This is a genomic window from Microbacterium marmarense (genome assembly GCF_037204165.1).
Taxonomy (GTDB): domain Bacteria; phylum Actinomycetota; class Actinomycetes; order Actinomycetales; family Microbacteriaceae; genus Microbacterium; species Microbacterium marmarense.
Genome location: NZ_JBBDGL010000001.1, coordinates 170,975 through 285,045, shown reverse-complemented (window position 1 = coordinate 285,045; position 114,071 = coordinate 170,975). Strand labels below are relative to the sequence as shown.

109 protein-coding genes, 1 tRNA gene and 2 pseudogenes (2 of these 112 running past the window's edge) are annotated in these 114,071 nt (G+C 63.3%); 72 read left to right on the top strand and 40 right to left on the bottom strand.

The features are described from left to right. A protein-coding gene (locus tag WDU96_RS01295; RefSeq protein WP_337336676.1) for a DUF6049 family protein crosses the window boundary here: on the bottom strand, positions 1-557 show its start. 1,690 nt of this gene lie to the left of the window's left edge; the window shows 557 of its 2,247 coding nt (coding positions 1-557); the start codon lies at positions 555-557; the stop codon falls past the left edge of the window. 111 nt (positions 558-668) lie between these two features. Between WDU96_RS01295 and WDU96_RS01290 the strand changes: the two genes are divergently transcribed. The 8 genes from WDU96_RS01290 to WDU96_RS01255 all read left to right on the top strand — a co-directional run bounded on the left by WDU96_RS01290 (position 669) and on the right by WDU96_RS01255 (position 12,355). Beyond that, positions 669-2,195 (top strand): DUF7059 domain-containing protein, encoded by a 1,527-nt coding sequence (locus WDU96_RS01290; protein ID WP_337336675.1) that lies wholly within the window; start codon positions 669-671, stop codon positions 2,193-2,195. A 20-nt stretch (positions 2,196-2,215) separates the two neighbouring features. Continuing rightward, positions 2,216-3,643 (top strand): CCA tRNA nucleotidyltransferase, encoded by a 1,428-nt coding sequence (locus WDU96_RS01285; RefSeq protein WP_337336674.1) that lies wholly within the window; start codon positions 2,216-2,218, stop codon positions 3,641-3,643. A gap of 136 nt (positions 3,644-3,779) precedes the next feature. Further along, on the top strand, positions 3,780-6,878 hold the full coding sequence (locus tag WDU96_RS01280; RefSeq protein WP_337336673.1) for a M14 family zinc carboxypeptidase: 3,099 nt from the start codon (positions 3,780-3,782) through the stop codon (positions 6,876-6,878). A 90-nt stretch (positions 6,879-6,968) separates the two neighbouring features. Then, positions 6,969-7,607 carry a hypothetical protein gene (locus WDU96_RS01275; protein ID WP_337336672.1) on the top strand — a complete coding sequence of 213 codons (639 nt, stop codon included), beginning with the start codon at positions 6,969-6,971 and terminating at the stop codon, positions 7,605-7,607. Positions 7,608-7,685: 78 nt separating this feature from the next. Then, a complete protein-coding gene (locus WDU96_RS01270; RefSeq protein WP_337336671.1) occupies positions 7,686-9,038 on the top strand; it encodes a transcriptional regulator in 1,353 nt (450 codons plus the stop codon). Between the two features lie 102 nt (positions 9,039-9,140). After that, on the top strand, positions 9,141-10,691 hold the full coding sequence (gene exaC / locus WDU96_RS01265) for an acetaldehyde dehydrogenase ExaC (RefSeq protein ID WP_337336670.1): 1,551 nt from the start codon (positions 9,141-9,143) through the stop codon (positions 10,689-10,691). A 90-nt stretch (positions 10,692-10,781) separates the two neighbouring features. After that, positions 10,782-11,168, top strand: a complete 387-nt coding sequence (locus WDU96_RS01260) for a DUF779 domain-containing protein (protein ID WP_337336669.1) — start codon at positions 10,782-10,784, stop codon at positions 11,166-11,168. Positions 11,169-11,275: 107 nt separating this feature from the next. Further along, positions 11,276-12,355 carry a mechanosensitive ion channel family protein gene (locus WDU96_RS01255; protein ID WP_337336668.1) on the top strand — a complete coding sequence of 360 codons (1,080 nt, stop codon included), beginning with the start codon at positions 11,276-11,278 and terminating at the stop codon, positions 12,353-12,355. Between the two features lie 16 nt (positions 12,356-12,371). Here WDU96_RS01255 and WDU96_RS01250 read toward each other — a convergent pair whose 3' ends face one another. Beyond that, entirely contained in the window at positions 12,372-13,565 is a 1,194-nt protein-coding gene (locus WDU96_RS01250) for a hypothetical protein (RefSeq protein WP_337336667.1), read from the bottom strand. Further along, positions 13,562-14,551 (bottom strand): hypothetical protein, encoded by a 990-nt coding sequence (locus WDU96_RS01245; RefSeq protein WP_337336666.1) that lies wholly within the window; start codon positions 14,549-14,551, stop codon positions 13,562-13,564. Before WDU96_RS01245 ends, WDU96_RS01250 begins: the two co-directional genes overlap by 4 nt. Before the next feature lie 220 nt (positions 14,552-14,771). Here WDU96_RS01245 and WDU96_RS01240 point away from each other — a divergent pair, with 220 nt between their 5' ends. From WDU96_RS01240 to rplI, 5 genes are all read left to right on the top strand, one after another. Continuing rightward, complete coding sequence (locus tag WDU96_RS01240; protein WP_337336665.1) at positions 14,772-15,974, top strand: acyl-CoA dehydrogenase family protein; 1,203 nt, start codon at positions 14,772-14,774, stop codon at positions 15,972-15,974. 145 nt (positions 15,975-16,119) lie between these two features. Continuing rightward, positions 16,120-16,503, top strand: a complete 384-nt coding sequence (gene rpsF, locus WDU96_RS01235) for a 30S ribosomal protein S6 (RefSeq protein WP_337336664.1) — start codon at positions 16,120-16,122, stop codon at positions 16,501-16,503. A 5-nt stretch (positions 16,504-16,508) separates the two neighbouring features. Further along, on the top strand, positions 16,509-17,027 hold the full coding sequence (locus WDU96_RS01230) for a single-stranded DNA-binding protein (protein WP_337336663.1): 519 nt from the start codon (positions 16,509-16,511) through the stop codon (positions 17,025-17,027). 32 nt (positions 17,028-17,059) lie between these two features. Next, the gene (gene rpsR / locus WDU96_RS01225) at positions 17,060-17,314 is read left to right on the top strand and encodes a 30S ribosomal protein S18 (protein ID WP_337336662.1); all 255 of its coding nucleotides are present in this window, start codon (positions 17,060-17,062) and stop codon (positions 17,312-17,314) included. Between the two features lie 10 nt (positions 17,315-17,324). Next, positions 17,325-17,777, top strand: coding sequence for a 50S ribosomal protein L9 (gene rplI, locus WDU96_RS01220; protein ID WP_337336661.1), 453 nt, complete (start codon positions 17,325-17,327; stop codon positions 17,775-17,777). A gap of 232 nt (positions 17,778-18,009) precedes the next feature. On the opposite strand, the gene WDU96_RS01215 is transcribed toward rplI, so the two are convergent. Next, positions 18,010-19,881: a chaplin family protein gene (locus WDU96_RS01215; RefSeq protein WP_337336660.1), complete on the bottom strand. Its 1,872-nt coding sequence runs from the start codon at positions 19,879-19,881 to the stop codon at positions 18,010-18,012. A 98-nt stretch (positions 19,882-19,979) separates the two neighbouring features. Next, positions 19,980-21,119: a hypothetical protein gene (locus tag WDU96_RS01210; RefSeq protein WP_337336659.1), complete on the bottom strand. Its 1,140-nt coding sequence runs from the start codon at positions 21,117-21,119 to the stop codon at positions 19,980-19,982. A 477-nt stretch (positions 21,120-21,596) separates the two neighbouring features. Between WDU96_RS01210 and dnaB the strand changes: the two genes are divergently transcribed. From dnaB to WDU96_RS01190, 4 genes are all read left to right on the top strand, one after another. Further along, positions 21,597-22,970: a replicative DNA helicase gene (gene dnaB, locus WDU96_RS01205; protein WP_337336658.1), complete on the top strand. Its 1,374-nt coding sequence runs from the start codon at positions 21,597-21,599 to the stop codon at positions 22,968-22,970. Between the two features lie 96 nt (positions 22,971-23,066). Continuing rightward, positions 23,067-23,405, top strand: coding sequence for a TraR/DksA family transcriptional regulator (locus tag WDU96_RS01200; protein ID WP_337336657.1), 339 nt, complete (start codon positions 23,067-23,069; stop codon positions 23,403-23,405). A gap of 143 nt (positions 23,406-23,548) precedes the next feature. Next, on the top strand, positions 23,549-25,489 hold the full coding sequence (locus WDU96_RS01195; protein WP_337336656.1) for a clostripain-related cysteine peptidase: 1,941 nt from the start codon (positions 23,549-23,551) through the stop codon (positions 25,487-25,489). A gap of 78 nt (positions 25,490-25,567) precedes the next feature. Next, positions 25,568-26,257, top strand: a complete 690-nt coding sequence (locus tag WDU96_RS01190; protein WP_337336655.1) for a FadR/GntR family transcriptional regulator — start codon at positions 25,568-25,570, stop codon at positions 26,255-26,257. Positions 26,258-26,329: 72 nt separating this feature from the next. Here the strand turns inward: WDU96_RS01190 and WDU96_RS01185 are convergent, their stop codons facing one another. Continuing rightward, positions 26,330-27,625: an L-fuconate dehydratase gene (locus WDU96_RS01185; protein WP_337336654.1), complete on the bottom strand. Its 1,296-nt coding sequence runs from the start codon at positions 27,623-27,625 to the stop codon at positions 26,330-26,332. Positions 27,626-27,835: 210 nt separating this feature from the next. Here WDU96_RS01185 and WDU96_RS01180 point away from each other — a divergent pair, with 210 nt between their 5' ends. From WDU96_RS01180 to WDU96_RS01160, 5 genes and pseudogenes are all read left to right on the top strand, one after another. Next, entirely contained in the window at positions 27,836-28,123 is a 288-nt protein-coding gene (locus WDU96_RS01180) for a metal-sensitive transcriptional regulator (RefSeq protein WP_337337632.1), read from the top strand. Between the two features lie 78 nt (positions 28,124-28,201). Next, positions 28,202-28,558, top strand: a pseudogene (locus WDU96_RS01175) (pyridoxamine 5'-phosphate oxidase family protein); the annotation flags it as partial. A 177-nt stretch (positions 28,559-28,735) separates the two neighbouring features. Continuing rightward, on the top strand, positions 28,736-29,479 hold the full coding sequence (locus tag WDU96_RS01170; RefSeq protein ID WP_337337631.1) for an alpha/beta fold hydrolase: 744 nt from the start codon (positions 28,736-28,738) through the stop codon (positions 29,477-29,479). Between the two features lie 91 nt (positions 29,480-29,570). After that, the gene (locus WDU96_RS01165) at positions 29,571-30,308 is read left to right on the top strand and encodes an acyl-CoA synthetase (protein WP_337336653.1); all 738 of its coding nucleotides are present in this window, start codon (positions 29,571-29,573) and stop codon (positions 30,306-30,308) included. After that, entirely contained in the window at positions 30,305-30,634 is a 330-nt protein-coding gene (locus WDU96_RS01160; protein WP_337336652.1) for an amino acid transporter, read from the top strand. Before WDU96_RS01165 ends, WDU96_RS01160 begins: the two co-directional genes overlap by 4 nt. 10 nt (positions 30,635-30,644) lie before the next feature. On the opposite strand, the gene purB is transcribed toward WDU96_RS01160, so the two are convergent. Then, the gene (gene purB / locus WDU96_RS01155) at positions 30,645-32,027 is read right to left on the bottom strand and encodes an adenylosuccinate lyase (protein ID WP_337336651.1); all 1,383 of its coding nucleotides are present in this window, start codon (positions 32,025-32,027) and stop codon (positions 30,645-30,647) included. Positions 32,028-32,065: 38 nt separating this feature from the next. Continuing rightward, on the bottom strand, positions 32,066-32,572 hold the full coding sequence (locus WDU96_RS01150) for a low molecular weight protein-tyrosine-phosphatase (protein WP_337336650.1): 507 nt from the start codon (positions 32,570-32,572) through the stop codon (positions 32,066-32,068). Positions 32,573-32,744: 172 nt separating this feature from the next. Here WDU96_RS01150 and WDU96_RS01145 point away from each other — a divergent pair, with 172 nt between their 5' ends. After that, the gene (locus tag WDU96_RS01145; RefSeq protein WP_337336649.1) at positions 32,745-33,032 is read left to right on the top strand and encodes a hypothetical protein; all 288 of its coding nucleotides are present in this window, start codon (positions 32,745-32,747) and stop codon (positions 33,030-33,032) included. Beyond that, positions 33,029-34,411, top strand: a complete 1,383-nt coding sequence (locus WDU96_RS01140; RefSeq protein ID WP_337336648.1) for a hypothetical protein — start codon at positions 33,029-33,031, stop codon at positions 34,409-34,411. Before WDU96_RS01145 ends, WDU96_RS01140 begins: the two co-directional genes overlap by 4 nt. Here the strand turns inward: WDU96_RS01140 and WDU96_RS01135 are convergent. Next, the gene (locus tag WDU96_RS01135) at positions 34,383-34,775 is read right to left on the bottom strand and encodes a phage holin family protein (protein WP_337336647.1); all 393 of its coding nucleotides are present in this window, start codon (positions 34,773-34,775) and stop codon (positions 34,383-34,385) included. The genes WDU96_RS01140 and WDU96_RS01135 overlap by 29 nt on opposite strands. A gap of 44 nt (positions 34,776-34,819) precedes the next feature. Between WDU96_RS01135 and WDU96_RS01130 the strand changes: the two genes are divergently transcribed. The 11 genes from WDU96_RS01130 (at position 34,820) to WDU96_RS01080 (ending at position 45,944) form a co-directional block, all read left to right on the top strand. Next, positions 34,820-35,926 (top strand): histidinol-phosphate transaminase, encoded by a 1,107-nt coding sequence (locus tag WDU96_RS01130; RefSeq protein ID WP_337336646.1) that lies wholly within the window; start codon positions 34,820-34,822, stop codon positions 35,924-35,926. A gap of 10 nt (positions 35,927-35,936) precedes the next feature. Next, positions 35,937-37,100: a thiamine pyrophosphate-dependent enzyme gene (locus tag WDU96_RS01125; protein WP_337336645.1), complete on the top strand. Its 1,164-nt coding sequence runs from the start codon at positions 35,937-35,939 to the stop codon at positions 37,098-37,100. Positions 37,101-37,105: 5 nt separating this feature from the next. Beyond that, positions 37,106-38,080, top strand: coding sequence for an alpha-ketoacid dehydrogenase subunit beta (locus tag WDU96_RS01120; protein ID WP_420063934.1), 975 nt, complete (start codon positions 37,106-37,108; stop codon positions 38,078-38,080). A gap of 20 nt (positions 38,081-38,100) precedes the next feature. Next, positions 38,101-39,483 (top strand): dihydrolipoamide acetyltransferase family protein, encoded by a 1,383-nt coding sequence (locus WDU96_RS01115; protein ID WP_337336643.1) that lies wholly within the window; start codon positions 38,101-38,103, stop codon positions 39,481-39,483. A gap of 68 nt (positions 39,484-39,551) precedes the next feature. Further along, positions 39,552-40,562 carry a metal ABC transporter solute-binding protein, Zn/Mn family gene (locus tag WDU96_RS01110; protein ID WP_337336642.1) on the top strand — a complete coding sequence of 337 codons (1,011 nt, stop codon included), beginning with the start codon at positions 39,552-39,554 and terminating at the stop codon, positions 40,560-40,562. Continuing rightward, positions 40,559-41,380: a metal ABC transporter ATP-binding protein gene (locus tag WDU96_RS01105; RefSeq protein WP_337336641.1), complete on the top strand. Its 822-nt coding sequence runs from the start codon at positions 40,559-40,561 to the stop codon at positions 41,378-41,380. The genes WDU96_RS01110 and WDU96_RS01105 overlap by 4 nt, the downstream gene beginning before the upstream one ends. Next, on the top strand, positions 41,377-42,246 hold the full coding sequence (locus WDU96_RS01100) for a metal ABC transporter permease (protein WP_337336640.1): 870 nt from the start codon (positions 41,377-41,379) through the stop codon (positions 42,244-42,246). Before WDU96_RS01105 ends, WDU96_RS01100 begins: the two co-directional genes overlap by 4 nt. Positions 42,247-42,296: 50 nt before the next feature. Next, positions 42,297-42,707 (top strand): Fur family transcriptional regulator, encoded by a 411-nt coding sequence (locus WDU96_RS01095; protein WP_337336639.1) that lies wholly within the window; start codon positions 42,297-42,299, stop codon positions 42,705-42,707. 28 nt (positions 42,708-42,735) lie between these two features. Beyond that, a complete protein-coding gene (locus tag WDU96_RS01090) occupies positions 42,736-43,716 on the top strand; it encodes a permease (protein ID WP_396668899.1) in 981 nt (326 codons plus the stop codon). Further along, a complete protein-coding gene (locus WDU96_RS01085) occupies positions 43,709-44,473 on the top strand; it encodes a TIGR03943 family putative permease subunit (protein WP_337336638.1) in 765 nt (254 codons plus the stop codon). The genes WDU96_RS01090 and WDU96_RS01085 overlap by 8 nt, the downstream gene beginning before the upstream one ends. A 115-nt stretch (positions 44,474-44,588) precedes the next feature. Then, entirely contained in the window at positions 44,589-45,944 is a 1,356-nt protein-coding gene (locus WDU96_RS01080; protein ID WP_337336637.1) for a hypothetical protein, read from the top strand. Here WDU96_RS01080 and WDU96_RS01075 read toward each other — a convergent pair. Continuing rightward, positions 45,941-47,560: an MFS transporter gene (locus WDU96_RS01075; protein WP_337336636.1), complete on the bottom strand. Its 1,620-nt coding sequence runs from the start codon at positions 47,558-47,560 to the stop codon at positions 45,941-45,943. The genes WDU96_RS01080 and WDU96_RS01075 overlap by 4 nt on opposite strands. A 60-nt stretch (positions 47,561-47,620) precedes the next feature. On the opposite strand from WDU96_RS01075, the gene WDU96_RS01070 reads away from it, so the two are divergent. From WDU96_RS01070 to WDU96_RS01045, 6 genes are all read left to right on the top strand, one after another. Further along, positions 47,621-48,301, top strand: a complete 681-nt coding sequence (locus WDU96_RS01070; RefSeq protein WP_337336635.1) for a DNA-3-methyladenine glycosylase — start codon at positions 47,621-47,623, stop codon at positions 48,299-48,301. 170 nt (positions 48,302-48,471) lie between these two features. Then, the gene (gene rpmB, locus WDU96_RS01065; protein ID WP_337336634.1) at positions 48,472-48,708 is read left to right on the top strand and encodes a 50S ribosomal protein L28; all 237 of its coding nucleotides are present in this window, start codon (positions 48,472-48,474) and stop codon (positions 48,706-48,708) included. After that, the gene (gene rpmG / locus WDU96_RS01060) at positions 48,708-48,878 is read left to right on the top strand and encodes a 50S ribosomal protein L33 (protein WP_337336633.1); all 171 of its coding nucleotides are present in this window, start codon (positions 48,708-48,710) and stop codon (positions 48,876-48,878) included. Before rpmB ends, rpmG begins: the two co-directional genes overlap by 1 nt. A 3-nt stretch (positions 48,879-48,881) precedes the next feature. Then, positions 48,882-49,187: a 30S ribosomal protein S14 gene (rpsN, locus tag WDU96_RS01055; RefSeq protein WP_337336632.1), complete on the top strand. Its 306-nt coding sequence runs from the start codon at positions 48,882-48,884 to the stop codon at positions 49,185-49,187. Between the two features lie 263 nt (positions 49,188-49,450). Continuing rightward, positions 49,451-49,738, top strand: a complete 288-nt coding sequence (locus WDU96_RS01050) for an HU family DNA-binding protein (protein WP_056223309.1) — start codon at positions 49,451-49,453, stop codon at positions 49,736-49,738. Positions 49,739-49,807: 69 nt separating this feature from the next. Then, on the top strand, positions 49,808-51,793 hold the full coding sequence (locus WDU96_RS01045; protein ID WP_337336631.1) for a bifunctional copper resistance protein CopD/cytochrome c oxidase assembly protein: 1,986 nt from the start codon (positions 49,808-49,810) through the stop codon (positions 51,791-51,793). A 7-nt stretch (positions 51,794-51,800) separates the two neighbouring features. On the opposite strand, the gene WDU96_RS01040 is transcribed toward WDU96_RS01045, so the two are convergent. Next, positions 51,801-52,925: a hypothetical protein gene (locus tag WDU96_RS01040; RefSeq protein WP_337336630.1), complete on the bottom strand. Its 1,125-nt coding sequence runs from the start codon at positions 52,923-52,925 to the stop codon at positions 51,801-51,803. An 88-nt stretch (positions 52,926-53,013) separates the two neighbouring features. Between WDU96_RS01040 and WDU96_RS01035 the strand changes: the two genes are divergently transcribed. Continuing rightward, on the top strand, positions 53,014-54,369 hold the full coding sequence (locus WDU96_RS01035) for an ATP-dependent DNA helicase (protein ID WP_337336629.1): 1,356 nt from the start codon (positions 53,014-53,016) through the stop codon (positions 54,367-54,369). Here WDU96_RS01035 and WDU96_RS01030 read toward each other — a convergent pair whose 3' ends face one another. Beyond that, positions 54,370-55,023 (bottom strand): biliverdin-producing heme oxygenase, encoded by a 654-nt coding sequence (locus tag WDU96_RS01030; protein WP_337336628.1) that lies wholly within the window; start codon positions 55,021-55,023, stop codon positions 54,370-54,372. It lies immediately after the preceding gene. A 44-nt stretch (positions 55,024-55,067) separates the two neighbouring features. After that, positions 55,068-55,379, bottom strand: a complete 312-nt coding sequence (locus WDU96_RS01025; protein ID WP_337336627.1) for a DUF2470 domain-containing protein — start codon at positions 55,377-55,379, stop codon at positions 55,068-55,070. Between the two features lie 79 nt (positions 55,380-55,458). Between WDU96_RS01025 and WDU96_RS01020 the strand changes: the two genes are divergently transcribed. Together WDU96_RS01020 and WDU96_RS01015 are read left to right on the top strand one after the other, a co-directional pair. Further along, positions 55,459-56,721 (top strand): serine hydrolase domain-containing protein, encoded by a 1,263-nt coding sequence (locus WDU96_RS01020; protein ID WP_337336626.1) that lies wholly within the window; start codon positions 55,459-55,461, stop codon positions 56,719-56,721. Between the two features lie 38 nt (positions 56,722-56,759). Next, a complete protein-coding gene (locus WDU96_RS01015; protein ID WP_337336625.1) occupies positions 56,760-57,632 on the top strand; it encodes an EamA family transporter in 873 nt (290 codons plus the stop codon). A 9-nt stretch (positions 57,633-57,641) separates the two neighbouring features. On the opposite strand, the gene WDU96_RS01010 is transcribed toward WDU96_RS01015, so the two are convergent. Genes WDU96_RS01010 through WDU96_RS01000 form a run of 3 tightly spaced genes read right to left on the bottom strand, consistent with a single transcriptional unit; the run spans position 57,642 to position 61,764 of the window. Next, complete coding sequence (locus WDU96_RS01010; RefSeq protein WP_337336624.1) at positions 57,642-59,009, bottom strand: pyridoxal phosphate-dependent decarboxylase family protein; 1,368 nt, start codon at positions 59,007-59,009, stop codon at positions 57,642-57,644. Then, complete coding sequence (locus WDU96_RS01005) at positions 59,006-60,724, bottom strand: amidase (protein ID WP_337336623.1); 1,719 nt, start codon at positions 60,722-60,724, stop codon at positions 59,006-59,008. Before WDU96_RS01005 ends, WDU96_RS01010 begins: the two co-directional genes overlap by 4 nt. Beyond that, entirely contained in the window at positions 60,721-61,764 is a 1,044-nt protein-coding gene (locus tag WDU96_RS01000; protein WP_337336622.1) for an agmatine deiminase family protein, read from the bottom strand. Before WDU96_RS01000 ends, WDU96_RS01005 begins: the two co-directional genes overlap by 4 nt. A gap of 146 nt (positions 61,765-61,910) precedes the next feature. Here WDU96_RS01000 and WDU96_RS00995 point away from each other — a divergent pair, with 146 nt between their 5' ends. Both WDU96_RS00995 and WDU96_RS00990 read left to right on the top strand, forming a co-directional pair. Beyond that, entirely contained in the window at positions 61,911-62,582 is a 672-nt protein-coding gene (locus WDU96_RS00995; RefSeq protein ID WP_337336621.1) for a GAP family protein, read from the top strand. A gap of 58 nt (positions 62,583-62,640) precedes the next feature. Next, entirely contained in the window at positions 62,641-63,255 is a 615-nt protein-coding gene (locus WDU96_RS00990; protein WP_337336620.1) for a TetR/AcrR family transcriptional regulator, read from the top strand. Here the strand turns inward: WDU96_RS00990 and WDU96_RS00985 are convergent, their stop codons facing one another. Continuing rightward, complete coding sequence (locus WDU96_RS00985) at positions 63,256-63,693, bottom strand: MarR family winged helix-turn-helix transcriptional regulator (RefSeq protein WP_337336619.1); 438 nt, start codon at positions 63,691-63,693, stop codon at positions 63,256-63,258. 53 nt (positions 63,694-63,746) lie between these two features. Here WDU96_RS00985 and WDU96_RS00980 point away from each other — a divergent pair, with 53 nt between their 5' ends. From WDU96_RS00980 to add, 3 genes are all read left to right on the top strand, one after another. After that, the gene (locus WDU96_RS00980) at positions 63,747-64,967 is read left to right on the top strand and encodes a multidrug effflux MFS transporter (protein ID WP_337336618.1); all 1,221 of its coding nucleotides are present in this window, start codon (positions 63,747-63,749) and stop codon (positions 64,965-64,967) included. A 99-nt stretch (positions 64,968-65,066) separates the two neighbouring features. Then, positions 65,067-66,254, top strand: coding sequence for a serine hydrolase domain-containing protein (locus tag WDU96_RS00975; protein ID WP_337336617.1), 1,188 nt, complete (start codon positions 65,067-65,069; stop codon positions 66,252-66,254). Positions 66,255-66,351: 97 nt separating this feature from the next. Continuing rightward, entirely contained in the window at positions 66,352-67,404 is a 1,053-nt protein-coding gene (add, locus tag WDU96_RS00970; RefSeq protein WP_337336616.1) for an adenosine deaminase, read from the top strand. Positions 67,405-67,513: 109 nt separating this feature from the next. Here add and WDU96_RS00965 read toward each other — a convergent pair whose 3' ends face one another. Then, positions 67,514-68,032, bottom strand: coding sequence for a DUF1269 domain-containing protein (locus WDU96_RS00965; protein ID WP_337336615.1), 519 nt, complete (start codon positions 68,030-68,032; stop codon positions 67,514-67,516). Positions 68,033-68,559: 527 nt separating this feature from the next. After that, positions 68,560-68,841: pseudogene (locus tag WDU96_RS00960) on the bottom strand (recombinase family protein); the annotation flags it as partial. An 87-nt stretch (positions 68,842-68,928) separates the two neighbouring features. Here WDU96_RS00960 and WDU96_RS00955 point away from each other — a divergent pair. Then, the gene (locus tag WDU96_RS00955; protein ID WP_337336614.1) at positions 68,929-69,147 is read left to right on the top strand and encodes a hypothetical protein; all 219 of its coding nucleotides are present in this window, start codon (positions 68,929-68,931) and stop codon (positions 69,145-69,147) included. A gap of 150 nt (positions 69,148-69,297) precedes the next feature. On the opposite strand, the gene WDU96_RS00950 is transcribed toward WDU96_RS00955, so the two are convergent. Then, on the bottom strand, positions 69,298-70,272 hold the full coding sequence (locus tag WDU96_RS00950) for a helix-turn-helix transcriptional regulator (RefSeq protein WP_337336613.1): 975 nt from the start codon (positions 70,270-70,272) through the stop codon (positions 69,298-69,300). Between the two features lie 106 nt (positions 70,273-70,378). Here WDU96_RS00950 and WDU96_RS00945 point away from each other — a divergent pair, with 106 nt between their 5' ends. Further along, positions 70,379-71,329, top strand: coding sequence for an alpha/beta fold hydrolase (locus WDU96_RS00945; protein ID WP_337336612.1), 951 nt, complete (start codon positions 70,379-70,381; stop codon positions 71,327-71,329). A gap of 223 nt (positions 71,330-71,552) precedes the next feature. Further along, a complete protein-coding gene (locus WDU96_RS00940; RefSeq protein ID WP_337336611.1) occupies positions 71,553-71,783 on the top strand; it encodes a hypothetical protein in 231 nt (76 codons plus the stop codon). Between the two features lie 219 nt (positions 71,784-72,002). Here WDU96_RS00940 and WDU96_RS00935 read toward each other — a convergent pair whose 3' ends face one another. Further along, positions 72,003-72,302: a hypothetical protein gene (locus WDU96_RS00935; RefSeq protein ID WP_337336610.1), complete on the bottom strand. Its 300-nt coding sequence runs from the start codon at positions 72,300-72,302 to the stop codon at positions 72,003-72,005. A gap of 109 nt (positions 72,303-72,411) precedes the next feature. Next, a tRNA-Gly gene (locus WDU96_RS00930) sits at positions 72,412-72,485 on the bottom strand. 67 nt (positions 72,486-72,552) lie between these two features. Between WDU96_RS00930 and dcd the strand changes: the two genes are divergently transcribed. Then, complete coding sequence (gene dcd / locus WDU96_RS00925) at positions 72,553-73,158, top strand: dCTP deaminase (RefSeq protein ID WP_337336609.1); 606 nt, start codon at positions 72,553-72,555, stop codon at positions 73,156-73,158. 105 nt (positions 73,159-73,263) lie between these two features. Here the strand turns inward: dcd and WDU96_RS00920 are convergent, their stop codons facing one another. Together WDU96_RS00920 and WDU96_RS00915 are read right to left on the bottom strand one after the other, a co-directional pair. After that, positions 73,264-74,022, bottom strand: coding sequence for an SDR family NAD(P)-dependent oxidoreductase (locus WDU96_RS00920; RefSeq protein ID WP_337336608.1), 759 nt, complete (start codon positions 74,020-74,022; stop codon positions 73,264-73,266). Next, positions 74,019-74,870: a fumarylacetoacetate hydrolase family protein gene (locus WDU96_RS00915; protein ID WP_337336607.1), complete on the bottom strand. Its 852-nt coding sequence runs from the start codon at positions 74,868-74,870 to the stop codon at positions 74,019-74,021. The genes WDU96_RS00920 and WDU96_RS00915 overlap by 4 nt, the downstream gene beginning before the upstream one ends. A gap of 198 nt (positions 74,871-75,068) precedes the next feature. Here WDU96_RS00915 and WDU96_RS00910 point away from each other — a divergent pair, with 198 nt between their 5' ends. Next, positions 75,069-76,046, top strand: coding sequence for an aldo/keto reductase (locus WDU96_RS00910; RefSeq protein WP_337336606.1), 978 nt, complete (start codon positions 75,069-75,071; stop codon positions 76,044-76,046). Between the two features lie 19 nt (positions 76,047-76,065). On the opposite strand, the gene WDU96_RS00905 is transcribed toward WDU96_RS00910, so the two are convergent. Beyond that, a complete protein-coding gene (locus WDU96_RS00905) occupies positions 76,066-76,806 on the bottom strand; it encodes a FadR/GntR family transcriptional regulator (RefSeq protein ID WP_337336605.1) in 741 nt (246 codons plus the stop codon). A gap of 91 nt (positions 76,807-76,897) precedes the next feature. On the opposite strand from WDU96_RS00905, the gene WDU96_RS00900 reads away from it, so the two are divergent. Together WDU96_RS00900 and WDU96_RS00895 are read left to right on the top strand one after the other, a co-directional pair. Next, positions 76,898-77,791, top strand: a complete 894-nt coding sequence (locus WDU96_RS00900) for an amidohydrolase family protein (protein ID WP_337336604.1) — start codon at positions 76,898-76,900, stop codon at positions 77,789-77,791. After that, the gene (locus WDU96_RS00895; RefSeq protein WP_337336603.1) at positions 77,788-78,111 is read left to right on the top strand and encodes an L-rhamnose mutarotase; all 324 of its coding nucleotides are present in this window, start codon (positions 77,788-77,790) and stop codon (positions 78,109-78,111) included. The genes WDU96_RS00900 and WDU96_RS00895 overlap by 4 nt, the downstream gene beginning before the upstream one ends. A 2-nt stretch (positions 78,112-78,113) precedes the next feature. On the opposite strand, the gene WDU96_RS00890 is transcribed toward WDU96_RS00895, so the two are convergent. The 8 genes from WDU96_RS00890 to WDU96_RS00855 form a co-directional block, all read right to left on the bottom strand. Next, entirely contained in the window at positions 78,114-79,532 is a 1,419-nt protein-coding gene (locus WDU96_RS00890; RefSeq protein ID WP_337336602.1) for an FAD-dependent oxidoreductase, read from the bottom strand. Beyond that, on the bottom strand, positions 79,529-80,344 hold the full coding sequence (gene cobA, locus WDU96_RS00885) for a uroporphyrinogen-III C-methyltransferase (RefSeq protein WP_337336601.1): 816 nt from the start codon (positions 80,342-80,344) through the stop codon (positions 79,529-79,531). The genes WDU96_RS00890 and cobA overlap by 4 nt, the downstream gene beginning before the upstream one ends. Positions 80,345-80,374: 30 nt before the next feature. Continuing rightward, the gene (locus tag WDU96_RS00880) at positions 80,375-81,688 is read right to left on the bottom strand and encodes a sulfate adenylyltransferase subunit 1 (RefSeq protein ID WP_337336600.1); all 1,314 of its coding nucleotides are present in this window, start codon (positions 81,686-81,688) and stop codon (positions 80,375-80,377) included. After that, positions 81,688-82,611: a sulfate adenylyltransferase subunit CysD gene (cysD, locus tag WDU96_RS00875; RefSeq protein ID WP_337336599.1), complete on the bottom strand. Its 924-nt coding sequence runs from the start codon at positions 82,609-82,611 to the stop codon at positions 81,688-81,690. Before cysD ends, WDU96_RS00880 begins: the two co-directional genes overlap by 1 nt. Then, positions 82,608-83,351, bottom strand: coding sequence for a phosphoadenylyl-sulfate reductase (locus WDU96_RS00870; protein WP_337336598.1), 744 nt, complete (start codon positions 83,349-83,351; stop codon positions 82,608-82,610). The genes cysD and WDU96_RS00870 overlap by 4 nt, the downstream gene beginning before the upstream one ends. Then, entirely contained in the window at positions 83,348-85,051 is a 1,704-nt protein-coding gene (locus WDU96_RS00865; RefSeq protein ID WP_337336597.1) for a nitrite/sulfite reductase, read from the bottom strand. The genes WDU96_RS00870 and WDU96_RS00865 overlap by 4 nt, the downstream gene beginning before the upstream one ends. Before the next feature lie 135 nt (positions 85,052-85,186). Beyond that, the gene (locus tag WDU96_RS00860) at positions 85,187-85,888 is read right to left on the bottom strand and encodes a sirohydrochlorin chelatase (RefSeq protein ID WP_337336596.1); all 702 of its coding nucleotides are present in this window, start codon (positions 85,886-85,888) and stop codon (positions 85,187-85,189) included. Between the two features lie 635 nt (positions 85,889-86,523). After that, positions 86,524-87,258: a MarR family winged helix-turn-helix transcriptional regulator gene (locus WDU96_RS00855; RefSeq protein WP_337336595.1), complete on the bottom strand. Its 735-nt coding sequence runs from the start codon at positions 87,256-87,258 to the stop codon at positions 86,524-86,526. 113 nt (positions 87,259-87,371) lie between these two features. On the opposite strand from WDU96_RS00855, the gene WDU96_RS00850 reads away from it, so the two are divergent. Further along, positions 87,372-87,920 carry a MarR family winged helix-turn-helix transcriptional regulator gene (locus WDU96_RS00850; RefSeq protein ID WP_337336594.1) on the top strand — a complete coding sequence of 183 codons (549 nt, stop codon included), beginning with the start codon at positions 87,372-87,374 and terminating at the stop codon, positions 87,918-87,920. Positions 87,921-88,053: 133 nt separating this feature from the next. Then, entirely contained in the window at positions 88,054-89,844 is a 1,791-nt protein-coding gene (locus WDU96_RS00845; RefSeq protein ID WP_337336593.1) for a BCCT family transporter, read from the top strand. Between the two features lie 5 nt (positions 89,845-89,849). Here the strand turns inward: WDU96_RS00845 and WDU96_RS00840 are convergent, their stop codons facing one another. After that, positions 89,850-91,226 carry an MFS transporter gene (locus WDU96_RS00840; protein ID WP_337336592.1) on the bottom strand — a complete coding sequence of 459 codons (1,377 nt, stop codon included), beginning with the start codon at positions 91,224-91,226 and terminating at the stop codon, positions 89,850-89,852. A 222-nt stretch (positions 91,227-91,448) separates the two neighbouring features. Between WDU96_RS00840 and dnaK the strand changes: the two genes are divergently transcribed. From dnaK to cls, 8 genes are all read left to right on the top strand, one after another. Next, a complete protein-coding gene (dnaK, locus tag WDU96_RS00835; protein WP_337336591.1) occupies positions 91,449-93,320 on the top strand; it encodes a molecular chaperone DnaK in 1,872 nt (623 codons plus the stop codon). A 2-nt stretch (positions 93,321-93,322) separates the two neighbouring features. Beyond that, the gene (locus tag WDU96_RS00830) at positions 93,323-93,922 is read left to right on the top strand and encodes a nucleotide exchange factor GrpE (protein ID WP_337336590.1); all 600 of its coding nucleotides are present in this window, start codon (positions 93,323-93,325) and stop codon (positions 93,920-93,922) included. A gap of 18 nt (positions 93,923-93,940) precedes the next feature. Further along, positions 93,941-94,936: a DnaJ C-terminal domain-containing protein gene (locus tag WDU96_RS00825; protein ID WP_337336589.1), complete on the top strand. Its 996-nt coding sequence runs from the start codon at positions 93,941-93,943 to the stop codon at positions 94,934-94,936. A gap of 37 nt (positions 94,937-94,973) precedes the next feature. Continuing rightward, positions 94,974-95,420, top strand: a complete 447-nt coding sequence (locus WDU96_RS00820) for a heat shock protein transcriptional repressor HspR (protein ID WP_337336588.1) — start codon at positions 94,974-94,976, stop codon at positions 95,418-95,420. An 84-nt stretch (positions 95,421-95,504) separates the two neighbouring features. Then, positions 95,505-96,572 (top strand): hypothetical protein, encoded by a 1,068-nt coding sequence (locus tag WDU96_RS00815; RefSeq protein WP_337336587.1) that lies wholly within the window; start codon positions 95,505-95,507, stop codon positions 96,570-96,572. A 3-nt stretch (positions 96,573-96,575) separates the two neighbouring features. Continuing rightward, positions 96,576-97,367, top strand: a complete 792-nt coding sequence (locus WDU96_RS00810; protein WP_337336586.1) for a potassium channel family protein — start codon at positions 96,576-96,578, stop codon at positions 97,365-97,367. A gap of 84 nt (positions 97,368-97,451) precedes the next feature. Next, on the top strand, positions 97,452-98,537 hold the full coding sequence (locus tag WDU96_RS00805) for an AI-2E family transporter (protein ID WP_337336585.1): 1,086 nt from the start codon (positions 97,452-97,454) through the stop codon (positions 98,535-98,537). Positions 98,538-98,623: 86 nt separating this feature from the next. Then, complete coding sequence (gene cls, locus WDU96_RS00800) at positions 98,624-100,093, top strand: cardiolipin synthase (protein ID WP_337336584.1); 1,470 nt, start codon at positions 98,624-98,626, stop codon at positions 100,091-100,093. A 120-nt stretch (positions 100,094-100,213) separates the two neighbouring features. On the opposite strand, the gene WDU96_RS00795 is transcribed toward cls, so the two are convergent. The 3 genes from WDU96_RS00795 to WDU96_RS00785 form a co-directional block, all read right to left on the bottom strand. Then, positions 100,214-100,573: an SHOCT domain-containing protein gene (locus WDU96_RS00795; RefSeq protein WP_337336583.1), complete on the bottom strand. Its 360-nt coding sequence runs from the start codon at positions 100,571-100,573 to the stop codon at positions 100,214-100,216. A gap of 2 nt (positions 100,574-100,575) precedes the next feature. Next, the gene (locus WDU96_RS00790) at positions 100,576-101,007 is read right to left on the bottom strand and encodes a DUF6325 family protein (RefSeq protein WP_337336582.1); all 432 of its coding nucleotides are present in this window, start codon (positions 101,005-101,007) and stop codon (positions 100,576-100,578) included. A 105-nt stretch (positions 101,008-101,112) separates the two neighbouring features. Further along, positions 101,113-101,706 carry a hypothetical protein gene (locus WDU96_RS00785; protein ID WP_337336581.1) on the bottom strand — a complete coding sequence of 198 codons (594 nt, stop codon included), beginning with the start codon at positions 101,704-101,706 and terminating at the stop codon, positions 101,113-101,115. A 118-nt stretch (positions 101,707-101,824) separates the two neighbouring features. Between WDU96_RS00785 and WDU96_RS00780 the strand changes: the two genes are divergently transcribed. From WDU96_RS00780 to WDU96_RS00765, 4 genes are all read left to right on the top strand, one after another. Next, a complete protein-coding gene (locus WDU96_RS00780) occupies positions 101,825-103,042 on the top strand; it encodes a glycosyltransferase (RefSeq protein ID WP_337336580.1) in 1,218 nt (405 codons plus the stop codon). A 3-nt stretch (positions 103,043-103,045) separates the two neighbouring features. Further along, positions 103,046-104,299, top strand: coding sequence for a glycosyltransferase (locus WDU96_RS00775; protein WP_337336579.1), 1,254 nt, complete (start codon positions 103,046-103,048; stop codon positions 104,297-104,299). A 634-nt stretch (positions 104,300-104,933) separates the two neighbouring features. After that, complete coding sequence (locus tag WDU96_RS00770; protein WP_337336578.1) at positions 104,934-105,908, top strand: GlxA family transcriptional regulator; 975 nt, start codon at positions 104,934-104,936, stop codon at positions 105,906-105,908. A 291-nt stretch (positions 105,909-106,199) separates the two neighbouring features. Then, positions 106,200-107,864, top strand: a complete 1,665-nt coding sequence (locus WDU96_RS00765; RefSeq protein ID WP_337336577.1) for a SulP family inorganic anion transporter — start codon at positions 106,200-106,202, stop codon at positions 107,862-107,864. 11 nt (positions 107,865-107,875) lie between these two features. Here the strand turns inward: WDU96_RS00765 and WDU96_RS00760 are convergent, their stop codons facing one another. After that, positions 107,876-109,108 (bottom strand): DUF2254 domain-containing protein, encoded by a 1,233-nt coding sequence (locus WDU96_RS00760; protein WP_337337629.1) that lies wholly within the window; start codon positions 109,106-109,108, stop codon positions 107,876-107,878. A gap of 131 nt (positions 109,109-109,239) precedes the next feature. On the opposite strand from WDU96_RS00760, the gene WDU96_RS00755 reads away from it, so the two are divergent. Both WDU96_RS00755 and WDU96_RS00750 read left to right on the top strand, forming a co-directional pair. Continuing rightward, positions 109,240-111,387 carry an ATP-dependent Clp protease ATP-binding subunit gene (locus WDU96_RS00755; protein WP_337336576.1) on the top strand — a complete coding sequence of 716 codons (2,148 nt, stop codon included), beginning with the start codon at positions 109,240-109,242 and terminating at the stop codon, positions 111,385-111,387. A 260-nt stretch (positions 111,388-111,647) separates the two neighbouring features. Next, positions 111,648-112,493 (top strand): UbiA family prenyltransferase, encoded by an 846-nt coding sequence (locus WDU96_RS00750; RefSeq protein ID WP_337336575.1) that lies wholly within the window; start codon positions 111,648-111,650, stop codon positions 112,491-112,493. Positions 112,494-112,636: 143 nt separating this feature from the next. Here WDU96_RS00750 and WDU96_RS00745 read toward each other — a convergent pair whose 3' ends face one another. Both WDU96_RS00745 and WDU96_RS00740 read right to left on the bottom strand, forming a co-directional pair. Next, complete coding sequence (locus tag WDU96_RS00745; RefSeq protein ID WP_337336574.1) at positions 112,637-113,773, bottom strand: FAD-dependent oxidoreductase; 1,137 nt, start codon at positions 113,771-113,773, stop codon at positions 112,637-112,639. Further along, on the bottom strand, positions 113,766-114,071 hold the 3' portion of the coding sequence (locus WDU96_RS00740; protein ID WP_337336573.1) for a methyltransferase domain-containing protein. It continues 408 nt past the right edge of the window; only the last 306 of its 714 coding nucleotides appear in the window; its start codon lies beyond the right edge, outside the window; its stop codon occupies positions 113,766-113,768. Before WDU96_RS00740 ends, WDU96_RS00745 begins: the two co-directional genes overlap by 8 nt.

The following is a 114,071-nucleotide window of genomic DNA, read 5'->3' as shown; positions in this document are numbered from 1 at the left end:
TCGTTCGGGATGATCATCACGCTGGTGGAGCGGACTTCTTCGTCGTCTTCGTATGTCGCCACCAGTGGATAGATGCCACTCGCGAGATCGAGCATCGAGGAATCGTCGGCGTCGACGAGCATTCCCTGCGAGTACTCGCTTTGCGCCTGCACGCTTTCTAGCGTCGTGGTGGCTACGGGCGATGTCTCGAGGTTGGTGCTAGATCCATCGAGCCATGACGTGAGAGAGCGCCGGTCGGTGATCGGCTGGTCGCCGAGCTCAAGGGTCACCTCGACCGGGTCGGTCGGGAGACTGGTCGCATTCTGGAGCGTTACTGAAACGGTGAGGCTGTCGCCCGGGTAGACGATTCCCGAAGCCACTGGCGACAGCGTGAATGCTGTCGTGCCTGGTGGAATCTCGGGAGTGGGCATAGGCGTTGGAGTTGGCTCTGGCGTTGCTGCGACGGCAGGGGCGGCTATCGCGACCGACCCACCCAGAAGCATCGCTACGAACCCCGCGGCGAAGCGTGCACTGAGTGCGCCGCGACGCGCGGGCTTTCCAGATGTGGTGACAGTCATGCTGTGAGGTGTGCTCCTGTGCGATATCCGAACCGCACGATCGACTGCGATTCTACGGTGATGAAGCTTTGAGGCTCCCCAGCCTCACCGGGAGCGCGGTTGAATAGACGGATGCTTCACGAACCCGACCCACTGCTCTGCGAGACCTTCGCGGCCGATCTGAGCGCCGCAGGTTTCACGGCCTCGGCGTTGAAAGACGCCTGGGGAGCCCCCGCCGACGACGCGATTGCTCGCGGGCTGCGTGGTCCCGCCGCTCGTGCGCTCGGCGACCGCGACGATGCCCTCGCTGTGCTAGCCCGGCTGCTTGTGCTGGGCCTTGCGCAACCCGCAGCATCCGTCTCGAAGGCCCTTCCGGGCGTCGGGACTGAGGGACTGGTGCAGCTACGAATCGCAACCCAGCACGCCGCGGTCGTCACACCGGCTGCGGTTGTGCGTCCGCACTCCTACGCCGACGCGATGGGCGCGGGCGAATGGTGGATTGCGAGCGACCTCAACGAGGCCGCCTTGGGTGGCCCGCTACCCGAACAGCACGTGCTGGGTGTCGGCCGAGCATCGCTGACTCTTGCCGCGTTGCAGTTGCCGACGCCGGCGGCGCGAGGGCTCGACATTGGCGCAGGGTGCGGAATCCAAGCGCTTCGCGCACGACGCAACGTGGCCCACACCATTGCCACCGATGTCTCTGACAGAGCGCTGTGGTTCACGCGCCTCAATGCCCTCATCAACGGTGTCGATGCGATCGAAACCCGGTCGGGGAGTCTTTTCGATCCGGTGGCCGGCGAGGCTTTCGACCGGATCGTGTCGAACCCGCCGTTCGTCATCACACCACGCTCGGCTGAGGTGCCTGCCTATGAGTATCGTGACGGCGGGATGGTCGGCGATGATCTCGTGTCAGCCTTCGTCACCGGAGTTGGCGAGCATCTGGTGCCGGGCGGAGTTGCCCAGCTTCTGGGCAACTGGGAGTCCCGAGATGGCGTTGACGGTCTTGATCGAGTTCGCGAGTGGGTGCAATCATCTGCGGTGCCCCTCGATGCCTGGATAGTTGAGCGCGAAAGCGTTGACCCGCTCGCGTACGCGGAACTGTGGGTTCGCGATGGCGGCACACTGCCCGGCACCGCGCGCTTTGCCGATCTGATCGACGCGTGGCTCGACGACTTCGCCAGCCGCAAGGTGAGCGCGGTGGGCTTCGGCTATCTGCTGCTGCGTCGCCCGCTGTCGGGACCGCCCACACTCGCTCGCTATGAGAAGCTGCACCAGGCGCTCGTGGCAGACAGCTTGGGCGTGCACCTAGCCGAAGCCCTTGAAACCCATGACCGACTTCATGAGCTTGATGCCGAGGGTGTCGCCGCATCGGTTTTCACGGTTGCGCCCGACGTCACCGAGGCACGTCACCACCTGCCCGGTGAAGAAGATCCGACGATCATCGAACTTCGGCAGGGTGGTGGCTTTGGCCGATCGCTCAACGTTGACTCTGGCCTCGCCGCGCTCGTGGGTGCGTGTGACGGTGACCTCGCAGCCGGCGTGCTCATCGACGCAATCGCCCAGTTGCTCGAAGTGGATGCTGCCGCATTGCGTGCCGACCTGATTCCGCGAGTGCGGGAGTTGGCGGTTATGGGCTTCTTGAATCTGAACACACCGTAGCGGCTCGGTAGGCTTGACGCATGCTCAATATGGCCGAGGGCGTGGCGCGCCTCGGCGCGCTCGCTGAGTCTCCCGTTGTTTCGACCCTGGCGCGCGCGTTCGATGCCGCCGGTTTCGAGCTCGCGATTGTCGGTGGACCGGTACGTGATGCATTGCTGGATCGGGCGACGAACGACCTCGATTTCACCACGAACGCTCGTCCCGACGACATTCTGCGGATCGTCACCCCGGTCAGCACGACGCAATGGGACATCGGTCGTGCATTCGGCACGATCGGCGCGAAGGTGCTGGGCGAACAAGTAGAGATCACCACCTATCGCGCCGACAGCTACGACGGCGTCACCCGAAAGCCCACCGTTGAGTTTGGCGACGACCTTGACGGCGATCTGGTGCGCCGCGATTTCACCGTCAACGCGATGGCGTTGCGTGTGCCCGCTCAGACATTGATCGACCCCACGGGCGGGGTCGAAGACCTGCTCGGCGAACGCCTTCGCACTCCCACAAAAGCGAGTGTCAGTTTCGGCGATGACCCGTTGCGAATGCTGCGGGCCGCACGCTTCGCCTCGCAGCTAGAGTTCACGGTCGCGCCAGAGACGCTCGAGGCCATGGCTGAGCTTCGCGAGACGCTGAGTATCGTCAGCCCCGAACGTATTCAAGGCGAACTGGTAAAGCTCATGCACGCGGACGATCCGGTGCGAGGCATCAGGCTTCTCGTCGACACCGCTCTCATGCACGAGTTCTTGCCCGAAGTGCCGTCGCTGCGACTCGAGGTTGATGAGCATCATCATCACAAGGACGTCTACGAGCACTCGCTGACTGTCTTGCAGCAGGCGATTGAACTGGATCGTGAGCGACACCCTGATTCGCCGCCCGACATCCCGTTGCGAATCGCTGCGCTGCTGCACGACATCGGAAAACCATCGACCCGCAAACTTGAACCGGGTGGCGGTGTGACCTTTCATCACCACGACATTCGCGGTGCACGCATGGCACAGAAGCGAATGAAGGCGCTGCGTTTTGACGCGGCGACGATCGACTCGGTGGCGAAGCTGATCGAGCTGCATCTGCGCTTCTTCGGCTACGCCGAAGGTGCCTGGAGCGACTCGGCCGTACGACGCTATGTGCGGGATGCCGGGCCGGAGCTGGAACGGCTGCACATACTCACCCGCGCCGACGTCACCACCCGCAACAAGCGGAAAGCGTCGCGACTCGCGCGGGCATACGACGACATTGAGCGCCGCATCGCCGAGCTCGCCGACGAGGAAGAACTCGCCTCGATGCGTCCCGACCTCGACGGCAACCGCATTCAAGAGATTCTGGGCATCGGTCCGGGGCGAGACGTGGGCGAGGCATATCGCTTTCTGCTCGATCTCCGCCTCGACGAGGGCGTGCTCGGCGCGGTTGAGGCGGAGCGCCGGCTCCTCGAATGGTGGACTTCTCGCAGCTGACACACAGCTGAAACATAACCTCTCTACATTTAGCGGCAACCCACGATATTCGTCGGATCTTTGACGAGTATCTTTTCCGCGGTAAGACTTGCGCTCCACCGTCGTGCCGCTTGATCGTTCACCCTGGAGAAAATTCGTGAAACGCCTACTAGCGAGTGTCAGTTGCGCGGCAGTGGTGGCGACAGGACTTATCGTCGCCCCTGTCGCAGTCGCTGATATCGAGACCCCCGAGCTCGAGATCGTTCGCCCGATGTCGCCGTATATCGACATGCCCGACAGCTACCCCATTCAGCCGACGTTGGACGTCTTTCCTGACCTTGAGACCGACGCATCCATCGACCGCGGCACGATCCCCTACGACGAGATCGCCCCGTTCATCAACAACCTGATGGCAACGAGCGACCGTGTTTCGGCGCAGGTTGTGGGCAAGTCCGATCAGGGGCGTGACGTGTACATGGTCACGGTCACGAGCCCAGAGACGGCTGCTGAAACAGCGCAGCAGCTGGAGTGGCGCGACACGATTAAGTACGACGCTGAAAGCGCGCTCGCCGATGAGGCGCTGCAGGCCGGGTACAAAACCCCGATCTGGTTCAACGGAAACATCCACGGCAACGAATGGGAGGGAACTGACGCGACGCTGAACTACATCGAGGAACTCGCAACGAGCGACGACCCTGCTGTTGCCGACCTCGTTTCCGCGAACCGTCTCTACTTCACCGTGACGAACAACCCGGACGGACGCGCGCTCGGACAGCGTGCAACGGCGACCGGCTACGACGCGAACCGCGATTTCGTGACTGGCGCGACCGCTGAGTCGGCGATCGTGCGCGACCTGGCGAGCATCATTCAGCCGACGTACTTCATCGACATCCACGGCTACACGAGTGTTCTTCAGATCGAGCCTTGCGGGCCGCCCCACGGCGAGAGCTACGAGTACGATCTGTTCCTTCCCCACGCTTACGCGACTGCGCTCGAGATCGAAGAAGCCGTTGTGACCGCTGATATCGAGGGCAACACCTACTTGGGCGCCGATGGTCGACCGACCGAAGAGAACACCGGCAAGATCAAGATTCCATACCGCGATATTCGCGAAGGATGGGATGACTGGCCCCCGATCTTCGCACCCCAGTACGTCGCCTTCCAGGGCGCGATCACCAACACGGTAGAGCTACCGCTCGGTCGCGATCGCGACTCAACCAACCCCATCAACGCGGAACGCGCGGTGATCAACATCGAAGTTGCTGAGATCGTCATCAACACGGTCGTCGACTACGTCGGCGAGAACCGCGATGCGCTACTCGACAACCAGATCGAGATCTTCCGCCGCGGGGTTGCTGGTGAGCCGAGCGTTGAGATTCCCGCTGACATCACCGAGGCAGACCTCGCAGAGGGTGTGCCAACCGAATGGGTGGAGATCTGGGACGAGACCGACGTTTACACCGCAGACTTTCCGCGTGCCTACGTGATCCCGATGGGTGATTCGCAGCGCTCGGAGTCTGATGCGCAGACACTGGTTCAGCAGCTGCTGGTGAACAACATCGATGTGTCGAAGACCACCGAAGAGTTCTCATTTGATGGGGTCACGTATCCGGCTGGGTCGTACTACGTCGACATGCACCAGCCCCTGCGCGGTCTCGCGAACGCCTTGCTCGACGAGGGCACCGACATCACCGATCGCATCGGGCGCATGTATGACATTTCCGCCTGGAGCCTGGCGCTGCTGTGGGGTGCGGATGTAGACGTGCTCGGAACGACGACGGATGCTGCGCCCACCACAGCCCTTGAAATGATCACTGAGGCAGAACTCACGGGCTCAGTACCCGCTGCCGGCACCTACCTTGCATTCGAGCCGCGTGGCGTCGCTGACTATGTGGCGATCAACGAACTGCTGGAGGAGGGAATCGCGCTGTCTCAGATTCCCGATGGCACCGTGATCGTGGGCAATGATGAGGCCAGCTATGCGGCGGCTGCTTCTGCGGCAGCACTGTTCGGTGTGGACTTCACCGCAAACGACGGACGTGCATTGCGCGATGGCGAGAGCACCGCGTTGAGCAGTGTGCGCATCGGCTACGCGAGCAACAGCGACGACCGTGACGCGCTTACCAAACTGGGCTTCGATGACATCGTGCCGGTGACCACGGGCACGATCACTTCGGGTGAGGTTGACCTGACCGAGATCGACCTGCTGTTTGTTGGATCGAACCTGAACTTCAACAGCACGTCGCAAGCAGACGGCATTGCCGCTGTGGAGGCATACATCGCCGAGGGCAAGCCGGTGGTCGGTCTCGAGTCCGCAGGAGCGACGTTCGTGAACGCCTTCGGAATCGCAGCGGTCTCGTCAGTGAGCGGAGCCAGCGGATCAAACGGAATCGCCAGCGTCGACACCGTCGCAGACGGTGTGCTGGGGGACTATCCACAAGACACCGCCTTCGGCTACCCGTTCGTCTGGTTTACCGAACTCGGCGAGAACACGACTGTCGAGCAGACATATGCAACCGAAGACCCGTTTATCTCAGGTCACTGGTCAGCCGCCACTTCGGGTCGGGCGCAGTCCGACGCAGCCGCCCAGCCCGCTGCCTTCTCGGCAGTCGGCGAGTCTGGAAGCCGCGCCTTCGTGCTCGGTAGCTCGCCGACCTTCCGCAACCACCCGGTCGGCGCGTTCAGCGACGTCGCACGGGCGATCTTCTGGGCAGCAGCCGAGGGCGAGAGCGTGACGCCTCCTGGGGCAGTAATCGAAGAAGACCTCACCGACGAAACGCGCGGCACCGTCAGCATCCCCGACAGCGCGGAGCCCGGCGAGACCATCCCGGTCACGATGGGAGAGGGGGGCGACGGCACTGTTTCGGTGCTGATGTTCTCAGACCCGATCGAACTCGGTGAGTTCGAGGTCGTCGGCGGTGAGTTCGAGGTCATGATCCCCGCGGATGCTGCTCTCGGTGAGCACAAGATCGCCGTTGTCGATGACCAGGGAGCGCTGCTCGGCTGGGACGACCTGAGCGTCGCCACTGCGGTTGTCGAACCGACGCCCACCGCGGAGCCGACAGCTTCGGCCACGGCCTCGGCAACTCCGATTGCCACCGAGACACCAGCCACCGCATCCAGCGGTGACAGTGGTGACCTCGCGGTGACCGGTGGCGGTGACACCTCTCGTCTCGTGTTGGGGGCGATGTCGATCCTGCTGCTCGGTGCCGGAATCGCGATGCTCGCACGAGCACGTACCGCGCGCCAGATCTAGCGCACAGCAGCGAGGGGGTCGCCTCGGCGGCCCCCTCGCTGCCCTAGGCTCACCTGTGCAGCGAGAGCTCCACGCACGACAAGGATGACGATGACCGACGACAACCCCTCACACGAGCGGGATGCTGGTGCCGACGTCGTCATCGGCGATTCTGAAGAAGCCGTTGCTCCGCCACAGCGACGCCGGCTAGCGCTGTTCATCGGCGGGGGTGTTCTGATCGTCGTCGGGTTGGTTCTCGGTATCTGGGCGTTCTTGCCCGGGCCGAGCGAACCTGTTGCTGGCCCAACCCCCAGCGTCACCCCGTCGGAAACACCCATCGCCACGCCGACGACCACCACGAGCGTGGCGCCGGAGTCGACCGCGACTGCGGCTGCAGAAGAATCCGACGAAGGCGCAACTGAATCCGCTCCACCCGCCGAGCCCGACGCCGCAACCGCTGTCATCAACTCCTTCACGGTGTCGCCCGAGACTGCTGTGTGCGCCGACGACCGGGCGAGTACGGTGGCCCTCACGTTCAGCTGGTCAACGAGCGATGCCGAAGTGGCGTGGATCGCCGAAGGAACCAACGATGCCTCAGTGCAGCCGTTCGAGCAGGTTGCGGTCAATTCGTCGAGCTACACCGGGCTCGAGTACGAGTGCTTCGCGCAGGAGCAGTTGTTCACCCTGACGGTGCGGGGCGAGGCCGGCAATACGAGCGTCTCGGTATCGGTCGTTCGCCAGCTCGACTGATCTACTCGATCGACCCAACCGGTGCAGCCGCGCACGCCATAGAATTGGCGCACGCTCCTCAACGTCGACCGGAGTCCGATGTCAACGCCGTGGTCATCCCGTCGTGAGGTTTCACCTGAGACCTCGCGGCTGCTCATCGAGCGCGCGCACGAAGAGTTGGTTGCTGGCAACGCCGCAGATCAGCGGCTGCTGGATGTTCGGCCGATGGTGCGGGACTCGTGGCGGCGTTCGCTCGAGAGCCTCGTCGGCGCCGAGGGCCTGCCTCCGCTCGACGTGCATGCGAACGAGATCGAAGCGTACCGCCGAGCGCACCCGCTCGCTGATGTGATGGAGATGGTGCGCGCACTGCTTCTGCCGGGCGACCCGGCCGAATCTGGCGTCGTCGTCGCTGTCGGCGACGCGGCGGGTCGATTGCTGTGGGTAGAGGGCGACCGTCACATTCGCGCGCTCACCGGCGAGATGGGTTTCGTCGCGGGCGCCAACTGGTCAGAAGAAGCCGTAGGTACCTCGGCACCGGGTACGGCACTCGCGCTCGATCGCTCGGTGCAGATTCATGGCGCCGAGCACTACAACCGGCTCGTGCAGCCATGGTCGTGCACCGCAGCGCCCGTGCATGACCCTGAGACCCGCCGCCTTCTGGGTGTGATCGATGTCACCGGCGGCTCCGAGGCTGCCGCCCCGCAGGCGCAGCTGCTGGTGGATGCGACCGCACGTGCTGTCGAGGGGGAGTTGCTCGTCGCTCGCCTCAGAAAACGCTCGGCAGAGGCGCCAGCAAGAAAGAGATCGCGACGAATGCCCGCCGCTCGCGCCACGCTGCGGGTACTTGGGCGCGACCGCGCGATGCTGGAGGTGTCCAGCGAAGGCACGCAGTCTGAAGGCACGCGGACTGAAGGTACCGAGACGATCTTCGAGATTGGGGCGCGTCACGCGGAATTGCTGTTGATGCTTGCCGTGCATCGCCAGGGACTCTCGGCGGAACGGCTCAGTGAACTCGTCTACGGCGAGATAGATGCGGGCTCGACGCTTCGCGCTGAAATGGTGCGCATGCGCAAGGTGCTGGAGAGATCAGCACCGGCTCTCGTGCCGCAATCGCGCCCCTACCGGCTGGGGTTCGAGTTAGAAACCGACGCTCATCAGGTGGTGTCGCTGCTTGACCGAGGTGCGCATCGGGTCGCGCTCGCTGCCTATCGAGGCGAAGTGCTGCCCCACTCGACGGCACCGGGCGTCGAGGAGTTTCGCGAAAGCGTGCAAAGCGCTCTGCGTGAAGCACTCATGAGTGAAGCATCCATCGACGTACTGCTGGCGTTCGCCGACACCGAAAGCGGATCAGACGACATCGACCTGCTGCAGCTGTGCCTGACCATGCTTCCGCCTCGTTCACCCCGCCGCGCGGGCCTCGTCACGCGCATCGAGCGACTGGCATCGCGCTAGCCGGCGGGCCCCGACGGGCCGTGCAACTCGATGCAACGTTGCGTCACCTAACGTCGACGCCACGCGACACTGAGGTCGCGCACCCGTCGAAGGAGACCAGCTATGACCATCGTCGAAGAAGGCGTTTCGAGCATCTACGCCGCTCCCAACACTCGCGGAGCGGTCGCCGACTACCGCCCCCGTTACGGCCACTACATCGGCGGCGAGTTCGTTGAGCCGATCAAGGGCGAGTACTTCGAGAACCTTTCACCCGTCAATGGAAAGCCGTTCACCGAAGTTGGCCGCGGCACTGTTGAAGACATCGACCGTGCTGTCGATGTCGCCTGGAAAGCATTCGAGTCGTGGAAGCGCACGACACCGGCTGATCGCGCGAACATTCTCAACAAGATCGCTGATCGCATCGAGGCGAACCTTGAAGCCATCGCGGTCGCAGAGACCTGGGACAACGGCAAGCCCGTTCGAGAGACTCTCGCCGCAGACATCCCCCTCGTTGTCGACCACTTCCGCTACTTCGCGGGCGTGCTGCGTGCGCAAGAAGGCTCACTGAGCCAGATCGACGAAGACACTGTCGCGTATCACTTCAACGAGCCGCTCGGAGTGGTCGGCCAGATCATTCCGTGGAACTTCCCGATTCTGATGGCCACGTGGAAGCTCGCTCCGGCACTCGCGGCAGGAAACTGCGTGGTGCTGAAGCCTGCCGAGCAGACGCCAGCATCCATCCTCTTCTTGTTCGACATCATCGGCGACCTGCTTCCGGCTGGAGTCGTCAACATCGTCAATGGGTTCGGCATCGAGGCGGGCGCTCCGCTCGCGCAGCACAAGCGCATTCGCAAGATCGCGTTCACGGGCGAAACCACGACCGGGCGCCTGATCATGCAATACGCGTCACAGAACCTGATCCCTGTCACTCTCGAACTCGGCGGTAAGAGCGCCAACGTCTTCTTCGACGATGTCGCTCGCAACACCGCTGATGACTACTACGACAAGGCGCTCGAAGGGTTCGCGCTCTTCGCGCTCAACCAGGGTGAAGTGTGCACCTGCCCCTCGCGCGCACTGATTCAGAAGTCGATGTACGACCAGTTCCTGGGTGACGGGCTCGATAGGGTTTCGAAGATCATTCAAGGAAACCCGCTTGATCCGGCCACGATGATCGGTGCGCAGGCATCGAACGACCAGCTCGAAAAGATCATGAGCTACATCGACATCGGCAAGCAAGAAGGAGCCAAGCTGCTCGCCGGTGGTGAGCGGGTCGACCTGGGCGGCGACCTCAGCGAGGGCTATTACTTCGCACCGACAGTCTTCGAAGGTCAGAACAGCATGCGCATCTTCCAGGAAGAGATCTTCGGGCCTGTCGTCTCGGTGACGAGCTTCGACAGCTTCGACGACGGCATCGCGACCGCCAACGACACGCTGTACGGTCTGGGCGCCGGGGTGTGGAGCCGCTCGGGCGACACCGCCTATCGCGCGGGTCGGCAGATCGAAGCCGGGCGCGTGTGGACGAACACTTACCACCAGTACCCCGCGCACGCAGCGTTCGGCGGGTACAAGCAATCAGGCATCGGCCGCGAGAACCATCTGAAGATGCTCGACCACTACCAGCAGACGAAGAATCTGCTCGTGTCGTACTCCGAGGGTGCGATGGGGTTCTTCTAAACCGACCATAGGTGGCATGGCTCCGTTCGAGTGGCGGAGTCGTGCCACCCACAGCTTCGATCGACACCGCCATCGAGCTTGGAGCTTGAGATGACCACGCAACACCGAGTCGAAGTGAGCGATGCGGCAGCATCGCTGCTTCGCGAACTCACCATCAAGCACGGACCGCTCATGTTTCACCAATCGGGTGGATGCTGCGACGGTTCAGCCCCCATGTGCTATCCGGTCGGAATGTTCATCACCGGTCCGAGCGACGTGCACCTTGATGCGCTCGACGTCGGCCTCGACGATCAGATCGACGTCTTCATCTCCGAGGCGCAGTTCGAATATTGGAAGTACACGCATCTGACGATTGACGTTGTGCCCGGCCGAGGCGCCGGTTTCAGTGTCGAGGGGCCCACGGGCAAGCGCTTCATTGTTCGATCCCGGATGCTGAATGAGGCCGAACTGCGGCATTTCGGTCTCGCTCCGGCCTAAACTGGCGCCGACACTGCACCTTCGGGTTTGCTCCGCATCGCCGCGAGAGTTTGCGTTCCCCCCGGGGGGATTGCCTAGCGTGGTGATCTGGCACGAGGGAGGAGCCGGTGGACATCGACTTGATAGACGACGCTGCAGAAGCATCTACATGGACAGACTGGGCGATTCTGCTGGCGATCCTGTTGGGTTTCGTTGTCGCAATCTCGGTAGCGGCAGCCATCACCCTCGCGCTGATCGGACGCCGCAAAACCTGGCCTAGCGAACTCAGCGCACGTGTTCGCTGGCCGTTTCGCACGACGTTGTTTCTGCTTGCTCTGGTCGTGTCGACCGTAGCTCTGCCTATCGATGAGTCGTGGGATGCAGCAATCGTGCACACGATCGTTATCGCGATCATCATCTCAGGCGCGTGGCTGCTCGCACAGATCTTCTTGTTCTTCGTCGATTCGGGCTCTCGCCGCTATCGACTTGAAGACAGCGACACGACTACCGCGCAGAAGATCCGCACGCAGTTGCAGATCATTCGCCGCCTTGTGATCGTGGTGATCATCACGATCGCGCTGGGCGCAATCCTGATGACGTTCGACTCAGTGCGTGCGATCGGCGCCAGTGTGCTGGCTTCGGCCGGAATCGCATCGGTCGTCGCCGGTCTTGCCGCGCAGTCGGTGCTGAGCAACCTCTTCGCCGGAGTGCAACTCGCGTTCAACGAGGCGATTCGCGTCGGAGACGTTGTCGTGGTTCAGGGCGAGTTTGGCCGAATCAAAGAGATCACCCTCAGCTACGTCGTGCTCGAACTGTGGGACCAGCGCACCCTTGTGCTGCCCTGCACCTACTTCACGACGACTCCATTCGAGAACTGGACGAAGAACGGCAAAGAACTGCTCGGCACCGTCTACTTCGATCTTGATTGGCGGGTATCGGTCGACGACATGCGGGTAGAGCTTGAGCGCCTGCTCGGCGAGACCGACCTGTGGGACGGCAAGTCTCAGAGTGTGCAGGTCACTGACGCGGTCGGTGGCGTGCTGCAAGTTCGCATTGTCGTGAGCGCGCGCGATTCGGGCTCGCTGTGGGATCTGCGGTGCATGGTGCGAGAGCAGCTCGCCGCGTGGGTGCGTCGTGAGTCTCCCGACGCCATGCCGTTGCGCCGTGTGCGCTTTGATGCGCCGGTTGAGGCGCCAGCCGAAGCCTGATCGCTTCGGTGCGGGCCTATTGCAGCAGAAAGAATCCGCCCGCGATCATCTGCACGAACCAGAGCAGCACAAATCCGCCCGCAATAGCGAACACGATCCACGGACCGCGTCGTGTCAGCCGTTTGCCGGGCGCCGCGACCCCCGGGGGCGGGCGAAGCGTGTCGAGGGGCGGGGCGAACGGCACGTCGTCATGGGCGGCGCCGGTGTTCATGCTCGCGGCATCGTGCGCAGCGGTGGCAGTCAGTGCGGCGGCTGCTGCAGCATCCATTCTCAATCGATCGTCACGCCAGCGCGCCCACTGCGCCAGTTTGTCGAGCAGGGCGCCGACGACCGAGAAGAGCCACGCCCACGTGGCCGCATCGAGGGTCGAGAAGTCACGCTTTGCGTAGAGAAACAGCCAATCGTCGACGATTTCAACGTCGAGAGCGGCGGCATTGTCGATGAAGCGGGCCATGATGTCGGGCGTGAAGAGATACAGCGCATCGCGTTCGTAGCCGCTCGGGCAGTAGAGCGAGAAGTAGCGGTCGAAGTCGCCCTCGAGGCTCAGCCGCTGATCTTTGGCGAAAGACGTAGGCAGGTTTGAACCGAACAGTGCGTTGTTTCCGAGCGCATCGAGCACGATGTGCGGCAACGGCACGTCGAGTTTGACAGCGACATAGCCCCACTGATGGGTGGTGCGGTTCTTGCCCGATCCAGTCGTATAGCGATAGTTCGCGAACTCGACGAAGCGAGGTTGATCGCCGCGAACGAGATCGCTCGACGCTCGAGCTGAACCCTGGGTGAAGATCATGCCCGGCAGTCCGGGATTGGCCAGGTGGGGTTCATACGTCATCGCGTTCGCGCGAGCGAAACGATCGAGCCGGTACATGCGCACGGCTCCCGCGGGCCCGCGCCGCACGAAGATCACTATGACAACCGTCGCGGCGATGCCGATGAACAAGATCGGCGCCAGCAGAGTGATTGTTTCGACAAACGCGGCGAACGGGTCAGTGGATCCGCCCAAGGCGATGAGGGCTCCCCCGAACATCGGAAACAGCATGAAGGCGAACACCACGCCCACCACAACGAACATCACTGTTTGGCTGGATTTCTTGGGCAGCCGATCGCTTGCCCTCAGGTGCTTCTCAAACGTGCGAGCGGCGTTGCCGTCGACGGGCTCAGTCAACGGCGCCGTGTAGAACGGATAGTGCGGTGGTGCGGCAGCGCTCATCGGTTCACCCCGTCAGCATCCCATTGCAAAGAGGCGCCTTCTCGAACGCTGAACGTCTCGAGTCGGGGGTCGTCGCGCAATGCTTGCGCAAGGGAGTGGGGGCCCGCAACGATCGTCGAATCCCAATCGATTTCGCTCACAATCACCCACGATCGGTCGGCGGGCCAGATGATGTTCGGCGACTGGGCACTCGGCTCGAGACCGTGCGCTTCGCTCTCACGATCACGCCACGGAACCGAAAGCACCCAATCTGGGTTAGCGAGTTCTGCCAGCGCGCTGCGAAAAAGCACGAAGTCGCGATTGAGCAGGCTGAACCGCGGTCCGCGTGAGATCTCATCAGACAGCATCCCTGGTTGCCATGAAGTTTTGCGTAGCCAGCCGTTGCGGGTGGCCTCGACAAGAGACGTCCAACGGTGAGCCTTTTTGCTATCGGATGTCTCGTCGTTGATCGTATAGAAACCGCGGGCCGGTCCGTAGCCCACGGCTCCGACCAGCCCGGCCCAGCCCTCCCACAAGCCTACGAACGCGTCATCGGGGGTGGTCGTGTGCGTGGCTGCGAGTGCCGCAACTACGCTGACGAGCGCGGTGTCGAGCTTTCCCACCGGCGGAGCATCGAACCGCCAGCCGTTGGGCGCGTTCACCTGTCCCCACAGGTTCGGATCCGTGCCTGGCACGCGCACGATCGTGCCCCACTGCGCGTTGGCGTGCATGTGGGTGCCAAAAGCCGCCGCAGCGTCGCCCCAGCGGGCCGCAACCGTCTCGATCTCTGGCTGGCGTGCGCTGAACGCCTGCCACGCGTCGCGGTGCTGCTCATATGGCAGGGCGGGCCAGGCGTCGTCGAAGGGCTTCGACTTGCTCGCGCCGTGAAAGATGCGGGTATACGACTCGAAGCCGCGCGGCACCATGTCGTGCATCGTTGCGGCCCACGGGTCATCGATGCGATCGCGCAGCCAGACTCCTGCAGAGGTATCGGGCGTCCATTGCATGTCTTCACGCTACCGGCGGGCGCGTGCGCCGTTCGCAATTCAGTCTGCAAGGTGTCCGATGCCGCCAGCGACCGCGGTTTCGAACGGTTTGTCAGCGTGCAGACTGAATTACGCACGCGGCGCACGCGGCAACTCGAGTTGCAGCCCGCAGCGAGCGACGCGGTGAGGCAAGATCGAGGTGAGCGCGGCTGCACGGCGCGCCGAGTTCGAGGAGGAGCGCATGCCTACGGTGACCCCGCGAGATCCCGACAACCTTGAAGCGCTGCGCGACGCCTCTGACGTGCTCGGACTTGATGCGCTGCTCAGTGATGACGAGCGCGCTACGCGCGACCGGGTGCGAGCGTTCGTTGACGCCGAGATACGCCCGAACATCGCTGACTGGTTTGACCGGGCGTATTTTCCGGCAGAGCTTGCCCCCGAATTCGGCAAACTCGGAGTGCTGGGCATGCACCTCGATGGCTACGGCTGCCCCGGGCGCTCCGCCGTCGAATATGGCCTGGCCGCGTTGGAGCTTGAAGCGGGCGACTCGGGGCTTCGCACCTTCGTGTCGGTGCAGGGATCGCTGGCGATGGGCTCAATTCACCGGTGGGGAAGCGAAGAGCAGAAGAATGAATGGCTGCCGCGCATGGCTGCGGGTGAGGTGATCGGCAGTTTCGGTCTCACTGAACCGAGTGCCGGCTCAGACCCGTCGAGCATGAAGACCTTCGCCAGGCGTGACGGCGACGACTGGATTCTCAACGGATCTAAGCGCTGGATCGGCCTCGCGTCGATTGCGCAGCTCGCTGTCGTGTGGGCGCAGACCGACGACGGCGTGCGCGGCTTCATCGTGCCGACCGATGCCCCCGGGTTTCACACCACCGTGCTCGAACCAAAAGGATCGATGCGCGCGTCGATCCAGACCGAGTTGCACTTCGATGAGGTGCGACTGGCAGCATCCGCCCTGCTGCCTGAAGCCAAAGGACTGCGCGGGCCGTTCTCAGCCCTCAATGAGGCGCGCTACGGAATCGTTTGGGGTGCGCTCGGCGCAGCGCGCGACAGCTATGAGGCGGCACTTCGTCGCTCGCTGGCTCGCGAGCAGTTCGGTGTGCCAATTGCGTCGTTCCAGCTCACCCAGCAGAAGCTCGTGAACATGGTCATCGAGCTACAGAAAGGCGCGTTGCTCGCGTTGCACATCGGTCGCGCGAAAGACGCCGGCACTCTTACCCCGACGCAGATCTCACTGGGCAAGCTCAACAATGTGCGTGAGGCCATCGCGATCGCGCGGGAGGCGCGCACGATTCTCGGCGGCGACGGCGTTTTGCTTCAGCACTCCCCCATCCGCCACGCGGCCAACCTCGAGTCGGTGCGCACGTATGAAGGCACCGACGAGGTGCACACCCTGATTCTCGGTCAACACCTGACCGGCATCGGCGCGTTCTCGTGACGGATTCGCCCGCTGAGAGGGCATCCGGTAGTATAGGAGGGTTGTCTGGCTGCACCCCTGCGTGCGCAAGCCCCGACACGTGCAACACACCCTCCTGCTTTCGGGAAATGCCCGGAAGCCGTTCTAGTCCGAAGGAGGTGGGTTAGTGACGCACCAGTACGAGCTCATGGTTATTTTGAACCCCGAGATTGACGAGCGACAGGTCGCTCCAAACCTCGACAAGTTCCTCAAGGTCATCACCAATGGTGGCGGCTCAATTGAGAACGTTGACATCTGGGGTCGCCGCCGGTTGGCATACGAGATCCAGAAGAAGAACGAAGGCATTTACGCCGTCGTCAACTTCACCGCTACCAGCGACGTGACGAACGAACTCGATCGTCAGCTCGGCCTCAACGAGCAGGTCATGCGTACCAAGGTGCTTCGCGCCGAGGAAGCTATCGCAATGATCGCGTCAGAGAAGCAGCGCGCCGACGAGAAGGCAGCCCGCAAGGCTGCCCGCCCCGCCAAGGCCGCCAAGCAGGACGCGTAACGCTGATGGCCGGCGAGACGATCATCACCGTCGTGGGAAACCTCACGGCTGATCCCGAACTGCGTTACACGCAGAACGGACTTCCCGTCGCGAACTTCACGATCGCATCGACGCCGCGCAACTTCGACCGTCAGGCGAACGAGTGGAAGGACGGCGAAGCGCTGTTCCTCCGCGCGAGCGTGTGGCGCGAGTTTGCCGAGCACGTCGCGGGCTCGCTGACGAAGGGTTCCCGTGTCATCGCGACCGGTCGCCTGAAGCAGCGCAGCTACGAGACGCGTGAAGGCGAGAAGCGCACGGCAATCGAACTCGAAGTCGACGACATCGGCCCCTCGTTGCGTTACGCGACCGCTCAGGTCACCCGCGCAGCTGGTGGCGGCGGTGGTCAGGGCCGACAGGCTCAGGTTGCCGACGAGCCGTGGTCGACGCCGGGTTCTGCAAATGCTGGCGGCAACGCCAACAGCGGCAGCAGCGGTGCGGATGCATGGAGTGCTCCCGGCGCCTACGGCGACGACACCCCGTTTTGACACAGATTTCAATTTCTCAGTAAGGAAAAAACATGGCTGGAAAGTCAAGCGGCGACCGCCGCAAGCCGCGGAAGGGCGCGAAGAACGCAGCCCCGGCAAAGCCGACCCGCGTTGGCCTCATCGACTACAAAGATGTCGCCACCCTCCGCAAGTTCGTCTCAGAGCGTGGCAAGATCCGCGCTCGTCGTATCACCGGTGTCTCGGTGCAGGAGCAGCGTCTGATCGCCAAGGCGATCAAGAACGCGCGCGAAATGGCGCTCCTGCCTTACGCCGGCGCTGGCCGCTAAGGAGCACCCGATGGCAAAGCTGATTCTCACGAATGAGGTCACCGGGCTTGGTAGCGCCGGTGACGTAGTCGAGGTCAAGAGCGGGTTCGCCCGCAACTACCTCATTCCCCAGGGCTTCGCAGTGGCGTGGACCCGCGGTGGCGAAAAGCAGGTTGCGTCGATTCGCGCCGGCCGTGAAGCCCGTGCGATCCACGACCACGAAGAAGCTGTCGCGCTCAAGGATGCCCTTGAGTCCAACAAGGTCAAGCTGTCGGTCAAGGCTGGCAACGAAGGTCGCCTGTTCGGTTCTGTGAAGACCGGACACGTAGCCGATGCAGTCAAGGCTGCCGGTCTCGGTGACCTCGACAAGCGCAAGATCCAGATCTCGTCGGCGATCAAGGTTGTCGGCGAGCACGAGGCGACGGTGCGTCTTCGCGACGACCTCACCGCTGTGATCACTCTTCAGGTGGTCGCTGCCAAGTAGCAGCGATCCCTCGATCCTCGGATCGAATCGAATGCCGCAGGCCTACGGGTCTGCGGCATTCGTCGTTTAACGTGTCCGCGGGCGCAGTCGGCGGGCGCAATGAATCCCGTAGGTGGAACAGTCCAGGCACGGCCTGACCCACCTACGGGAAGTTGTGAGGGAGGGCGGCGGCTTGCGTCGCCCTCCCCCACGTCTTAGGCGGAGTCGCTTGGCATCGGCTCCGCGGTCAGAGTCACGCGGAGCGGCGCCGTGACACGAGTGCCGCCGCGCCGAGCATGACGAGCAGCAGGCTCGTCAGCAGCGCGGGAAGCGCCCCCGTTCCTCCGGTCACGGCGAGCGGAGTGGCAGGGGATGCCGCCACCGCGCCGGTCACCGTGGTGCCGGTGTCGGTGCCGCCGTTGGTTGCGTTGGTTGCGTCAGTTCCGTTGGTTGCGTTGGTTGCGTCAGTTCCGTTGGTTCCGTTGGTTCCGTTGGTTCCGTTGGTTCCGTTGGTTCCGTTGGTTCCATCGGTTCCGTCGGTGCCGTCTGTTCCGTCGGTTCCGTCGGTTCCGTCCGTCCCGTCGGTTCCGTCTGTCCCGTCGGTGCCGTCGGTGCCGTCGGTTCCGTCGGTTCCGTCGGTTCCGTCGGTTCCGTCCGTCCCGTCGGTTCCGTCTGTCCCGTCGGTTCCGTCGGTTCCGTCGGTGGCGCCAGGGGTCACCGTGGAGTCGCCGATGATCGAAACGGCGTTGGCGCCGATCGTGACAGGCAGCGCGATCGGTGCGATCACCTGAAGACCGCCGAGGATGCTTCCTGCACCGCTCGTCGTTCCCGCGGTTGACCCGTCCGTTACAGCGTCGCCCATCGCACCGGTGGCGGCGCTGTCTCCGATGACGGAGATCGCGTTGCCGATGACGCTGACGGGTGCCGTGATCGGTGTGATCACCTGGGTTCCGCCGAGCACCGAATTCTCGCCGCTGGTCGAGCCGTCGGTGACGCCGGCCGCAGCATCCGATCGCGAGCCCGACGTGGCTCCGGTGGACTCGCTGTCGCCGATGACCGAGATCGCGTTGCCGACCACGCTGATCGGTGCGACCACGGGTGTGATCACCTGGGTTCCGCCGAGAATCGAGCTCTCGCCGTTGGTAGTGCCGTCAGCCTCAGAACCCGTGCTGCCGGCAGCAGCAGCCGATCCGGAGCCCGACGCGGCACCGGCGGATGTGCTGTCTCCGATGACGGAGATGGCGTTGCCCGTGACGGTCACCGGTGCAGTGACCGGGGCGACGACCTGCGTGCCGCCGAGGATGGAGTCCTCGCCGTTGGTCGAGCCGTCAGCCTCAGAACCCATGCCGGCAGCAGCAGCCGATCCGGAGCCCGACGTAGCGCCGGAGGATGAACTGTCGCCGATGACCGAGATGCCGTTGCCGGTGACGCTCACCGGTGCATTGACCGGGGCGACGACCTGTGTGCCGCCGAGGATGGAGTCCTCGCCGCTGGTGGTGGTGGTGGCGTCGGTCGCGGAACCCGTGCCGCTGGCAGCAGCATCCGCTCCGGAGCCCGACGTGGCACCGGTGGATGAGCTGTCCCCGATGACAGAGACGGCGTTGCCCGAAACGGAAATCGGGGCGTCGACCGAGACGATGGCCTGCGTGCCCGAGAGCACGCCGTCTTCGCCTGAGGTCTGCGCTTCGGCCGCCGGAGCTGACGCGGGCTCAGTAGCCGAACCCTCAGCGGGGCCCGATTCGGATGAGCTGTCACCGACGACCGATACCGCGTTGTTCTCGACGGTGACGGGAACGCTGACGCTCACGACGGCCTGCGTGCCCGAGAGCACTCCGTCGAGTCCGTCAGTCACGGCGATGTTCGGCTGGGCTGCCGGCGCGCTGGCCGATTGCGAAGCCGACTCGCTCGCGGGCTCTTCGGCCTGCTGCGAGGTGGAGTCGCCGACGACCGACGCGGCGTTGCCGCTGACGGTCACCGGGAGGGTGACGTCGATGAGGGCTTGCGAGCCCGAGGCGACGCCGTCCTCTCCTGATGTTTCGGCCGCCTGTGCGACCGTGGCGCCGAACAGCGTGATGCCGCCGGCTACCAGCGTGCCCAGCAGGGCACGGGAAATGAAAGTACGCATGATGATGTCTCCTTCAAAGACTGATCGATTGGTGCGCGCGGCGAAGGCACGCGAAAGCCGCTGCGTGTCGCGCGGAGCGAAGCGCGACAGGGGCGTGATCAGTCGGGAGAGACGTCGGTGTTGCCGACAGGTGCCAGCGGCGCGTGCTCGTCTCCTGGTCCAGCGCGTCGCACCCAGGCACGGTGTGCGACGAAAGGAATCAGGGCGAGGAACGCCCAGGCACCAGGACCCGCACCACCGGGTCCTGCGGAAGAAACCGTCGACGCGCAGAGTCCTGGCGTCGACGGCGAGTCTGCGGGCGCGAGCGCGCCACGAGCGAAAGAGATGACGGATGCCACGACCTGGCCGGCCGCGGCTCGGAACTGCGCCGCGAGCGCACCATCTGACGCCCACGACAGGGGCCTCTCGTCGGCAAAGCGCGCGAGGAGCGTGGCCTCGGCGAGCTCGGAAGTGACTCCGTTCGGGTCGATGACCGGCGCAGTCGAGGAGTCGCCCGGAACGGCATCAGGCGAAGATGGCGTTGTCGAGACCCCGGGAAGTCCGGGGAGAGGCGGGAGCACCACGCCCGGGCCTGCGGGGGGCTGCGTCGGCAACACGCCGTCGACGGTCGTTTGGGCAGTATCGACGGTGACGGCAAGCGTGCGGTCGACGGTCTGCGTCACGTCGGTGAGAGCGCTGGGAACGTCGGCCACCGCGTCGTCCAGGCCGGTGACGACATCGTCGATGCCCAGCTCGGTGACGATCTCTCCGACGATCGGAGTTTGCTTGACCGTCTCGACAACGGGTTCCGTCACCGCCTCGACGACCACTGCCACAGGCTTCGTCACGGTTTCGACGACCTTGACGGCGGGTTTGGTGGCCTTCTCGACGACGGCCTTCTTGACGACTTCGGCGACCGGCTCGGTGGCCTTCTGTGCCACCGCCTTGACCGGCTCGGCAACCTTCTGCACGGGAGCTTTGACCGGTTCAGGCGCCTTCTTGACGACCTCATCGACGACCTCGGCGACAGTCGTCGTGGCGCTTGTCCCCGCTGTGGTCGCGCTGGAGGTGGCCTTGTCGACCAACCCGGTGACGGCGCCCAGAACGCTGCGTTCGTCGTCAGATCCGTCGGCGGCGTGTGAACCTGCCGAACCGAGTCCGAGAGTGAGGGAGAGCCCCAACCAGGCGAATGCGACACCGGCGCCGATGAGAGCAAATCGGGGCAGATTGCCCAGACGATTTGTAGCTGCAGTGTCCATTTCACCTCCTACGACTGATCACGTCGACAAAATAAAGCCGCATTCATCCGGATGGGTGAACGCTCGAGGGTGCCTGGAATACTCAACCTACTGATCCGCGCGCACCGCGTCTAGAGGGAAGTCAAAAATGTGCGCATTTCGCGTGATTCCGCGGGAGTGGATGGCTGCGAAGTTGTGCACAGGGAGCGCTAGCATCCACAACCTTCAAGTCCTGCTTCAACCCACAAGTCATCCACAGGGTGTGGAAATTCAAAAGCCAGATCAAACCGCTTTTCAGTGTCACAACCCCCGGTTCAAGCCGAATCTATCCACAGATGTTGTGCACAGGCTATGCGGCGTTTCGCGCAGGCTTTCCACATAGTTATCCACAGGCCATGTTGCGTGTGTCGGAACCCGTCCTTAGCGTTGGGGGCGGCCCTCTCGAACGTCGCGCTGAGGGCTGCCCATTACCCGGTCGATGTGGAGGACGCTGCACCTATGTCGATTGCGGACATCTCCGAGGATCGCCTCGGCAAGCCCCGAGACTTTGAGCGCACGCCGCCCCACGACGTTCTCGCAGAACAGAGCACGCTCGGGGGCATGCTGCTCTCGAAAGACGCCGTCGCTGACGTTATCGAGTCCCTGCGCGGCACGGACTTCTACATCCCGAAGCATGAACTGATCTTCGAGGCCGTGTTGACGCTGTATTCGCACGGCGAGCCCACCGACGTGGTCGCCGTCACCGACGAGTTGATCAAGACCGGTGAACTGCAGCGCGCCGGCGGGGCCGACTACCTTCACACCCTTACCTCGATCGTCCCGACAGCGGCCAACGCCGGCTACTACGCGTCGATCGTCTCTGAGCGGGCTCTGTTGCGTCGTCTCGTTGATGCGGGCACCCGTATCGTGCAGTTGGGGTATTCGGGCGAGGGCGAAGCGCTCGACCTCGTCAACAACGCACAGGCCGAGATCTACTCGGTCAACGGTGCTGAAGCGACCGAAGACTACGTACCACTGACGACTGCCGTCGACGCGGCGGTTGAAGAGATCGAAGCGGCTCGCGGTCGCGACGGTCAGATGACCGGCATCCCGACCGGGTTCTCGGGTCTTGACCAGCTCACAAACGGTTTGCACCCCGGCCAGATGATCATCATCGCCGCTCGTCCGGCCATGGGTAAGTCGACGCTTGCACTGGACTTCGCCCGTTCGTCAGCAATCGCAAACAACATGCCCACAATCGTGTTCTCTCTTGAGATGGGCCGTAGCGAGATCGCCATGCGTTTGATGAGTGCCGAGGGATCGATCCCGCTGCAGTCGATGCGCAAGGGCACGCTCGACTCCCGCGATTGGACGACCATCGCGTCGACGCGCGGCCGCATCAACGATGCACCGCTCTACATTGATGACTCCCCCAACATGACGCTGGTTGAGATTCGCGCCAAGTGTCGCCGGCTCAAGCAGCGCGTCGGTCTGAAGATGGTCATCATCGACTACTTGCAGCTGATGACGAGCGGTAAGCGAGTGGAATCCCGCCAGCAAGAGGTGTCTGAGTTCTCGCGTGCACTGAAGCTGCTCGCTAAGGAGCTCGGTGTTCCGGTCGTCGCGCTTTCGCAGTTGAACCGTGGTGCCGAACAGCGCTCTGACAAGAAGCCGGCACTGAGCGACCTTCGCGAGTCGGGCTCGATCGAGCAGGATGCTGACATGGTGGTGTTGCTCCATCGCGAAGCGGCCTACGAGAAAGACAGTCCTCGCGCGGGCGAGGCCGACCTCATCATCGCCAAGCACCGCAACGGACCCACCGACACACTCACCGTCGCGTTCCAGGGCCACTTCTCCCGCTTCACCGACATGGCCCCGGGCGACTTCGGGTAGATGTGCACTCGCACCTTCGCACCCTGATGGCGGCGTTCGCCTCGGGTGTGCCTGAACCCGCTGCTAAGACGGGACCAGTATGAAACTCTTTGCACCATGACCGGACCGTCGGAGCAACTGCGTCGCAACTGGCTCGAGGCCCAGCAGCGCAGAGAGCGGCTGGAGGCAGAGATGCACCTTCTGCGACAAGAGCGCGGCGCCGATGCCGCCGACGATGAGCACGACCCTGACGGTGCGACGCTGTCGGGTGAATGGTCGAGACTCGAAGGTCTGCGCGTCGCGACGGCGGCCGAGCTCGACGACCTGGTTGCTGCAATCGCGCGAGCTGAAGCCGGCACCTACGGCGTGTGCATCGGCTGCGGGCGCAATATTCCGGCGGCGCGGCTTGAGGCCCGTCCTGCGGCTCTGCGCTGTGTCAACTGCGCGGCGAAGTAGGGGTCGCCACACACCGCAACCTGGCGGTCGCCCAGGGCGAGGCAACGACACCGGCGATGCAGAATTTCATGTGATTCGAATGAAACTGACGGATCGGCGGCTTCTCGTCTGCGAGCGGCAGGACGCGCCGACATAATGAGCGAATGGGCAATACAAGACTGCGGTGGTGGACATTGGGGGCGATCTTCGCCGTCGTGCTCGTGGGGCTCGCGGTGCTCATCGCGGTCACCTCATCTGGACCCGACGGCGATGAGGCCACGAGCGACAGCGAGGTGCGCGAGGCTGGCAGTTGGACGCTCATGGTCTACATGATCGCCGACACCGACCTCGAACCGTTCGCGCTCGACGATCTCGCTGAGATGGCGTCAGTCGGCTCGACCGATGACGTGAATATCGTCGCCCTGGTGGATCGCAGCCCCGACTACTCTGACGACCCGGCGGTCGATCTCGCCGATTGGGAAGACACCGTGGCCTTCCGGGTGGAAGAAGACCACCTGCAAATCGTCGATGAGCCCGGCGAGTTGAACATGGGTGATCCTGAAACGCTCGCCGACTTCGTCGCCGACACTGCAATGCAGTTTCCTGCCGATCACTACGGACTCGTTCTTTGGGATCATGGCGCTGGATGGCCGGGAATGGGGCCAGACGAGACCAACGACTTCGATGTCCTCACGCTTCCCGAGATGAATGAGGGCTTGAGCGACGGTCTCGAACGCGCGGGCATCGAGGCTCTGGATTTCGTCGGGTTTGACGCCTGCCTCATGGCCACCTACGAGGTCGCGAGCATCATGTCGTTGCACGCCGAATTCATGCTCGCGTCGCAGGAGCTCGAACCAGGACACGGCTGGAACTACCAAGAGCTGGCTGTGCTCACGGATGGCCCGCAGACGACAACTGCCACTGATCTCGGCACCGCCCTCATTGATGGGTACGCCCTGCAAGCTGACGAATGGGGGACGGGATCAGACATCACGCTCGCCCTCCTCGATCTGTCTGAAGTGACCGAACTTCAAGCTGCCGTTGCCCAGCTCGCAGGTGCCTACGAAGCGGATCCTGACGGGCTCGGGCCCACGATGGCGAGGGCCCAGTCGGGCATTCTCGAGTTTGGTCGCAATCCCGATCCAGAACTTGCTACTGACCAAATAGATCTCGGCAGCTACGTGGAAAACCTCGCTGAGTCTGGGGGCGCTCAGGTTGCCGACGCTGCCGACGCGGTGACGGCGTCACTCGAGGCGATTGTCGTCGCAGAGACGACAGGACCCGCAACCGACTCGGCCTCTGGCCTGTCGATCTACTTTCCTGAAGTTGAACAGTACTTTCTGTCTGACTATCTGACTCTCGAGGACGTGCCAGCCTGGCCAGGCGTGCTGTCAGCGTTCTTCGAGAGTGGCCGCGAGCTCGCCGTGGAGATGAGAGCCAGCTTTGAAGACGACGAAACCGCGACCGACGTCAGCTTCAGCGACGCTGGCGTATCATTCACGGCTTCAATTCCGGCGGCTGCAGCAGCTGCGGTGATCAGCTCGACCGTGTCGGTGGGATACCGCGACGGCGACGACATCGTCTATGTGGCCGAGATGGCTGTGCCCTTGTCGGTTGGCGTCGACCGCGCATCGATGAGCGTTGACTACGACCTCACCTACATGACGCTCAGCGATGGCGAAAGCGAGATCGACGTATATCAGGACGTGACGACTGACCCCGAGACCGGCTATCGAACGATCGACGTTCCGCTCGAGTACGTTTCACCCGACGATGATGTCATTCAAGACGCGCTACTGTCGATCATCGTCGATGACGACGACACGATTCTCGAGGAGGACTTCTATCTTCTTGACGAATCTGGCACCTATGGGGCGTTGGTTCCAGATAGCGATGGCTGGATCTACCCGGTCGCGCTCGTGCTGGTCGACGATGAGCAGTGGGAATATGAACGTACCGATGACGACGGCATCTCGGCAGATCTGCCGGCTATCGAATATGCGCTGAACTATCTTGAGCCTGGCACGACGCTCGTTCTCGACGCCGACGTGCAAGACTACGGACAGCAGGCCGATACGGTGAGCGTCGAGGTGGACATCCCCTGACGGCTAGGCTCTGCGGGCGGTTTTCGCTCGCCTCCTCCTCGCCCCAAAAGAGATCCGATGTCTGGATATCATTGCGGTATGGCTGTCACTGACGAAGCGATTCTTCGGATCAAAGAAATGATCACGTCGGGAGAACTCGGACCCGGCGCCCGACTGCCACCAGAGAAGGAACTCGGGGAGCGCCTGGGCCTCTCACGCAACTCGCTACGCGAAGCGGTGAAAGCGCTCGAGGTGATGCGCGTACTCGACGTCAGGCGCGGCGATGGCACGTACGTCACCAGCCTCGAACCGCGCCTGCTGCTCGAAGCGCTGAGTTTCGTCGTTGATCTTCACGCGGACCACTCACTCGTGGAGATCTTCGGCGTGCGTCGCATCCTGGAGCCTGCGGCGGCATCACTGGCCGCCTTGCATATGACCGATGAGATAGCCGACTCGCTTCAGCTTCAAATAGATGAGACCGATGCTGAGGGCTCTATCGAAGAGCTTGTAAGTCACGATGTGGCGTTTCACCAGGGCATCGTCGATGCATCGGGTAATGAGTACTTGGCGCGGCTTGTGGAGTCGATTTCAGGGGGGACTGTGCGCGCGAGAGTTTGGCGCGGCATCACTCAGCAGGGTGCCGCGAGGCGAACCATCGACGAGCACAGCGCGATTCTCGCAGCACTTCGTCGAGGCGACCCTGAACTTGCCGCGGCGCGCATGCTCACGCACGTCAGCGGTGTTGAGGAATGGTTGCGCGACGCGACGCCCCCGGACGATGTGGCGTAACGCCAGGCTTTGGCTCAGCGGAGATGGCTGAAGCCACCCCCGCTGAGCCCAGCCGCGCTACGCGCTCAAGAGTCACGCACTGGCGGGTTGTCCGCGCCAGGTGAATTCCTCGATCGAGGTCGAGAGCATCTCTGTTCCTGCACCCGGCGTGGTGGGCGCAATGTACTGACCGTCGCGAATCACCGTCGGTGTGATGAAGTGCTCGTGCAGATGATCGACGAACTCAATCATTCGCCCTTCCATCTCACCGCTCACCGCGACGTAGTCGAACATCGAGAGGTGTTGCACTGCCTCGCACAGCCCGACGCCGCCGGCATGGGGGCACACCGGCACCCCGAACTTGGCAGCCAGAAGCAGGTTCGCGATGTTCTCGTTGACCCCACCGACGCGCGCAGCATCAATTTGCATCACCGATAGCGACCCTGCCTGCAACATCTGCTTGAAGACGATGCGATTCTGCACGTGCTCGCCGGTTGCGACGCGAATCGGTGCGATGCCGCGGGCGATCGCAGCGTGCGCCAAGATGTCATCGGGGCTCGTGGGTTCTTCCACCCATGCCGGCTCGAACTCGGCGAGGGCTTGCACCCACTCGATCGCATCTGCGACATCCCAGCGCTGGTTCGCATCGATGGCGATGGGAAAGCCGGCCGGCACCGATGCGCGGGCAACTCTCATGCGACGAATGTCGTCGTCGAGGTCGGCGCCCACTTTGAGCTTGATCTGCCCGAAGCCATCCGCGACGGCCTCTTTGCACAGACGCGCCAGCTTCTCATCGGAGTACCCGAGCCAGCCGGGTGTCGTCGTGTAACCGGGGTATCCAGAGTCGAGCAGATTCTGGATGCGCTCCTCGCGCCCTGGCTCAGCGGCGCGCAGAATCTGCAACGCTTCATCTGGCGTGATCGCGTCCGTCAAATAGCGGAAGTCGACGATCGAGACGATTTCTTCGGGTGTGAGCTTCGACAGGTGAAGCCAGAGCGGCTCGCCCGCGCGCTTGGCGCGAAGATCCCAGAGGGCATTGACGACCGCGCCGATCGCCATGTGCATGACGCCCTTTTCGGGGCCCAGCCAGCGCAGCTGCGAATCGTGGTTGAGCAGCGCAGATGCGGCACCCATATCTGAGAGCAGTTCGTCGATGTCTAGCCCGAGAATGTGATCGCGCAGCGCGTTGATCGCGGCAACTTCGACGTCATTGCCGCGTCCGATCGTGAATACGAACGAATGCCCTTCGAGACCGTCGGCCGCGTCGGTTTCGATGACCACGTACGCAGCGGAATAGTCGGGGTCGGGGTTCATCGCGTCGGAGCCATCGAGGCTCAGCGACGTGGGGAACCGGATGTCGTGTGTGACGACGTTGGTGATGACAGCCATGTCTTCCTCTCCACATGCCAATGAGTAAACATCGGATGTATAGGTATCAACCTAACCCAAAGAGAATCATTCCATCAAACCAATGCCCGATTTCATGGGATCTCTACGGCTCAATGAGCGCAAAGAGGCGCGAATACTCTCTAGGGCCGCCCGAATCTATACCCCTTAGGGTATTTTGGAGAGGTGCTCGACAACCGAGAGGATGCTGAAATGCCCCCAGAGAGCAGTTCCCCCGCCGTGCACGATCCTGACGCGCAGCGCAAGATCGCAAACCGGCTGAAGCGTGCCCAGGGCCAACTGGCCGCAGTTATCGCCGCGGTCGAAAGCGAAGCGCACTGCCGCGATGTTGTGCAACAGCTCTCGGCCGTGTCAAAAGCGATCGATCGTGCTGGGTTCCTTGTGATCTCCACCGCGATGCAAGAGTGTCTTGCTGATACGGATGCCGATTCTGACACCCAGGTGAAGGAGCTCGAGAAGCTCTTTCTGACTCTCGCCTAGGACATTCCCCGGCCCGCAGCCGCTCCCGTGTAATAGCGTCGTGCGAGAGGCGCCAAACAGGCGCGCGGGGAGGAATCGATGGATCTGGATGCTGCGCTCAGCGACGATGGACGCAAGCTGATCGAGGATTATCACCTTGCTACGCTCTCTACCGTCGCGCCCGACGGCAGTTTGCACGTAGTGGCCGTCGGATTCACGGTCGCGGACGGGGTCGTTCGCATCATCACGAGCGATGGCACTCAGAAGGTGCGCAACATCGAACGCGACCCGCGCGCGACGGTCGGGCAGGTCGCAGGGCCCCAATGGCTGAGCATCGCCGGTGATGCCACGATTGAACGGGATCCAGAAGCCGTTGCCCGCGCGGTGGAGCTCTACTCAGCGAGGTATCGCCAACCGCAGCCGAACCCGAAGCGCGTGGTGATTCGCATCGCGCCGAAGAAACTGATGGGCTCACCGACATTGAGGGCTGCTTCACCGCCAAAGACGCCGCCCCCGAGCGCGCCGGCCACGAGCACGCCGCGAGACGAGCGCCGCTCGAAGCCGCGAAGCGCAGTGGCCACTCCGAAGGCGTCGTCGCGTCTGATCACCGAAGTTCCAGACCCGCGATTTGTGATGTCGGGAGACGGAATTCGCATCGCGACGTATAGCTGGGGAGACACCGACGCCAAGACCGTGCTCTGCGTGCACGGCTTCGCGTCGAGCTCACGCGACAACTGGGTAAGCACGGGATGGGTGCGTGACCTCACCCGCGCCGGCTTCCGTGTTCTTGCTGTCGATCAGCGCGGACACGGAGCGAGCGAGAAGCCGCACGAGGCTCGCGTCTACACGATGCCGTCACTCGTCGGTGATCTGCTCACGGTGCTAGACACGTATCTGCTCGACGACGTCTCACTTGTCGGCTATTCGCTTGGCGCGCGCGTTGGCTGGCAGCTTGCCGTCGATGCACCGCAACACGTTTCACGCGCGGTTCTGGGCGGCATTCCAGACGGCAGACCGTTGGCACGCCTGCAGATCGAGCAGGCGCGAGCGTACGCCGAGAACGGAGTTGCGGTGGAGGATCCGGTGACCAAGAACTATGTAACGCTCGCAGAACGCGTGGTCGGCAACGACATCAAGGCATTGATCGCCCTCGCGAAAGGAATGCGTCTCGCCGACAGCGATCCGGATCCCGCGAATCCTCCCACGCAACCGGTGCTGTTTGCCACCGGAACGGAGGACGCAATATTCGAGCGTTCGCGGTTGCTCGCCGATGCCACGCCGCAGGGGATTTTTGCGCCCGTGCCCGATCGTCACCACTTCAACACGCCTGGGTCACGCGACTTTCGCGAGCAGGCGCTGTCTTTCCTCTCCCAATAGCAATTCGCGCTAGGCGGTCGCTCCCAGCGACACGACTTAGACTTGCACCATTCGTCTGCGATTGCAGGCCCGAGATCTCCGCAGGATTCCCTTGACATCACCAGCCCGTATTCCCACGTTCGAAGTGCGGCACGTGCAACTCGCTCGTGCCGCGTTCGCGGCGATTGCGGCGGTGATGATCACCTTCTCCCCCGACCATTCGGCGCTCATCGGCACGACGGTCTTCAGCGGATTTGCTGTGGCCACAGGAATGGTGTTCTTGCTGTCGGTGTGGTTGGTCTATCCGGCCGGAGCACGCTGGCCGTCTGTGCTTTTGGGCATCGCCGCCCTCGTTGCCGGCATGGTCGGAAGCATTGCTCCCGCGCGCACTGCTGTCGGCTATCTTGTGCTCGTCATCACGTGGGCCATCGCCAGCGGACTGATTGAGACGCTCGCGGGGGCGCGAGCGTTGCGCAACGCGCGCACACCGGGTGCCGCGCCCAGCATTGGTGGTGTCGAGCAGCGCGTTGCGCCCGCCGCGGCGCTCGCTGCGCAGCATCCTGCAGCTAAGAGCGAGGCACGAGACGGAGTAGTGATCGGCACGCTCACGCTGATCTTCGCCACGGCACTGTTGTTCGTGCGCCCGGAGTTTGCGCTCGAGTACACGATCGACCAAGCGGCCCAGACATTCACTCTCACCGGCATTGTCGTTGGTGTGGGTGTGTTTGGTGCATACGCGGCAATCGTGGCCGTGTACCTCGCAATCGCTGGCTTTTCGCCGCGTGCCGCCACGCCAACAACTACCGAAGCGGCGGATTCTGCGCCCGTCGAACAGAAGGACCCCGCGTGACTGACGACAAGCCCACCACCCGTCGCGACCTCATGAAGCCGGTGCAGCTGCTGGGCCTGGCGTTCGCCGCAGCGCTGTTCGCGGGAGTCGTCACTCTGGTATCGATGGGCTTCTTTCAAGACCGCCCCGGCAGTGACGCACAGGTCGCAATCGTCACCGCGCTCGTGGTCGCGGGTGTTTCATTCATCGCAGTGCTGCTCGTGGTGTCGCTGTTGCTGCTCGCCATTGATCCCACTGAGTTCACCAAACCGCTCGAAAAGCCGGTCTTGCTGCCCGATGAAGAATCGACTGACGACGTTGAAGGCGACGCCGGTCCGAAGGCGTAGGCGCTCGCCGCTACGAGAGCTCGTCCACGAGTTGTGACGCGAGACCGGCATACGTAGCCGGCGTCAGAACGAGAAGTCGCTCCTTGGCGGCATCGCCAATATCGAGGCCGCGCACAAACTCTGCCAGTTCCACCGCTCCCACACGGCGCCCGCGGGTGAGTTCTTTCAACAGCGCGTAGGGATCTGTGATCTGTGAGCGACCGGCAGCGATTTCGGCGCGCACGACAGTCTGGATCGCTTCGGCGAGAACTTCCCAGTTTGCGTCGAGATCGGCCAACAGCACAGTCTCGGCAAGAGAGATTTCGCGCAGGCCGCGCGCAAGATTGTCGAGAGCCAGCAGGGAGTGGCCGAAAGCGACCCCGATGTTGCGCTGCGTCGTCGAATCGGTGAGGTCGCGTTGCATACGAGAGGTCACAAGGGTCTGCGACAGCGTTGCGAGCTGTCCACCTGAAATCTCGAAGTTCGCCTCGGCGTTTTCGAAGCGAATCGGGTTGATCTTGTGCGGCATTGTCGACGAGCCAGTGGCGCCGGCAACCGGAATCTGGGTGAAGAAGCCGACAGAGATGTATGTCCAGATGTCGGTTGCGAGGTTGTGAAGAATGCCACCGGCATGACGCACGCGATCGTAGAGCTCCACCTGCCAGTCGTGCGACTCGATCTGTGTGGTGAGCACGTTGAATCCCAGGCCCAGGCTTTCGATGAACGAACGGGAGAGCTCGGGCCAGTCCACATCAGGTTCTGCGGCGAGATGTGCAGACCATGTGCCGGTCGCGCCAGAGAACTTCGCGAGGTACTCGCCGCCTTCGATCTGCGCGGCCACCCGCTTGAGACGCCACGCGAACACGGCGATCTCTTTGCCCATCGTCGAGGGGGTCGCGGGCTGACCGTGCGTGCGCGACAACATCGCAGCATCCCGGTGCTCGACAGCGAGCTGCGAGAGCGCCTCGATCACAGTGTGCAACTTAGGCAACCAGACCCGTTGCACCGCACGTTGCACAGTGAGGGCGTAGGCGGTCGAGTTGATGTCTTCGCTGGTGCAGGCGAAGTGCGTCAGCTCGGCGATCGAGTCGAGACCGAGCGTCGACAACCGGTCACGCACCAGATACTCGACAGCCTTCACATCGTGTCGGGTGACCGCTTCTTTGTCGGCGAGCCAGTCGATCTCAGCCTGTCCGAACTCAAGGTAGAGCGCGCGTAGACGGGCTTTATCGTCGTCAGCCAATGGTGCTGTTCCGAACAGCGAGCGGTCGGTGAGGGCTACGAGCCACTCGACTTCTACCTCGACGCGGGCACGGTTGAGGCCGGCCTCTGAAAGGTAGTCAGCGAGTCCGGTGACGACGGACTGGTAGCGACCATCGAGCGGGCTGAGGGGCTGAGGGGGGAGAGAGGACACGGTGCTCCCGTCGAAGCGCGTTGAGGCGATAGCCGGTATCAGCGCACCGGGCGAATCGCAGGTTCGAGTTGCCGGAAGAGAGACCGGCTCGCGCTTTCAATCATACCGAGGACCTCATCGAACAATCCGGGCCCCGCGTAGTACGGGTCAGGCACATCCACCGAGGTTGCAGGGTCGTCGAACGACATCAGCAGCACGATCTTGTCTGCATCTGCGTCGGATCGCGCCCATCCGCGCAAAATGCGCTCGTGGCTTCGGTCGAGCACCACGATCAGGTCGTTGTGCGCGAAATCGGCATGGGTGAACTGCCGCGCCCGGTGGTGGCTGCCATCGAAGCCCGCTCGAGCGAGCGAGTCGAGCGTGCGCTGATCAGCTTGCTCACCGACGTGCCAGTCGCCGGTTCCTGCACTGCTTGATGCCACTCGCGCGCCCAAGCCAGCATCGTCAGCGACCTTGCGAAATACCACCTCAGCCATAGGCGATCGGCAGATGTTTCCGGTACAGACGAAGACGACGCGGAAAGGCTCGGCGGCACTCGCGGTCATAGTTTCCATTCTGGCCCTGTTGGCGCGCTTTCATCGAGTCGCGGTCACGATACGACGGGCATTCGGGTGAATCGAGGACTTCGCTCCTCCCCACCCGCGAGGCAGACCGGCCGCGTTCACATCTCGATCAGGGGTGGATGCTGCCGCGCACGCGGCAACAAAGATGAACGTCATGTTCGTTGAAGCGCCCTGTTCTCCTGCCGCTACCGCCACCGATCAGTTGGCGATTGTGGTGCGGGAGTTGGAGTCGATCATCGCTCCGCTGTGCACCGCGCTTGTGCAAGCACGCGCGCTGGATGCCGCAACGCAGTGGCAGTCCAAGACAGCAACGGCGTTTCACCTGATGGCTGAGGACTGGGCACACGACCTCAGCCGGCTCGGCGTGCTCGCATATGAGGGCGTGGGTGATGTGCGACGCGCGCATGAACATGCCGCCTACGCCGCGTGGGCGTGCGAGTGAGCGGCGAGCTCGACATTCGAGGTGGCGGAGCAGTTGAAGTCGACACCGCCACGCTTCGAGAGACCGCCGCACGTTTCATCGTCGCTTCCGACGAACTCAGCCGAATCTGCGCACGCGTGGGCAGCTTGCAGAACATGCTCTTCGCCCAGCGGCAATACGCGGGGGTGGCATTGTCGACGCTCGCGCTGCTGACGGCGCGATTGACTGATGCCGCCGCGCGTGGCGAGAGGATCGCCGCAGATCTGCGGGCCGCGGCGGCCATCTACGAGCTGGTTGAGCTGAATGCGCGCCATACGGTGGCGCTCTGGGCGGGCGACGACGGTGCTGTGGCGGCGATCGAGAAACAGCGGGCCGCGTTGATGGCGCAGCATCCCGAAGCGATGGAACGCGCTCGTCTGGCCGAGTTCGAACGTGCCGTGCTCTGGCCCGGCGACCTCGTACGTCAAGCAACCGAGGCAGGCTACGACCTCGGCGGGCTATTCGATACCGCTCGAGGCGCTGACCTGCTTGCGGCCGCGGTAGGCGGCGTAGCCGTGGGCGGCACCGCCATTGGCTTCGCTGCGCTCACCGGTGTTGGCGGCTGGGGTCGAGTGCAAAGTGACGTGACGCTGAACGGATCGGCGCAGCCTGTGCAGGTGGCTGCTTCGAAGCAACCGCCTGCTGCTGCCCCGACGAGCCTCACCAGTGCTGCGGAGCGCATACCCCGCACCGGGGCGAGCCAGGTCAGGGTCGAGAAGTACACGATGGCTGATGGAACTCGACAGTTCGCCGTCTATGTCTCGGGCACGCGCACGATGGCGGTGAGCGCAACGGAGCCGTGGGACTCCCGCTCAAACGTCGAGCTCTACAGCGGATCGCGCTCCGCGTCATACGACGCCACCGAATCCGCGCTGCGTGCTGCGGGTGCACGCCCGGGTGACGTCGTGCACGCGTTCGGTCATTCGCAGGGCGCGATGATCACCAGTCATCTTGCCCTCGAGAGCGAGTACAGCACCCGCACACTCGTGAACTTCGGCTCACCAGTCGAGGCAGATGTGGGCTCATCAACGTTGAGCGTCGGGATTCGACACACCGATGACCCGGTTGCTGCGCTCGCCGGTGGGGGTTTCATGGAGTCGGTGGGCGCCCCTGGCAGCTTCATCGCGGAACGCGAGGCGCATCCTTTGGCTGGCACGGACGACCTGGGCATTCCATCTCACCAGATGACGAGCTACGTCGAAACGGCGACGATGCTTGACGCTTCCGCTGACCCGCGGGTGAATCAGTTGAGCGAGGTCTTTGAGGAGCTCGCACACGCGACCACGGTTGAGGTCACCGAGTTCGCGGCGACGCGGGCCGATTCCGAGGGCGCTACTGCTTCTCTTGGGGACGAAGAATGATGCCGAAGAACCAGTTGATGAGGGTGATGATGATCGCCGCAACTACACCCCACCAGAAGTCCTCGACACGCAGACCGAAGTCCCAGAACTCGGTAATCCATGCGCTGAACCAGAGCAAGAATCCGTTGATGAGAAGACCGATGAGACCCAGAGTGAGGATGTAAAGCGGGAACGCCAGCACTTTGATGACGGTGCCGATGATCATGTTGACCAGCGCGAAGATGAACGCCACCAGCAGCAGGGTGAGCACAAGTTGCAGAGTGTCGCCGGGGGCGAAGGGAATCACGCTCACCTGGAGGGCGGGAATAAGGGTCACCACCCAGATAGCGAACGCGTTCACAATGATGCGGATGAAGAAGCTCATAGTGCGGATAGTCTCGCATGCCAGCGGACTCGTAGACTCAGCAGGTGACCGACGCTGCAGATATCCCCGTCCGCGTCCGCCCCGAGATCGCAGCCCTCCCCGCCTACAAACAGGGTCGGCAAGCTAGCGGCGACGCCTTCAAGCTCTCAAGCAACGAGAACCCGTTCGATCCGTTGCCAGGCGTAGCTGAAGCACTGCGCGCCGAAAGCGCCGTCAACCGGTACCCCGATGCCACGGCTAGGCGACTGCGCGAGCGCCTCGCCGCGCGCTTCGGGGTGACCTCTGACGAAGTGCACGTGGCTGCTGGCAGCGTGTCGATTCTGTCGCAGTTGATACTCGCCACCGCCGCAGCGGGAGACGAGGTCATCTACGCGTGGCGTTCGTTCGAGGCGTACCCATGGCTGACGGTGGTTCCCGGTGCCGTCGGCGTGCAGGTGCCGCTTACCGAAGACGCTCGCCACGACCTGCCCGCGATGGCAAGCGCCGTCACTGACCGCACGCGGGCCATCATCGTCTGCACGCCGAACAACCCGACCGGCCCGGTGGTGACGCAGGCAGAGTTCGACGACTTCGCCGCGCAGATCCCGAGTGACGTACTGATCATTCTTGACGAGGCATACGCCGAATTCGTGACAGCGCCTGGCGCGGTCGACGGAACTCTCGTACTTGCACGAGGCACCCATCCAAACGTCGTGATGCTGCGCACCTTCTCCAAGGCATGGGGGTTGGCAGGCCTGCGCATTGGGTACGCGGTCGGTCATTCGAGAATTCTCGATGCCGCGCGCAGCACCGGCATTCCGCTCTCGGTCACCGCTCACGCGGAGTCGGCTGCGTTGGCGAGCCTCGACGTCGAGACCGAACTGCGGGCACGTGTTGCGGTGATCGCTGAGCGTCGGGATCGCCTCGCCGCAGGTCTTCGCGAGATAGGTTGGCGCGTACCTGACGCGCAAGGCAACTTCGTCTGGCTGGCCACCGGCGACGAGACGATGGCGGCCGCTGAGGCCTTCGAAGCGGCGGGACTGATCGTTCGCCCCTTCGCCGGTGAAGGCATTCGCATCAGCGTCGGCGAGGAGGAATCTGTAGGCAAGGTCTTACGAATCGCCGAATCCATTGTTGGAGCCCTCCCAGCCGCTCATCGGGGCCGACGGTAGCGTTAGAGCCGTGACGTCTGAAGAATCGTTGACCACTGACGCCCCAGCGATCCCCGAGGCTCCCGGGATCGTGCGTATTCTCGCCGCGGACGGGTCGTTTGCGCCCACGCCAGCGGCAGAGCCATATCTAGACCTCGTCGACTCTTTGAGCGATGCTGAGCTCGAAGGCCTATATCGCGATATGGCTGAGATTCGCGCGTTCGACGTGCAAGCGACGAATCTGCAGCGACAGGGTCAGCTCGCACTCTGGCCACCGAGCTATGGGCAAGAAGCTGCGCAGGTCGGTTCGGCGCGGGCAGCGCGTGCACAGGACCACCTCTTTCCCTCGTATCGCGAGCATGTAGTAGCGCGCATTCGAGGGGTGGACCCCATTCACATCATTCGCATCATGCGTGGACTCACCCACGGCGGATGGGATCCGACAGACCCGAAGAACGGCAACACGCACATTTACACGATGGTGCTCGGGTCGCAGACGTTGCACGCTACCGGGCTCGCCATGGGCCTCGTATTCGATGACCGCTGCGGCAGCGGCGACGTTGACCGTGATGAAGCTGTCATCGTCTACTACGGTGACGGCGCTTCGAGCCAGGGCGATGTGCACGAGGCGATGGTGTTCGCCGCGAGCTATCAGACGCCCGAGGTGTTCTTTCTGCAGAACAACCAGTGGGCGATCTCAGTGCCCGTCGCCACGCAGTCTCGCTCACCGCTCTACAAGCGCGGTGAGGGATACGGCATGCCCTCGATCCCCATCGACGGAAATGACGTCATCGCAAGTTATGCCGTAACGCGCCGAGCACTCGATGAGGCGCGCTCCGGAGCGGGCCCCCGGGCCATCGAAGCCATGACGTACCGGCTCGGCGCCCACACCACCAGCGACGACCCCACGAAGTACCGCACCGCGGCCGAAGAAGAGTCGTGGCAGCTACGCGACCCCATGGTGCGCATGCGTGCCTTCCTGCGCTCGCGCGGCGCGGCCGACGCATTCTTCGATGACGTTGAGGCCGAATGCGCTGCCGTCGCCGATGACATCCGCGTTCGAACAAACGAGCTGGGCGGACTTGAGCAGTCAATGATCTTCGACAGCGTCTACTCGGAAAAACACCCATTGATTGAAGAACAACGCACGTGGCTCGCCGAGTATGAAGCATCCCTCGAAGGAGATGCGTCATGAGCGAGATGACCACCATGCCCCTCAGCCGTGCTCTACACGCCGGGCTGCGCGCGGCCATGTCAGAAGACGATCACGTCATTCTGATGGGCGAAGACATCGGAAAGCTCGGTGGCGTTTTTCGTGTGACGGAGGGGCTTCAGGCGGAGTTCGGAGAGCGTCGCGTGCTTGATACGCCTCTTGCCGAATCGGGCATCGTGGGAACAGCAATCGGTCTTGCCATGGGCGGGTTTCGACCCGTCTGCGAGATTCAGTTCGACGGCTTCGTCTTTCCTGCGTTCGACCAGATCACGTCGCAGCTCGCCAAGCTGACCTATCGCCACGAGGGCGCGATTCAGATGCCGGTCGTCATCCGCATTCCCTACGGCGGCCACATTGGCGCAATCGAGCATCACCAAGAGAGCCCCGAAGCGTACTTCACGCACACGCCGGGCCTGCGGGTCGTTTCACCGTCGACCGCGAACGATGCGTATTGGATGATCCAAGATGCGATTCGCTCGCCTGATCCGGTGATCTTTCTTGAGCCCAAGAGCAAGTACTGGCAGAAGGGTGAGGTCGATCTCACCGCGCATTCAGTGCCCCTGCACGCCTCTCGCATCGTCAGGCGCGGCACCGATGTGACTCTTGTGGGTCACGGTGCGATGGTGACGACGCTGTTGCAGGCAGCAGCTTTGGCCGAATCTGAGGGCACGAGTTGCGAGGTCGTTGACGTTCGCTCGCTGTCGCCGGTCGACTACGGGCCAATCCTCGAATCCGTCCGAAAGACCGGCCGCATGGTTTATGCCCAAGAGGCGCCCGGTTTCACCTCGGTCGGCAGCGAGATCGCCGCGACGGTGATGGAGCGGGCGTTCTATGCCCTTGAGGCGCCGGTGTTGCGCGTCTCAGCGTTCGACACACCTTTTCCTCCCGCCAAGCTCGAGGGAAAGTTCCTTCCCGATGCCGACCGCATTCTCGAAGCGGTCGACCGCGCGCTGGCCTACTGACACTGTCTGAGGAGACACCGATGAGCACTCCCGCAGAATCGACCTTTGTTCTTCCCGACGTCGGTGAAGGACTTACCGAAGCTGAGATCGTCCAATGGCGCGTTGCCCCTGGTGACACCGTCGCTGTGAATGATGTGCTGGTCGAGATCGAAACAGCCAAGTCACTCGTCGAACTGCCCTCGCCCTTTGCCGGCACGGTCGGCACACTTCTGGCAGCCGAGGGCGAGACGGTGAGTGTGGGGCATGCGATCATCACGATCGTCGCAGTGGTGGATGCCGCTGCGTCACCCGCCACGATCGGTCAGAGCGAGCACGGTGAACCAGCAACGCCCGCAGAAGATGAGGGTGGTGGCGCTGTGCTCGTGGGGTACGGCACCGGGGGGCAGGTGAAATCGCGTCGCCGCAAGCCGGTCGCGTCAGCTCAAGAACGGGTTACGTCGTCGGTGGGCGTCGTGGCGAAGCCCCCAATTCGCAAGCTCGCCCGCGACCTCGGCGTGGAGCTCGCTGCGGTGACTCCGACAGGCGCTGCGGGAGAAGTTACTCGTGACGATGTCTTGCGCCACGCGTCACAGGCCAGCGTCTTCCGCAACATCGAGACACCTGAGTGGGGTGACGTGCGCGAGGAGTCGATTCCAGTGTCGCCGCGCCCGGCACCCACGCGCACGACAGAACCTGAGCGCACCGTGGCCAACGGCGACGAGCGTGAAGAGACGTTTGCCGTGAAGGGTGTTCGCAAGGCTGTGGCGTCAGGCATGGTGCAGTCTGCGTACTCGGCACCTCATGTGAGTGTGTGGACCGACGTCGACGCGTCACGCACGATGGAACTGGTCAAGCGGCTGAAGAGTTCGACAGACTTCGCTGATATCAAAGTCTCGCCGATGCTGATCATGGCTCGTGCCGTGGTGTGGGCGGCGCAGCGCACGCCGATGGTCAATGCCGCCTGGGTTGATGGCGAGAATGGAGCGGCCGAGATCACGGTGCGCCGCTATGTGAACCTCGGCATCGCCGCTGCCACGCCTCGGGGCCTGCTCGTGCCCAACATCAAAGATGCGCAAGACATGTCGATGCGCGAGCTCGCGCGCGCGCTGGAAAAGCTGGTGTTGACGGCACGCGAGGGCAAGACGTCGGTTGCGGATCAGCAGGGCGGCACGATCACGATCACGAACATCGGCGTCTTCGGAATGGACGCGGGCACCCCGATCATCAATCCGGGTGAGGCCGGAATCGTGGCGCTGGGCACAATTCGCCAGAAGCCCTGGGTGGTTGACGGTGAGGTGCGGCCACGCTGGGTTACCACGGTCGCTGGCTCTTTCGATCACCGGGTCATCGATGGTGACGGCATGAGCCGCTTCATCGCCGACGTGGCATCGATCCTCGAAGAGCCGGCTCTGCTGCTCGACTGATCCTGAGCTGACATCAGATCCTCTTTAACGGATTTGATAACCATTATCAACAGAAGTACGATTGCGGCATGAAGACGCCCTCTCGCCCCCTCGTGTTGCTCGGTCTCGGTGCAGCATCCGCTCTCGTCCTTTCTGGTTGCGCGAGCACCACCTCAGACGCAACTTCTGACTCTGAGACAGATGCGATCACCGTGGTCGCGTCGACCAACGTGTATGGGCAGATCGCTGAGGTAGTGGGCGCAGACCTGGTGGAAGTCACCTCGATCGTCACGAATGCTGCTCAAGACCCGCACTCCTTCGAGGCGAGCGCGCGCGATCAGCTGACCGTTGAGCAGGCCGACCTGGTCATCGAAAACGGCGGCGGATACGACTCGTTCATGGAATCGCTCGTTGAGGCCAGCGGCTCTGAGGCGCACGTCATCACGGCGGCAGAGTTCTCGCATTCGTGGCCGACTGAGGAGGGTGACGAAGATCACTCCGAGGACGAGCACTCCGAGGATGAAGACGAGGAGCACGCCGATGAAGATGACCACGCTGGTCACGATCACATCGAAGGCTTCAACGAGCACGTCTGGTACGACCCGCATACCATGGCGTACGTCGCCGACGCTATCGCCGAAGAGCTCGGCGAGATCAGCCCAGACGACGCTGAGATCTTTACGGCCAACGCCGAAGCTTTTCACGACGAAATCGAAGGGCTCGAAGAGTCACTAGAAGAAATCGACGCCGCACACGCTGGGGACGAAGCATTCTTGACCGAGCCCGTCGGAGGCTACCTGGTGATCGCGGCCGGGCTTGAAGATGTGACCCCGTCCGAGTTCAGTGAAGCGGTCGAAGAGGGGCAAGATGTCGCCCCGGCAATCCTGCTTGAGGCGCTCTCGATCGTGACCGATGGCGAGCTGAGCGTCATGATCACCAACACGCAGACCGGCGGCGCCGAGACCGAGCAGGTTGTCACAGAAGCCGACACCGAAGATATTCCAGTCGTCGCGTTTTCAGAAACGCTCCCGGAGGGCCAGACTTACATCTCGTGGATGCAGGAGAACATCGAGAACCTCGCGGCAGCGCTCGATTCGTGAGCCAGGAGCCAGTTGCGCTCGAAATTCGGGATGCTGCACTCAGGCGTGACGGGCGAGAGCTGTGGGCTGGCCTCAACCTGACGGTTCACGCCGGTGAGATGATCGCTGTGCTCGGGCCCAGCGGTTCGGGCAAGACCACCCTGCTTCGCGCGATCCTCGGTCTCGAAGAGCTGAGTGAAGGCACCGTCACGGTCGCTGGCGAGGTGGTGCGCGGCAAAGGAAACCGAGAGATCGGCTACATTCCGCAGTCTCGACCGTTGCCGCCAGATACTGCGCTTCGCGGACGGGATCTTGTGGCTCTCGGCGTCAGTGGGCATCGATTCGGACTCCCGATTCCGCGTCGCGGCGAGAGGGCCCGCGTTGACACCTTGATCGAGGCTGTGGGCGCCGCCGAGTTCGCTGACCGCCCTGTCGGAATGCTGTCGGGCGGCGAACAGCAACGGCTGCGCGTCGGCCAGGCCCTTGCCGACGACCCGGGCTTGTTGCTGTGCGACGAACCGCTGACGAGCCTTGACATGGCCAATCAGCAAGCGGTGGTCTCGCTCATCGACAAGCACCGCACCGAGCACAACGCTGCCGTCATGCTCGTGACACACGACATCAATCCGTTGCTGCACCAGGTGGATCGCGTTCTGTATCTCGCCCAGGGACGGTTCACGCTCGGCACTCCAGAAGAAGTTCTCAATTCCACTGTGCTCAGCGCTCTCTACGGGGCACCCGTGTTCGTTCTTCGCGCCGGACACCGCTTGGTCGTCGTGGGCGCACCCGACGCCGAGGACTCACACCACCACCATCACGGTGACGAGGTGCACGAGTGAACTGGGACGCGATCTACGATGCACTCTTTGGCGGGTTGCCCTACTACGGGCAAATTCTCGCGTTGGTTTCCAACTCCGTGTGGGCGGGGGCCGTTCTTGGGCTGATCGGCGGTCTCATCGGCGTCTTCGTGATCCAGCGCGACATGGCATTCGCTGTGCATGGCATCAGCGAGCTTTCATTCGCGGGTGCCGCTGCTGCGTTGCTGATCGGCGCTGACGTCGTCAGCGGTTCGATCGTCGGTTCGATCGTCGCCGCGGCGATCATCGGCTGGCTGGGCGCCCGCGCGCGCGACCGCAACTCGATCATCGGCGTGCTGATGCCATTCGGTCTCGGTCTCGGAATCTTGTTTCTCGCGCTCTACGACGGTCGCAGCGCGAGCAGCTTCAGCCTGCTCACCGGGCAGATCGTCTCAGTGCAATCGAGTCAGCTCGGCTGGTTGATCGGCATCAGCGCGTTCGTGTTGATCGCTTTGCTGCTGGTGTGGCGACCGCTCAGGTTCGACTCACTCGACCCGCAGTCAGCGGCGGCTCGTGGCGTGCCGACGACCGGCGTATCGCTGTGGTTCATGCTGCTGCTGGGGCTGACGGTGGCCGTCGCGGTTCACATCATCGGTGCGCTGTTGGTGATGGCCCTGCTTGTCACGCCCGCGGCTGCAGCCATGCGTGTGGCATCAGGCTCGCTAAGCGTGCCGCTTCTGTCGGCCGTGTTCGGGTTCGTCTCAGCAGTCGGCGGCATTCTGCTCGCCATCGCTGGCACCCTTCCGGTGAGCCCCTACATCACCACGCTGTCGTTTCTCATCTACGTGGTCTGCCGCATCATCGGGGCTCGACGAGATCGCGTGACGATTGCGAAGATCGCCAAATGACTCGGTATTCGTCCAGCAATGGTTCGGGTACGCGCCGGTAGACTCCGACAATGGCTCAGCGCAACACCTGGCAACGCGAACGCGTGCGCGAAGCACTCGCTGATGCTGGCGGGTTCGTCAGCGCACAGGGGCTTCACGCCACCCTTCGCGACGAGAACACTGGCATCGGACTTGCCACCGTGTATCGCGCGCTTGCCGGGCTTGCCGCCGATGGCGGAGCCGACTCGCTGCAGAGTCCTGACGGCGAAGCGCTGTATCGCGCCTGCGTGTCGAGTGGCCACCATCACCATCTGATCTGCCGCAACTGCGGGCGCACTGTCGAGATTGAAGCGACCGCCGTCGAGCAGTGGGCGCGCACGACCGCCGAGAAGCACGGATTCACCGCGGCCGAGCACATCGTCGACATCTTCGGACTGTGCGCCTCGTGCACCCGGGCGCAAGGCGAGCGTGTCGATCACTGACACCCGACGGGTCGACGCGTCTTCGGGCGTGCGGGGCACCGTCGTTGCGTTGGGCATTGGAGTGCTGGCTGTCGCCGCGCTCTTTGTGATCGACGCATTTGTGCCGACGCTCTTCAGCGACCCGCTCTCAACCCGAGCCCAAGACGCTCTGACGCTGTCGATCAGCGTGCTGATCGAGTCGATGCCCTTTGTCGCGCTCGGTGTCGTGCTTTCGATCGTGGTGCAGGTGTGGATTCCCCCGGGCATGATCGAAAGATGGATGCCGCGGCGGGCGTGGGCGCGTCGGGCGGTGCTGTCACTGCTGGGCATGTTCATTCCGGTGTGCGAGTGCGGCAACGTGCCCTTCGCGCGGGGCTTGCTCATGCGAGGTTTCTCGGTGTCGGACACGATGACATTCCTCATCGCCGCGCCGATCGTCAATCCGATCGTCATCATCACGACCCACCAGGCGTTCGGGATGGACGACGGCATTCTGATCGCACGCCTGCTCGGCGGCTTCGCGATCGCCAACCTCATCGGTTGGCTCTACAGTCGGCACCCATCGCCTGATGCGCTCCTGACCGATCGCTTTCGCGACACCTGCGAGATGGTCACGCACGAGACCGGCGGAAAGGGCCGCAAAACACTCGCCCAGTTTGTCGTGGAACTTCGCGCCGTGATGCCGGCTCTCGTGATCGGTTCGGCGCTCGCCGGACTGGTGCAGGTCATCGTGCCACGGGACATGCTGCTCGCAATCGGTTCAAACCCCGCGCTGTCGATTGTCGCCATGATGGCGCTTGCGATGGTGGTGTCGATCTGCTCGAACGTCGACTCATTCTTCGCACTCTCGTTTGCTTCGACATTCACGCCCGGCTCGTTGGTGGCGTTCTTGCTCGTGGGCCCGCTGGTTGACGTGAAGATGCTCGCGCTCATGCGCACCACCTTCACGACCCGAACTCTGGCCGGAGTGGTCGTGGTCGTGCTGCTCGCGGCTTTTGCCATCGGAACGGTGGTGAATCTTCTTGCCTAAGCTCGAGGCGCTCAGCACCCGGTGGCTCGGGGTCGGGCTTGCCGCCATTCTTTCCGTCGTGACGCTGAGCCTGGCATTCACTGACCGGCTCGCGCTCTACATCAACCCCGATTCGACGTGGTTCGCGGTGTCGATGGCGTTCATCGTGCTCATCGGCACGGTGGCCTCTTTTGCGTTGCCGCTCGGTGCTGAGAGCGACCACGGCCATGATCATGGCCACGATGCTGATGAGGGTTCACACTCACACGCGCCGCACCGGGGGGCAGTTGCCGCAACGGTCGTTGGGGGCGTGGCAGCATCCGGAGTCGTCTTGCTCACGCTCGGACTGGCTCCCGCTTCGCTGTCTGCAGAGATTGCCATCTCTCGAGACGTCGGTGCCGCACCGCTGTTTGCGGGAAGCGACATCGTGACCCTTGCGGCGACCGGCGACACGGACTCGTTCGGTGTCGGCGAGTGGGCGAGTGTGTTCGCAACCGCCACCAATCCCGATGCATTTGATGGGAACGCGGTCGAACTCACCGGGTTCGTGACACCGAGCGAAAGCGGCGATTTCGACATCACCCGGTTGGTGATCACGCACTGCGTCATCGATGCGCAGCCGGCGAGCGTCTCGATCGCGTCAAACGCTGAGATTCCCGAAACCGGGCAATGGGTGACGGTCACCGGAACGGTGCGTTCGACCTCAGACGGGCAGCTTGCGATCGAGCCCACCAGTATCGAAGAGATCGACGAGCCCGAGATTCCCTATGAGTTCTAGTTCGCCACCGCCGCCGCACCGCGCCGAAAGGTCCACGCGCCGCGCTGCGAAGCCCACCCGCCGCGGTGCCTCACGCCAGCGTCGGGGGCGAGCGTTCGTGCGGTCTTTTGCGATCGTGGCCGGCGTTCTCGCGCTCATCGGAGTCGCGGGCGCTGCGGCGAATGTCACCCAGGGGCCGCGCGTCACTGACGTGCAGGTGGATCCCGAAGCGGCCGTAGCAGCATCAGGGTCACGACTCATCGTGACTACCTCGCAGTCGATCGCAGAAGTTGACGCCTCACAAGTGACGGTCAGCCCCGCGACACCGTTCGCTGTCGACACCTCGGGTCGCAGCGTCGGGGTGCGTTTCACGCTGCCGCTATGGGACGACACCGAGTACACGGTGACGATCAACGATGTGGAGTCACTAGGAGGCGGCCCGACGACGACCGTCACCGAGACGTTCACCACTCCGCCCATCGAGGTGCACCTGTTGCGCAGGGATGCCACCGAGGACACCATCTTTCGCACCGACCTTGATGGTGATGAAGCGATAGCGGTGTTCACCGACCCTCACATCGAAGACTTTCGTGCGACCGCCACGCACCTCGTGATCTCGACGCGCACCGAGGCAGATGAAGCGCGTCTGATCATGACCGATCTGAACGGTGAGAACGCACAGGATCTGCCGTTGCCGGGCGATGGCTACGTGACAAACCTGCAGAGCGCGGATCGCGGTGAAGTGGTCGGGTACACATACTCAGATGCCGAACTCACCGAGACGAGCGGGCGTGAGAGCATGCTGTTCACCGTTTCGCTGGATGATCCGGATGCAGCCCCCGTGCCCATCGAGGTCGAGGGCGCCGATCCGCGCATCAACGACTGGCGCTTCGTGCCCGACACCGACAGCATTCTGCTGCTTACTTTTGACGGAGCGCTGCTGCTCGGCAGCTCGGAAGGCCTCGGCGCCTCGGCAGAGGGTGCCGGTCAAGCCACGAATCTGGGTACGGCGCAGGGGATTGATGGCATTGCGCGAGGGTCTTCGCGCGCCATCGTTGAACGCATCGATCAGCGCACGGTCCTCGACCTCACTGACGCAAGCGAGGAACCACTCGTCGCCGCTGACGGAGAATTGCCGCTCGTGACAACGGTCACCCCGCTGCCCGATGACTCGACGGTCCGCTCTGGCGCGGTGCTTGACGGAGACACCCCGACCGGTCGAACCACCGTGGATGTGGTCGCGAGCGATGGCGACACCAGGGCGCTCGCAGAGATCGCTGAAACCGACGCGCTCGTTCAGGTGTGCGTATCGCCAAGTGCGCGCTACCTCGCGCTGATCGTCGCCCCCGATGTGATCGACAACGCATACGACACGTACCAGCTGCCGTTGCCTGGCTACCTCGAAACCCGCATTCTCGAGATAGCTGACGGTCAAGAAACCATCGCTGTCACGGGCTCGTCGATCTCTTGGTGCCAGGTGCCGCCGTACTAATCTGCTTCGGACGTATCGCGCTTTTCGGGCACCGCGATCTTCGACGGCAGTCCGCGTGAGAGCAGCAGCGCGAACAGGGTCAGGGCGAAGACAATGAACAACGACTGCTGCAGTGACTCGACTTGCGCGTCGGCGTAGATCTGGGCGACCTCTGACGCTTGTTCGGCGGTGCTGCCCGCGTCTAGCATCGCCTGCTCTGCCTGCTGTTGAGAGATGATGGGCGCGCCTTTGGCGGTGTTCTCGGTTACCTGAGAGATGACGTCTTCAGGCAGAGTCGCGCTTGAGGCGACGGCGGTTCCGAATCCGGACGTCATCATCAAGATGAACACCGACCCCACCACGGCGGTTCCGAACGACGTTCCCAGGTTCTGAAATGTGCCCTGCAAACCGCCGACTTCTGACGTGTCATCTGCGCTGACCGCAGACATATTGACGTTGCCCAGTTGTGAGGCGAGCAGACCGAATCCAGCACCGACGATGAACATTCCTGTCGCGAACTGCCAGCCGGCAAGAGTCGGCTGAACGGCAGCGAAGACGATGAAGATGCCAATGCCGAGCAGAAGCTGTCCGATTCGTCCGATGTTGCGGGCTGAGCGCACGGTCGACATTCGAGACCCGACGATCGAGAGCAAGATCAGCCCGAGTGATAGGGGCAAGATTCGCAAGCCGGTTTCTAGCGCGTTGAATCCAAGAATTGTTTGCAGGTACACCGGCACGACGAAAAAGAGCGCAGCGATCGCAAAGTACTGGGCCAAGAACATCGTGAGCCCGCTGCGCAGTGCGGGGATCTTCAGCATGCTGACTTTGAGCAGCGGCACTCTTCCGCTGGCCTCAAGGCGGTTTTGTCGTCGCACAAAGATCGCCAGCACGACGATCGCAATGACGATCATGTACGCGACCGGCGAGATGCCGAACGGGGCGATGGTGACGTCACCCACCGTCGGTGGGTTCAGCGGCTGCAACCAGCCCCAGGTCTTGCTCTGCAGCACCGCGAACACGAGCAACGCCATGCCCGCGGCTGACAAGAACACGCTTGACACATCGATGCGCATCGCCTTGTTGCCGGGGGTGTCTTTGAGGGTGCCCGACGCCAGCAGCACGAGCACCATCACGATTGCTTCGCCGACGAAAACGTAGCGCCACGACGAGTAGGTGGTCATCAGCCCACCGATCAGCGGCCCAGCTGCCGCTGCGAACCCGGTGATGGCGCCGAGTGCTGAAAAGGCGATAACACGGTCGCGCCCGGCGTAGTTCGTGGCGGCAAGCGCGGCAATCGCAGGGATCACCAGCACCGCGCCCAAGCCTTCGACGAGTGACCAGCCGATGAGCAACACCGGAAGCGTCGGACTCAACGCCGTCGTGATGGACCCGAGTCCGTAGATGATCGAGCCGATGCGAAATGCCGCGCTGCGGCCCCACCGATCACCGAGCTTGCCTCCGGTGAGCATGAAAGAGGCCATTGTGAGCGCATAGAGCGTTATGGCTGCCTGCATGCCCGAGATATCGGTGCCGAGGTCGGCGGCTACCGTTGATATCGACACGTTCATGACGGTGCTATCGAGCACCATGACGAACTGCGAAACCCCGAGAATGATCAGCGCGGACCAATGCTTCATACTGGGACACTAGCGACAAGCGCGCGCCGCGTGCCGAAGAATCGTGCGTAGAATCCCCGCATGGACCGGCCCGACTTGCGTGAAGTCACACGCGAGGATCTCGCAGATTTGCCCGTTGCCGTCGCGCCTCGGCTGTTGGGGGCGGTGCTGGTGACCGAGGTGGGCGGTGAAACCGTTGCCGTGCGGTTGACGGAAGTCGAGGCCTATCACGGACAAGGCACCGGCGACGTTCCCGATCCGGGATCGCACGCACGCATGGGCAAGACGGCGCGCAACGCCACCATGTGGGGCGAACCCGGACACATCTACGTGTATCTCAGCCACGGCATCCATTCGTGCGTGAACGTTGTGTGCGCACCCGAGGACGTCGCTGGTGGAGTGCTGCTGCGCGCGGGCGAGGTGGTGGATGGGTTGGATGCTGCCACTCGCCGCCGCGTCGCGGCGCGCACCGCGAGGGACCTCGCTCGTGGGCCGGGCAAGCTGGGCCAAGCCGTGGGTCTGCGGCATCCCATTCATGACGGAATCGACGTGATCACTGGTGCTGTTCAACAAGGCGCCTCCGCTCGACTGCTCATTCGGGAGTCACCGTTGACCGCATACGCGTCGGGCCCACGTGTGGGGGTTGCTGGCGTGGCGGGCACGGATGCGTTTCCGTGGCGATTCTGGCTTGCCGGCGATGCGACGGTGTCGCCGTTTCGTTGGGGTCGCGGCGCGGCGGACCTCATGCCAGTGCGCGACTGACAGGGCGACACGCCCGGCGTGCTAGACTGACTCCTTGTCTGCGCGCACTCCAGCACGCAGTTCGCCCCCCACACCACATTCCGGCCAGAAATGGCCCGCTGTTGCGCGGGGTGCAGACAAGGGATCTTGGGTGGCACCGTCCGGTGCCACGGTACTAAGGAGAAATCATTATGGCAGCAGTGTGCCAGGTGACTGGAGCTGTTCCCGGCTTCGGTCACACCATCTCGCACTCGCACCGCCGGACGAAGCGCCGCTTCGACCCGAACGTGCAGAAGAAGACCTATTTCGTTCCGTCGCTTGGTCGCAGCATCAAGCTCAACGTTTCGGCAAAGGGCATCAAAGTCATTGACGCACGCGGCATCGAGTCCGTCGTCAAAGACCTCCTCGCGAAGGGAGTGAAGCTCTAATGGCTAAGAAGTCACAGGAAGTTCGCCCGATTATCAAGATGCGTTCGACCGCTGGCACGGGTTACACCTACGTCACGCGCAAGAACCGTCGCAACAACCCTGACCGCATCACGCTGATGAAGTATGACCCGGTTATCCGCAAGCACGTTGAATTCCGAGAGGAGCGTTGATCCATGGCTAAGAAGAGCAAGATCGCGCGCAACCAGCAGCGTCAGGCCGTCGTTGACCGCTACGCCGCAAAGCGCCTTGAGCTGAAGAAGGCTCTTGTTGACCCCACGTCGACCGACGAGCAGCGCGAAGCCGCACGTCTCGGTCTGCAGAAGCTTCCCCGCAACGCATCGCCGGTTCGTCTGCGTTCGCGCGACGTCATCGACGGTCGTCCCCGCGGTGTCCTCACGAAGTTCGGCATCTCGCGTGTCCGCTTCCGTGACATGGCACACCGTGGCGAGCTGCCCGGCGTGACCAAGTCCAGCTGGTAAGCACCGCTTACGCCGACAGCCCCGCAGTTCTTTGGAACTGCGGGGCTGTCGCGTTTGTGCGCCCAATTCGAGTCACTTTTGTCACAAAAACCACATCTGAACCACGACACGCCGACCAATAGGGCCAATACCCGCTGAAATCCGCGTGATTACGCGGCAAATTGGCTATAGTCGAGGCGGTCGATCCGACCAGCCGGGAGCGTTCAGCTGCCCGGTCCCAGCAATGAGAGGGCGGCGAATCCGCCCCCTTTGGAGGAACACCCATGGCCGACAAGTCCATCACCAAGACCGAACTCGTCGCGAGCATCGCGAGCGCCACCGGACAGAGCCAGGCTGCCGTATCGGGCGTGCTCGACTCCCTGTTCGCCACCGTTTCCGAGGCTGTTGCCAAGGGCAGCAAGGTCTCCATCCCCGGCTGGATCGCGTTCGAGCAGGTTGAGACCTCGGCTCGCACCGGCCGCAACCCCCAGACTGGCGCAGAGATCCAGATCCCTGCAGGCAAGCGCGTCAAGGTGACCGCTGGCTCGAAGCTCAAGGCTGCCGTCAAGTAGTAGCCGACGACGCTTTACCGAAGGGGGATGCCGCGCGAGCGGTGTCCCCCTTCGGCTTAGGCTGGAGGGGTGAATCCCCGCCTTCTGCGGGCCGTCGGGCCTGCGATCCTCATTGTGGTCGCGCTCGTGGCTATGACGATCGCCCTCGCCTACGGTGGCGGAGCAGATCCCCTGACCATCGGCGACCCCGGCCCGTTCGCTCGGTGGGGTCTGCCCACCGCAAAACTTCTGGTCAACCTCTCGGCTGCCGGCATGGCGGGTGTGCTGGTCACTGCGCTCTTCACGCTCAAAGCAGGCGAACGCGAGTTCGATCTCGCGCTCGACACCGCATCGATTTCTGCGGCCATCTTCACGGTGTCTGCCGCAGCCACGGGCTTTCTCACGTTCATTGACGCGTTCAACCCGGTGATCAGCGGGGGCCCCGAATTCGGCGCGCAGCTGGGTCGCTATCTGGTCGAGACCGAGGTGGGTCGAACCTGGCTCATCACAACGGTCGCGGGTGCTGCGCTCACGGTGCTGACGTTCGCCGTGCGCTCGTGGACGGCGACACTGTTCGTGGCGGTCCTCGCGCTCGCAAGTTTGGTGCCTATGGGCACGCAGGGTCACTCCGGCGACGATGCTGACCACCACATCGCGATGACCGCGATCATCTTGCACATCATCGGCGCTGCAGTGTGGCTGGGTGGTCTGCTGCTGCTCGTCATCGTGCGGCCTGCCCTGAAGCGGGGTCCCCTTGCCGACGTGGTTTCTCGGTACTCCAGCATCGCCGTTGCGGCCTTCGTCGTGGTCGCGGTGTCGGGGCTGGTGCGCGCGGTCGTCGGGCTCAGAACGTGGGAAGCGTTCTTCTCGCCGTATGGCGCGATTTTGACGGTGAAGGTCATTGCTCTCGTGGCGCTCGGGTTGTTCGGCGCGTGGTATCGCCGCCGCCTTATCGGCAGAATGCGCGAAGACGCGGCATCCCGCGCATTTTGGGTTCTCATTGCGGGGGAGCTCGCGATCATGGGGATTGCCAGTGGTGCCGCGGCAGCCCTGGCCCGCACCGCCCCTCCGCTCGGAGAGCTGCCCGCGTTCGTGCGCACTCCGGCCGAGATCCTCACCTACTCTCCGCTACCCGATGAGCCGGTGCTCGTCGATTGGCTCGTCGCGTGGAACATCGATTGGATCTGGGTCGCCGCTGCCGGCTTCGGCATGTTCTTCTACCTCGCTGGCGCGTGGCGGTTGCACCGCCGCGGCGATGCCTGGCCACTGCACCGCACTCTCTCGTGGGCGTTCGGGATGTTATTGCTGCTGTGGGTAACCAGCGGAATCATCAACGTCTACCAGTCCTATCTGTTCAGCTATCACATGATCGGGCACATGCTGCTGACGATGGCCATTCCACCGTTGATGGTCGCCGGGGCGCCCGTCACCCTCGCCGCGCGCGCGATTCACAGGCGCGACGATGGCACGAGGGGCGGCAGGGAGTGGATCCTGTGGGGCGTCCACTCGCCCGTGATGCGCGTGCTGACCAACCCGTTCGTGGCGGCTGGGTTGTTCATCGGATCGCTGTGGATCTTCTACTACACCGACCTCTTTCGCTGGGCGCTCTATGATCACCTCGGTCACGAGTGGATGACCGCCCACTTCTTGATCACCGGCTATCTGTTCGTGCTCAGTCTTGCCGGCATCGATCCGGTGCCGTATCGCTTGCCTTACCCCGGGCGGTTGCTGTTGCTGATCGGCATCATGGCTATGCACGCGTTCTTCGGCATCGCCATCATGATGCAACCCGGCCTGATGGTGGCAGAGTGGTTCGGATCGATGGGCCGCACTTGGGGTGAGACTCCGCTCGAAGACCAGGTGACCGGCGGCGGTATTGCCTGGTCGATTGGCGAGATCCCGACGTTGATCTTGGCGATCACCGTGGCGATTCAATGGAACCGCACCGACGAACGCACGCAGAAGCGGCGTGACCGTCACGCGGATCGCACGGGCGACGCTGAGCTTGACGCCTATAACGCGAAGCTCGCAGCGCTCGCCGAGCGCGATGAGCGTGAAGCCAAGGCCGAACGCTGATCCGAAGCTATTCGCCCTCAGTGCCGCCGACTGAGATCGTGACGCTTCCATCGGGAAGCACGCGAATCGTGCCGGTCACAAAGAACGGCACGACTTCGCTCGCGGTCGTGATGGAACCGTCAAAAAGCGACTGAATGTCGACGTTCAAGCGCGCGGCCGCAGGTGTCGCCGGGATCTTCCAGTCGGCTCCGTCGGACTCGATAGAGATCGTGGGCTGCGTTTCGATCTGCCACTCAGGAATCGACGCGATTCGGTCTTCGACGACGTAGCCGAAGGGGCACGCGGTCGGTTGAAGCACTTCTTGGCTCGCGCAAGTCGAAAGAAACTCCTCGACGCGCTCCTGCACGACCTCAACGAATTCTTCTGTCGGCTGCGCCTGCACGGTGACGGGCACACTGGTGAACGGACTGTCTGACAACACCGCAACACCCGGGGTTGACGCAATGGCGGTCTCTACTGACACCGAGTAGAGACCGGGTGAGAAAACGAGCAGGCTGACAGCTTCGGTGGGATCAGCATCCACGCCCTCGGGAGAGACCTGTCTCTTGTCGAGAGCGAAGCCGTTCACGTTGAACGACATCGACCCACCCACGTTGAGGCTCAATACGGCGAGGGGGCTCGACGCGAAGCGCCACGTGGGAGCGATGCCGATGGCACCGTCTTCTACGTCGAACGACGTCGTGCCCGCGTAACCACCCGCGGTGTAGGCGACGTTGACGGTGGTGAAGTCATCGTGCTGCTCTTCTGAGACCACATGAGCGTCGGTGAGGGTGGCAAGCGCGGTGCTGCGCAGCAGGGCATCGTGCGCCGTGGGTGGAAGGCCGGCAGCTTCAAGGTCTGCCGATGCCACAGCGACCCCGGGCACGCTCAGCGCATCGGAGGTGCGGCCCTCTTCGAGCATCGAGAGATACTGCTCTACAAACGCCGTGGGGCTGTAAAACTCTCGTTGAACCGCTCCGTAGGCTGCCGCGACGGCGCCGACGAGTACAACACCGACAACGGCGAGCAGCGACAGATCAATCGCCACACGGCGGCGAGAACGGCTGCTCGGGGGCGGCGTGAGGCGGCCAGCTGAATGATCGGGCAGCGAGGAATCACCACCCGGTTTCTCACTCAGCGCATCGACGGCCACGTTCACATTCTAAGAAGGTGCGCCTGAAGATGTGCCGGATGGTCTGGGCATAGTCCTTGTAGTTCGCCGGCGCAGATAGCATGAATCAGTGACCACCCCCGCGCTCTCTGCAGAACAAGAGGCGCTGTTTCGGCTTATCGAAGACACGAACGAGCACGTCTTCGTCACGGGGCGAGCAGGAACGGGCAAGTCAACCCTGCTGCAGCACCTCGCGTGGAACACCAAGAAACAGGTTGCCGTGTGCGCCCCCACGGGCGTTGCCGCGCTGAACGTCGAAGGTCAGACAATCCACTCGCTGTTCCGCCTGCCGGTGGGGCTTATCGCTGGTAGCCAGATCGAACAGTCTGACCCGGCACGAAAGATCATGAACGCCATCGACACCCTGGTGATCGATGAGATCTCGATGGTCAACGCCGACCTCATGGACGCCATCGACCGGTCGCTGCGCCAAGCTCGCGGCCGCCGCGGCGAGCCTTTCGGCGGGGTTCAGATCGTGATGTTCGGCGATCCCTATCAACTGGCTCCAGTGCCGCCCCGCGGCGACGAGCTGATGTACATTCGCGACCACTATCGCTCGTTCTGGTTCTTCGACGCCAAGGTATGGGTCGGCGAAAGCGCGGGCGACGGAATCTTGGACGTTGGCCGCCACGGCGCAGAGTTGCACGTGCGTGAACTCGTCGACATTCACCGCCAAGCAGACCCTGCATTCAAAGCCATGCTCAATGCGGTCAGGTACGGGCGCGTGACCGCTGACATCGCTCAGATTCTCAATGACACCGGTGCGCGCACGCCGCCTGACCCAGCCGACGGCGAGCACCCGATCATCACCCTCGCCACGCGTAACGACATCGTCAACAACATCAACCGCCGCCACCTCAATGAGCTGGTGGGCCGCGAGCAGACGGCGGCTGCCGAGATCAGCGGCGACTTCGGCCGGGGTGAGGCGGGCTACCCCGCTGATGCCGAACTGAAGCTCAAGGTCGGTGCGCAGGTGATGTTTCTTCGCAACGACACCGGGTCGTATGGCGAGCCGCCGAGATGGGTGAACGGCACGATCGGCACCGTTACTCGCATTGCCGGCGAGACCGTGCGCGTGGATGTCGACGGCGAAGAGTTCGATGTAGAACCAACTGTCTGGGAACGATTCAGGTACTCGTACAACGCAGCATCCAAGTCACTGAGCCGAGATGTAGTCGCCGAGTTCACCCAGTTTCCGTTGCGGCTCGCCTGGGCGGTGACAATTCACAAGTCGCAGGGCAAGACTTACGATCGCGCAATCGTCGACCTGGGCTCGGGAGCTTTCGCGCCAGGGCAGACATACGTGGCGCTCTCGCGGCTGACGTCGCTTGACGGTCTCTACCTGTCGCGTGCGCTGCGCCCCAGCGACATTCGGGTGGACCCAGATGTGCAGCGGTGGATGCAGAACGCGCTGCGCCAGTCTTAGCTAGGCGACCTGCGAAGCCTTCGCATCGGCGAGGTCGTCGAACAGTTCGGTGTTGAAGCGGTAAGCCAGTAGCACCTCGTCGATGACGCGCTCTTGTTCGGCGGCGTCCCAAGGGGCAGCATCCAACTGTTCGCGGTACACGTCTTTGAACGCTTTCGGGTCGGCGATGTCATCGAACAGGTAAAAGCCGATGCCATTGGTTTCAAAACCGAAGCGACGAGCCATCAGGCGCCCGATGAACTGACCACCCGAGAGATCGCCGAGGTAGCGCGTGTAGTGATGGGCGACGAAGCCACCGGCCCACGTTGCGCCAACCTCGTTGATTCGGTCGACGTAGCGTTGCGTAGTGGGAAGAGCGGTGACCTCTTCACGCCAATCAGCACCAATCAAGAACTCAAGATCAGCCTCGAGGGCGGGAAGCCGAGTGAGGTTGTCGGTGATGAAGACGGCCGCCACCGGATCGTTGCGCATCTGATCGGCGGTGCGCTCGAGGGCTTCATAGATGAACCAGTGCTGCACCACGAGCGCTACATAGTCTTCGCGGGTGCCCTCGCCCTTCATCAGATCGGCCATGAAACCCGCGTGCTCGCTTGATGAGTGTGCCTTGCTCGAGCGGTCGCGTAGCGCAGCGGAGAACGGGATCGGGTCGGTCATGAGTCCCATAGTAGGGGTTTAGGGTCGCCTAACCCAGACCTGTTTCAGTCGTGAGGTCGCGGCACAACATCGAGCCTGCGGCACGCCTCGTCATACAGCGCCACGATCTCTCGTCTCACTTCGGGCCGCTCAGAGATGGGACCTGATGGCCACGCTGCGCTGACCGCCAGCTGCTCGCCGCTCGCCAGTTGCGCCATCCAGCGGCCGCCGTTGCCGTCGAAGCCCACCATGGACGCTGAAACGATGTCCGAATCGGGGGCGAACGCGCGACTGATGAGCAGATTGTCGTCGGCGTGGTCGCCATTCATATGAGCCAGCACGCCCGCGACAGTGGAATCGTCGAAAAGAAGGGTCATGCAATGAGACTACGCATGGGGCGCCCAACAATCGCGGTTAGGCTGGAGGGTAAAAGTCCCAGGGGTGTATTCAGTGAGCATGACCAAAGCTCGACGTCGAGTCGCAGGTGCGACGGCTGCTGCTTTCGCGCTGTCGGCCGCTCTCGTGGGATGCTCGGGTGGCGCACAGACGACCATTGATGTTCCTGAGCAGGTAGACCAGTCACTGCCGGATGAAACCATCGCTAGCCTCGAAGAAGCTGTCACCTCGGCCATGATCGGTTCCGGTTCACCCGGCGCCATTGCTGGCGTGTGGGCGCCGTGGAGTGGCAGTTGGGTCGCAGGACTCGGCACCCAAGAGGTGGGTGGCGGGGCAGCTGTAACCACCGATATGCAGTTTCGGGCGGGACTTGTCACGCGTGAGATGACCTGTGATGCGCTGTTTGTTGCGCAGGCTGAGGGCAAGCTCGATGTCGACGACAGCGTTGTGGACTATGTCGCCGGTGTGCCAGATCTTGAAGATGTGACGCTTCGCCAACTCTGCGACAGCACTTCGGGGATCGGCTCACATGAAAGCACGCTGTTCGAGATGTGGTTGCAGAACCCGGAGCGGGTGTGGAACGCCCAAGAGTTGGCTAGCTTCGGCCTCGGCCAGGAGCGTGCAACCGATCCTGGTGAGGTCTACTCCAGTTCGGATTCCGGCTACGTGCTGTTGGGAATGGCGCTGGAACGTGCCACCCAACTGAGCGCCGCCGACTACTTCGCGCAGTACATCACGCAGCCTCTTGACCTCCCGGCGACCGGGCTGGGCAGCGCGTTTTACGGCGATGCGGTGCTAGAGGGTCATCTCTCACGCAAAGTCGACGGCGCGTACGACTGCGTAGAGCCCGTCAACGTCACCTCGCTTTCGACAAGTTCAGGCTTCACCGATTCGGGTGCTGTGACCGATATCAATGATCTGGGCCGGTATGCGCAGGCGTTGGCGGCAGAGTCGCTCATGCCGGACGACACGGATCGCTTCGATGATCCCAAACCGCCTTCGCCACAGTCTCCGTCTTGGCACACGACAATCGGAGGGGCGTTTCAGGCAGGGTCTCTCGTGGGTCAGAACGGCGCTGTCCCGGGGTATCTCACCGCGGCGTTCGCCGACCCTGACACTGGCTTGACAGTTGCGGTCGTGCTGAACAACTCGGCGGCCGGATCGAGCTTCATTCGCAACCTCGCATGGCAGCTGGCCGCGATCGCTTCGAAGGCCCCTGCGGCTGCAGACCAGACGACTCCAGAAGCCGGTCTGCCCTGGACAGCCGAACAGTACCAAACCGATCTCGCAAAGCGTGCGATCTGTGCTGCTCCCGCTGAATGACCGCCGGTGACTGACCGCGCGGCCTTTCGAGCACCTCGGTGACCGGACGGGCGCAGACCACCGCGATTGTGTTCGTGGTGGTCGGGCTGGCCTGCCAAGAGGTTGGCGCCTCGCTGGCGGTGCTGCTCTTTCCCGAAGTAGGCCCGCTCGGCATGGTGATGTTGCGGCTGGTCTTCTCGGCGGTCGTTCTGCTGTTGATCGCTCGACCAAAGCTCACCGGACACGCCCGCGCAGACTGGACGGCCGTGTTGTGGTTCGGTGTCGTGCTTGCAGTCATGAACGGCCTGTTCTACCTGGCACTTGAGCGGCTCCCTCTCGGGGTGACGGTCACCATCGAAGTGCTCGGGCCGCTGGTGCTTTCCATCGTCGCCAGCAGACGTGCTTCGGCATGGCTGTGGGCGTTGCTCGCCTTCGCGGGGGTGCTCGCTCTCGGCAGCGGCGGCTGGGATCGACTCGACCCGCTCGGGGTGCTTTTCGCGCTCGGGGCTGCGGCGAGTTGGGCGTTCTACATTCTCGCGTCGGCCAAGGTCGGTCAAGCGTTCCCCAAGCTCGACGGACTCGCGCTCGCGATGGCTGTGGGCGCGATCATCGCGCTGCCGTTCGGGATTGTCGATGCGGGCCCCGCGTTGCTGCGCCCCGAGATCATCGCGATGGGCGCTGCCGTGGCCATGCTCTCGTCAACGATCCCCTACGCGCTCGAGCTCGTCGCGCTGCGTCGATTGCCCGCCGCGGTGTTTGCCATCCTGATGGCGTCGTCACCAGCGACCGCGACGCTGGCGGGCTTTCTGCTTCTGCAGCAGCACCTGTCTTGGCTTGAACTGCTCGGCATCGCACTGGTTGTGGTCGCGAGCATCGGCGCCGTGCGCTCTTCGAATCGCGCCGCGCGAGAGACGGCCGAACCCCTCGCGTGACGATGGCGCTCACATCGTGTCGAGAATCGCGGTCAGATGCTCAAGCGTGGTGCGCGGGTTGAGAATCGCGAAACGCGCGTTCGTGCGCCCGCGGTGGCTGCTTGGTGTCACGAACGCATGCTGCTGGTCGAGCAGCCGGCTCGACCACACGCTGTAGTCGGATTTCTGCCAGCCGTTGCGTTCGAATACGACCGCAGACAGCTGCGGGCGCCTCACGAGGGTGAACTCGTCGCGCTCGTCGATCTCGTCGGCGATCCGTTGAGCAAGTTCCAGTGAGGCTGTGATGGCGTCGCGGTAGGCGGCTGCCCCGTATGTCGCGAGCGAGAACCAGAGGGGCAGACCGCGCGGTCGTCGAGTGAGATGCACGGCGTAGTCGGACGGACTCCAGTCACCGGTCTCGGTGAGCGTGTCGAGGTACTCGGCGTGTTGGGTGTGCGCACGCTTGCCCTGTTCGGGGTTGCGATAGATCAGCGCGCACGCGTCGAAAGGGGCGAAGAGCCACTTGTGCGGATCGACCACCAGCGAATCGGCGCTCTCGACACCGGCAAAGCGGTGCCGGGCGAGGGGCGAGAGCATGGCGGCAAGGCCGTAGGCACCGTCAACGTGCAACCAGACGCCGAACTCGGCCGTGACCTCGGCGATCGAAGCGATGTCATCGACGATGCCGAAGTTCGTTGAGCCAGCGGTCGCGACCACCGCAAAGACGCTGTCGCCGTGGGTAGAGAGCGCGTCGCGCACGGCGGTGCCGCGCAGCATCCCATCGTCTCCTGAGGGCACACTGACGATCTCGACATCCATTACGCGAGCCGCCGACGCAATTGACGAGTGTGCTTCGACACTGCACACGATGCGCCAGCGGTCGGGGCGAACGCCCCGTTCACGTGCGGCTTCGCGGGCAGCGACCAGTGCCGATAGGTTGCCGAGAGTTCCGCCCTGCACGAACACGCCACCGGCGGTTGCGGGCAGACCGAACTCGCCGGCAAGCCAGCGAAGCACTTCGTTCTCGGCGTGCACTGCGCCGGCGCCCTCGAGCCACGAACCGCCGTAGAGGGCGCTTGCCGAGACGACCACGTCGAAGGCCGCAGACGCTTTCGTCGGTGCAGATGGAATGAACGACAGGTACTGCGGGTCATCGGTGGTGATGCACGAGGGTGCGAGCACATGCTCGAACGTCGACAGGGCTTTGCGCGCGCCGATGCCGTGCTCGCTGATCGTGCGCCCGGCCAGGCGTGCGAGCTCAGCGGGGGGTAGGGGCTTGTCGAGCGGGTTCTCGGTGGCGAGCAGTCGCTCGCGCGAGTACGCGAGAACGAGGTCGACGATCGCGGTCGTCTCGTCGCTGATCTCGTGCATGCGGGCGGGGTTTGCGCCGTGGGTCATGACGGATCTCCAGACAGGGGTGGGGTGCGGGGTGGTGCCATTCGGCGGCTGCCGGTAGCTTCGAACGCCGCCGCGATGCTCAGCAAAGCGGAGTCGTCGTAGGCGCGACCCGCAAAAGTGAGACCGACCGGCATTCCGATATCTCCCATGATGCCCATCGGCACGGTCACCGTGGGGATTCCCAGGTGACGAATTGTCAGATTGCCATTGGCGATCCACACTCCGTTGCGCCACCCTGCCTCGGCTGAGACGGGGTTGACGTCCATATCGGCGCGGCCGACATCAGCGACCGCCGGAATGACGACGGCATCGAGACGGTGTGAATCCATCCACTGTTCGAGATCTAGTCGACGTGTTTCTTCGAGCCCCCGCAGACCGTCTGCGAGCTCGGGCATGTCTTCGAATCGGGCACCTGGGTGCTCGCGAACCCAGTCGGGATACTCGGCGATGTCGTCGTCGAAGCCGGTATAGCGGTCGGCAAGCGCGCCTTCGGGGTGGGGGAAGATGGTGGCGCCATCGATGTGGGCCAGGGTATTCACGGTCGGGTCGTTGTTCGCGCTGAGAAAGTCTTCCCACCCCCACGCCGAGAGGTCGACGATCTCGCGCTGCAGAAACTGCGCACTCACGAGTCCGCGAGTTGCGATCGTCGGCGCCCCTGGGCGATCACCCTCGTAGTTCGAAACGACGGGAAAGTCGACCTCAATGACTGTCGCCCCCGCGGCTTCGAGGCTTCGTCGGGCTGACTGCCACAGCGCGACAACAGATTCTCGCGTGTGGATGGCCTGCCCCGTGGGTCCGCCGATTCCCGGGGCCTTGGCCGTCCCAGCGAGCGGGTCGGCGTTGATGTAGAGGCGTGGGATGCCGAAGCGTGCGCCGGCCAGCATCCCCCGTTCCGCGGCAAGAGCGGGGTAGGAATCGGGGCGAATAGTGGATGCTGCGGGTAGCGAAACCCACGGCTGCGCGCGCCAGAAGTCGCCGCGTGTGTCTGCGTCGTCAGCGACGATCACGTCGAGTACTTCGAGGAGGTCAGCCATTGTTCGCGTCTGGGGCACTACGACATCCATCGTGGGAACGAGCGGCCAGTTGCCTCGGGTGGAGATCACGCCGCGCGACGGTGTGTACGCACACAGCGCGTTGTGTGAGGCGGGGCCTCGCCCGCTCGACCACGTCTCTTCGCCCAGCCCGAATGCGGCAAAGCTCGCGGCGGTCGCTGTTCCCGAGCCGTTCGACGAGCCTGAGGCGAACGGAGCAGTCAAGTATTCGCCGTTGTAAGGGCTCTCTGCGCGTCCGTACAGACCGCGCTGCATGCCACCGTTCGCCATCGGGGGCATGTTCGTCAGACCGAGGCAGATCGCGCCGCCCGCCCGCAGCTGCGCGATTGTGAACGCATCGCGTTGAGCGATGAGCTCAGCGAATGCTGGGCTGCCAGCTGCCGCGGTGAGCCCCGCGACCAGGTAGCTGTCTTTCGCGGTGTAGGGAATGCCGTCAAGCGCACCGCGCGTCTCGCCCGCTGCTCGCCGTGCGTCAGAGGCGGCAGCTTCGGTGCGCGCGTCGGGGTTTCGCACCACGACGGCGTTGAGGGCTGTGGTCGTATCTGGTGCGTCGTAGGCGTCGATGCGTGCCAGGTAGGCGTCAACGAATTGCACTGCCGTCGTGTTGCCAGACTCAAGCGCAGCCCGTAGGTCAGCGATGGATGCTTCGACGACGTCGATCATGCGGCACCTTCCGTGAGCGCGGGTTCTTGCTGGGTGATGCAGTGAATGCCGCCGCCCCGCGCGAAGATGTCGCGTGCGTCAACGGTGACGACCTCGCGCCCAGGGTAGACCGCTTCGAGCGTGGCGCGCGCCGCAGCATCCGCCCGGTCTTCCTCGAATCCGCAGGCGATCACGCCGTCGTTGACGACAAGATGATTGACGTAGCTCCAGTCGACAAAATCTTCGTCGTCGCGCAGAGTTTCGGGTGCGACGATGTTGACGATCTCAAGACGTCGACCTGCGGCATCTGTCTGCTCGCTGAGTGCGGCGCGGATCTCTTGCATGACCGCGTGGTCGGGGTGGCCGGGGTTCGGCTGATCATGGAGCAACAGCGTTCCCGGAGAGGTGAGCGTGGCGACGATATCGACGTGGCCGTTGGTGCCGAAGTCGTCGTAGTCACGAGTGAGCCCGCGAGGAAGCCAGACCGCGCGCGTCGCGCCGAGGGCGCGCAGCATCTCTGCTTCGACGCGAGCGCGATCGGCGAAGGGGTTTCGGCGAGGGTCGAGTTGCACGGTTTCTGTCAGCAGCACGGTGCCTTCACCATCAACGTGAATGCCGCCGCCCTCGTTGACGAGCAAAGAGCTCACAAGCTCTGCGCCGCGGGCCGCAGCCACGAAGCGGCCGATCTGGGCAGAGAGCCGCCACTCCGCCCATTCCGGAGCACCCCAGCCGTTGAAAGTCCAGTCCACAGCGCCGAGCACTCCGGGGCGGTCATCGTCGACCACGAAGGTGGGCCCCATGTCGCGCATCCAGAATTCGTCGAGGGGCGCTTCGAGGATTGTGATGTCTTCGCTCAGCATGCGTCGGGCGCGAACCAACTCGGTCGGATCGACGACCATGGTGACGGGTTCGAACTGGGCGGTGGCGTGGGCCACGGCAGCCCATGCGGCGTAGCCTGCCTCGCGCTCTGCAGCAGACTCGCCGAGGGTGACACCCTCACGAGGAAACGCCATCCAGGTGCGGGCGTGGGGTGCGGTTTCTGCGGGCATGCGCCAGTTCATAGCATCCTCTTCTTGTATTGATCGCCTGATCAATTAGCCCCGAGAATACTCAGATCGAGCCGCGGCGTCAATGCTCGTGCGCGCCGCGAAGTGAGCGACCACGCGCTGGCCCTAGGCTGGCGGTGATCGACGAATGGGGTTTCGGCATGAACAGTGTCATTGGCGACGTTCTACCGCTCGCGCTGGGGGTGGCGATCAGCGTTGTGCCTATCATTGCGGCAATCCTGATGCTGCTCTCACCCAAAGCGAAAGTGACGAGTGTCGGGTTTTTGCTGGGGTGGATCGTCGGCATCGTGGTGGCGGTGACCGCGTTCACTCTGTTGTCGTCGGTGGTTCCTACCGACAGTTCCAGCGGATCGAGCCCGGTGGTAGGCACGATTCAGCTGGTGCTGGGTCTGCTGCTGTTGGTGGTGGCGGTTCGTCAGTGGAAGAGCCGACCAAAAGCCGGCGAGACTCCGAAGCTGCCGAAGTGGATGAAGGCGATCGACAACGTGACCTTCTTCAGCGCTTTTGGCCTCGCCTTCTTGCTTTCGGCCGTCAACCCGAAGAACCTGCTGTTGGCGGTGTCGGCCGGCGTCAGCATCGGCACGGCGGGCCTCGACGCGGGGTCAACGGTCATCGTGATCGTCATCTTCGTCGTGATCGCTGCCTCGACGGTCGCGGTTCCTGTGATCGCCTACTTGATCGCACCGACCAAGCTGCGCGCACCCCTCGACAAGATGCGGGAGTGGCTCGCTCACGAGAACGCGCTCATCATGGCGCTGCTCATGCTCGTAATCGGAGTCAATCTCATCGGAAAGGGCATCGGCAGCTTCTAGTCGCCTCGTGCATGTTGATCACTTGATCAATCGCATCTGACGCGACAGAATCGCTGTCATGCCCGCACCACGCACTCGCCGATCGGCCGATCAGCGCCGAGCCGAGATCACCGATGCGGCCCGCGAACTTGCGCTCGCCGAGGGTCTCTCGGCCGTCACCCTGCGCGCAGTCGCCGCGCGAGTGGGTGTCGCTTCTGGGTTGGTTGCGCACTATGCGCCCAGCATGGACGAGTTGGTGGCATCTACTTTCGGCGACATTGTCGGTGGCGAGCTCGCTGAGCTGGCGATGCTACTTAGCGGGATCGCCGACCCTACAGCGCAAGTAGCGACGTTGTTGGCGACCGTGCTCGACGGATCGAGAACCGATGTGACGTTGGTCTGGGTGCAGTCGTGGGGGATGGGAGAGCGCAACGAGGCGCTCGCAGCCGAGGCGCGTTCACGCATGGATGAGTGGCAGCAGTTCATCGCGGCATTGCTGCACACCGGCGTCGCTTCGGGGGACTTTCGAGTCGAAGACACTCAGGGCGTCGCTTGGTTGCTCCTGGGCATGATCGACGGCCTCAGCGCGCACACGCTGGTGCGGTGGGGCGAGTCCGAGGGGCGACGCGAGCTGCTCGTGCGAGCCGTTGAGCCGCTGCTCGGGTTGGAGCCGGGCCGGCTCAGGTCTCGTTGATCAGCGGTGGCGGTGGCGCTCGACAAGTGCGTGCTCGATGCGTTCCAGGCCCGCGATCATAGTGTCGCGCATGTTGTCATCGACGATGCCCTGAAGCATTGCTGTCCACGTGGCATCGAGTATCTCGAGGTTCTTCGCAGCGAGATCGGTGGGGTGCAGGCGAACCGCTCGGGCATCCTGAGTGTCTTGCTCTCGGCGCACATAGCCCTTGGTCTCGAGACTGCGTAGGGCGCGGCTGAAGTTGCTCGGCTGGAGCGACACTGCTTTCGCGGCCGCGCCGGCTGCGGTGCCGGGGTGGCGGTCCACATAGCGCAGCACGGTGGTCTCGAGAGGCGTGAGAACCGGCTTTCCGCTGTCGTCGTTGAAGTTCATCTGCCGTGAGACGGCATGGATCAGATCGGCGAGAGCGAACAGCGATGGTGAGCGGGGCTGATCCATGAAGCAATGCTATATCCTTATCTGTGGATAGTTAACTTTTGATAAGGAGTTTCATGACTCGCACCTCGCGATCGACCGGCCTGGGGCCGCTGCTCCTGGTCACTTTGGCCCTGTTGGCAAGTGTGGCGCCGTTCTCGACCGACTTGTATCTTTCGGCGTTTCCGGTCATGGCGGAGGAACTGAACACCTCGGCGGCAACGATTCAGCTGACCCTGACGAGCTTCTTGATTGGTCTGGCGATCGGTCAGCTTGTCTTCGGACCGATTTCTGACCGGGTGGGCAGGCGTGGGCCCCTTCTCATTGGCTCTACGGTGTTTGTACTCGCGAGCATTGCGGTGATGCTCGCACCGTCGGTCGAGTTGCTGATCGCCGCGCGACTGTTGCAGGGCGTCAGCGGAGCGGCAGGCATGGTGCTCGGCCGCGCCGTGGTTGCTGATCGTGAGAAGGGCGACGCGGCGGCGAGAGCTTTCAGCCTCATGATGATCGTGGGTGGTATCGCCCCGGTGATAGCGCCGCTTGCCGGAAGCCTCGTGCTGGATCAGCTGGGCTGGCGAGGCGTGCTCGGAGTGCTCGTCGCTCTCTCGATCGTGATGCTTCTGGGCTCATGGTTTGTGGTGAAAGAGACCTTGCCCCGCGAGCAGCGTTCGCCGGCAGGGACCGGCCGTTTTCGTCTGCTGCTTTCTGCGCAGTATCTGACACCGGCGGCAACTTTCGTGTTCGGGTTCTCGGTGATGATGGCCTACATCTCAGCATCCCCTTTTCTCTATCAAGACGTGATTGGGCTGGAGCCGACGGTCTACGGACTGTTCTTCGGGCTCAACGCCCTCGGGCTGGCGGGGTGCAGTTTCATCGGCAGTCGGATGCTGCGTCGCTTCACTTCGCGCACAGTGCTCGGCTGGGGTGTGATCGGGCTTGTCGGCTCGACGACCGCAGTGTTGGCGCTCGCGCTCTCGGCTCTTCCCGCGGCGTGGATGATGGTTCCCATCTTCGTGTCGGTTGCGTCGCTTGGATTTGTCATGGGGCCGGCGACGGCTCTCGCGCTTTCAGCGGTTCCCGGTGCATCTGGCACGGGCTCTGCGGTGCTGGGGGCATCGCAATTCGGGTTTGCTGCGATTGTTTCGCCGCTTGTCGGGCTGGGGGGCAGCGAAGCGACTCTTCCGCTCGCGGTGGTCATGTTCACGATGGCGCTTCTGGCCGCGGTGGCCCACGTCAGCGGTCGGTTCACCGCAGTGGTGCAGAAGCCGAGCAATCCTGTCGAGTTCACGAAACAGTGACGCCCCAGAGTCAAGCGTGACCTAGGTCTATGGCCGCGCGCACCTGGCGCTGAGATTATGGGAACCGCAGCCCCGTGTACAACAGCAGGAGAGACGAGCATGCCGACGAGTTTTAGCAGTTCACGCCGCCAGCGAGCACTTGCTCTTTCCGTCATCGCGCTGACGGGCGTTTCCCTCGGTGCTTGCACGTCTGCTGGCGGTGGTGATGCCGCAGAGACCTCCGCGGCCGAAGCCGTCTTGCGCCCGGCCGCGCCGGAGGGGCAGTTGCCGGAGTTGCTTCAGTCAGAACTGCAGGCAACACTCGACGAGAAGATGGCGGAGTATGACGTGCCGGGGGCTGTAGCCGGCGTGTGGATTCCGGGCGAAGGGTCATGGACGACCGCGGCGGGGCTTGCTGACGTCGAAGGCGGCGTCGATGCGACCACCGACATGGTGTGGCCGATCCGCAGCATCACCAAGTCGTACACGGTCACCCTGCTGCTGCAACTGGCAGACGAGGGCACGTTGAGTCTCGACGACACTCTGGATCAGTACGTTGATGGCGTGCCGAACGGCGACGAGATCATCCTGCTCGAACTGGCGAACATGTCGAGCGGCAATGCTGACTATGTGAATGAGGGGTTCATCGAGGAGTTTGTCGCCGATCCCACGCGAGTCTTCACGCTCGATGAACTGAATGCGGCTGCGATCGGGCAGCCAGCGCAGTTCGCGCCGGGCAGTGAGTACCTATACACGAACTCGAATATCAACTTTCTGGGTTCGGTGATCGAAGAGGCCACCGGGCAGCGGTTCACCGAGGTGCTCACCGAGCGCATTCTTGAGCCACTCGAGCAAACCGGAACGAGCTACATCACCGACGTTGATGACTGGTCTGAGCCGCATGCGGTGGGCTACATCGTCGAAGACGGTGTTCCGATTGCACAGCAAGAGAACGCTTCGATCTTCGGCCCGGCGGGTTCGATGTTCTCGACCCTTGATGACGGTCGCGTGTGGGCTGAGATGCTCGGAACCGGAGCGCTCGTGACGCCCGAGATGCAGGAGATCCGCGAGGTCGGCCACGAGATTCCCAGCCCGCCGTACGATCTCTACGCGGTGGGCATTGGCACCACCGACGGGTGGTGGGGTCACAACGGCGAGGGCATCGGGTTCACCGCCGCCACCTTCTATGAGCCCGAGACTGGCGCGAGCATCGTCGTCTACATGAACGAGTCGAACGTGGCAGATGGAGCGCACCCCGCAGACCAAACCTTCCGTGCGATGGCAACCGCTATTGAAGCGAGCATGTGACGTCTGCTCGCCGCCGTGGCTCAGTGCGGTGCGCCGGGTTGGCTAGGCTTTAGGCTCCGCGCCAGCGCGCAGCACATCAATCTCCGGGAGACACACCATGTTGAGCCTCACTGACTACCTGCGGCTCTTGCCCAAGGCGGAGTTGCACTGCCACTTCGTTTCTGTGATGCGGCTCACTACGTTGCGCGAGCTCGCAACGGCCCATGACGTGCTTTTGAAGACCGATGATCTTGATGCGCTGCTTGACTACGACGGCCTTCCGGACTTTCTGGATGTGTTCAACGCCGCGCATAACGTTCTTACCACGGGTGATGAGATCGCACGCGTCGCCTACGAAGGTGTTCACGATGCCGTGCGCGATGGCAATCTGCGCTATCGCGAGTACTTCGTGAACCCCGACAACTTCACCTCGCTGGGGTTCGAATACCCGTCGCTCATCGACGCGATGACGGATGGGCTCACACAGGCAAAACGCGACTTCGGCGTCGGATTTCGGATCGTGGCCGCCATCAACCGCTCGTTGCCCCCGGCGACCGCCGTCGAAATGGTGCGGACCGTCATTGCCCATCCGCGCGACGCTGTGGTCGGTATCGGACAAGACGACCTCACGCCCGAGCTGACCGAAGACCCGCTGCGGTTTCGTGAGGCGTACGCTTTGGCCGAACGGCATGGCTTGCGTCGCAGCGCCCATGCGGGCGAAACCATGAACGCATCCGCGCAGAACGTCGTCGACGCCGTTGAAGTTCTCAACGTCGATCGCGTCGATCATGGGTACCGCGTCGTGGATGATGCCGTGGCGCTCGAGAAGGTCGCAGCCAGCGGAGTCGCGTTCACGTGCACTCCCCATTCGACAGACATGCTCTCGAGCTGGCAGTTCACGCCCGATCACCGCATTGCACAGATGATTCGTGCTGGCCTGCCGGTGACGTTTGCCACCGACGATGCGGTCTTCTTCAAGACCGATATCGGCAAGGAATACACCGTGGCATTGCCGGCCATGGGCTTTGGTGGAGCCGAAGGTGCTCGAATCGCGCGTGCGGGATTCGAAGCGGCATGGTGCAACGACGATGAGAAGCACGAACTTCTCGGCGAGGTGGATGGCGCCATCGCTGCTCTCAACGCCGCCTGGAAGGGCGACGAGGCGCGATAGTGGAATTGCACGAGAAGGGCCTCCTTCGAGGAATGCAGTCGATGAAGACTGTGCTCGACGAAGAAGGCCCCTTCACAACACGGCGTGGTTTCGCGCGCGTGAGGTGCTGCTAGGAAGCGATCGCCTCGGCGATCTTCTCGTCTCCCTTTTCGACTTCTTTCACCACGGCATCGAAGTCGCCCTTGTCGATGGCCTTGTTGGTCTTCTTAGTCGACTTCTCGACGGCGGCATCGATGCGGTCCAGGTACTTGTCATCGATCACCGCGACGATCGCTGAAGAGCCGGCGGGCAACCACTCTTTGGCGTCTACGCCGATCTTCTTCTGCTCGTGGTGCTTCACGATGCCCGCGACTGCGGCTCCGATACCGGCGCCGACTGCTCCCGAAAGCAGAAGCGGCGGCGCGAACAGGCCCACGACGAGCCCGGCGACCGCACCGATTCCGGTGCCCTTGCCGACGACCTTGCCGCCGTGCTCCTTTGCCGAGACTTTACCCTCTTCGTCGCGCGACAGCACGATTGCGGCCACGACTGAGACGTCGTCGAGAGCCTTGACTGTAGCGAAGTCTTCTTGCGCTGCTGTCTCGTCGTCGTATGCTCCGATGAAAAGTGAGTAGTTGGGATCGGTCATGAGGATTCTCCTTGGTGCTCGTCTTACTCGACTTCGCTCATCGATAGTGGGCGAAGAGCTCGTGCGGGTTGTCGGCACTCGAGCGGCTCCATATCGCAGGCACTCGCGGTGCTGACAGTCCGAAATCTACTCCCGGCAGATAGCGCATTCATCATGCGAATCGTGTGAGTGCGCTATGGATGCTTCGATGCGTTCCTGCGCGGGCACGAGTGACTTGACCGACAGCAAAGAAGGCGGGCCGCAGGCCTGAGGAGTCCCTCGGAACGGACACCGCGAGGTCGGTGGTTTAGCGGGGTGGAGGGGACGGCGGAAATCGGCCCCACCTCCCCTCCACCCGAACGTTTCTGCGCGACGAACTGTCGTGGGCCTGCCGGCGTTTGATCGGCGTGGATCGGGATCGTGGGCATGCACGCACTCAACCCGCGGCAGGCTAGTAGATGTGTGCCTCGCATGAGGCAAGGAATGCCTGACGCCGATGCTGAAGCTCGCGGTAGACGGTCGCACGCGAGATGCCGAAGAGTTCGGCGACTCAGCGCGACGCCTTTCGCCGTGAGCTCGTCGGCGATTTCGCGCGCATCACGCAGGGAGCGCGCAAGCCGATCCAACTTGGTGACCACCAATGTGTCCCCGCTTCGTGTCGCGGCGAGCGCTTCCCTGAGACCTGGGCGGCTACGGTTCGTGCTAGTCATTCCGTGGTCGACATAGATGTCCGCATCGCGAACGCCCAGCCGCAACAATCCGTCGCGTTGAGCAGTGAGGTCTTGATCTGCTGTCGAGGCTCTGGTGTATCCGATCTGCATTGCATCCATGCGCCCAGCATTGCTCTGTTGATATCAGCCCGCACGGCTCGGATCCGTGGGCGTGTGAGATGGGGGCGCAGGTGAGAGCATGGGGTCGTGAACGCACCAGTCCGATTTGTCGTCGACGGCGAGGCGTTTGACGTGGTGAAAGACGGCGATTCAATTCACCACACCTGGGTCAGCGGCCCGAACGCGAATTACGGGTTCTCGGTTGGCGGATCGGGCGCTGCTTCATTCACGGACGAAGACATCCGCTCCGAGATCCGGGCGTTCCTCGCTGAGATCGATCCGCGCACCGGCTATCTCATCGATTGACGGTCGCCTCGCGGGCCGCAGGCGTCGGCTCGCATCGAGTAGCCCTGACGGGGGGAGTATCGGCCATCCCCAAACCGGACGTCCGGCTGGGTGCACTATCCGCAACAGAGCGTTTGAGAATGGCCGGGGCGGCCTTTTAGGCCGCCGCAGTCATGCGAGTCGCTCGCGGTCTGTGAGGCGAGTGGCGAGCCTCTCGATGGCACCCGCGAGTTCGGGCGGTTCGATGACGGACACGGGGGCGTCAAGCGCTATCTCCGCAACGGTCATCGCGAGCCGTCCGAGGTCTTCGTTGCGGATTCCGACGACGCAGTGTTCTGCGTGCTCCTCCCTCAGAGTGTGGTCAGCCCAACGGAGGACGCCCTCGATCTCTGCGAACGGTCTATGGATGACGAGTGTCGCGTCGTGAGCACGAGCAGTGTGTCCGATCGAGCTCGCGACGAACTCGGCCGCGTCTCCGCCCGGGATTGTGCGGGGCGTGAAATGACTGCCGACCGGCCGCGGCTCCTGGATCCGGTCGAGTCGGAACGTTCTCCAATCGCGACGGTCCCCGTCCCACGCGACGAGATACCAGCGACGCTCGGCTGTGACGAGCTGATGCGGCTCGACATGGCGCCTACTAATGTCACTGTGCCTTCGCCGGTAGTCGAACCGTACATGCTCATGGTCGCGGCATGCCGCGGCGAACACACTCAGTGACTCTGAATGGATGACGTCGTCGTCGACTGCCCGCGGCAGTGATGCGACACTCGAATGCAGCGCCGATACGCGGCGACGGAGTCGGTGAGGCAGGAGGGCTTCGATCTTCGCCAGCGCCCGCAGCGACGTCTCCTCGATCCCGCTGACGGCGGCTTCAGCGCCGTAGCGCAATCCGATCGCCACCGCGACCGCCTCCTCGTCGTCGAGGATCAGGGGCGGCACGTGCGCTCCCGTCGCAAGCCGGTAGCCGCCGTGCCTTCCCGATATGGAATCGACCGGGTAGCCGAGCTCGCGAAGGCGGTCGAGGTCTCGGCGCACCGTACGTTCGGTCACCCCGAGCCGCGTCGCAAGTTCTGCACAGGGCCAGAAGCGGTGGGTCTGCAGAAGCGACAGCAGCTGCAGGGCTCTGCCCGTGGAATCAATTCGCATGATCTCAGCTTGTCGCGGATCTAGGACGCCCGGTGTCCAGAATGCTTCGTATGTTCTGAGCGCAGCCGATCCGCACGTGATCCGGCACCAACTCAGAGGAGCATCCATGAACACGTCCGACTTCCCCGACCCGACCTTCATCCCCGTCAACGGCATCGAACTCGAAGTGTTCGAGGCAGGACGAGAAAATGTCGGGAACCCAATCGTGCTTTGCCACGGGTGGCCGGGGCATGCGTCGGTATGGCGCCATCAGGTGCCGGCCCTCGTCGCCGCGGGCTACCACGTCATCGTCCCGAACCAACGCGGCTACGGCAACTCTTCGCGGCCGGCTGATGTGACGGCCTACGACATCGAGCACCTGTCAGGTGACCTTGTCGCACTTCTCGATCACTACGGATACGACAACGCCACCTTCGTCGGTCACGACTGGGGCGCGAACGTCGTCTGGGGGTTGACCCTGCTGCATCCCCACCGTGTGAGCAAGCTGGTCAACATGAGCCTGCCCTATCAGGAGCGGGGGGAGATCCCCTGGATCGAGCTCATGGAAGCCGTGCTCGGCGGCGACTTCTACTTTGTCCACTTCAATCGACAGCCTGGCGTCGCAGACGCCGTCTTCGACGAGAACACCTTCCAGTTCCTTCGCAACCTGTACCGGAAGAACGAGCCTCCTCAGGAGCCCAAGCCGGGTATGGCCTTCATCGATCTAGCTCGAGCAGAAACGCCACTCGGTGATCCGGTGATGAGCGACACCGAACTCGCCGTTCTCGTCTCCGCGTTCGAAACCTCCGGATTCACAGGCGGTGTGAACTGGTACCGAAACCTCGACCGCAACTGGCGCTTGCTGGCCGACGTGGACCCGATCATTCAGCAGCCCGCGCTCATGATCTACGGTGACCGAGACATGATCCAGAAATCCGAGACGCTTGCAGACTTTGTGCCGAACGTAGAGGTCGTCACTCTCGACTGCGGGCACTGGATCCAGCAAGAGAAGCCGACCGAACTCAACCACGCGATCCTGAATTGGCTGCAGCAACAGGACACCACACGCCGGCGATAGGCCACGAAAGAGCCGCTCGTTGCGCAGTCCGGGTCTCATCCCGTCGTCAGGTCGGCCACGTCGTTCAGTATGGCATCACGGTCCTCGACCACCTCGCCCTCGAAGAACCCGACCAGCAGCGCACCTTCGGGCTTGAGACCGAACCGGCGTCAGCCGTTCACTAGGGGGTCGGTGACCGTGATCGCCACAAGACCGCGCAGCCTCGGCCCGTACACTCGTTGATATGGACCGTTCCAGAAATCGCTGGTGGCCGAGCCTGACCGCACTGAGTGTTTTGTGCATCATTGGATTCTCCGTGAGCGCGAGCATCCTCATCTTGCTCATTCCCTCGTTGTTCCAGTCCGGAGCCGAAGTCCACCCGCTAGTCGTCGCAGGACTTGTGGCGCTCTCAGTCACTTTCGCAGTCGGCGCCCGGTACTGGCGCCCAGAGGCGCCAGTACAAGACCTCCGCTAGCGGGCAACGCTTCACAATTCGGCGCGCTCCCGCCGATGAGGCTGTCCGTGTAGGCATCCGTACATAGGTGCCTCATACGCGACGCGGTGGCGGTCTCGAAACCCATGGGCGTACGAGACAGAGCGATCACAGAACACCGCCAAAGAGCGCTGAACTCCACATCGGGCGCCGCCCGCGACGCTTTGCCGTCGAGTGGAAGGGTCTGGGGCAGGTGAACACCTATGGGCCTTCGCGGTACGTGCGCTCCCAGTATTGAAGAACTACCTCGTCTCCAGGTAGGGCGCTCTTGACCTCGTCGTAAAGCCTCCTTCCCTCCTCTGCATGCGCAGCGGCGATCGCGGCGCTTGGCCATCCGTGTTGCCAGTCGAACAACGCGTTGAATTGGGATGCCCAGGCGCGAACAGCGATCGCAGTCTCTACGGGAAGAGCGAGATCACCGTCGGCGCAAAGTCCCGCACCGCCCTTGCCGCCCCAGAACGGCCAGTCAGCCGAGTAATCGTTCATGAGCCTGTACTGCATGTGACAAGTGTCCCGCGAGGCGACCGGCTTGTGACTAGGTACGTGTCGATCCCTACGGCATCCAACACAAATGTCCTCCCGCACGACCTTCGGCCGCACGTGAGGACATTGGAGGGGATGACGGGAATCGAACCCGCGCTATCAGCTTGGGAAGCTGAAGTTCTGCCATTGAACTACATCCCCGTAGGCCGGGTAAAAGGCGTTTCGCCAGCATAACAAACCCCACCGGTCACGCCGATAGGCTGAACCCGTGCTGCTCTCAGACCGCGACATCCGACTCGAGCTCGACGCTGGCCGCATCGGCCTTGACCCGTGGGATCCCGCCATGGTGCAACCCTCGAGCGTTGACGTTCGCCTCGACCGCTACTTTCGGCTGTTCGACAACCACAAGTACCCCTTCATCGACCCGGCAGTCGACCAGCCTGAACTGACCCACTTGATCGGGACGGCGCCGAACGAGCCGTTCATTCTGCACCCCGGTGAGTTCGTGCTCGGCAGCACCTTTGAGCAGATCACACTGCCCGATGACATCGCGGCTCGCCTCGAAGGCAAATCTTCGCTCGGCCGGCTCGGGCTGCTCACTCACTCGACCGCCGGCTTCATCGACCCGGGCTTCTCGGGTCACGTGACGCTCGAACTGTCAAACGTTGCGACGCTTCCGATCAAGCTCTGGCCCGGCATGAAGATCGGACAAGTCTGCTACTTTCGCCTGTCGTCGCCGACCGAGACGCCGTACGGCTCGGGTCCGTACGGCAATCGATATCAGGGGCAACGAGGACCGACAGCATCCCGATCGTTCCAGAACTTCCACATCACCAACGTGGGCACGACCGACGCGGGTTCGCTCGGCGGTTAGCCTGCACGCGTGCTCCGCACCGCGACCCACAGGGCCCAACGACATCAGGCCCAAAGCAAACCCGGCGCTCGCCGGTTGCTCTGAGCCTGACTGCCTTCGTCGGCGCTACGACTTGGGGCGCACGCGAAGGTGGGTCACTCCACCGTCAACGTCAAGCGCGATGCCGGTAGTCGAGCCCGACAGCGGGCTGGCGAGGTAGACGACGCCACCGGCGACTTCTTCAGGCGTGACCATGCGGCCGGTCGCCTGGCGGGCGTCGAGCGCGGCGCGCTCTTTCACCGGGTCGTCGAACTTCTGCAGCATCCGGTCGACAAACGGAGTCGACACGGTGCCGGGGCTCACACAGTTCACGCGCACACCCTCAGCCACGTGATCGGTGGCCATCGCAAACGTCAGCGCGAGAATCGCGCCCTTCGAGGCAGAGTAGACCGCGCGCTGTGGAAGACCGTTGAGCGCAGCGATCGAGCAGATGTTGACGATGACAGCGTGATCCGACTTGCGCAGCCACGGCAGCGCCGACGCGCTGACGCGTGCGGTGCCGGTGACGTTGATGTCGAGCACGCGAGCCCAGTCACTGTCGGTGGCTTCTTCGACGGTGCCGATCGAGCTGATACCCGCGCTGTTGACGACAATGTCGACGCCGCCGAACTTCTCAGCGATGGCGGCCATTGCAGCATCCACTGATTCGCGATCTGTGACGTTTCCGACGAACCCCGTGAGGCTCTCAGGCAGGTCTGCGGGGTTGAGGTCAAGCACGGCAACCTGCGCGCCGCGCTCGGCAAGTGCCGACGCCGTGGCTAGGCCGATTCCTGACGCTCCGCCCGTGACGACGGCGACAAGCCCGTCGAACTCGCCGGCGCTCATGCCTGCACCATCGTCTGACGTGAGCGGCCGAGGCCGTCGATCTCAAGCTCGACCACATCGCCATCGCGGAGATATGGCTGGCCTTCGATTCCGAGCGCAACACCGGCAGGGGTGCCTGTGTTGATGACGTCTCCTGGACGAAGGACCATGTACTGCGAGAGGTACCAGATCACATAGGCGATCGAGAAGATCTGTGCTGAGGTGTTGCCATTTTGATGCTGCTGGCCGTTTACCCAGAGGCGCAGACCGAGGTTTTGCGGGTCTTCGACCATGTCGGCGGGCACCAGGTCGGGGCCGAGCGGGTTGAAGGTCTCGCAGCTCTTGCCGAGATCCCATTGCCCGCTCTTCTCGAGCTGAAACTCCCGCTCCGAGACATCGTGAGAAAGCACATAGCCGGCGACGTGAGCAAGAGCCGCCTCGGGGGAATCGACGTAGCGCGCTTCGGTGCCGATGACGACACCCAGCTCGACCTCCCAGTCGGTCTTGACCGACTTGCGGGGGATGAGCACGTCGTCAAACGGGCCGCTGACGGTCGAAGCATCTTTCATGAAGACGACGGGCTCGGCAGGAATGGCTGCGCCGGTCTCTTCTGCGTGGTCGTGGTAGTTCAGGCCGATGCAGACGACTTTGCCGGGGCGGGCGATCGGTGTGCCCACGCGCATCTCTGCGGCGCCGGCGAGCTCGGCAAGCTCACCCGCAGCGGCGGCCGCGCGAGCACGGGCGATGCCGTCGCTGGCGAGGAACGCACCATCGATATCGGCGGTCAACGAACGCAGGTCGAGTACGCGTCCTTCGTGGCGGATGACGGGAATCTCTTCACCGACGTTTCCGAGGCGTCCTAATGTCACGGTGTCTCCTTTGGATCAGGTGTGTTTAACGGTGGTCGGCGTGGCAACCCGCAGTCTGCTTTGACGCACCCGTTAAAGATCAGATGAATTCTAGCTCAGTTGCACCGGTTTTGGGGAAGAGGTCGAATCTTGGTCAGTCCGGCGATGACTTTCATCGTATGAATCGCTTAGAGTGGTGTGACTGACGGAGGGATCACCATGCGTACTCGCGCAACGCCGCGCGGACTTCAGCTGACAGAGCTGGGTCTTGGCGCCGCACAACTGGGCAACTTGTTTCGAGTCACTACCGAGCAAGAGACCGTTGAAACCGTTGATACCGCGTGGAACGCTGGCATTCGCTACTTCGACACGGCCCCGCACTACGGCCTCGGGCTTTCCGAGCGACGACTCGGCGAACAGCTGCGCTCACGACCGCGTGATGAGTATGTCGTCTCCACAAAAGTCGGACGACTGCTGGTGCCGACACCCGAGACTGCCGATCAACGCGACACTGAGGGCTATGACGTTCCCGCCGACCCCACACGGGTGTGGGACTTCAGTCGAGATGGAATTCTGCGCTCGGTCGAAGCATCACTAGAGCGCACGGGGCTCGACCGCTTCGACATCCTCTATCTTCACGATCCCGAAAACCACTTTGAGCAGGCCTCTACCGAGGGCATCGGCGCGCTGATCGAATTGCGCGAGCAGGGCGTCGTTTCGGCAGTGGGCGCGGGCATGAACTATGCCGAACCGCTCGCTGAGCTGATTCGACGCGCTGACATCGATCTCGTGATGTGCGCGGGCCGGTTCACGCTGCTCGATGACACCGCAGTGGCTGACCTGCTGCCGCTCGCGCAGGAACGCGGCGTCGGCGTCGTCGCGGCGGGCGTCTACAACTCGGGGCTGTTGAGCAAGCCGCGCCCCGCCGCCGATGCCATGTTCGACTACCAGCCCGCACCCGCGGATTTGCTCGCTCGCACCAACGCCGTCGCCGATGTGTGCGAACGCCATGGCGTGACGCTGCCCGAGGCAGCCATCGCCTACGTGTACCGGCACCCGGCTGTCGTCAATGTCGTGCTCGGGGCTCGTGGCGGGCGGCAGGTGCAGTCGAACGTTGACCGCGCCGCGACTGAGATTCCTGACGAGGTCTGGCGTGAACTCGCTGACGCTGGCCTCATTCCGGCCGCGTTCGCGTGAGCGTTCACTCCGTTTCTGTTTAGGACGCTTCAGGGTCTTCGTCGGCATGCGCAGCGCTGAACTCTTCAACACCGAGCAGGTGCACCGCCATGCGGATGCGGGCTCGTTCGGAATCTCGACGCACGAGTTCGTCGAGGATCGCGCGATGCTCGGCCTGAGTCTCTCGCACCGAACCGCGATGCGAGATGGCACGCCACAGTCGGGCGCGAAAGGTGCGGCCAACGAGCGTGTCGATTACGGCAGCGAGGGGAGGATTGCCGCTCGCGCGAGCGATCGTGCGATGAAAGCGGGTGTCAGCGTCGATGAACGATTCCAGATCCATCTCTGCGTCGGCCTGCAGGCTGTCATCAACTGCCGCCAAAATCGCTTCGAGCTCGGCGAGCTCGGTTTCGCTGAGCCGCGTCGCAGCGAGCGCAACGCTCTCGGTTTCAAGAATTCTGCGCACAGCCAACAAGTCGGCGGCGTGGGCGGGCTGCTGCAGGTCGGCGAGAAATCCCAGTGGACTGAGCAGGTTGCCGGGATCGAGAGCAGTCACATAGGTGCCATCGCCCTGGCGAGTCTCAAGCACCCCGAGCGTCGCGAGCGCGCGCACTCCTTCTCGCAACGATCCTCGAGACACTCCCAGCTGAGTCGCCAGGTCTTTCTCGATGGGCAGACGCGAACCGGGCACCAGAGCACCGCTCGTGAGCATCTGCTTGATGCCGCCGATTACCACATCGGTCTGCGAGCGGGTACCGCCCACCGCGTCGTCGTCGATCATGTCTGTCAGTGTACGGTTTTCCCGAAGTCATCCGATGTTCCCCCATGCTCGCGGGTCGAAGTCGAACGCGAGCCCACCATCAAGGAGAAACATGACCTTTCCGGTGATCGATGCCCACCAGCACGTCTGGGATCCCGCCCGCGCCGAATACGCGTGGCTGGGCCCCGAACTCGCGCCGATCAACACCGCGATGAGCTTCGAAGACGTCGCTCCCGAACTGCAGGCGTGTGGCGTCGGCTACACGGTGCAGGTGCAGTCCGCCGATAACGCGGAAGACACCGTGGTGATGCGGGCGTCAGCGGCTGCTCACCCCGAGGTCGTTGGGATTGTCGGCTACGCGCCTCTCGACGATGCCGCGGCGGCAGAAGCAACTCTGAACTCGTGGGCAGATGACTCGCTCATGGTGGGCGTGCGCATCTTGATTCACAACAAACCAGACCCTGACTGGCTGTTGCGAAGTGACGTGGCTGACGGGCTGGCAATGCTGCAGGAGCGCAATCTCGCCTTCGACGTGGTGGCTGAACTGCCGCGCCACCTTGGGATCGTGCCGATTCTCGCCGAGCGTTTTCCCGACTTGCGAATGGTGATCGACCACCTGGGCAAGCCGCCCGTCGGGCTCGATGACAGTGAGCCCTGGCACACCCTCATTGCTGAAGCCGCCGCCTGCCCGAACGTATACGGCAAGGTCAGCGGCCTCTACTCTGCGACGGGTGAACTCGGCTCATGGACGACCGACACGATACGCCCGTCGTTCGAGCGTGCTGTCGAAGTCTTCGGCGCTCGGCGACTGATGTACGGCGGCGACTGGCCGGTGTCGATTCTCGCCGGCGGATACACCCGGGTGTGGAACGGGCTCAAGCCGCTGTTCGACTCGGTATGCGAACAAGAGCGTGAATGGATGCTGGGACGCACCGCCGCGCACTTCTACCGGCTCGACCCGCAGCGGTTCGCCGCTGACCAAGATGCGACGAAGGAGAACCGATGAAGCGTGTCGCTTCGGTGATTGGCCTGCCCGCCGAAAACCGCGAAGAGTATGAGCGCTACCACGCTGCGGTGTGGCCGACGATTCTGGCCCGGTTGACGGCCAGCAACATCCACAACTACTCGATCTACCGACACGGCGAGCTGCTGTTTTCGTACTTCGAGTACACCGGTGATGACTACGAAGCCGACATGGCTGCCGTTGCCGCCGACCCCGAAACCCAGCGCTGGTGGGCCGTGCAAGAGCCGTTGCAACAGCCACTCGATGATCGCGCTGAGGGCGAATGGTGGAAGGAGCTACCCGAGGTGTTCCACCACGACTGACGTCAGGAGTCGATCAGGGCGCCGTTGCGCGAGATGGCAACCTGCTCGTCGCGCGGAACAACCTTCACGCGCTCGCGCGAGTGCTGGTGGTTCTCGCCGAGGGTGCGCTCGTGTGCGTCAAGCGCGCGCCAGCCGTCCCATGTTGTGAACGCGACGTCGCGAGAAGCAAGCAGATCGAGCACGTCTTCGCTGTCTGCGGGTGCCTCGAGCAGACCAGCTTGAGCGTCTGAGACCAGGTGCGCGATGGTCTCCATTGCGTCTGACTTGGTGTGGCCGATGAGCCCGACGGGGCCGCGCTTGATCCAACCGGTGGCGTAGAGGCCGCGCACTGCGGTGCCGCCGTCTTCAGCATCCAGTGCCGATGCGATATCGGTCACTCGTCCCTCAACGTTTGGAATGACGCCACGCACCTCGTCGAACGGAACTCCCAAGACGGGCGAGCCGAAGTAGCCGACGGCGCGATAGACCTGATCGATGTCGAAGTCGCGGAACTCGCCGGTGCCGACCACGCTGCCATCGCCAGTCGGTGTGGTGCGCTCAAAGCGCAGGCCCTCAACCTTGGTCTCTCCGACGACTTCGACGGGGGCGTGATAGAAGTGCAGGTGCAGGCGGCGTGACGCTCCGGTTGATTCGCGGGTGCGCCAGCTGTTGAGCACGCGCAGCATGACCTTCATCTGGTTGTTGGCGGGCACAACGCCTTCGAGATGAGCGAAGTCTTCGTCAGAGACGATGATGTCGACGTTGGGCACTTCGCCGAGTTCGCGTAGCTCGATGGGAGTGAACTTGATGTCTGCCGGTCCGCGACGGCCGAACACGTGCACGTCGGTGACCTTCGATGCTTCGAGACCAGCGAGCACGTTGTCAGCGATCTCGGTGGAACGCAGATCTTCGGCGTGCTTGGCAAGCACACGCGCAACGTCGAGCGCGACGTTGCCGTTGCCGATGACCGCCACCTGGGCTCCATCGAGAGTCCAGTTGCGGGGGACGTCGGGGTGTCCGTCGAACCACGCCACGAAGTCGGCGGCGCCGAAGGAGCCTGGCAGGTCGATTCCGGGAATGTTGAGCGCAGCATCCCGAATCGCGCCGGTGGCGAAGACCACAGCGTCGTAGCGCTGCTGCAGTTCTTCGAGTGACACATCGCGACCGACTTCAACGTTGCCGATGAAGCGGATGGTGCGACCCGAGCCTGACTCGTGCTGTGCGTCGAGCATCTCGTGCAGTGAATTGACGATGCCCTTGATGCGGGGGTGATCTGGGGCGACACCGTAACGGATGAGCCCGTAGGGGGCAGGAAGGGATTCGAGCAGGTCGATCGCGACGGTGCCGCCGGCATCGCGCACGGCGTTCGAGAGAATGTTGCCCGCATAGATGCCGGCGGGCCCGGCGCCGATGATCGCGACGCGCAGATTGAGATCAGTCACTGCTTGATGCCTTTCAGGGAGTGCTCCGCGGTGAGACGCGCGGAAAAGTCTTGCGACACCTCGAGTGAGCTGACTGCCCACTCGGCAGGAGCAAGAGGACTCACCCGAACGACGTCGCCGACAACGACGACCGCGGGTGAGCGAATACCTCGCTCGGCGGCTTGTGCCGCGATGGTGCCTAGGGTTCCAATGGTAATCCGCTCGCGCGGACCGTGCGCGTCTTCGATTACCGCAACCGGGCAATCGCTGCCGCGCTCGCCGCGAGCGAGGGTAAGGGCCGAGTGTGCGAGAGTGCCCACGCCCATCAGCAGCAGCACGGTGTGATCGCGTCCGCCAGAGAGCTGTGCGATCTGGTCGTGGCCCGTGATCACGGTGAAGGCAGTGGCAAGGCCACGGTGAGTCACAGGGATGCTGGCCACTGCGGGCGCTGCAATGGCAGAGGTGATTCCCGGAACGACTTCTACTTCGATGCCGGCCCGGCGGCACGCGTCGATCTCTTCACTGCCGCGCCCGAACACGTAGGGATCGCCGCCCTTGAGGCGAACCACGTTCTTACCCTGCACCGCAAGCGTGACGAGCAGCTCGTTGATGTTGTCTTGGGGCACCACGTGGTTGCCGGGCCGCTTGCCCACGTCGATGATCTCGGCGGCGATGACGGTGCCCAGCGCCACGATGCCCTCGAGTACGCTGCGTGCGCCAAGGCGATCGGCAACGATCACGTCGGCCTGCTGCAGTGCGCGCAGACCCTTGAGCGTGAGCAGTTCCGGGTCGCCTGGGCCTGCGCCAACGAGCGATACCTTTCCGTGCGACATGGTGGCTCCTTAGATAAGCGGTGAGCAGAACTAGTTGCGGGTGATGCCAGCGGCGAGGGTTGCGCCCGACGACGGGTGAATCACGAGGAACGATCCGCCGTGGCGGCTCGTTGCGTACGGCTCGAGCGGCAGTTCAGCGGCGAGCCGCAACGTCACCCGCCCGATGTCGTTCGTCTGCAGTGATTCGGTGGGCTGATGGGTGAGCGCGTCCAGGTCGTAGCGGGAGTCAATCTGCGCTACGAGTGCCTGCACGGTCGCGGTGCCGTGCTTGACCAACACACGTGATCCGACGGTGAGCGCGCGTGAATCGAGCTGGAAGAGCTCGGCTTCGACCTCGCGACGGCCCGCGGGCAATGACCCGGATGCTGCGATCAGCGCGCCGCGCGCGCTGTCAACGTCGTCGGCAAGTTCGATCGACACCGACTGTGGCGCTGCGGCGTGATCAACCGAGACTCCCGCGACGCGAATACCGGTGACTGTCGTCTTCGCCCCGGCCGGAAAGACTTCAACCTCATCGCCGACGTGCACTTCACCCGAGGCGATGCGACCGGCTGACGCGCGGTAGTCGCGCAACCGCTCAGCTTCGGCAGCATCCGTCACGAGATTCGGTGCGAGCCCGCCCTGTGGTCGCAACACCATCTGCACCGGAAGGCGAAAAGAGTCCTTCTTCTGGTTGGTGGTGTCAGCCGCGGGCAGGCTCTCTAGCAACTCGAGTAGCGCTGGCCCGGTGTACCAGGGGGTGCGCTCGGAACGATCGACGATGTTGTCGCCCTCAAGTGCAGACACCGGAAGCACATGCAGGTTCAAAATACCCAGCTCGAAGGCTACGCGCTCCGCTTGCGCGGCAACCAGTTCGAAACGCTGCTGCGAGTACTCAACGAGGTCGATCTTGTTGACCGCGATGATCACGTTCGGCACGCGCAGCAACGCGACGACTGCGAGGTGGCGAATCGTCTGTTCGAGCACTCCCTTGCGGCCATCGACAAGCACAATCACGGCGTCAGCGGTGGTGGCGCCGGTGACCATGTTGCGGGTGTACTGCACGTGACCGGGGCAGTCCGCGAGGATGAAGCTGCGATTGCCGGTGGAGAAGTAGCGGTACGCCACGTCGATCGTGATGCCCTGCTCGCGCTCGGCACGGAGGCCATCGGTGAGCAGGGCGAAGTCGAACTCGCCATGAGCGAAGCCTCGGTCGCTCGACGTGCGCGCAACCTGCTCGAGCTGGTCGGCGAGGATCGCCTTCGAGTCGTGCAGCAACCGTCCGACGAGCGTCGATTTGCCGTCGTCGACTGAGCCTGCCGTCGCGAAACGAAACAGCGTTGAGTCTGCGAGTGCGTCAGCCATCAGAAGTACCCATCCTTTTTGCGATCCTCCATGGCGGCCTCGCTGAGGCGGTCATCGGCACGAGTGGCCCCGCGCTCGGTGATGGTCGAGCGCGCGACCTCACCCACGATGGCCGCGAGGTCGGCAGCATCCGATTCCACTGCCCCAGTGCAACTCATATCGCCCACGGTGCGGTAGCGAACCGTGCGCAGCTCGACCCGCTCGTCGGCGCGCGGCGGTGAGAATTCTCCGACCGGGCGCCACATGCCGTCGCGCTGGTAAACCTCGCGAGCGTGGGCGAAGTACAGCGGCGGCAGCTCGATGTTCTCGCGTTCGATATAGCGCCAGATGTCGAGTTCGGTCCAGTTCGAAATGGGAAAGGCGCGCACGTGTTGGCCAGCGGTGTGGCGCCCGTTGTAGAGGCTCCACAGCTCAGGTCGCTGGTTGCGAGGGTCCCACTGGCCGAACTCATCGCGCAGCGAGATGATGCGCTCCTTGGCACGCGCCTTGTCTTCGTCGCGTCGCGCTCCGCCGAAGACAGCGTCGTGGCGGCCGGCGGCGATCGCGTCGAGCAGCGGAACCGTCTGCAAGGGGTTGCGGGTGCCGTCGGAACGCTCGTGCAAGCGGCCGTCGTCGATGTAATCCTGCACGCGGGCGACCTCGAGCTTGACGCCCAGCCGCTCGACCGTGCGATCGCGAAACGCGAGCACCTCGGGAAAGTTGTGCCCGGTGTCTACGTGCAGCACTGGAAAAGGCACGCGGCCCGGGGCGAACGCTTTGGCGGCCAGGTGAAGCACGACCACGGAATCTTTGCCGCCCGAGAACAGCAGTACGGGTCGCTCGAATTCGGCGACGACCTCGCGGATGATGTGGATGGCCTCGGCTTCAAGCAGGTCGAGCGTCGACAGGTGAACGGACCCGGGGGCCAGAGTGTCAATAGTCATACGTGCAACCCGCATTCCGTTTTCGAAAGGCCAGCCCAGCGGCCAGACCGAGGATCTTCACCAGGGGCAACCGCCTTGGTGCATGGCGCGCAGCCGATGGAGGGATAGCCGTTGGTCACCAGCAGATTCACCGGCACCTTGTGCCCGCCGGCGTAGTCGAGCAGGTCGTCGAACGTCCACGAGGCAACCGGGTTGATCTTCACAAGGCCGTTGCGCTCATCCCACTGCACGAGAGGGGTGTTCGCTCGGGTGGGGGCTTCGTCACGGCGCACGCCCGTGAACCAGACTTCGTAGCCGCGCAGCGCATCTTTCAGCGGGGCGACTTTGCGTCGATCGCAGCACAGCGCCGGGTCACGGTCGTGCAGTTTCTCGCCAAACTCAGCATCTTGCTCGGCGACCGTCTGCTCGGGCAACACATCGACGATGCGCACGTCGAGCTCACGACCGACTTCGTCACGGGTGAAGCGCGTTTCGGTGAAGTGGTAGCCGGTGTCTAAGAACAGCACGTCGACGCCGGGCAGGTGCTCTGCAACGAGATGGGGGAGCGCGGCGTCAGCCATCGAGCACGCGACGGCGGCAGCATCCGTGCCGAAATTCTCGGCTACCCACTGCACGACCTGTGCTGGCGTCGCTTCGTCGTCGGATCCGCTGCGGAGTTCTTCGGCGCCTCGCTCGGCGATCGCCTTGAGTTCTTCGGGCGAACGCTTCGTCTCGATGCGCGGCGCGAGAGAGACGGTCATTGCAGTGCCTCTTCTTCGGCGCGGTGAGCCCACTGTGCGAACGTTTCGTCGCTGTCGGCGTCGCGGTCTTCGAGGAAACGCTTGACGACACGGTCGACGTAATCAGCGATGCCGTCTGCGGCAACCTTGAGTCCGCGCACGGTGCGGCCCAGACCAGCCTCGTCGCGGTTGTCAGAGGCGAGACCGCCACCGAGGTGCACCTGGTAGCCGGGAACCTGCTCGCCGTCGATCGTGACGAGCTGGCCCTTCAGCCCGATGTCGGCGGTCTGAATGCGGGCGCATGAGTTGGGGCAGCCGTTGACGTGCAGGCTGATGGGATGGGGCAGGTCGAAAGCGTCGAGGCGCTCTTCGAGGTCAAGCACCGCTGCCGTCGCGAACGCTTTGGTCTCGACGATCGCGAGCTTGCAGAACTCGATGCCCGTGCACGCGATCGTGCCGCGGCGAATCAGGCTCGGGCGCGCCTGCAGGCCGAGGTCGTCGAGTCCTTTGATGAGCGACTCCACACGGTCTTCAGGAATGTCGAGAATGACGATCTTTTGGTGGGGTGTGGTGCGGATGCGGCTGGAGCCGTGGTCTTCCACAAGCTCGGCGAGCTGCGTGAGCATAGGGCCAGAAATACGACCCACGATGGGGGTGGCGCCGATATAGAAGCGACCGTCTTTCTGGCGGTGCACACCCACGTGGTCACCGGCGGTCAGGGGCTTGGGAGCGGGCGGTCCATCGGGAAGTGCGTAGCCGAGGTATTCGTCTTGCAGAATCTGCCGGAACTTCTCGGGACCCCACTCGGCGAGCAGGAACTTGAGGCGAGCCTTGTTGCGAAGTCGGCGGTAGCCGTAGTCGCGAAAGATCTGCGCGACGCCGTGCCACACTTCGGTCACTTCGTCGGGCGTGACGAATGCCCCGAGGCGCTCGCCGAGTCGCGGCGATGCCGAGAGCCCGCCGCCGACCCACAGGTCATAGCCGATGCCGAGGGTGGGGTGCTCGACCGCGACGAATGCCACGTCGTTGATCTCGTGCACCACGTCTTGGCTGGGGTGACCGGTGATCGCGGTCTTGAACTTGCGGGGCAGGTTGGCGAGGGTTTCATCGCCGATGAAACGTGACGTGATGTCGTTGATCTGCGGGGTGGGGTCGATCAGCTCGTCGGCAGCGATTCCGGCAACAGGAGAACCCAGCACCACGCGCGGAACGTCGCCGCACGCCTCGGTGGTGCCCAAGCCGATGGCCTCGAGGCGGCGCCATATTTCTGGCATCGACTCGACTTCAACCCAGTGCAGCTGCACGTTCTGCCGGTCAGTGAGGTCTGCGGTGCCACGGCCGAATTCGGTGGAGATCTCGCCGATTCCCCGCACTTGTTCAGTAGTGAGCTGGCCGCCGTCGATGCGCACGCGCAACATGAAGTACTCGTCTTCGAGCTCGTGCGGTTCAAGAGTCGCGGTGCGGCCACCATCGATGCCCGGCTTGCGTTGAGTGTAAAGACCCCACACGCGAAAGCGCCCGTGAAGATCGGTGGGGTCGATCGATTTGAACCCACCCTTGGAGTAGACGTTCTCGATGCGCTCGCGAACGGCGAGACCGTTGTCGACCTGCTTCCACTCTTCATTGGCGTTGAGCGGTGCTTTGCCGTCGATGTTCCACTGACCGTTCGGCTTCGACGAGGGGCGTCGCGGGCTGCGGGTCTCGGTGTTGCTAGTTGTCATGATGGCCTCCGATGTCCGGGCGTCCCCGGTCGTGAGCATCGATCTGCCCACTCACCGAGAGTAAGAGCGCTCAAGGGAGGTCGGCGCAAGTGACGTCAAGCAGCGTTAAGGGGCGTAACGCTGCGACACAGAAGGTCAGTCGAGAGGCAGCATGCTTCGGTAGCGATCCGCGACAACGGCCACGATCTGGTGAGCGGGCTCGTCGTCGTCGAGCAGCGGCCGAGCGACGGGTGCGCCTTTGGCGAGGCGGGTTGCGAGATCGTGAAAGTATCCGGGCGCGAGCAGATAGTTGGCCACCACGATGCGTTCGGCGCCCGCCTCGCGTGCGGCTTCGATTGCCGTACCGAGACGTGGTTCGGTGGCGGCCAAGAAGCCGACCGTCACATCTTGGTCGAGTCGCTCGCTCAGCATCCGCCCGATGGTTCTGCAGTCATCGTTGGCGCGCTCATCGCTCGAGCCTGCGACGGCAAGCACGATTGCGTCTGCGTGCTCGGGGTTCAGGGGTGCGAGGCGCGCGTTAAGAGCGTCGACGAGGCGCTCGTCTGGTCCGAGCGCTGCGGAGATGGTGACGTTGTCGCGGTGCGCCGACTGTTCCTTCAGGTCGATTCGCACGTGGTAGCCGGCAGAAAGCAACAGCGGAACGATAACGATCGGCTGCTTCTCGTCAATCCCGGCGAGGGATGCAGCCACGTCGGGCTGCTGCACATCGACGTGCCCCAAGCGCACCGTGACGTCAGGCAGCTGTGCAGCAACGGCCGCGCCGAGAGCCTCAACTGCGGCTTGGCCCGCTGGGGAAGCAGTGCCATGCGAAATCGCAACCAGTGCAGGGGTCGTCACTTCTCCATTGTGCCGTGTGTGGTGTGCGGGGGGAGCGTGGGTGTGCGGTGGGCGTGCGGGAGGAGCGTGGGTCTGCGTGTGCGTGCGGGCGGGCGCTTCGTGGCGCATGGTGCGGAGGCGGGTGCGAAACGGCCGGGGGTTTGCGCAACGCGCCGTGTTGCGGGTGCCGTGGGTGGGGTATCGGGGAAGTTCCCGGCCGTTTGGTTGCGCTCGCGCCGTGTTGCGGGTGCTGCGGGGTTAGGCCTCGTGGGTCCCTGTGGCGCGTGCGGGTGGTGCAGCCGGTGGCGCATGGTGCGGAGGCGGGTGCGAAACGGCCGGGGGTTTGCGCGACGCGCCGTGTTGCGGGTGCCGTGGGTGGGGTATCGGGGAAGTTCCCGGCCGTTTGGTTGCGCTCGCGCCGTGTTGCGGGTGCTGCGGGGTTAGGCCTCGTGGGTCCCTGTGGCGCGTGCGGGTGGTGCAGCCGGTGGCGCATGGTGCGGAGGCGGGTGCGAAACGGCCGAGGGTTTGCGCGACGCGCCGTGTTGCGAGTGCCCTGGGTGGGTTATCGGGGAAGTCCCCGGCCGTTTGGGTGGCCGGGGTGGCTGCGTGGCCTGCATGGCTGTGTGGCGGCGTGGCTGGGTGGGGAACTGCTCGTTCTAGACCTCGCCGGTGCCGGGTTTGAACCCGCGGTGCATGTTCGGGCCGTGGTCGTGGTGGATGTTGTGATCGAGCGGCTCGGGGCCGTGGTGGTGGCATGGGCGGTCATCGTGCGACTGCTCACCTTCGCGGTCGGCCTGGTCGCTCGGCGAGTCTGCGCCCTGGGGGCCGGCTTGTCCGCAGCCTGCGCCACCGTGTCCGTGATGGTGCTCACCGTGCCAGCCGTGTCCGTGTTGCCCGTGGCGGCCGTGTCCACGACGGTGTCCGCGGCGTCGCCCGAATCCTCGGCCTCGGAAACCGCGCGATGAGTTTTCGTCCCACCCGAGTTCGCGGGCGATGGATTCCAGCGATGCCAGGGTGGTGGCGAAGTCTTCGGGCGAGACTGAGCCCGCGACGCGGGCGCGGATGCCGCGAACGAGTTCGTCGAGTCGAGCCTTCGTGGCAAGCCCTTCGTCGGTAAGCGACCAAGTGCCGTCACCGCTCTCGTCGGCCCATCCGCGTTTGCGGAGCCGTTGCAGATGCTTGCCTTTTCGAGCGAGTCGCTCTGCGGATCCGGGCATGTCAACGTCGCCGGACAGCGCCGTGAGCAGCATCCACTCACGGCGTGAAACGCCTTCTGCGTCAAGGGTGCTCGCGAATTCATCAGCGATGAGACGGTCGACGACGCGCAACCAGAAGCCGAGCGGTCGAGGGGCCGGTACTGCCCCTTTGGTGGTGTCGTTTTCGGTATTCATGGGGAGTCCTTTCGGGGGCGGCCGTACCGCCGAATATTTACATGTCAGAACGCATGTATATGTACAGTGACATACGAATGTAAAGTATGTCAAGTTGCATGTAAATTAGACGGATGCCGAACAGTCCCGCTGAATCCGCTCAGCACGCCGACGAAATCGCCGCCGCGCTGGCCAGGGTGCGTGGTCGCCGCATGCCACGGCCGCCGTGGGCCAAAGAAGGGCCCGCCCGACACGCAGAACACGATCACACCGGCCGCGGTCACCCGCATTCGCGCGGACGCGGCCTCGGCGGACCCCCATGGGCAGACGGGGCCGGGCGCTTCGGTGGACCGGCTCGGATGCGCCTGCTCGAAGCGCTCGCCGCAGCATCCCACCCTCTCACTATCGGCGAGATCGCCGAAGCCGTCAGCGTGGATCAGCCCCGCGCATCCCGATTGGTGCAGCAGGGCGTCGAGCATGAACTTGTGCGTCGAGAGATAGACCCTCACGACGCACGGCGCAGCCGCGTTGCCCTCACCGAACGTGGGCGCCGCGTCGTGCAGGACTTCACCGGAAACCGGCGAGAGGCGATCGACTCGGCGCTTTCGACCTTCACCGACGCTGAGCGCGCTGACCTCGCCCGGTTGCTGACCAAGCTGGCCGATGGATGGCCGCAGTCTTAGCCACACGCGGGGCGCACGTCCGCACCCACAGGACAACTCGCAATCGCAGCGCGCTCTCAACCACAGTGCACGCCACGACACAAGTTTTCACCTACACCTCCCGCTGGTGAGCGCCAGTCGATAGCGTGTCACCGTGACGGATACCCACACTGATACTGCTCCACCCAGAAATACGACCAGTTCCAGCGGCATTCTGCGCTGGGTGTTCTGGCCCGCGGCCGCCGTCGTATTCGCCTTCAGCGCCTTCGCCTTGATCGCACCCTCGGCCGCCGAAGCGATGTTCGGCGCGATCCAGTCGTCAATCGTCAATGCGTTCAACTGGTACTACGTTGTGCTCGCGGCGTTCTTCGTTGTGTTCGCCCTGACCATGGGTTTCTCTCGCTTCGGCGACATCAAGCTCGGCAAGGATGACGACAAGCCGGAGTTCTCGGTGGGGGCGTGGTTCTCACTGCTCTTCGCCGCCGGAATGGGTATCGGGCTGGTCTTCTACGGAGTGAGCGAGCCACTCAGTCACTATGTGAACCCGCGCCCGGGCGTCTCGGGTCCACCCGACGTGCTCGCGCAGTCTGCGCTCACCCAGACTTACCTGCACTGGGGGGTTCAAGCCTGGTCGATCTATGTTGTCGTCGGCCTTGCTCTTGCCTACGCGATTCATCGCCGTGGTCGGCCGATCTCGATTCGCTGGACGCTCGAGCCGATTCTCGGCGAGAAGCGAGTGCTCGGGGGCTGGGGTCACGCGATCGATGTGATCGCGCTCGTCGGCACGCTCTTCGGTGTTGCCACCTCGCTTGGACTCGGCGTGATGCAGATCAGCGCCGGCCTTGAGTCCGCTGGACTTGCTGAGCCATCGACGGGACTGCAAGTCGCGATCATTGGCGTGATCACCTTCTTCGTGCTCATGTCGGTGCTGTCGGGCGTCACAAAGGGCATGAAATGGCTTTCGTCGACCAACCTCATCTTGGCTGGGCTGCTGCTTGCCTACATTCTGATCTTCGGTCAGACCGAGTTCTTGTTGCGCGAGTGGGTGCAGTCGATCGGCGGATACATTCAGAACTTCGTCGGCTTGTCGTTCAATACGAGCGCCTTCCAGGGCGAAGAGGGCGAAGCGTGGCAAGCCGCGTGGACCTCGTTCTACTGGGGTTGGTGGATCTCGTGGGCGCCCTTCGTCGGAATCTTCATCGCCCGCATCTCAAAGGGCCGCTCGGTGCGAGAGTTCGTGCTCGGCGTGATCATCGTTCCCACCTTGCTGGGAATTCTGTGGTTCGCCGTGCTCGGCGGCTCGGCGCTCTACCTGGAAATGAACGACCCAGGCTCGATGACCTTGCCCGATGGATCGGTCGATCTTGAGGGCTCGATCTTTCAGCTGCTGACATTCTTCCCCGGCGCCTCGGTGCTCACCATCGGTGTGATTCTGCTGATCTCGATCTTCTTCATCACTTCGTCAGACTCTGGAGCGCTCGTGATGGGAATGATCGCAACCGGTGGCAATCAAGAACCAGCCAAGTGGGTGCGCACATTCTTCACGCTGGTCACCGCCATCCTCGCGGTGTCGCTGCTGATCACGGGAGGTCTGACCGCCATCCAGACGGCGGCAATCACGATTGCGCTGCCATTCAGCGTGGTCATGCTGCTGATCTGCTGGGCGACGGTGGTTGCCTTCCGCCGTGAGCGGCATGCGTACGACCTCGCCAAACGCGCGGCCTTCGTTGAACGCATCGGCGACTACTACGGGCTCGAGGTCGAAGAGGCCGACCGGCAGGGCATTCGCTTTCCGAAGTGGCTCGGCCGGCGCCCGCTCAGGCCCCGAGACCTCGAGGTCGACGAGGCGTCGAAGATAGTCGCTGCCACCGATTCCAATGAGGCAGTTCCCGGCTCAGTGCCCGAGCCCACGGCCTCTTCGAAGGATCAACCCGGCGACCTCTGAGTGGGCTAGGCGCGCAGTTTGTTCTGTGTTGCCTTGACCGGCAGCAGCATGAGCAGGCCTGCCAAGAGCACCAGCATGATGCCCAAGATGCCGAAGTAGGCCTCTCCTGAGATGCCAACGAACAGCGCAAACATGGCGGGCGCGAGGAACGACACCGCGCGGCCCGTGGTCGCGTAGAGGCCGAACACTTCTCCCTCGCGCCCCGGCGGAATGAGTCGCGCAAGAAAGGTTCGGGATGCTGACTGTGCCGGCCCGACGAAGAGAGTGAGCGCCAAGCCGGCGGTCCAGAACACGATGGCTCCACCGTCGTGCAGGAAGAACACGAGCGATCCCGACACGATCAGACCGATGAGTGCGGCAACGATGACCGGTTTCGCGCCGAGGCGATCGTCGAGCGCGCCAACGGCAATGGTGGAGATGCCCGCGACGACGTTGGCAGCAATGGCGAAGATGATTACTTCACCGGGAGAGAATCCGAAGACAGATGCCGCGAGCACACCGCCGAAGGTGAACACGCCGGCGAGCCCGTCGCGAAATACTGCGCTCGCGAGCAGGAACCACACCGTCTGGCGGCTCTCACGCCAAAGGCGCGCGATGTCTCGACCTAGTCGCGCGTATGAAGCGAAGAAGCTTACTTTCTCGCGCTTGACGCCCACGCCCTTGTACTCGGGAACGAACAGGAGCACGGGAATCGCGAAGATGCCGAACCAGATCGCAGAGGTCAGCACGGTTGCGCGAACGTCCATGCCGTTCTCGCTTGTGATGCCCAACAGGCCCACCTCAGGCGAGATGAAGCCGAAGTAGACGATGAGAAGCAGGACGATGCCGCCGACGTAGCCCAGGCCCCAACCGAACCCGCTCACTCGTCCGATCGACCGCGGGGTCGAAACCTGTAGGAGCATCGCGTTGTAGTTGACGCCCGCGAATTCGAAGAAGACGTTGCCGACGGCCAACAGCGCGAGACCGAGCCAGAGGAAAGAGGGATCGGGCTGAACGAAGAACATTGCCGCGGTCAGTGCCACCACTATGTACGTATTGACGGCGAGCCAGAGCTTGCGACGCCCGGAAGTGTCGGAGCGTTGCCCGGTGACCGGCGCGAGCACGGCAATCAGCAGACCGGCGCCCGCGAGCGCCCAGCCGAGCTGCGCTTCGATTGTTCCGGCCGGCCCGAAGCTCGAGCTTGTCAGATAGACGGTGAAGACGAACGAGGTGACGACGGCGTTGAAAGCGGCCGAGCCCCAGTCCCACAGGCCCCAGGAGAACACCATCTTCTTGCTCGTTCGAGCCGGCCCCTCGGTGGCGACGGCCGCGGCCATTGCGTCAGTAGGGGTCACGCCCTTGAAATCGGGCAGTGACGAATCGGGGCGTTCGGGCGCACTCATGTGCACACGCTATTGCTCCGTGGTGAACAAGCGGTAGCCTGCGGAACACTTTCGTGACCATTTCTGAAAAGTTGATATGAGTCGTATCAATTTCATTTGACACCTTGGGGTACCCCGGCTAGCCTTGAGCCATCACGACTCAACTATTTACAGAGTCGCCCAATACTTCCCGTATACGCACGGTCGCAGCATCCGCTCGGCCAAAATGAAGGAGAAACACACATGGCACGTGCTGTAGGAATCGACCTCGGAACGACCAACTCGGTCGTCAGCGTCCTCGAGGGTGGCGAGCCCAAGGTCATCGCCAACGCAGAGGGCTTCCGCACCACCCCTTCGGTGGTCGCCTACACGAAAGACGGCGAGGTGCTCGTCGGTGAGACCGCGAAGCGCCAGGCTGTCACCAACGTCGACCGCACCGTCGCCAGCGTCAAGCGCCACATCGGCACCGATTGGAGCTTCGAGGTTGACGGAAAGAAGTGGACGCCGCAGGAGATCTCGGCTCGCATTCTGATGAAGCTGAAGCGCGACGCCGAGGAGTACCTCGGTGACACCGTGACCGACGCAGTTATCACCGTTCCCGCCTACTTCAACGACGCTGAGCGTCAGGCAACGAAAGAAGCTGGCGAAGTTGCAGGCCTCAACGTTCTTCGCATCATCAACGAGCCCACGGCCGCGGCTCTCGCGTACGGCCTAGACAAGGGCAAAGAAGACGAACTGATTCTCGTGTTCGACCTCGGTGGCGGAACGTTCGACGTCTCGCTGCTCGAAGTGGGCAAGGACGACGACTTCTCGACCATCCAGGTTCGGGCAACTTCTGGTGACAACCGCCTCGGTGGTGACGACTGGGATCAACGCGTCGTCGAGTACCTGATCAAGCAGTTCAAGGAGACCACCGGAGTGGACGTCTCGGGCGACAAGATCGCTCTGCAGCGTCTCAAGGAGGCGGCGGAGCAGGCGAAGAAGGAGCTGTCGAGCTCGAACTCGACCAGCATCAACCTGCCTTACCTGTCGCTGACTGACTCGGGCCCCGTATCGCTGAGCGAGACGCTCTCGCGGGCGAAGTTCGAAGATCTCACCAAGGACCTTCTGGACCGCACCAAGAAGCCCTTCGAAGACGTCATTCGCGAAGCGGGCATCAAGGTTGCCGACATCGATCACGTTGTGCTCGTCGGTGGCTCCACGCGTATGCCTGCCGTAGCTGAGCTCGTCAAGAAAGAGGCGGGCAAGGAAGCGAACAAGGGCGTCAACCCTGATGAGGTCGTCGCCGTCGGCGCTGCCCTGCAGGCTGGCGTTCTCAAGGGCGAGCGCAAGGATGTGCTGCTCATCGATGTCACCCCCCTGAGCCTCGGCATCGAGACCAAGGGCGGCATTATGACCAAGCTCATCGAGCGCAACACGGCCATCCCGACCAAGCGCAGCGAGACCTTCACCACGGCTGACGACAACCAGCCGTCAGTGGCGATCCAGGTGTTCCAGGGTGAGCGTGACTTCACTCGCGACAACAAGCCGCTCGGAACCTTCGAGCTCACGGGTATTGCTCCCGCGCCTCGGGGCATTCCGCAGGTCGAGGTTACTTTCGACATCGACGCCAACGGCATCGTGCACGTGTCTGCTAAGGACAAGGGCACGGGCAAGGAGCAGTCGATGACGATCACCGGTGGTTCGTCCTTGCCGAAGGAAGACATCGAGCGCATGGTCAAGGAAGCGGAAGAGAACGCTGCCGAAGACAAGAAGCGCCGTGAGTCGGCTGAAGTTCGCAACCAGGCTGAGACGCTCTCGTACTCGATCGAGAAGCTCATCAAGGAGAACGAAGACAAGCTGCCCGAAGAGGTCAAGACCGAAGTTCAGGCTGACGTCGATGCCCTCAAAGCCGCCCTCGCTGGTGACGATGACGAAGCCGTGAAGACTGCGTTCGAGAAGCTCAACGAGAGCCAGGGCAAGCTCGGCGAAGCAATCTATGCTTCGAGCCAGGCTGACGCCGCTGCCGCACCCGACGCTGAGGCCCCGACCGATGAGGCCGGTGCGACGTCTGATGAAGACGTCGTAGATGCCGAGGTCGTCGACGACGAAGACGAAAAGGACAACAACAAGTAATCATGGCTGACAAGGACTTCGAAGAGCCAAACGCTGAAGAGCACGGCGAAGACGAGGTCCTCGGCGACGAGGGGTCGGAGACGCAGGTCTCCGACCCCGACCCGCAGGAGGAGCTCACCGTCGATGACATCTTGGGTGCTGAGCAGAATACCGATGCTGCGGCAGAAGATACCGTGCTCGCCGATCTAGAGTCGGCGTTGCTGAACGACCTGAAGCGCCTGCAGGCTGAGTACGCCAACTATCGTCGCCGCACAGAAGACCAGCGCGAGGTCGAGATCGAGCGTGCCAAGGGATCCGTGGCCAAGGGCCTGCTGCCCGTCCTCGACGATCTTGACCGCGCTGAGAAGCACGGTGATCTCGAAGAGGGCACCGCGTTCTTCCCGATCGCCGAGAAACTGCGCGCCGTTGCTGACCGCATGGGGCTGACAACCTACGGCGTAGCGGGCGAAGCATTCGATCCGCAACAGCACGAGGCGATTTTTCAGGCACCCACGCCCGGTGCAACCGAGGCGACGATCCTTGAAGTGGTCGAAATCGGCTACCGACTGGGTTCGGTGGAGCTGCGTCCGGCCAAGGTTGTCGTCGCTGTTCCCGCTGAATAGACCGGTCAAGGAGGAACCATGGCCAGTCAGGACTGGTTCGATAAGGACTTTTACAAGACACTCGGCGTCTCGAAAGACGTCGCCGACGCTGATCTGAAGAAGACCTATCGCAAGCTCGCCCGCAAGTATCATCCCGACTCCAACCAGGGGGATGCTTCGGCCGAAGCGAAGTTCAAAGAGGTCAGCGAGGCGTACTCGGTGCTTTCTGACCCTGAGCAGCGCACGGAGTATGACCAGATTCGCGCGATGGGTTCCGGTGCCCGCTTCACTTCTGGCGGTGGCGGCGCCACGGGCGGCTTCGAAGACGTGTTCAGCATGTTTTCGCAGGGTCGTGGTGCCCGGCCCGGGGCCAGTGGTCCCGAGTACGAAGACATCTTCTCGATGTTCAATCAGCAGGGCGGTGGATTCGGCAACGGGCGCTTCGGTCAATCGACCGGCGGCTTCCGCGGCTACGGCGGTCCGACACGCGGCGCAGATGTCACAGCTCGCACGACCGTCGACTTCATCACCGCTACCAAGGGTGAGACGATCACGCTGCAGGGTGAAGACGGCAAGCCGTTCAAGGTCAAGATTCCCGCTGGCATCGCTGACGGTCAGAAAGTGCGCCTGCGCGGTCGCGGGCGTCCGTCGCCCGATGGCGGCGAGAACGGAGATGTAGTTGTGGCGGTAACTGTGCGGCCGCACCCGGTGTTCGCCCGTGACGGACTGAACCTTCGGGTGACCGTTCCGGTGACATTCACCGAGGCGGCATTAGGAGCAACGATCGAAGTGCCCACACTCGGCGGTGACCCCGTCAAACTGCGGGTTGCTCCCGGCACACCCTCGGGCAGGGTGCTTCGGGTCAAGGGTCGCGGCGTGCAGAGTCCGAAGGGGCTCGGCGACCTGTTGGCTGAAGTTCAGGTCGCGGTGCCGTCGCACCTCGACGACGCTGCTCGTGAAGCGCTCGAGAAGTTCCAGGCGCTGGAGCCACACGAGAACCCGCGCGCAGAGCTCATGTCGAAAGCACGCGGCTAATAGGCTCATTTCAACATGATCGCGAGGAGGATGGCAGATGGCTGAGCAAGATCGGCTTGACGAAGACGCCCCCCTCCTCGCGATCGCTGTTGCCGCGGACCTCGCGGGCATGCACCCTCAGACGTTGCGGCAGTACGACCGCATCGGGCTTGTCGTTCCCGCGCGCACCCAAGGCGGTTCGCGCCGCTACTCGTTGCGCCACGTCGAGCAGTTGCGTGAGGTCGCTCGCCTTTCGGCCGAGGGACTGAGCTTGCCCGGCATCGCGCGCATTCTCGATCTAGAAGATGAGGTGCGAGGGCTTCGCCGCCGCGTCGCAGACCTCGAGAAGCAGATGCGCACTGAGATCGGCAACCGGCCGGGAGCCCGCGTTTTTGCGGCGGGCGCAACCGGGGCTGTGGTTACCCTGCGGCAGGGGTCACGCGTGCGTCGCGCAACCGAAGTGGTGCTGTGGAGTCCGCCTCGCCCCGAAACAAACCAGCGTTGAGAGTCGTGACGTAAGGCAAGCCGTCTCGCCGGGGACGGGCGAGTGCACTGGATGCTGGCCAATCGGCGGCGCTAAAGTCGTGGCGTGACTACAGAGCATTCGGCAACCAGGCGCGAACTGCGTCTGCGCGTTTCGGCCGCGCCGCACGATGACAGGGAACGCTCGCTCGAGACTCTCGCGCTCGGGGTCGGCGCCGTCGCATTCGTCCTTGTCGGAGTGCTCGCGATCATCGTCTTCCAACTTCGCGAGGCGCCAATCGCTGGCCCCGGATCTGTGGGTCAGTTCTCAGCCGTCACGTCTGGGGCCGCAGCGTTCTTGTCGTTCATCGCCGGGCGCTATGTGGTGCATGACCGCGCCGCCGGACACACGATGAGCGTGCTTGACATGCTCGATGTTGTGGCACTGGCGTTCGCGCACGCCGTGATCGCGTTGCTTTCGATGACCCTTTTCGCGGTCATCTTGGAAGACGGGTTCATCGACGCTGAGGTGTTCGCACTGTTCGTGGTGATCATCTCGGGCGCCGCAGCCTCGATCACCGCCTATCTCACGTTCTTCTCAGCGACACACATCGATCTGCAGCTGCTGGCGATCATTCTCGCGGTGTTCCTGCTCGAAGGCGTCCTTGCCGCCATGTTGACAGCCAGCGACCCGCACTGGTGGATGGACAACCTGAGCGCACTCGGGATGACCAACGATCTGTCATCGCTCACATTCAATCTGACGCTGATCGTCGCGGGTTTCATCGTGACGACTCTCGCCCGCTATGCCACCCGTGCGATTCCAACCCCTAACCTGCACGGTCTGCGCAATGTGCGCACAGCGCTCATCATCGTCGGCGTCTTCCTGGCACTCGTCGGCGTGTTCACCGTCGATGAGTTCTTCGGAATCCATACCGCTGTCGCTTCAGGAATGGTCGTCGCCTTCGCGACGCTCGTCTTCCGTCTGCATCGCTGGATTCCCGGTCTGCCGAAGGCCTTCATCGTGGTCGGCTACGTGTTCGTTGGCGTGATCGCGATCCTCGCGGTGAACTTCGCTGTGGGGTATTACACGCTGACCGCCGTGGAACTGGTGGCGGGCATTCTCGTGTTCACGTGGGTCGTGCTCTTCATCCGAAACGCAGCGGCTCTCCAACAAGACGTGCAGCGAGGCTGACTCATGGCAAAACTGACCGAAGAACGATGGCGCCAGCTCACGCGCGTACCGCTCATCGTTGCATCCGTTGTGTTCATCGTCGTGTACTCGTGGCAGGTGATCGCCGACTTTCAGGGAACCGCCTTCATGTCCGCCCGGATCATCATGGGGTTCACCTGGGTGATCTTCGCCGTCGACTACGTCGTGCGACTGGGTTTGGCAGCCGACAAACGACACTGGTTCGTCAGGCACCTGTTTGACTTCACCGTCGTGATTCTTCCCGCCTTGCGCCCCTTGCGATTGTTGAAGGCGCTCACACTGGTGGGTGGGGTTGAACACACCCAGGGAACTGCCATTCGCAGCCGGCTCGCGGTATACGGTGCTGGCGCCGTGGTCATTCTGATCTGGATCGGTTCACTCTCGGTGCTTGATGCCGAGCGCAACGCCCCTGGCGCGAACATCGTCAACTTCGGTGACTCGATTTGGTGGGCGGCGGTGACGATGAGCACGGTGGGCTACGGCGATTACTACCCCGTGACGTTGATGGGTCGACTGGTGGCCGTGTTGCTCATGGCCGCGGCCGTGGCGCTTGTCGGTGTGGTCACCGCGACGCTGGCGTCGTGGGTTATCGAGTTCGCTTCGCGCGGTCACGACGATGACGAGGCATCCACTCGCGGTCAAGTTCGTGAGCTCGCACGGCAGATCAACGGCATTGCGGCCCGACTCGGTGAGATGCCCGAACCTGGGACGAAGCTCGCGTCTGAGCCTGAGGTGCCGCCTCGCCCGCCGCTGCCCCCGAACGCTGCATCGACATGATGGTGTGATCGAATGCTCCCGACTCGGACGCCCGGGAGTGGGTCTTAACCTGCTGTATCCCTTCGGTTCAGATACGCTTGCGCCGTGAGACGTCAGCCCCCGCAACCCACTTCAGCACCCGAGCGCGCTCAGCCGATGCTTTCACCGACGCTGTCTGTGCTAATCGGGCTGGCGGCTACCGTCGTAGCGCTCGCAGGCCTGTTTCTGGCACGCGATCTCGTCGGTCCGCTGGTGCTCGGTGCGGTGCTCGTGATCATCTGTCATCCGATTCGGTTCCCCCTTGAGCGCAAAGGGTGGCCGCGCTGGGCGGCTACGACCGCCGTGATTGTCGTCGCATATTTGATCCTCGCTGTGCTGGTCGCGCTGTTGTTCTTCGCGGGCACCCAATTCGCCCAGTTGGTCGTCGACTACTCAGGCGAACTGCAGAAGACCATTCAGACCATCGTCGCGTCGCTACAGGATCTGGGCCTTGACTCCACGACTGCAGACGCCGCGGCAAGCTTGCTCTCACCGTCGACGATTCTGTCTTTCGCATCGTCGCTGGGCAGCACCGTGCTTGCGGTGCTCACCGCATTCTTCTTCGTTGTCGCGTACATCATCTTCATGGCGGCTGACGGAGCTCGGTACACGCGCGCCGAAACCGCTTTCGGCCCGTCGATTCGACCAACCGCAGATCGTGTGCGCGCCTACAACGGCGGCGTGCGAAAGTACTACGTCGTCAATGCGAGCTTCGGCGCAATCGTGGCGATTATCGATGGCCTCGCGCTGTGGGCTCTCGACATTCCGGCGCCGGCAGTGTGGGCGATTCTTGCTTTTGTCACGAACTTCGTGCCGAACATCGGTTTCGTGCTCGGGCTGGTGCCGCCCGCTCTGCTCGCGCTCGTCGTAGGGGGATGGCCTCTCTTCTTCGCGGTGGTGGCGATCTATTGCGTCGTCAATGTGACCCTGCAGGTCTTGGTGCAGCCGAAGTTCGTGAGCGATGCAGTGAACCTATCGCTCACCCTGAGCTTTTTCTCGGTGATCTTCTGGACGTTCATCATTGGTCCGCTGGGCGCAATTCTGTCCATCCCGCTGACACTTCTTGTGCGCGCTCTGGTGCTCGATTCAGACCCGTCTCAGCGATGGCTACGGTGGCTTTCGGGTGATATTGACGCGACCAGCATCAAATAGCGCATCGCGTGCGAACGGATCACGATAACGTGTGCAGTCATGGCGGCCACCCGGCCACGTGACTCTTTTACGCGATATGGATCTTCATGGACGCTGTACTCGGTAGCAATCTGATCTGGTTGGGCGCGGTGCTGCTGCATGTCGCCATCAGCGTCACCGCACTGATCGTGCTTCCCAAGCACCGCAAACCGACCGCCGCCATGGCGTGGTTGCTGGCAATCATCTTGGTGCCGTATTTGGGCATCTTGCTGTATCTGCTTATCGGAAGCATCAAGCTGCCGAAGTCTCGGCGTGACAAGCAGACGCAGATCGACGCCATCATCGCGGAGCGCGTTGCTGCGGCTGGCGTGGAAGTCGACGACACCACGTGGCCCGCTCACTTTCGCACGATCGTCGCGCAGAACCAGCGGCTGACCAAGCTGCCGCCGCAAGAGAACAACAGCGCCCAGCTCTTCGGCGACTACGAGCAGTCCATTATCGAGATGGCCAAGGCGATGGATGCTGCAGAGCGCTACATCCACGTCGAGTTCTTCATCGTCTCGAACGACAAGACCACTGCACCGTTCTTCGCCGCGATGGAGGCTGCGGTAGCCCGAGGCGTCACAGTCCGCTTGCTGGCGGACCACGTCTCCTCACGTCGTGCCGTCAACTCCAAAGCGACCTTTGCCGAGCTTGACCGCATTGGCGTGAAGTGGGAGTGGCTCTTGCCGGTAATGCCGCTGAAGGGCAAGTATCAGCGGCCTGACCTGCGCAATCACCGCAAGCTGGTCGTGATCGACGGCAAAGTCGCGTTCATGGGTTCGCAGAACCTCATCGACCGCACCTACAACACCCCCAAGAACATTGCACGCGGACTCAAGTGGCAAGAACTTGTCTCGCGCTTCGAGGGCCCGGTCGTCGCATCCATCGATGCGATCTTCATCACCGACTGGTTCATCGAAACGGGCGACCTGCTCGATGACGAGCAGGTCGCCGCTATCGATGTGCCCCGACCCACTGACGGCGAGCTTGTCTGCCAGCTGGTGCCCAGCGGCCCGGGCTACGCCACCGAGAACAACCTGCGCCTGTTCCTGTCGCTCATCCATTCCGCCAGTGAACGGGTCATAATCACCAGCCCCTACTTCGTGCCCGACGAGGCCATGGTCTACGCCATCACCACGGCGTGCGAGCGAGGCATCGAAGTGCAGCTGTTCGTTTCAGAGGTAGGTGACCAAGGCCTGGTCTACCACGCGCAACGGTCGTACTACGAGACGCTACTCGAGGCGGGGGTGCGTATCTTCCTGTACCCGGGGCCGTTCATCCTTCACTCGAAGCACTTCTCAATTGATGACGATGTCGCGGTAATCGGCTCAAGCAACATGGACATCCGGTCGTTCAGCTTGAACATGGAGATCTCCATGATGGTGCGCGGACGATCGTTCGTAGACGGCATGCGTGCAGTCGAGCAGGGCTATCGCGATATCAGTCGGGAACTGACCCTTGAGCAGTGGCGGGCCGAGCCGAGCAAAGCGACCTTCCTCGATGGCGTCGCCCGCCTCACCTCGGCACTGAACTGAGTTGTCAGAGACGCGCTGAGTTGTCACGAATGCGCTGAGTCGTCAGAAACGCGCTGAGTCGTCAGCAATACAGAACGCGGGTGCCCGAAAGGATCGTTCGGGCACCCGCGTTTTGTCGATCTAGCCGAGGAGTTTGGCCTTCGCGGCTGCGAACTCAGCGTCGTTCAAGATGCCTGCCTCTTTGAGGCCGGCAAGTTTTTGCAGTTCGGCGACAACGTCGACGCCAGCTGCCGGTGCTGCCGGTGCGGGCGGGGACGCGTATGCCGCGGCAGCTTGCTGCTGAGCGACAGCATCTGCAGCGGCCTGCTGCATCGCCGCTTGCTGTTGGGCCGCCTGATACTGCTCCTGCTCAGCCTGCTGCTGCGCTTTGCGCTGCGAGGAACCCGCGACTGCGCCGCTGACGGCAGTGGCCGTTCCAGCAACGACGGCGGTGCGGGCAGCGAGTCCGATGAGGCCGGGACGGCCCATACGACGACGCATAATTACTCTCCTTCGTCTTCTACTGCATCAGCGATCGCGTTCACGATCGGGGCTGGAATGCGCTCAGCGCTGAGGACGACGCCTCCAGACGCGGCGACCTTAGAGGCCAGCTCTCGCTGGAAAGCGAGTTCGAACGCGACGAGCATGGCGTTGGCTCCCGGGGGAACGAGCTCTGCAAGTTCTGCAACATCTTCTTCGCCGGTGATGCCGGCTGCGCCGAGGGCGATCTCGCCGAGCCCAAAGTCGTCACCATCTTCGATCTCGATGATTGTGACGTCACCGTCATCTGACTTGGAGATGAGCATGAGGTCGAGCAAGTTGACCTTATCGGTCGACACCAGCTCGATCAGAGCCTCCATGACACCGGGGTCTGGACGTTCTCCTTCGAATCCGACGAGGTAGAGCTCGACGGGTCCGTACCGAAACTCGGTCATGGGGTTCCCTTCCTATAGTCGCAACTGACGAGTCGAGCGTAGCGCGATCTGCGGTCGCGTTCCTATGCCGATCACCGCAAGAAACGGCGGCTATCGCGCGACGCGTCAGGAGGGATCGATACGCAGTACCGTTGGGGATTCGCCGACCTCGACGTCGTCAACCGTGCGCAAAGTGCGGGCGAGGTCGTCGATCGAGCCGATCACCGTGCCGAAGCGTTCGCGGTCGCCGCACACCGCTGTGATCGTGATGATGTGCGTGCCGGTGTCCCACGTGTAGGTGGCGAACGGGGGCGTCTTGCCATCGCCGGGCAGCGGCACGACGAGCTTTTCGCCAACCCCCAGATAGGCATTGCGAAAGTTCTCGGTGTCGTCATACTCCATCGGCATCATCGCGCGTGCAGTGCGCAGCTGCGGCGTCGCCTCTTGCACCTGTGCCATCGCGACGACAAGTTCAGCATCCGCTTTCCATACCCACACGAGCACTCGGCCGGCAGCTTTCTTCATCAGCATCGGAGCCGCCTGGCTGATTGCCCAGGCAGCGAAGCCGCTGGCAGGGCGGGCCGTCGACCCGGCAGTAGTGCTCGCCTGCGTGAGCAGCATCTTGATTGCGGCCTTGCGATGACGACGGCCGCGAAAGCCAATCGAATCGGTTACGGGCACCCAAAGGTGGGGATCGGCGTCGGCCTGCAAACGGGGCATGTCAACCAGCGTACGCACGGCCGCGCATAACTGGCTGAGAGAGCGCCTCGGGTAGGGTGGATGCCGCGCCTCAGCGACCCCCAGAGCCGCACCGCCGCACAGACAGGCCTACACACCCGTGACCGATCCCGCGACGCCCGACGAGCAGAACGCTGCCGCCGCGAGTGCCCGTCCTTTGACGATTCTGATCGGCGCCGACACGTTCCTGCCACACGTGAACGGAGCCGCACGTTTCGCGGAGCGTTTGGCGGCCGGATTGGTGGAGCGCGGGCACGAGGTGCACGTCGAGGCGCCCAGTGCGACTCACGCGGAACACGGCACGTTCGTGGAGGTCATCGAGGGTCAGAAGATGACGGTGCACCGCATTCCATCGCGCCGCTACCTGCCGCACGACTGGCTCACGTTCGTATGGCCTTGGATGTCGAAGCACTATGCGCGCAAGGTGCTCAATGCGGTCAACCCCGACGTCGTGCACATCCAGTCCCACATCTTGATCGGCCGCGGTCTCTCGCGTGAGGCGGCAAAGCGCGGCATCCCGATCATTGCGACCAACCACGTGATGCCCGAGAACGTGCTCGACTTCACCATTCTGCCGACCGCGTGGAACGACTACATTCTCAAGCTCGCGTGGGAAGACGCCCAGCGCACCTTCGCCCTCACCGAGGCCGTCACGACGCCCACAAGGCGCGCCGCCGATTTTCTGGAATCGACGGTCAACGTCGAGAACGTGATTCCCATCAGTTGCGGAATTCAAGCCAGCAACTACACCGCGGATTTTGAGCCGCGTGATGCCAATCGCATGGTGTTCGTCGGGCGCCTCACCACCGAAAAGCAGATCGACGTCGCGCTGCACGCCATGACGCTTCTCGCTCCAGAACTCGACGTCACCTTCGACATCGTGGGCAAGGGGGACCAACGGCGCAATCTCGAGCAGCTCGTCGCGCAGTTGGGCCTGAGCGAGCGCGTGCGCTTTCACGGCCACACCACCGACGAGGAACTTCGCGGTCTGCTCACCAACGCGAGCCTGTTCGTTATCGCCTCGATTGCCGAACTGCAGTCGATCGCAACCATGGAGGCGATGGCTTCGGGACTGCCCATTGTCGCGGCGAACGCGGTCGCGCTGCCGCACCTTGTGCACGACGGTGAGAACGGCTACCTCTTCGAGCCCGGCAACGCCGACGATCTCGCTGACAAGATCACCATGGTTCTTGCTCAGCCCGCTGAAGAGCGCTTGCGCATGCAACGGGCGTCTCTCGAAGGCGTGAAGGTGCACGACATGAAGCGCACGCTCGACACCTTTGAGGCGCTGTACCGCGGCGAGCCCCTGCCGGAGTAGCCAGTGCACATCGTGATGTTCGGCGATCAGCACCTCGAGTCACTCGGGGGCGCTCAGGTCTCGATGCGTCTGCAACGTCGCTTTCTTGAGAAAGCGGGCCACACCGTCACGGTCGTTGCCCCGGCGATGCACGGAGCACGCGCTCGCCTCGTCGTTGATGGCGCCTATGTCGATATGCCGTCAGTGCCGATCACTCCCGACCGGGAGTACTCGCTCACGTGGCCGTCGCGAAGGAACGACCGATGGGTGGATGCTGCGCTCGCCCGCCGCCCAGCCGTAGACGTCGTGCACATTCAAGCTGATTTCTGGGGCGCGTTCATCGGGCACCGATTTGCCGCACGGCATCAGCTGCCGGTGGTGCACACCATGCACAACAGGGTCGACGTCGGAATAGAAGCGACCGCACCGTTCCCTGCTCTGGTGTTGCGGGCGCTCAACGCCTGGCAGCGACGCGTGCTGCGACTCACGGAGCCGAAGCCTCGAGGCCACGACGGTTGGGCATTACTACGGCGTTTCGCGTTGCGCTCTGACGCGGTTACTGCTCCGTCGGCGCACTTCGCCGAGCGGCTTGAAGCGCACGGGGTCGTGCCGGGCGGCAGCGTGGGCGCGTCGCGTCGGCGGGCGCTGAATGCACCTCATGTCGATGTGGTCTGGAACGGGATCGATGACGAGATGCTCGCCGATGTGCTGGCCGAGGCATCGACAGCGCGCGAGAGCGGCCGCCCCCGGTTCGTGTGGCTTGGCCGCATGAGCCCCGAGAAGCGGCTGTTGCCGTTCTTGACCGCGCTTGCTGCATCGGGAGCGGATGCTGAGGTCGAGATCATCGGTGGCGGGGCCGAACGGCATGCGGCCGAGAGGCTCGTCGCAAAGCATGGGCTTGAGGATGCGGTGACGTTCTGCGGAAAGTTGCCGTACGCCCAGGTGCTGCGCCGGATTGCGGCTGCCGATGCCGTGGTGCAGACATCGATCGGATTTGAGACACAGGGAATGACGGTGTTCGAGGCAGCATCCCTCGGCACACCGGCAATCGTGTGTGACCCCGACATCGCGCGCGAACTCGGTTCGGGCTACTGGGCCGTCGCCGAAACAGCGCGAGCCGCACGGACGGTGTCTGCACTCGCAGGCGCGCTCCGCGTCGCGGCCGCCGAAATCGCTGCCGGCACTCCGGTCAAGGTTGACCCTGGCGTTCGAGAGAAATTTCGCCAATCGTCGCGCACCGCCGCGATGGTCGAGGTGTACGAGCGCGTCACCGGCTGACGCGCCGCGGCGCAGCATCCATCGCGCGTTTGGTGCGTGAGGTGGGGCTCGGTGCGTGAGGCGGGGTTTGGTGCGTGAGGCGGGGTTTGGTGCGTGAGACGGGGCGTGGTGCGCGAGACAGGTTCGCGGGTGGCTTGATTCGCGCACGAGGTCTTGTTTCGGTGAGGCCGGGCTTGGTGTGCGAGGCGGGGCTTCGGGCGTGAGGCGGGGCTCGGTGCGTGAGGCGGGGTTTGGTGCGTGAGGCAGGGTTTGCTGCGCGAGGCGGGCTTTCGGACGTGAGACGGGGCGTGGTGCGCGAGACAGGTTCGCGGGTGGCTTGATTCGCGCACGAGGTCTTGTTTCGGCGCCTGCGGTGGCGGATGCCGGCGTGGGTGGCAGGGCCTGCGTTCGGTCGCGGCGGGCAGCGCCGACGGAGGCGCGGTTTGCGTTAAGGCAGACGGGTGCGGTCGGTGGGCACGGCGCGATAGCCATCGTGGGCGACGGCGATGAGCGATCCGGCAACGCCGGCGATGGACAGAGCGAGAACTACGATGAGTGTGAACATGGCAGAAACGCTACGCTTGCGCTTTACCTGCCACGAGTGGCAGAATTGCCACTGTTCGACTGAAACCTGCCACAAGCGCAAGGAGCCACGATGCACACCGTCGCCGTGATCGTCCAAGACGGGTTCGCCCCATTCGAGTTTGGCGTGGCATGCGAGGCGTTCGGCCTCGATCGTTCCGACGAGGGCATCCCCAACTTCGACTTCAGGGTGGTCACTCCCGAGCCAGGCGTCGTCAACTCGCGCATGGGCTTCTCGCTCAACGTCGACAGCGACCTCTCGTTCGCCGGTGAGGCCGACCTGGTCGTGGTGTCGCCGGTGCCGAGCGAGTTCTGGGCAGCCCCAGACCCTCGAGTGCTCGACGTCGTGCGTGCCGCGGTCGCTCGAGGCGCTTGGGTGCTCAGCGTCTGCAGCGGATCGTTCATCATCGCCGCGTCAGGAGTGCTCGACGGGCGAAAGGCGACAACCCACTGGCGGTATGCCGCCAAGATGGCCGCGATGCATCCGCAGATCGACGTCGACCCCGACGCGCTGTACGTGCAAGATGGCCGCATCATCACCAGCGCCGGCACGGCGGCCGGACTTGACGCGTGTCTTCATCTGCTGCGACAAGAGCTTGGTGCTGAGCTCACGAACAAGATCGCCCGACGCATGGTGGTGCCGCCGCAACGTGATGGCGGGCAGGCGCAGTTCATCAACACTCCGATTCCAGAGGTCGAGTCGCTCTCGCTGTCGCGCGTCGCCGATTGGATGCTGAACAATCTGCGCTTCGACCTCACCGTTGACCAACTCGCGGCGAAAGCCCACATGTCTCCGCGCACTTTCGCTCGCAGATTCAAGGCCGACTTCGGCGCGACGCCTGCCGCGTGGGTCGCTCGACAGCGAATCATCCACGCGCAGCGACTGCTGGAACAGACCGATCTCGCGCTCGAGCGCATCGCTGATGAATCAGGCTTCGGCTCGGCGGCGGTTCTGCGGCAGAACTTTGCGCGCGTGCTCGGCACGACGCCGACTGCGTATCGCGCGCGGTTCACCTGCATGCCCGATGCCCCGGTGTCCGTCGCCTAGCACGACGGGTTCAGCCCCGGGGGCTACGCCGCCGCACCGTGCATCCCTGCCGAATCCCAGCCTCACGCGCTGTTGCGCTGCCGCCATACGCGCCCGGGAATCCCTGCCGCATGCGCTGCCGACGCACTGTCCCGCCCCTGCCGCAGGTGCTGTTGCACCCCCGCCGCAGATGCTGTCCCGCCCGCCGCGCGCGCCGCCGCGCCACCGCCGTGGGTGAACGTTAGAACACGACCGCCACGACTGAGTCGTCCCGTGTCGCCGAGTGGGCGGTGACCCCGATAGCGTGGCATCGTGCGCTCGAAGCTACGGCGGTTGTTCTCGCGTAGAACGCTACGCAAAGACGTTGTCGCGGGCGTCACGCTCGGAGTCGAGAGTGTGCCCGATGGGCTGGCTCAAGGGCTGCTCGCCGGAGTGAATCCGCTTGCCGGCTTGTATGGACACCTGTTCGGCATGGTCGGCGCCGCGATGTTCACGAGCAGCGCGTTCATGACAGTTCAGGTCACCGGCGCCATGGCGTTGATCGTGGCGGATGCTGGTCTCGAGTCTCGACCGAATCCCGACCAGGCGCTCTACACGCTGACGATGTTGAGCGGTCTGGTGTTGATCATTGCGGGTCTGCTTGGCGGCGGAAGGCTCGTACGTTTTGTGCCGACACCCGTCATGACCGGGTTCGTGACTGCGGTCGGCGTGAACATCGTGCTCGGGCAGCTCGCCAACTTCACGGGCTATGGCGCGCAAGGCGCGAATCGGCTCACCAAGACCATCGATACTGCTCTCAACATGTTTCAGTGGAGCATCGCTGCCGTGCTGGTGGGATCTCTCACGATTCTGGTCATCGCACTGTTGCAGCACACCCGAATCGGCCCGCTCGGGCTTGTGGTTGCCGTCGTGCTCGGCTCACTCAGTGCGGTTTTGCTGAATCTCTGGGGCTCACGGCCGGTCGTCGTGCTGAATGACCTCGTCGAGGTGCCGGCGGCACTTCCACTGCCCGTGCTCCCGAGCATCGACGATCTGTTCTTCGTCGCGTTGCCAGCCGTCTCGCTGGCGTTCGTAGCGATGGTTCAAGGCGCTGCGGTGTCGGCTGGTGTGCCGACGCCTGACGGCAAACCGGCCAATGCCTCGCGCGACTTCATCGCTCAGGGAGCCGGCAACATTCTGTCGGGACTCTTCAGGGGCATGCCGGTCGGCGGGTCGATGTCTGGTTCGTCGCTCGTCGTGCAGGCCGGCGCACGCACGCGGTTGGTGTACTTCGTCGCGGGTACTGTGACGGCCCTGGTGATTCTGTTCGCCTCAGACCTTGTCGCCTACATCGCGATGCCTGCGCTCGCCGGTCTGCTGATCTATGTCGGCGTGACAGCGGTAAAGCCCAGTCGTATCTATTCGGTGTTCAAGACCGGGCCGCTTCCTGCCGCCATCATGGTGGTGACTTTCTTGCTCACGCTGGTGGTGCCGTTGCAGTTTGCGGTGCTAGCCGGCGTCGGCCTGGGCATCATTCTGTTTGTCGCGCAGCAGTCCAACCGCGTTCGCGTGCGGCAGGTGCACCTTGGTGGCGATGGCCGCATGCGCGAGTCGGAACCGCCACGCGTGATCCCTGCCGACGATGTTGTCGTGCTTCAGCCCTACGGCAGCTTGTTCTTCGCCAGCGCCCCCACCGTTGAAAACCAGCTTCCGGTTGTCAACGCAGATTCACGAAACTCCGTGGTGATCGTTCGCTTGAGAGGCACCGACCAGATCGGCCTCGCCCTGGTCGAGGTGTTGCTGCGGTACGCGGCGGCGCTGCGCGTCGCCGACTCTTCGATGAAGATCGTCGTGAGCGAAGAGCTCGTGATGACTCAGATGGCAGCGGGTGGTCTATTGGCCGAGATCGGTGAGAGAAACATCTATCGCGGCACGGAGTGGGTCGGCGAAACGTTGCGTCAGGCATACAACGACGCGCGTGAAGAGCTCGAACGCTGAAGGCGCGCGCGTCACCGCCAGAGGCTTCGGCACGCGTCGCGCAGGGCGCGGGCATCTTCGCGGTTGAGGGATGCCGCACCGCGGCGCTCTGCGCTGGCAGCGGCGCGGCGAAACAGGCGGTAGTTCTGCGGCGACATCGCAGCAAGAGATGCGAGCACCTTCTGCACGCGCAGGCCGACCTCGATCATTGCGGCGCCATCGCGAGCGATAGGGCGAAACCCATCGTCAATCAGGTCTTCAAGCGAGACCGGCGAGAGCCACAGGTGTGGATAGAGCAGTTCCTCATCACGCTCTTGCTCAGCCATCAGCGTGAACACTCGCTCGAGTGCAGCCAGCGCATCGATCGCCGTGCCGGGGTCATTCGTCGCTGGCGAGAGGGCCCTGCTGCCAATCTCTGAGAGGGCGATCACGCCGAGACGCGGATCCTGGTCGTAGCTGCGATGTGCCTCGACGTGGAAGGCGTCTCGAAGCGCGTCGGCCGTGTCGTCGTTGAGCGTGCCGACTACGTGCGCGAGCGGCGTGCGCGAGTTCGCCGTCCGGCCTGCCGTGGCGATGATGTGCACCTCGATCGACGCCGATTCGGCGACGCGTTCAAGGGTGCCGAGGTCGATATTGGTGACGAACCCAGGTGAGGCGGCATACACCGGCAGGGCCGAAGGTGGCGTTGCTCGCAGGGGGCGAGCGCCGAGAGCAGGTCGACGAGCGTACTGCGCGAGCGTGTCGCCGGCCGCTTTCTCAACCCGGCTGATGATGTCAGACATTCGCCCGAAGTTAGCCAGGTGCGCAATCCATCGAAGCAGAGTCACGATGATGATGACGACGACCACGAGTGTGCCGAGGAACAGCAGCGTGCGCGATTGTTCTGGGTAATAGCCCGTGGAAAGAGCGACGATGCCGACCAGCGAGTAGGCGAAGCTGCCGACGAACGTTGACAGGACGTTCTGCGAGGTGCGGTCTTCGACCAGCAGTTGGGTCGCTCGCGGTGTGGCGATTCTGGCGGCAGACGAATAGGCGGTCACCATCGCTGTCAGTGAGAACGTGGTCACCGCCAGCATCGACGTGGCAAGAATCTGAAGGATCGAATCGATAGCGCCCTGGCCGAGATCAAGCGTCGGCGAGAACGGCAGCAACGGACCGATCCATCCGATCAGCAGGGCATACGCGATCGCCACCAGCGTGAACAGCGCGGCGCGGAACCATACGCGCCTAGCTAGGCGACTGAGAAATACTTTCGCTGCGCTGATGATCGCACCTCCGAACTTTCACCCTATGGCTTCAACGCGTTTCGATTGCCGCGGTTGCCGTCGAATCCTCTGCCGAGGTAAACTTGAGTCATGGCGGCTCAAGTTTGGAGCCTCGCGACTTTAGGAGAACCATGAACGCCACGCAGAACCCGGGGCAGGACGCGCGCAGCGCCCTCGAACAGTTTGGAATCGACCTCACTGAACGAGCCCGCCAAGGAAAACTCGATCCCGTAATCGGTCGAGACAGCGAGATCCGCCGCGTCAGCCAGGTCTTGACGCGGCGCACGAAGAACAATCCGGTGCTGATCGGTGAACCCGGCGTTGGTAAGACTGCGGTCGTCGAAGGACTTGCGCAGCGCATCGTCGCGGGTGACGTCGCAGAGTCGCTCAAAGACAAACAACTCGTCACCCTTGACATCTCGGCGCTCGTCGCCGGTGCGATGTACCGCGGCCAGTTCGAAGAGCGGTTGAAGAGCGTGCTCAAAGAGATCACCGAATCTGACGGTCAGATCATCACCTTCATCGACGAACTGCACGTGCTCATGGGCGCCGGCGGTGGTGAGGGCTCGGTCGCAGCATCCAACATGCTCAAGCCCATGCTCGCTCGTGGTGAACTGCGCCTGATTGGCGCGACCACCTTGAATGAGTATCGCGAATTTATTGAGAAGGATGCTGCTCTCGAGCGTCGCTTTCAGCAGGTCTACGTCGGTGAACCCACGGTCGAAGACACGGTCGCAATTCTGCGCGGACTCAAAGAGCGCTATGAAGCGCACCACAAGGTCGCTATCGCTGACGCCGCACTTGTTGCAGCCGCGGCGCTTTCACACCGCTATATTCCCTCGCGCCAACTGCCCGACAAGGCCATCGACCTGATTGACGAAGCAGCCTCCCGCCTACGCATGGAGATCGACTCGGCACCGCTTGAGATCGATGAACTACGCCGTCACGTTGACCGGCTCAAGCTTGAAGAGCTCGCCCTGAAGAAGGAGAAAGACGACGCCTCGAAAGAGCGACTCGCCACGCTGCGCGAAACACTGCGCGTAGAAGAGGAACGCCTGGGCGAGCTGCAGGGCCGCTGGGAACGCGAACGTGCTTCGCTCAACCGTGTCGGCGATTTGAAGACCAAGTTGGATGCTGCTCGCATGGACGCTGAGCGCGCACAGCGTGAGGGCAACCTCGAGAAGGCGTCGAAGCTGTTGTACGGCGAGATTCCGGGCCTTGAGCGCCAACTGATCGACGCGGAACGTGATGAACCAGCCGGCGACCGGATGGTCGGCGACCAGGTGACCGAAGAAGACATCGCATCGGTGATCGCCGCGTGGACGGGCATTCCCGTCGGCCGGTTGTTGCAAGGTGAGAGCGAGAAGCTGCTGCATCTCGAGGCCGAACTCGGCAAACGCCTGGTCGGCCAAAAAGATGCCGTCACGGCCGTCTCTGACGCAGTGCGGCGTTCGCGCGCAGGCATCAGCGATCCGGGTCGGCCCACGGGTTCGTTCTTGTTTCTTGGCCCGACGGGTGTCGGCAAGACCGAGCTGGCGAAAGCGCTCGCCGAGTTCTTGTTCGACGATGAGCACGCCATGGTGCGCATCGACATGTCGGAATACGGTGAGAAGCACTCCGTCTCGCGACTGGTCGGTGCTCCTCCGGGCTACATCGGCTACGAGCAGGGCGGCCAACTGACCGAGGCTGTGCGCCGTCGGCCGTACTCGGTGGTGCTCCTCGACGAGGTTGAGAAGGCGCATCCCGAGGTGTTCGACGTATTGCTGCAGGTGATGGATGACGGCCGCTTGACGGACGGTCAGGGCCGTACCGTTGACTTCACGAACGTGATCCTGGTGTTGACGTCAAACCTTGGTTCGCCGCTGCTTATCGATCCGACGCTTTCGATTGAACAGAAGCGCGAAGGCGTCCAGGCGATGGTGCGCCAGGCGTTCAAGCCTGAGTTCATCAACCGTCTTGACGACATCGTGATCTTCCAGGCGCTGACAGAAGACGACCTCGCGCAGATCGTTGAACTCGCCGTTGACGCTCTGCAGCGCCGGTTGTCTGAGCGTCGATTGACGCTCGCTGTCACCCCTGATGCGCGGGCATGGCTGGCTGAGCGTGGCTACGACCCCATGTTCGGCGCGCGGCCGCTGCGGCGATTGATCCAGACAGAGATCCAGAACCGCCTTGCTACCGCGCTGCTCTCGGGCGGTGTGCGTGACGGTGACACCGTTCGCGTCGACGTGGCCGTGGACGGCAGCGGGCTGGCCTTGACCAGCGCCGCGGGCGACTAGCGCGATGTGCGCGGCGTCGGTGCCGCGCACATCGCAGAGACCACCCCACGTCGACGACTCGTGTGTGGCATCTTGCGAGCTTTCTTGATGAGTTTGCGCACTTTGCGGCACACGAATGACGGCCAGGATCGTCGTTAGGCTGAACCCAAGGTAAGCGGCTGACGCTTGTGCGCGCAGCCTCAGACGGAACAGGTCGACTACTTGGATGCGACGAGGGGACGGATGATGACCGAGAAGTCATACCCTTCGGAGATGTCTCGATGATCGTCGTTCGCGCGCTCTGGGGCTCGACGCACCCGGGCCCGACTCTCGTTGTCACGACGCTCGCACTCGCGCTCGGCGTCGCCTCGGGTCTTGCGCCCTGGCGAGTGTTGGTGCTGGCCGTCGCCGTTTTCGCCGGCCAGGTGTCGGTGGGCATATCGAACGATGCCCTAGACGTTAGGCGTGACCGCACGGTGTCGCGCACTGACAAGCCGATCGCGCGGGGCGATATCTCGGAGCGCACAGCCTGGGGAGTTGCTTTCACCGCGCTGGGCATCGCGCTTTTGTTGTCGGCGCTGTTGGGTGTAGGCATGTTGGCAGCGCATGCCCTCGCCCTCGCCTCAGCGTGGGCGTACAACGCAGGCTTGAAGGCGACCGGCGCGTCGATTCTGCCGTTCTTGGTGAGTTTTGGGTTGTTGCCGTCGCTTGCCACTCTCTCTGCGGTGCCGCCGTCACTCGCCCCGTCATGGGCCACATTCGCTGGCGCCGCGCTGGGCGCTGCGGTGCACCTGACAAATGTGCTGCCCGACCTTGATGATGACCAACGCACCGGGGTGCGCGGGTTGCCGCACCGGCTCGGCTCACGACTATCGACGGTGCTTGCGGTCGCCGCCGTTTTCGTCGGCGCCGTCGCGGTCTTACTCGGACCCGCAAACGGCAACATCACAGCAGTGCCGACGGCGTCGTGGCTACTGTTTGCTGCCGCGGTCGCGGTCGCTGTCGTCACCCTGCTTCAGGCGTTTCGTCGAGCGCCCTCGCGCACGCTGTTTCGTCTCGTGATGCTGGCCGCACTGCTGCTTGCCGCGCAGCTGGTTGCATCAGGTGCAGCCCTGGTGTCGTCATAGCGGGCGCGGTGTTGTAGCTGGCGTGGTGGTGTAGCTTGCGCGGTGTCGAAACCGAGGCGGCGCGATAGCCGAGGCCGCACCCGCGGTCCGGTGCTGCGCGACACCTGATGCTGTGCGCGATAGCCGACGCCGCGCGGTGGGCCTCATGCGTGACTGTCGAGCCCCATGGAGTACGCGTGAGCGAACAGTGTGCCTGTTCCCGAAAGCATGGTGGCAACGGCGGCTCTTCGCACCCGATCGGCCCCGGGCCGCAGCGGTCTACCCAGCCGCGTGTTCAGCGATGCGAGTGCGGCTGCGCGCCTGGCGGATCTCACGCGTTGGCGTTCCCAGAGGCCGAGTTGTTCTTCGGGGGTGGCGCCCGAGCGCACCCACTGCGTGAGCAGAGGTGCGAGGGTTGCCGCATCGAGCAGACCGAGGTTCATTCCCTGCCCGCCGATCGGGCTCACTTCGTGGGCTGTATCGCCAATGACGAACAGTCGGCCGTGACGCAACTGAGAGGCGACGAACCGGCGTACTCCGAACGACGTGGCCGACTCGACCGCGGCGGCCGATTCTGCTCCCTCACGCAAGTGCACTATCGCCCGCAACCTGCCCGCTTTCGTCTGGTTTTCGCTCGCATGCTCGTCGTCCCACGCGACGTAGCGTCGCAAGCCATTGGGCAGCGGAAATGACTCCAGCACACCCGAGGGGTCGAGGTGCACGACCGCAGTCTGCTGGTCGGCGAGTGGATCTGCGAGTGCGTCCGTCATCAGATAGCGATCGCGATAGGTGCGCGTCGCGTTCGCTCGGCGACGGAACACAAGGTCGCGACCGGAACTTCCCGAAGCTACGACGACGATCGGAGGGTGTGATTCGGTGATCCGCCCATCGATGCGAGCGCGCACTCGCACCCCTGATTCGTCGGGCTTCAGGTCGACGACCTCTGCACCCCGCAGTGGCGCTGGTGCGCGAGCGGCCAGTACCTGCTCCGTAGCGGCTTGGGGCAGCGTGGCGACGAAGCCGAAGTCGCTGTGCAAGCGGTCGAAGTGAACGCGGCCGAGGGCTGTTCCGAGCGACCGCGCTTCACCTTGCAAGACTCGCTGGGCCCTTTCGAGCAGCTCGTCGGTGATCCCCGAGCTTTCAAGCGCTTTCAGCACCGGTGCGTGAATTCCGATCGCGCGACTGCCAGCACCAGCTTCTCGGCGACGTTCAAGCACCAGCGCATCGACGCCCGAACGCGTCAGCTCGGCGGCGAGCAACATGCCTACCGGCCCCGCGCCGACGATGACGACGTCAGGCATGGCCTGAACGTGAGGCGAGCAGCCGAAACGCACTGGGTGTGTCTACAGTCCACTCACTGCCGAGCACATCCGAGAGCTCGGCGCGGCGAAAGCTTCGACGGATCGAGCGAAGGCCATCAGTGCGCAGAAATGTTCCCGGGGCGAGTGGTGTGATCCCGATCGCGTACAGCGCATACGCGGCGTGACTGCGGGCGATATCGGAGTGCAGCACGATGCCCGTCGACAGCTGTGCCGAAGCGTCGGCGAAGGCTCGGATCTGAACAGTGTCGAGGTGATGAAGCACATGATTCGACAACAC

Bases quoted from the DNA above. Each gene is read 5' to 3' on its own strand.
- WDU96_RS01070 (WP_337336635.1), top strand. From the start codon at position 47,621: ATGGACCGGCCCGACTTGCGTGAAGTCACACGCGAGGATCTCGCAGAT.
- WDU96_RS01145 (WP_337336649.1), top strand. From the start codon at position 32,745: ATGTTCGTTGAAGCGCCCTGTTCTCCTGCCGCTACCGCCACCGATCAG.
- WDU96_RS01000 (WP_337336622.1), bottom strand. From the start codon at position 61,764: ATGAACTGGCGCATGCCCGCAGAAACCGCACCCCACGCCCGCACCTGG.
- WDU96_RS01025 (WP_337336627.1), bottom strand. From the start codon at position 55,379: ATGACCCTTCTTTTCGACGATTCCACTGTCGCGGGCGTGCTGGCTCAT.
- rpsR (WP_337336662.1), top strand. From the start codon at position 17,060: ATGGCTGGAAAGTCAAGCGGCGACCGCCGCAAGCCGCGGAAGGGCGCG.
- exaC (WP_337336670.1), top strand. From the start codon at position 9,141: ATGACCATCGTCGAAGAAGGCGTTTCGAGCATCTACGCCGCTCCCAAC.
- dnaK (WP_337336591.1), top strand. From the start codon at position 91,449: ATGGCACGTGCTGTAGGAATCGACCTCGGAACGACCAACTCGGTCGTC.
- WDU96_RS00945 (WP_337336612.1), top strand. From the start codon at position 70,379: ATGAACACGTCCGACTTCCCCGACCCGACCTTCATCCCCGTCAACGGC.
- WDU96_RS00850 (WP_337336594.1), top strand. From the start codon at position 87,372: ATGCCGAACAGTCCCGCTGAATCCGCTCAGCACGCCGACGAAATCGCC.
- WDU96_RS00995 (WP_337336621.1), top strand. From the start codon at position 61,911: ATGAACAGTGTCATTGGCGACGTTCTACCGCTCGCGCTGGGGGTGGCG.
- cysD (WP_337336599.1), bottom strand. From the start codon at position 82,611: ATGACTATTGACACTCTGGCCCCCGGGTCCGTTCACCTGTCGACGCTC.
- WDU96_RS01190 (WP_337336655.1), top strand. From the start codon at position 25,568: ATGGCTGTCACTGACGAAGCGATTCTTCGGATCAAAGAAATGATCACG.
- WDU96_RS01250 (WP_337336667.1), bottom strand. From the start codon at position 13,565: ATGAGCGCTGCCGCACCACCGCACTATCCGTTCTACACGGCGCCGTTG.
- WDU96_RS01260 (WP_337336669.1), top strand. From the start codon at position 10,782: ATGACCACGCAACACCGAGTCGAAGTGAGCGATGCGGCAGCATCGCTG.
- WDU96_RS00935 (WP_337336610.1), bottom strand. From the start codon at position 72,302: ATGCAGTACAGGCTCATGAACGATTACTCGGCTGACTGGCCGTTCTGG.
- WDU96_RS00790 (WP_337336582.1), bottom strand. From the start codon at position 101,007: ATGACCGAGTTTCGGTACGGACCCGTCGAGCTCTACCTCGTCGGATTC.
- WDU96_RS01185 (WP_337336654.1), bottom strand. From the start codon at position 27,625: ATGGCTGTCATCACCAACGTCGTCACACACGACATCCGGTTCCCCACG.
- WDU96_RS01290 (WP_337336675.1), top strand. From the start codon at position 669: ATGCTTCACGAACCCGACCCACTGCTCTGCGAGACCTTCGCGGCCGAT.
- WDU96_RS01010 (WP_337336624.1), bottom strand. From the start codon at position 59,009: ATGACCCACGGCGCAAACCCCGCCCGCATGCACGAGATCAGCGACGAG.
- rpmB (WP_337336634.1), top strand. From the start codon at position 48,472: ATGGCAGCAGTGTGCCAGGTGACTGGAGCTGTTCCCGGCTTCGGTCAC.
- WDU96_RS01285 (WP_337336674.1), top strand. From the start codon at position 2,216: ATGCTCAATATGGCCGAGGGCGTGGCGCGCCTCGGCGCGCTCGCTGAG.
- WDU96_RS00950 (WP_337336613.1), bottom strand. From the start codon at position 70,272: ATGCGAATTGATTCCACGGGCAGAGCCCTGCAGCTGCTGTCGCTTCTG.
- WDU96_RS00940 (WP_337336611.1), top strand. From the start codon at position 71,553: ATGGACCGTTCCAGAAATCGCTGGTGGCCGAGCCTGACCGCACTGAGT.
- WDU96_RS00880 (WP_337336600.1), bottom strand. From the start codon at position 81,688: ATGGCTGACGCACTCGCAGACTCAACGCTGTTTCGTTTCGCGACGGCA.
- rpsN (WP_337336632.1), top strand. From the start codon at position 48,882: ATGGCTAAGAAGAGCAAGATCGCGCGCAACCAGCAGCGTCAGGCCGTC.
- WDU96_RS01005 (WP_337336623.1), bottom strand. From the start codon at position 60,724: ATGATCGACGTCGTCGAAGCATCCATCGCTGACCTACGGGCTGCGCTT.
- WDU96_RS00785 (WP_337336581.1), bottom strand. From the start codon at position 101,706: ATGCCCCGTTTGCAGGCCGACGCCGATCCCCACCTTTGGGTGCCCGTA.
- WDU96_RS00750 (WP_337336575.1), top strand. From the start codon at position 111,648: ATGATCGTCGTTCGCGCGCTCTGGGGCTCGACGCACCCGGGCCCGACT.
- WDU96_RS00920 (WP_337336608.1), bottom strand. From the start codon at position 74,022: ATGAGCGCCGGCGAGTTCGACGGGCTTGTCGCCGTCGTCACGGGCGGA.
- WDU96_RS00910 (WP_337336606.1), top strand. From the start codon at position 75,069: ATGCGTACTCGCGCAACGCCGCGCGGACTTCAGCTGACAGAGCTGGGT.
- WDU96_RS01150 (WP_337336650.1), bottom strand. From the start codon at position 32,572: ATGACCGCGAGTGCCGCCGAGCCTTTCCGCGTCGTCTTCGTCTGTACC.
- WDU96_RS01075 (WP_337336636.1), bottom strand. From the start codon at position 47,560: ATGAAGCATTGGTCCGCGCTGATCATTCTCGGGGTTTCGCAGTTCGTC.
- WDU96_RS01275 (WP_337336672.1), top strand. From the start codon at position 6,969: ATGACCGACGACAACCCCTCACACGAGCGGGATGCTGGTGCCGACGTC.
- WDU96_RS01195 (WP_337336656.1), top strand. From the start codon at position 23,549: ATGGGCAATACAAGACTGCGGTGGTGGACATTGGGGGCGATCTTCGCC.
- WDU96_RS00755 (WP_337336576.1), top strand. From the start codon at position 109,240: ATGAACGCCACGCAGAACCCGGGGCAGGACGCGCGCAGCGCCCTCGAA.
- rplI (WP_337336661.1), top strand. From the start codon at position 17,325: ATGGCAAAGCTGATTCTCACGAATGAGGTCACCGGGCTTGGTAGCGCC.
- WDU96_RS01180 (WP_337337632.1), top strand. From the start codon at position 27,836: ATGCCCCCAGAGAGCAGTTCCCCCGCCGTGCACGATCCTGACGCGCAG.
- WDU96_RS00980 (WP_337336618.1), top strand. From the start codon at position 63,747: ATGACTCGCACCTCGCGATCGACCGGCCTGGGGCCGCTGCTCCTGGTC.
- dnaB (WP_337336658.1), top strand. From the start codon at position 21,597: ATGTCGATTGCGGACATCTCCGAGGATCGCCTCGGCAAGCCCCGAGAC.
- WDU96_RS00825 (WP_337336589.1), top strand. From the start codon at position 93,941: ATGGCCAGTCAGGACTGGTTCGATAAGGACTTTTACAAGACACTCGGC.
- WDU96_RS00870 (WP_337336598.1), bottom strand. From the start codon at position 83,351: ATGACCGTCTCTCTCGCGCCGCGCATCGAGACGAAGCGTTCGCCCGAA.
- WDU96_RS01215 (WP_337336660.1), bottom strand. From the start codon at position 19,881: ATGCGTACTTTCATTTCCCGTGCCCTGCTGGGCACGCTGGTAGCCGGC.
- WDU96_RS01135 (WP_337336647.1), bottom strand. From the start codon at position 34,775: ATGAGCTTCTTCATCCGCATCATTGTGAACGCGTTCGCTATCTGGGTG.
- add (WP_337336616.1), top strand. From the start codon at position 66,352: ATGTTGAGCCTCACTGACTACCTGCGGCTCTTGCCCAAGGCGGAGTTG.
- WDU96_RS00745 (WP_337336574.1), bottom strand. From the start codon at position 113,773: ATGCCTGACGTCGTCATCGTCGGCGCGGGGCCGGTAGGCATGTTGCTC.
- WDU96_RS01170 (WP_337337631.1), top strand. From the start codon at position 28,736: ATGTCGGGAGACGGAATTCGCATCGCGACGTATAGCTGGGGAGACACC.
- WDU96_RS00810 (WP_337336586.1), top strand. From the start codon at position 96,576: ATGGCAAAACTGACCGAAGAACGATGGCGCCAGCTCACGCGCGTACCG.
- WDU96_RS01110 (WP_337336642.1), top strand. From the start codon at position 39,552: ATGAAGACGCCCTCTCGCCCCCTCGTGTTGCTCGGTCTCGGTGCAGCA.
- WDU96_RS01115 (WP_337336643.1), top strand. From the start codon at position 38,101: ATGAGCACTCCCGCAGAATCGACCTTTGTTCTTCCCGACGTCGGTGAA.
- cobA (WP_337336601.1), bottom strand. From the start codon at position 80,344: ATGTCGCACGGAAAGGTATCGCTCGTTGGCGCAGGCCCAGGCGACCCG.
- WDU96_RS01095 (WP_337336639.1), top strand. From the start codon at position 42,297: ATGGCTCAGCGCAACACCTGGCAACGCGAACGCGTGCGCGAAGCACTC.
- WDU96_RS00795 (WP_337336583.1), bottom strand. From the start codon at position 100,573: ATGCGTCGTCGTATGGGCCGTCCCGGCCTCATCGGACTCGCTGCCCGC.
- WDU96_RS01270 (WP_337336671.1), top strand. From the start codon at position 7,686: ATGTCAACGCCGTGGTCATCCCGTCGTGAGGTTTCACCTGAGACCTCG.
- WDU96_RS01240 (WP_337336665.1), top strand. From the start codon at position 14,772: ATGCCTACGGTGACCCCGCGAGATCCCGACAACCTTGAAGCGCTGCGC.
- WDU96_RS00990 (WP_337336620.1), top strand. From the start codon at position 62,641: ATGCCCGCACCACGCACTCGCCGATCGGCCGATCAGCGCCGAGCCGAG.
- WDU96_RS00985 (WP_337336619.1), bottom strand. From the start codon at position 63,693: ATGGATCAGCCCCGCTCACCATCGCTGTTCGCTCTCGCCGATCTGATC.
- cls (WP_337336584.1), top strand. From the start codon at position 98,624: ATGGACGCTGTACTCGGTAGCAATCTGATCTGGTTGGGCGCGGTGCTG.
- rpmG (WP_337336633.1), top strand. From the start codon at position 48,708: ATGGCTAAGAAGTCACAGGAAGTTCGCCCGATTATCAAGATGCGTTCG.
- WDU96_RS01120 (WP_420063934.1), top strand. From the start codon at position 37,106: ATGACCACCATGCCCCTCAGCCGTGCTCTACACGCCGGGCTGCGCGCG.
- WDU96_RS01200 (WP_337336657.1), top strand. From the start codon at position 23,067: ATGACCGGACCGTCGGAGCAACTGCGTCGCAACTGGCTCGAGGCCCAG.
- WDU96_RS01050 (WP_056223309.1), top strand. From the start codon at position 49,451: ATGGCCGACAAGTCCATCACCAAGACCGAACTCGTCGCGAGCATCGCG.
- WDU96_RS00770 (WP_337336578.1), top strand. From the start codon at position 104,934: ATGCACACCGTCGCCGTGATCGTCCAAGACGGGTTCGCCCCATTCGAG.
- WDU96_RS00855 (WP_337336595.1), bottom strand. From the start codon at position 87,258: ATGAATACCGAAAACGACACCACCAAAGGGGCAGTACCGGCCCCTCGA.
- WDU96_RS00840 (WP_337336592.1), bottom strand. From the start codon at position 91,226: ATGAGTGCGCCCGAACGCCCCGATTCGTCACTGCCCGATTTCAAGGGC.
- WDU96_RS00895 (WP_337336603.1), top strand. From the start codon at position 77,788: ATGAAGCGTGTCGCTTCGGTGATTGGCCTGCCCGCCGAAAACCGCGAA.
- WDU96_RS01230 (WP_337336663.1), top strand. From the start codon at position 16,509: ATGGCCGGCGAGACGATCATCACCGTCGTGGGAAACCTCACGGCTGAT.
- WDU96_RS00865 (WP_337336597.1), bottom strand. From the start codon at position 85,051: ATGACAACTAGCAACACCGAGACCCGCAGCCCGCGACGCCCCTCGTCG.
- WDU96_RS01020 (WP_337336626.1), top strand. From the start codon at position 55,459: ATGACCAAAGCTCGACGTCGAGTCGCAGGTGCGACGGCTGCTGCTTTC.
- WDU96_RS01245 (WP_337336666.1), bottom strand. From the start codon at position 14,551: ATGCAATGGACGCCCGATACCTCTGCAGGAGTCTGGCTGCGCGATCGC.
- WDU96_RS00965 (WP_337336615.1), bottom strand. From the start codon at position 68,032: ATGACCGATCCCAACTACTCACTTTTCATCGGAGCATACGACGACGAG.
- WDU96_RS01210 (WP_337336659.1), bottom strand. From the start codon at position 21,119: ATGGACACTGCAGCTACAAATCGTCTGGGCAATCTGCCCCGATTTGCT.
- WDU96_RS00820 (WP_337336588.1), top strand. From the start codon at position 94,974: ATGGCTGAGCAAGATCGGCTTGACGAAGACGCCCCCCTCCTCGCGATC.
- WDU96_RS00900 (WP_337336604.1), top strand. From the start codon at position 76,898: ATGACCTTTCCGGTGATCGATGCCCACCAGCACGTCTGGGATCCCGCC.
- WDU96_RS00830 (WP_337336590.1), top strand. From the start codon at position 93,323: ATGGCTGACAAGGACTTCGAAGAGCCAAACGCTGAAGAGCACGGCGAA.
- WDU96_RS00905 (WP_337336605.1), bottom strand. From the start codon at position 76,806: ATGATCGACGACGACGCGGTGGGCGGTACCCGCTCGCAGACCGATGTG.
- WDU96_RS01030 (WP_337336628.1), bottom strand. From the start codon at position 55,023: ATGACCGACCCGATCCCGTTCTCCGCTGCGCTACGCGACCGCTCGAGC.
- WDU96_RS00975 (WP_337336617.1), top strand. From the start codon at position 65,067: ATGCCGACGAGTTTTAGCAGTTCACGCCGCCAGCGAGCACTTGCTCTT.